This window comes from Thalassoglobus sp. JC818 (genome assembly GCF_040717535.1).
Lineage (GTDB): Bacteria > Planctomycetota > Planctomycetia > Planctomycetales > Planctomycetaceae > Thalassoglobus.
Window position 1 is genome coordinate 589,042 of record NZ_JBFEFI010000003.1, and the last position, 115,343, is coordinate 704,384.

Here is a 115,343-nt window from a genome sequence, read left to right on the forward strand (position 1 = left end):
ACCACGAGAGTTGAGCACTCAGGGTCAATGAAATGACGCTGAAGAACTGAAATCCGGAACCATGTGGCGGGGCGAGGAGTTGAGCGAGGCCGAAAAGCTCCACCTCGGTCAGGCTCACTCCGACCAGGAACATCAGTCCGAAGAGGCCGACCAGCCCGAATGAAATCAACTTCCAGAGTGAGGCAGGGATGATGCTTTCATCAGCGACTACGTCCGACTTGGTAATCGGAAGGTCGGTCGACTGCCGCTTCAACCTCTCTGCGGGGGCTGGGGCTTGTGATTGCTGTGAAGGCGGAGGGGCAACCTCTGACGACGTTTGTGCCAGACGTCGACGCCGACGGTCATCCAATGAACCGGAACCTGCAAATTTTGCGGTCATCCTGCCGCTGACTCTCTCGTCGAATGATGAAGGGGAGCACGCGGGGTAAACGCAATCCTCGGTGGCATCCTGCCTTCGAATACCCCTTTCATCGTCTTGGAGAATTGGATTCCCCATCTCCACTCAACGTGCGGCGGCGGTTTTCTGGCGGAAGCTCAAGTCGAAACGCAAGAGTCGTACAACAGGTGATGCCTACCTAGCTTCTCTATTTATGTTTCATGCCAATGTGGCCTTTTTGGCTTAAGTCTAGGCGGTGCCGAAATGGCATGTTTGTTTTGGTTGAATAACGCCTCGAGTTCTTTCTGTGCGTTGTAAATGGTTTATTGGTAATGTTTTGTGGTGGTTGTTTCATGTTTGGGCACGGTCTTTGCTTTCACAGTGCATCAACCAGCTCAAAGCTGACAAATTAACAACTAGTGCCATTTCGACCATTTTTGTGATCGGAGGATAACAAATGTTGACTGCCAATCGGCTCCACGAATTCTTTCGCAACTCTTTTGATTGGAACGATCTGTTGCGGATGCATGCTTCCGCAGCCCCGCAAACGATGGGGCCACGGGTCGCGATTTCTGATGCGTCGGTCTTGATCGAATTCGATCTGCCCGGCGTTCAAAGTTCCCAACTGGATGTTGAAGTCGAAAAGAATCGCCTTTCGCTTCGTGTCAAAAATTCCCAGCCGAGCCTGAACGAGGGTGGGCAATGGAAAGTTCGTGAACAGGCCTCTCTGGATCAGCCCATGGAATTTCACTTCCCGTTTCGCATCGATGCCGAGCATTCTGAAGTGACGCTGGCCAACGGAGTTCTCAGAGCGACCGTCCACAAGAATCAGGCAGACTCACCCGTCAAATTGACGGTGAAATGACCCGGGTGATTTCCGGAAAACGACACTCAAATCTTACGAACAGATTCTGTTTCAGAATAAGGAGACTCATTCATGAGCACTTCAACCGAAGTTCAAAACACTGAACACAACACCGAAACCTCAACCCAAGACGCTTCCAACAACGAGCGGACCTACCCAGTTGTGAACGTGAAGCCAGCGACGGATATCTTGGAATACAATGATCACTACACGATGTCCGTGGGTGTCCCGGGCGTGACGCACGACGACCTCGACGTGACGATCGAGAAAAACGTGCTCACCATTGAAGCGACAGCTCGATTCCAGATTCCTGATGGTTATCAACCACTGGCTGGTCAACCGGTCGATCGTCGATACAGCCGCACTTTCCAGCTTTCGGACGAGATTGATCGAAGCGGAATTGAGGCGGAACTCAAAGATGGAATGGTCCACGTCAAACTGCCGAAATGTGGTCCCGCCCAGCGTACGAAGCTGAATGTGCGCTAATTCTCTCGTTTGACTGGCTCGCCAGCGGAGTCTTCAGCTATTCCTTTTCGGGAATTGAGTGGACGTGGCGATGCTGGGCAAACGTTTTCGTCCCACTCCGTGAGAACTCGAAAAATGACGTTCTTGCGGAGTGTTTTTCTTGACTGAGAGCAGATCGATGGCGTTAATGGGGGCGTCGAATGTCCGTGAGTATTCGTCATAACTGACGTAACGAGAGGCTCAAACAGCGTTCAGCGGACAAGTTGTTGGGGCCAAAGAAGGACCGAATTGTGTCTCGTCGTGAATATGCTGTCTCGCGTTACTCTTCGCGGCGGAGACGTCTGATCATCTCTCTGTTGGGGCAAACTGAAGAACATCAGCTTGATGAAGTCGCTTCTGATGATTCGACGGAAAGCGAGTTCGTTCCGGTTTCCTCTTCAACAGCTTTCGAAAAGTTGCAGCATCGCTTGAATCGAGATGCGGAACTGACTTGGCTGAGCCTGGGAGAAAGCTTTCCGCTTGTCTCTCGATCTGATTCTCTCGCTGGAATGGTCTCGTCCGAAGTTCGGTCAAGGCGACGGCGGTCTCGAGACATCTTCATTGATGCCACGACTCCCGGCGGAAATTTGAGAGAGTCGTTGACGCGTTTTCATACGCAGTTTTGGCGGCAATCAATCGACATCGTCCTGACAGTTCTGTCACCCGACGAAGTGTGCGACAGACGCCAAAGCGACATCTTCAATTCTTCTCTCTCGCAATTTTTGAACGATACAGCCATTGCAGGTGTCATCCCGATCTTTCTGCTGCCACCGCTTTTCGAGGTTCGGAGCAACCCTCGCGACATTGACATCAGCATTGCCAATCTGGAGGGGCAACTTCGCGAGCAAGAAGCTCTCTTCGTTCCAATGTGGCAGCGATCAGAAGGCTCAGGTGAGTCAGAAAACGCAGCTGTTCAGGCAATGGACTCGCAGCGGGAGTCTCGATTCGTCACAATATGGAAGTCTTTCTTGCATGAGGTTGAACACCATGATGAGCAAGCAGCCGCTTCCAATTCATTCGATTGATCAAGTTCATTTGCTTGGAACGCTCGGGAAGCAATCGCCGTTTCAACTCAGACGAATCTCCTTGGTGTGTGCTGCACTCTTTGTTTTTCTGGGTGTTCTCGAGAACGTTTGCGAAGCCCAGTTCCGAGATGGGCGACGGAGCCGGATGCCATTCTCGCAGCCGATGGAACAGGGCGGAACACGATTCTATATCGACCGCAACGGTGTGCCCGACTGGGAACGTGATGAAGAGTTTCCGGAAGATGTCTTCACATTCGTGCGGATCATGTACAACGCACGCGAAGGCGAGTACGGGCAGTGGCGAACAGATTATCCGGACAGCGACTTGAACATGTCGTTCCGGCTTCAGCAGTTGACGTCTCTGAAGGTCAATCCCGATCCCATCGTGCTTGAGCTGACCGATCCTGCTTTATTCAACTATCCGTTCGTCTACTTCTGCGAACCAGGAGGCCGTGGCCGCGGGGGGTGGGGCGGAGGTCTGAACTTCACCGAAGCAGAGATCGCGGCATTTCGTCGCTATCTCGAAAACGGCGGCTTCGCCATGTTCGACGACTTCTGGGGCGAGTTCGAGTGGTACAACTTCTACACCGAAATCAAACGAGTTTTTCCGGATCGAGAACCGGTCGACATTCCGCTCGAGCATCCTGTCTTCAACGCGGTCTACGAACTCAAGGAAAAGCCGCAGGTTCCTTCAATCAACGTTGCTCAGCGTGGCCGTGCTTATGGCATTACCTGGGAACGAGACGACGCTCGCGAGCCTCACTATCGCGGTATTTTCGACGATGAGGGACGCTTGATGGTCATGATTTGTCACAACACCGACTTGGGAGATGGCTGGGAACGCGAAGGAGAAGACGAGTGGTACTTCCACGAGTTCTCCGAGAAACGGGCTTACCCTCTGGGCATTAACATCATCTTCTATGCGATGACGCATTGAGTCGACGAACAGTCCTTGGCGATGAAATCGAGCAGTCCGCGCGCTTACTGTGCAGAACGTCGCGTTTCGCGCGTTTTTTTTGAGTTTTTTGCTGGAGAAGAGTTTCGCTGCATGCGGATACAGGCCCGGATGCCTATAATACGCGCAGCTCGCAACTCCTTCCATTCAGAAGCATTTCACTCATCCAGTATTGTCAGCAATGGATTCTGATCACGACGATTCTCCACCGTTCGATGGTTTCATCGGATCTTGTGAAAGAATGCGCGAGCTATTTCGACACATCCGCAAGATCGCTAACAGCTCCGCGACTGTCCTGCTCTTAGGTGAGACAGGGACCGGTAAAGAACTCGTTGCACGGGCTGTGCACGAGCAAAGTCCGCGTTCGACGGGCCCTTTTGTGCGCGTGAACTGCGGTGCTCTGAGCGAGAGCTTGTTAGAGAGCGAACTCTTCGGGCACATCAAAGGTGCCTTCACCAACGCGATTGAAAATCGCACCGGCCGTTTTGAAGCATCTCACGGCGGAACGATCTTTCTGGACGAAATCAACTCGGTGAGTCCGACGCTGCAGGTCAAGTTGTTGCGTGTGCTGCAAGAACAGGAGTTCGAACGAGTTGGTGATTCCAAGACGATTTCGGTCGATTGTCGGATCATCGCAGCGACCAACCGCGATCTGGCGGAGATGGTCGAAAAGGAATCATTTCGGGAAGACCTCTACTATCGATTGAACGTCCTTCCGATTTACGTTCCAGCCCTCCGCGATCGGCGAGAAGACATTCCCGATTTGGTTCGTTTCTTCGTGAACAGATACGCGATCGAGAATCAGCGAATCATTGCATCGGTGACCAGTGAGGCTCTTTCCTATTTGAAAGCCTATCTCTGGCCGGGAAACGTTCGCGAGCTGCAGAACTATATCGAACGGGCAATTGTTCTCGCGGATGCTGACGAAATTTCGGCGGAGTTGCTGCCCTCTCACGTCCGGGGCGAAGCACCGGTTCGCTTTGGTCGGGTGCGAACGGAGCTTCAGTCTCTGTGCGCAGAACTGGTCTCACGCGGTCTCTCAGAAGTTGCGGAAGATGGAGCCTCACACGAAGCTGTGATGGGACTCGTCGAGCGGGAATTGATTCTGCAAGTGCTCAGAAGCTGTCAGGGGACACAAACGAAGACCGCTTCAAAGCTTGGAATCAATCGCAATACGCTTCACAAAAAGATTGAGGATTACCGCCTCCACGACGAAGCACGTTAGATCGTATTCGTAGTTTTCACGTGTTTGCTTTGAGGTTCTGGACAACGTCCTCGACTTCGGCTGCGAAGAAGAAAGATCCTGTCGCACACAGCAGGTCGTCTTTGCCTGCAATTTCAGTTGCAAGTGTCACAGCAGCTGCTGGGTCAGTGGCAGTTTCAAACCGACAGCCTTCGGTGTTTTCAGCGATGCGAGTCAATTCGTCGATCGGAACGGCGCGAGGGTTCGACTGATATGCGGTGAGAATGAAGTGGTCAAAGTTTCGTGACAGGATCGCCAGCAGTTCTTTGACGTCTTTGTCTTTAGAAGCGGAGAACAGGCAGATTCGTCTTTGGTAGGTGCCTGAACTCAAGGTGTCGCAAAGCGCTTGAATCGATGCGGGATTGTGTGCGGAATCGAGGATGAAAGTTGGAGACGTTGACAGCGTCTGGACTCTCATTGGGAGCACAGCTGATTCCAGTCCTTTCCGAAGATGGTCAGTTGTGATTTTGAATCGGGCGGGGTCAAGCTGGCGGACCGCTGCCACGGCCAATGCGGCATTACGAACCTGATGTTCGCCAGGCATTTTGAGAGTCAGATCCTTGAGCGTGAGGTCTTCGATTTCAAGGTCGAAAGTCCACGGTGACGGAGATGGGCCGGTCGGCGTGGCGTTGCTGACGATCAATTCCTGCTCCAGTCGAAGTAGTTTGGACTGATGATCCTCGGCGATTGATTCAATCACCTCAGCGGGGCCAGGTGCGGTGACTCCGCTCACCACAGGCACGCGGTCTTTGATGATGCCTGCTTTTTCCTTCGCAATTTTCTCCAACGTGTCTCCGAGAAGTCGTGTGTGGTCTTTGCTGATGCTGGCAATGACAGCCACTTCAGGGTGGCAAACGTTTGTTGAGTCCAGCCGACCACCGAGACCAACTTCAACAACCGCGATCGAGGCTTGTTTCTCTTTGAAATGCAGCCAGCCTGCTGCAGTCGTCAGCTCGAAGAACGAAGGGCCTCGCTTCGACTCTCCGTCCATCTGTTGGCAAATTGGCTTCAGACGATCGACGATTTGCACAATCTCCTGACGAGAAGCCGGAACTCCGTTCACGGTGATCCGCTCTTCGTACTTGTGTGCGTGTGGAGAAGTGAAAAGTCCGACTCGGTAACCGGCTGCTTCAAGAATACGTGCCACCATAGTCGCGGTTGAGCCCTTCCCTTTCGAGCCAGCGATATGAATGACTGGCAGCGCGGTTTGAGGGCTTCCCAGAAGCGTGAGCAAGCGATCCATTCGGGCGAGAGGAAAGTCTGCCATCGACGTCGCCAGATCGGGTCGAGACTCATAATTGATGCGGCTCATCAAGAAATCAATCGCTTCCTGGTAGGCACGATTGGTCTCAACGAGTTCGGGCGAATCGAGTCCAAGTGAAGACATCACAGATACTTCTGGCAGTACGGCAATCTTTGAAACAAACAGAAATGGATGGAACATCGCGAGAGAATGGTTTCATCAGTGCTTCACAATAACGCTTTGCCAAGCTGAAACAAGTTGGCTGGAACCATTCTCAAGCGGCGAGGAGGCGCATCAAGCGATCCGTTTGCGAAGCTTGCTTTTGGAATTCCCGCTTTTGCGTGGTAAAATCATCCTCAAGCGTCGATGCATCTCTGACTTGTCTGCGAAGTGACCTAGCGGATCGGAGAGGATTCAGGCGGAGAGTCAGTTTGATTGTCCGGCGAAGCCATGTTGCGACGTGTGAGTGACCAGTCATCTGGTATTGAAAGCAAATCATGGAAACGATTGATCTCGCAGAGTTTGAGTGGAAGACGATTCTAAGAAGGCTGACGATTGACGACTTCGACGCTCTGGTCGAAATGCAGAAGCTCTGTTTCGGCGGAATGCAGCCGTGGGAAAAGAGTCAGATTGAAAGTCAGATTCACCTGTTTCCGCAAGGTCAGCTCTGTATCGAGATCGAAGGTAAACTCGCCGCGTCGTGTAGCAGCTTGATTCTGGACTACGATCCGGAACTCCCCTGGCACGACTGGAAGAAGGTTGCCGACAACGGCTACATCCGCAATCACAATCCCAAAGGAGATACGCTGTACGGGATTGAGATTATGGTTCACCCGGAGTTTCGCGGGATGAAACTCTCCCGAAGGCTTTACGATGCCCGCAAAGAGTTGTGCCGAGAAAAGAACCTCGAGAGGATCGTCATCGCTGGGCGGATTCCCGGTTTCAGCCAGCACGCTGATCAAATGACTGCTCGTGAGTACGTCGAGAAAGTCGTCGACAAGTCGCTTTACGATCCCGTGCTGACGGCTCAACTCTCCAACGGGTTTGCCTTGAACGGACTGATTCCGGACTACTTCCCATCCGATGTGGCGAGCCGAGGTTTTGCGACGTCGCTCGACTGGCGGAACCTCGATTATCAACGGGGAGCGCGTCGCCGCTACGGACACACCACTGAGCCAATTCGACTCGCGGTCGTTCAATATCAGATGCGAACGATCTCGGTGTTCTCGGAGTTCGAAACGCAGTGTGAATTCTTCATCGACACAGCCAGCGAATATAAGTCGGACTTTGTCGTCTTTCCTGAATTGTTCACGACTCAACTGCTGTCATGTGTGCATCAGGATCGACCCGGAAGCGCAGCCCGGAAACTGGCCGAGTTCACGCCTCAGTACCTCGACTTCTTCACTGAAATGGCGGTTAAGTACGACATCAACATCATCGGTGGATCACATTTCGTTGTCGAAGAAGATTCGTTGTTCAATGTGGCCTATCTGTTCCGACGAGACGGCTCGATCGGCAAGCAGGAGAAGATTCACATTACGCCCAGCGAACGCAAGTGGTGGGGAGTCAGTCCCGGACGTAGCGTGACGACGTTCGACACCGACTGTGGACGAATTGCGATCCTAGTTTGCTATGACATTGAATTCCCGGAGCTTGTCCGAATCGCTGCTCAGAAAGGGGCCAAGATCATCTTCGTTCCCTTCAACACGGACACACGGCAAGGCTATTTGAGAGTCCGAAACTGCGCGATGGCTCGCTGCATTGAGAACCATGTTTACGTCGCTGTGTCCGGTTGCACCGGCAACCTTCCGTTTGTCGAGAACTCCGACTTGCACTACGCACAGTCTGCAATCTTCACTCCTGCCGATGCAGAATTCGCTCGGGATGGAATCGTGGCCGAGTGCAACGCAAACATCGAAACGATGATCATTGAAGACGTCGATGTCGAACAGTTGAGACGCCACAAAGAGAGCGGCAGCGTGCAAAACTGGAACGACAGACGGCGCGATCTTTATAAGGTCGTCTATCGCGAAAACGGTGAAGAGTTCGAAGTGTAGAGCACGTCGCTAGAGTCAGGCGCAAACGAAAGGACCCCACCAGAGTTGCTGGCGGGGTCCTTTTTTTGAGACATGTCGTGCTTAAAGAGCTTTACTCTTTCGGATCGGCGGGAAGTCGTTCGTCTTCGATTTCAGGAAACGATCCGGTGAGTGCTTCCATGAAGGCGACCAGATCGAGCTTTTCCTGATCGGTCAGATTGAGCTTCACAATCTTGTCGCTCAGGTTCTTGTTAGGCGTTCCGCCTTTGTTGTAGTGCTCGACGACTTCCATCAATGTGTCCAGGCTTCCGTCGTGCATGTATGGGGCAGAGTGGACGACGTTTCGGACAGTTGGAGTTTTGAATGCTCCCCAGTCTTTCTCGTCGTTTGTGACTGCGTAACGTCCAACGTCAGGTTCTTCGACATCCATTCCGATGCCGAGGTTGTGATACTTTTCATCGGCGAGGTTCGCACCCACATGACAAGCTGCACAGTTGACCCGTTCGCTAAAGAACAGTTCCTGTCCACGGAGAGCGCTTTCCGACATTGGGTGAGCTTCGGCTCCCTGCTTGGCGAGTTCGTACTGCTCTGCAAACTCTTCGCTGGAGTCGATCAGATCCTCGAGGTCTTCAGGATCGAGTTGGGCGAATCGCTTCATCTCTTCGCTGAAGTCGTAAGGAGTCGGTCCGGTGACGAGTGTTCGTTCGAAGGAAGCAATAGCATCGGCGACGTTGTCGATGTTGACTGCGTTCTGCCCTTTACCACCGAAGATTGCACGAAACTGCAGAACGTATCCGGGAATTTTTTTGATGGAGCCAACAGCAGCTTCATGAGTGTTTCCCATTTCAATCGGGTTCGCGATTGGTCCGACCGCTTGTTCTTCGAGCGAGGCAGCTCGTCCGTCCCAGAATTGAAGGTCTGACAGAATTCGGTTGTAGCTGACCGGGGAGTTTCGATTTCCTTGTTGTCCGCCGATCCCAACTCCGAACTGTGTAAATCGTCCGTAGCCTTCGTCGGGATGATGGCAGGTCGCGCAGCTGATTGTGGTGTCCGCTGACAATCTCGGATCGAAGTAGAGTTGTCGACCGAGTTCAATTTTCGCCTGTGTCAGAGGGTTTCTGTCCAAGCCTTTAATTTGCGATGCTCCGGCGGCAAGCCCGAGTGGAAGGACCGGTTCAATGACCCGATGAACTTCCGGCTCTGACAGCCACTTCCGGATCTCGCGGAGCTTCAGTTCTCCTTCGCCGGGGATGCCTTGCAGGAGTTCCCCCTCTCCCAGTTTGACGGTTTTAGGCCCCAGCTCTTTCGCTTTGGCTTTTGCCTTCGCGACTGCGTTCAGCTTTCTCTCTTCCTGGGCCTGACCGCGGACTCCGATTGAGAGAACACAGGCTCCGGTGATCACAACGACAAGCAGCTTCTTCATCTCAAATCCTCAATCTCTCCGGTTGGGGTTTCTGAAGGCACATTCAAATGATGAGAGTTCAAAGGGCGAGGAGGAGTGAATGTAGTGAGGGACCAGGGAGTAGACATCAGGACCGCCAACTCCGACTCGCGTCTCTCCATTGTATGAACCCGGGCGATGGGGTCCACTCACCCGAAGTATTGGCTGCCCATTCAAGAAACTCCTCGCGAGAAATTCACTCTTCCCACAAAAAAAGCCGGAGCTGAAGTGCTCCGGCTTTCCTGATTTGGTCCACAGCTAGACGGATTTCCGTAGCTGTGTTCCTGTGCGATTCGGGAGAGTGTTACTCCGCTTGCATCTTCGCACAGATCGCGTCGGCCATTTCTTGAGTTCCGACAGCGGTTGGATCGTTACGATCTGCTTTCATGTCATAGGTGACGTCTTTTCCTTCTTCGATGACAGCTGCGACAGCGCGATCGAGTTTCGCGGCAGCTTCACGCTCTCCGAGGTGGTCGAGCATCATCTTGCCGGAAAGGATCAAAGCGACAGGATTGACGCGGTTTTGCCCTTTGTATTTTGGAGCACTTCCGTGAGTCGCTTCAAAGATTGATGCTTCGGTTCCAATGTTGGCACCAGGAGCAACTCCCAGTCCCCCGACGAGTCCAGCACACAGGTCGCTGAGGATGTCGCCGTACAGGTTTTGAGTCACGATAACATCGTACAGCTCGGGCTTCTGGACGAGCTGCATGCACATGTTATCGATGAGACGTTCCATGTAAGTGACCTTGCTGGCGTCGGAAACTTTTCCGACCAGTTCCGGATCAGGAGTGACGCCGTCAGCCAGTTCGTCCCATTCGAATTTCGCACCGTATGCGAGAGCAACAGCACGCGTTTCGTCGTACCAGAGTCCGTCGGTGAACTTCATGATGTTGGCTTTGCAGACCGACGTCAGAGACTTCCGCTCTTGTTTGACGGAGTAGTCGAACGCGAAGTCAGTGATGCGGCGCGTTCCTTCGTAGGAAATCGGCTTAATGCTGATTCCGGTCGTGTCTTCGCGGGTGTTGATCTTCTTGCCGGAAGCAAACTCGTTGATCTGTCCGATCAGTTTAGCGGTCTTGTCGTCCCCAGCTTGGAATTCGACACCTGCATAGAGGTCTTCTGAGTTTTCGCGAATCAGAACGAGGTCGACATTGGAGTCCTCGAAGTAAGTACGGACACCTTTATAAGTCTTGCAGGGGCGAACACATGCGAAGAGGTTCAGTTCCTGTCGCAGGAAAACGTTAACGCTTCGGAATCCTTTTCCGATCGGAGTGGTGATCGGCGCCTTCAATGCGATTCCGTTCTTGCGGACAGAATCCATCACGCGGTCCGGGACTTTTCCTTCACGCTCAATGACCTCAATTCCACACTCCTGAAAATCCCAGTCGATTTTCACGCCTGTGGCTTCAATACACTTGCGTGTTGCTTCGGTAATCTCTGGACCAACACCGTCACCTGGAATCAGCGTCACATTGTACATTTCGAATACTCTCTGCTGTTTCGATATCGAGGCCGAAAGCTGCCACGTTTGGGGTTCAGACGATTTCGCAAATGCGGTAGCGCTTCGTCTGTCGAGGAATTCTCAAGTTTCCAGATTTTTCGGAACTTTTCCGACGAACAGATTTGGGATCTGGTGGGTTACTCTGGATGAACAGGACCGTATCAAAAGGATATGTCCCATTCAAGGAGTGGAACGGCTTGTCAATCATTCATGACATTTTGTCGTCATTTCGTGGCGATGAGATCAAAATGAATACGAGAGGCGAAGAGTCGATTCGCTCGAACGCAGAAATGCCTTTGATGGTCATGTCCTGAGTTTCAATTGAAAAACATCGGGATCAGACTCGAAACTTTCCCTGAACGTGAGCATCGGTACAGGAGTTGCAAATCCTGTAACCGGTTCAGTTCAGGGGTCAGTCCGATTCCTGCTCTATCGAGCTTGGAGTGTTTGAAGCAATCCTTGAGCACTCCTTCCCTGGCGAGATAGAGGTTTGTCAGCCTCACGGCAGCAGCAACTGAGCCGGAAGCAAGATCGCATTGAAAAGTTGAGCAATCAGCTTTTTCGTGCGATGCCTGCTTGGGTCCCCTGACTTCGGGGGGAGCGGGGGACCCAATTTTCACGGATTCCTCTCCCGGAATCCGTCATCGGTTTACCAACACATATCACACCATTCAGTTGCCCCTGTCCATTCTTTCAAGCCACCTCATGACGGTTGGTTGTTGATCCCTGCAGCTGCATTCGTCTGCGCAGTATCGAAATGACAGTCAGTGCTGTCGATTTCGGTGATGGGACGATGCTGCTCACAGCAGATCGGAATATTGTCGCTATGGTTCTTGCCCCGAAGAAACCGAACAAATCCCGGCAGCCAGGTTCGTTCTCACTCCCCTTCACTTCATTAAGAGCGAACTCTCAATTCAAGGATTCATCTTTGAGAGCATTTTGTGAATTGGTCTTCGCAAACTCTCCCCATCGCAACAAAGACGAAAGCTGTCAGTCAGATCAAACGGTTGCACAGTCCGTCGCAGGTGATCCCAGCGACGAGTTCGGGCCATCGCTCACTTTGGGAAGTGAGAGGTGCGATGCGATTGAAGATGTCATCGCGAGCTATCTGCACGATGTTCCCCACAGTGCAAAAACGTGGGGACAACGAGATCTCGACCGTTTTCTGCAATGGGTTCGCGACGCAGTCACTTTCAGTGAAGATCGAGGTTCTCGGGCAGATGAGGTGAGCCTTCGGCGATCAACAGAGCAGTTGATCATTCAGAAACGACTCGCCTTCCGAAGGTTTCAGGCAATCGCTGCCGACGCCGCTGTGGAAATCAGAAGTCAAGGATGGAATGAGAAGACCGTGCTGCACCTCAATCCAACGTTTGTCTGGTCGGCACTCAAGCCGGATTGTCGATCTGCCCACGGGGACCGAACCGTTCTGTTTGTTTCAACGGATGAGAAAGTCGCTTCGATGTCGCTGTCGTCAAACTGGAGCGAACTCATTGAGTTGTTGGCCAGATCCGGACCGACGACCGTCAAAGCTGCGCAGCGAAAAACCAAATCCGCCAGCCGGGAAGAGTTCGACGAAGTGTTGACTCGATTGCTGAGCCACCAACTTCTCGCTATTTCCACATGAACTCATCCGGCTGAATTGAGACGACGTTTCTGCTTAAAAGAACGTCGTGCTATGCGGGATTCGGTTCAGGAGTTTCTGAACCTTTGGGCTGTGTGATCAGAGAAACTCCGACTAGCGTGAGGAATCCGAGTGGAATCGTCACAATTCCGGGCTGGCTGAAAGGGACGTATCCAAGGTGACCGGGGATTTTGTAAACCGCGTCGAAAGTGTCAGCGCTCAGCAGAATCCATCCGAGGGATGACACCATCCCGACAGTCACAGCCGCGATCACGCCTTCTTTGGTCGTTTTGTTCCAGAACAACAACATGACAAGCGACGGAAGGTTCGCGGAGGCGGCGATGCTGAACGCCCATCCAACGAGATACCCGACGTTGAGTCCCTCGAAGAGAATTCCGAGAACAATTGCAATCACACCGACAACGACGGACGTGATCTTCGCGACCCGCACTTGTTGAGAGTCGTTCAGGTCGACTTTGCAGACATTCATCAGCAGGTCTCTGGTGACCGCTCCTGCCGAAGCGAGAATCAATCCGGAGACAGTTCCGAGCACGGTTGTGAACGCGATCGCTGAGATCATCGCGAAGAGCCAGACGTTCATGCTTTTGGCCAGAAGCGGCGCAGCCATGTTCGAGTCGGTCACATCCATTGCTCCACTGACCATGGCTCCCAGGCCGAGGTAAAGTGTCAGGATGTAAAAGAACCCGATCGCTCCGATTCCGACAATCGTACTCTTCCGGGCACTCTCCCCATCTTTAACCGTGTAGTAGCGGATCAGAATGTGAGGAAGCGAAGCTGTTCCGCAAAAGAGGGCGAGCATGAGTGAAATGAAGTTCAGCTTCTCGTCGAACTTGTCTCCGCGGATTCCGGCAAACTTCGGATGGTTTCCGGGCATCAGAACTTCGCTGCCGGACGTCGGCTTCTGGTAATAGATGGTCGTCACGTCGCCGTTCTCTTCTGGGACGGTGGTTTTCCCCCACAGAATGACTTCGCTGTCGTGAAACTTCTGGAAGAACGAAACCGGACCCAATGCTCCGGTGGATGTTTCATCATCAGGAAGATGGCTGATGTAGCCGACCGGATGCAATTCGGGTTCACCTTTTTCGGAGCCTTTGGGAAGTCCGTTGACGAGCAACTGTCCGTCCGGAGTCGATGTGACAGTTTGACCTTCAACGAGGAGAATTTCTGAAGCGTCTTCAGAATCCTTCTCGATGCGGAAGATCTTTTGACCGCCATCCGGTTGTTCGACTCGAACATACGGTTTCTCAGCCCAGTCGCCAGTTGCGGGCAGAATCGTTCCGGATACTCCTGGCAACGTGCCCGACTCGGATTCTCGGGACTTCAGGTCTGCCTCTGTGATCGGGCCGATCGTTTGAAACTTGTAACCATCCATTCCTCCCTCTTCGACTTTCAAACCCTTCGCCAGAATCATGATGACGAGGATTAAGCTGAACAGCACAAGCAGAGAGCCTTTGAGGAACTGTACGTAAGTCGTCGACACCATTCCCGCTGAAACGACGATAGTGACAACCGCCGCACCAACGAGAACAACACCGACCCAGTGCGGAAGTCCCAGCAGCGGTTGGATCAAAACACCGGCGCCGACCATTTGTGGAATGAGGTAGAAAATACTGACGATCAGCGTACTGATCCCAACGACACACTGAATTCCACGGGAATGAAAGGTCGAGTCGAGAGCATCCGCGAAGGTGTATTTACCCATCCGCTTGAGTGGTTCTGCAACGACGAACAAAGCCACAATCCAACCGGCCAGAAAGCCAATTGAATACAGAAAGCCGTCGTAACCGTAAAAGGCAATCATCCCACAGATTCCGAGGAATGAAGCTGCGGAGAGGTAGTCGCCGGCAAACGCGACCCCGTTAATGAACCACGGGATCTGTCCGTGAGCAGCGAAGTACCCGGCGGACGATTTCGCTCGACCGGCGAGGTAGAAACTTAAGCCCATCGTTCCGCCAACGAAGGCGAGGAACGCGACGACCGCGATTGTTGATGGTTCGTAAATCATTCTTGCCCCTCCTCTTCTTTTTGAGGTTCGGAGCGACAGAGCAGCCCATAAAGAATCGCAAGCAGGAAGGCGGACAGGATCAAGGCAAATCCGTAAAGGACGGCCAGGTTAATTCCCTCAATCGGTGTGGCCCGCATCGCTTCAGGACGATACGCATTCAGCAGCACAAAGATCACATAGAAGATGAGATAGATCCAGAAGAGGATCAATCCAATTCGGGAATTCCGAGCCTGCATCAAGGTATCCTTCATTCTCGCGATGGACGCGAATCATATATCGATAGCAATTGATCGTTGCCGGAAGATACAGGCTGAGACTGGCCACGACAAGGACTTGTCACGATCGCTGCGAATCGCGTTCGGAATTCCGGAACTGCATGTGCGAACTTTCGTTTCGTCGCCATGCGGAAAAGATCTGTTCTTGAAAGACGAGTCGCTTCGCATACAAAGAGAGTCGACCTCTTCATACTTTTACCCAGGATCAGAAACGATGCCGCTTCCACAGGTTGGTAAGAAAGCTCCCGCGTTTACGCTTCCGGCGATCCCTTCAGGCAAGGTGCGTCTCAGCCAGTTTCGCGGAGACAAGAACGTCGTTCTCTATTTCTATCCTCGTGACAATACACCCGGCTGCACACAGGAAGCTTGCGACTTTCGTGATCAGATTGGGCGTGTTGAAGACAGTGAGACAGTCGTGCTTGGGATTAGCGGAGACAGTATCGCCTCTCATGAGAAGTTTGCCGCGAAGTTCGAATTGCCCTTTCAGCTACTCGCGGACGAAGATCATGCAATTGCCGAAAAGTACGGCGTCTGGGTCGAGAAGAAGAATTACGGCAAGACCTACTTTGGGATTCAGCGCGCAACGTTCCTGATTGACAAACAGGGAACCCTCGTCGAAGTCTGGCCGAAGGTGAAAGTCAAAGGCCACGTCGACGAAGTGATTGAGAAGTTGAACGAGCTGCGTGGTTGATAGCAGAAATCGCGCGCACGGATTCGTCGTTGAATCAGTGACGAAGATTGACATGTTGTAGCTGATTGCGAATTTCGCGAATCAATTGCAGCTGCATCACCTGCAGCCGCTCGAGCCCTTCGATGTCTTGATTGAGTTGTTCAAACAACTTGTCATCTGGGGTGGAAGATTTCTTCTCTGGTGGTTGTTTGGTTCGTGATCGTCGTCGCTTGTCCATGAGTCATAAAGCACCCGCGCGTTCTGAAAATCTGGAGGTGGATGGCTCTCGTCGCATGCTGTTGAGTGTTTCCGTTCAACACCGAGAGCAATCACGACCGTCGACATGATCTCTCAAGTGACCGCGTCGGAACTGGCTCGCGACGAACTGTAGAACGAAAACTCACAGCAAGAGATGATCAACCTGCCATTGTTGTTATTTACTGATCCACAACGGCCGACGATGACTCTCCAACCGATTCGAGGGTGAGTAGCGATTGGTCTGAACTGGTGAGAACTTCACCGATGATTTGCGTATCTGGGATTGTCACCAGCACGTAGGTGTTTCGTCCGTCTTGGATCTCCGCGATTGTACTCACAGAGAGGGGGCGTGACGCGACCTGATTTGGGAGGATTCGGGGAGCAAGAGTGATTTCCCTTGAACCTGCGGGTAATTCCGCACGGAGCACCTGAATCTGATCGGGCAGAAGCGTCCAGCTTCGTGTGTCGGCCTGTTCTGTTGCTTCCCAGGCGACTCCGGCAGCTGTGAGTGCGAAATCAGCCAGGCCAGAATTCTCGGCACCTAAGCTGTCTTTGGCAGCGTAGATGGCTGCTTTCTTGAGGCTTCGACGAACAACAGCCCGCGCGACGACATCGGAATGCTCGGCAGCGGTCTGCTCGACTGCGAACTCGCTGATATTGCTTAGAGTGGTCGTTGTTCCGAGAACTTCGTTGCCAACGGAGACTTGAATGTTTTCAATCAAGGAGCGTCCTGGGATCACCACTGGAACTTTGATTGGGGCGATCGTGGGGGTGATTTCCTGTTCTGTAAACTCGTTGAGAATTCGGTCTGCGATCAGCATGGCGGCAGTGCTGGGAACTTCGACTGCTTCCACTTTTTGTGGACCGCGTCCCACGAGACAGAAGACGTACAGCACTCCGTTGCCTCGCTCAGAGTGTTTGCCTTCCCGTGCGCGGGCCAGATCGATTTGAGCATCGCGGAAGTCAGTTTCCCAGCTTGCAACTTTCAGGCGCGAACGTTCGATGTCGTCGTAATCGAGGTGCCGTTCTTCGAGCAGGGCTGCGTGAACGTAGGGGCCGAGTGCCAGCCTTCGGAAGTGAAGTTCTTCAGCGACTTCTTCTTCGTCGAGCTTTCTTGAGTTTTCGATGCGAGCGATGACTTCGTTCTGCTTTTCGGTGACCTGAAGCGCGTAAGCAGTTGCGTCGTCTCCGCCGTGCATCAGGTTGGTGATCGCCAGCATCGCGCGAATCAGAATTCGTTCGTAGTCACTCCCAGCCCAGGCGATGTCGTTGTCGTCTCGCACCATTGATTTCGCGAGTTCTCTGATGTCGCGCTGTTCCAGGTGATCAAGTCGATCGCGAACGCCGCGCAGAAGCTGTTCGGCTTCATGAGTGTTGCCGGCGGTCAGTTGGATCATCGCTTTATCGAGAGTCAGCGCATCGACGTCTTTTCGCTTCTCGTCGATCAGCGTTTGCAGCCTCGCTTGCGATTGAGCCAGATCGCCGATGTAGAATTCCTCGCGAAAGCTCTGAACCTGACGCGCGCGATGAGAGCACCCGACCAGCAAGATGCAGACGGTCAGCAGCCGTACTGCGACTTTTCGAAAGTGGCGGGCGGACATTTCGCGGGGAAGCATTCGTGAGTTCTTCATGTTTGAAATGTCATCGAGTGCTCTGATTGATCAACGCAGCGACGACGCTGATGTTCTTCTCTTCGGAAGCGGTCCAAACTCTCTCGATTTAAATCGGAATCAGCCTGGAGCAAGTTGCTCATTTCGCTTGAGCGTCTCACTCATACAAATGCTGATTTCGCTCGTGCGAGCCAGTGCCAACCGAATTGGAAGATCCTCTAGAAGTGACTCTTTGAGTAGAGCTTTCGGAGGTTTGCGGATTCTTTGGTGAACTCTCCGGTATTGATGTCGACCATCTCCAGCGTGAGGAGGTAATCCCGCTGGTACTTCTTGTTGTCGCGTGTCGTTCCGGATGTCAGTTTTGCGAAGAGCAGGTAATCGAACGGCTGATTGAGTTTCTGCATGACACTCAAGTACAGCTGTTGATTGTCAGGAAGGAAGAGATCGTCGGGGCGAAGTCGTGTTTCTCGAAGCCCTGCCTCGACGTATCGTCTGCTGATCGATCCGTACAATTCCGACTGCGACAACATTGTGTCGATGTGTTCGAAGATCTGCTCTTTGAAGTCACCGATCTCCTCGGAGCTGCGGTTCTCAACTCCGACAAAGCAGATGCGTTTCTTGCCAGTAGGCATCCCGTTCATAGAGGCCTGTTGGATTTCTTGCACCTGGCGACCCATCAACCGACCGACAGCTTCGTCGATGAGTGGCTTCCAAGTTTCCGCACCAGCTTCGTGCGAACCGACAGCATCGGCGTCGAAATCTGTCAGGACGGTTGCCTTTTGCGATCCGCGACAGCCATATGTCCAGATGGAGAAGCTGCCAGCTGTGAAAAGAAAGAATTGTCGCCGATCCATGGCTACCTCTTGCTGTGATTGGTGAATCACTTTGTTCGATTTTGCGTTGCGAATTCTACGTGTTTGTCGAGGCTCACAATAGATCGGTTCATCGATCCGACAGGCGTCTCGAGGATCGCAGGCAAGACCTGCCGGAGAGCATGGACGGTGGAGCTTTGGGGGGAGATTCGCCGCGGTGTTGTCAATGTGACGACGTCTTTTCCGAGGTGGTTGTGAAAGCCTCGGCTTAAGCTCTCAGGCGTGACGTCAGATTTACTGAATCTGAGACCGTGAATCTTTTTGACAGTCTTTGTTGTCAAAAGTGTGGAATCCCGTATACTCGGGACGTGTTCTTTCGATTCTTTGATTGATTTCTCACCCATGTCGCGTGACCAGACAGATCATGAATTCTTAAGCGTGCTGCAGAGACAATCTCCTGCCACGATTCAGAGTTTGTGTGATTCGATAGGGATCACAGCCACAGCGGTTCGTCAGAAGCTGATGAGGTTTCAGGCAGCTGGTTTGGTCGATCGAAAACTGTCGCGGCAGGAGCGAGGTCGGCCCAGCTATACGTATCATCTTACTGCGGCAGGACTTAAGGAACTGGGAGACGATCACGCGGAGATCGCAGCCATTCTCTGGAAGCAGATTATGGTGATTTCGGACGAGAATGTCCGGAAGAGTGTTCTGAATGGTGTGAAAGAATCGTTGGTTGAGCGGTTTGGAGCTTGTCGCGATGGAAGCAGTTTAGCGAGCAGGTTACAGCTTCTCACGAGCCAACTGGCTGAACAGGGATTCGAACTTGAATACGCCAGCAATAGCGACACAGACGGCCTCCCCATCCTGAGGGAGTATAACTGTCCGTATCATGAACTGGCTGCAGAAGATCCGTCGATTTGCGATCTCGAACAATCAGTCTTTTCAGAGCTGTTGGGTGTGCCAGTCGAGTTGTCGTCCTGTCGGTTGGACGGCCATCGATGTTGTGAATTCCAAGTCGGAGAGTAACGACTCAAACGAGATCAGATGTCAGTTAGAGGATTCGACCCATTAAGACAGCTGGGTCAGCTTGTAACTGACAAAAAACCCGTCGACAATTCCGCCTGTTGAGGAGTTTTTGAGTCACCAGTTTTGAGAGATCGGCGGAGAGAGTTGTGTTCGTCAGAACGACAGATTAGTAATGACTTTGAGGGCGTTTTGTAATCGCGGTTTTTGACCTGCACACCTATTTCAATGCTTCCGATCATTAAGGATACCGTACAATGACATGGATCGAAGGTCGATTCGAAGAGAACGTCATCACGACGAGTCTGGAACAGGCGATGAACTGGGCAAAGCAGTCCAGTGTGTGGCCGATGACGTTCGGATTGGCGTGTTGTGCGATTGAAATGATGGCAACCGGAGCGAGCCGGTACGACATCGACCGCTTCGGAGCGGGGGCATTCCGAGCGACTCCACGTCAGGCGGACCTGATGATCGTGGCCGGAACAGTGACTCACAAAATGGCCAGCCGCGTGCGTCGTCTGTACGAGCAGATGCCTGATCCCAAATACGTGATCGCCATGGGGGCGTGTACTGTCGGTGGTGGTCCTTACTTCAAGTACGGTTACCACGTCGTGAAAGGTGTCGACCTAGTCGTGCCTGTCGACGTTTACGTTCCCGGGTGCCCTCCTCGTCCAGAGGCACTTCTGGAAGGCGTGATGCGAATCCAGGACAAGATTCGCATGAAGAAAATTACTCGAGGCGCGGAAGATTCACTTCCTGTTCCTCACCATTCCGGATACGTCAAAGAGCCGGAAATCGTCCTTGCCTGATTCGTCGACTTGTCGACTTTTGTTTATTTAGATTTGTGATTGCGAAACCATGTCCAGCTTGTTGAAGATCGAAGACCTGCATGTTTCTGTCGGGGAAACCGAAATCCTGAAAGGCGTCAATCTTGAGATTCGCCAGGGAGAGATTCATGCATTGATGGGACCAAACGGGTCCGGAAAAAGCACGCTGGCATACGCTCTCGTGGGACATCCAAAATACGAAATCACTGGCGGCTCGATCTCGATCGACGGGACTGACGTTCTCGACCTCGATCCAGCGGAGCGAGCCCGCCTCGGGATGTTTCTTGCGTTTCAGTATCCTGTCACAATTCCCGGCGTAAAAGTCGCAGACTTCCTCCGGCACGCGATCAGCAACGTTCGTAACCCCGATCGTAAAGAAGGTGAAGAGCTGATGCCGATGCGGGAGTTCCGAACCGAGCTCCGCAACACGATGCAAGAGTTGAACATCGACGCCGAATTCGCCCGACGATACCTCAATGATGGATTTTCCGGCGGTGAAAAGAAGCGAATGGAAATTCTTCAGCTGGCAATGCTCAAGCCGCGATTCGCGATTCTCGATGAAACAGATTCCGGCCTCGACAGTGATGCTGTCCGGGTTGTCAGTGAAGGATTGAGCAAACTGTCCGGACCGCACATGGGTGTGTTGATTATCACTCACCATGAACGGCTTCTCGAATACAACGTTCCTCAATTTACTCACGTGATGCTTGCGGGGCGAATCGTGGAAACGGGTGATGCTTCGCTTGCTCATGATCTGCACAAAAACGGATACGCAGGCGTTCGCGAGCGACATCCAGAAGCTGCAGCAGAAGAGGATGCAGCCCAGGAAGAAACGACTTCCGTCTAACGGAAGCGTCTCTTCTGCAACTCCTCAATTCCCGAGCGGATTATCGGGATTCGTCAGAGCGACTGGATTCGCACCGATCGTTCCGGGTAATTAGCCCGCCTCGTACTTCCTCATCAGCAATCCCGACTTTCAATCGGAGACGGCACCATGGCGACTACAGATACACTTGACTCTGATCTCGGCAACGACGGCAAAGCCGATGTCTCGATCGGAGATTATCAATACGGGTTCCACGATCCGACTGACAAATACTCGTTCACCTCGCAGAGAGGTCTCAACGCACAGATCGTTGCTCAGATTTCTGAGATGAAGAACGAGCCAGGCTGGATGACGGACTTCCGCTTGAAGTCCTATGAAATCTTCGAGTCGAAACCGATGCCCACTTGGGGCGGCGATATGTCGGGAATCGACTTCCAGAACATCTTCTACTACGTGCGTGCCAGTGATCGGCAGGAGAAGTCCTGGGACGATGTTCCGGAAGACATTCGAAAGACCTATGACCGACTGGGAATTCCAGAAGCGGAAAAGAAATATCTGGCCGGTGTGAAGGCTCAGTATGAGTCGGAAGTGGTCTACGGATCTCTGCAGGAAGACCTTGAAAAGCAAGGAGTCTTGTTCACTGACACAGACTCCGCGCTGCGTGATCACCCAGAAATCTTCAAGCAGTACTTTGGAACAATCATTCCGCCAAGCGACAACAAGTTCGCAGCTTTGAACAGTGCTGTGTGGTCCGGTGGATCGTTCATTTACGTTCCTCCTGGGGTCAACATTGACTTCCCGCTGCAGGCGTACTTCCGAATTAATACCCAGAACATGGGGCAGTTCGAGCGGACCCTGATCATCGTCGATGAAGGTGCGAACGTTCACTATGTCGAAGGGTGTACTGCTCCGACTTACAGTTCGGACTCGCTGCACTCTGCGGTTGTCGAAATTGTCGTCAAGCGCAAAGGACGGTGTCGGTACACGACGATTCAGAACTGGTCGAACAACGTCTATAACCTCGTCACCAAGCGAGCGATGGCATACGGCGATGCTCTGATGGAATGGATCGACGGAAACCTTGGGTCCAAGCTGACGATGAAGTATCCAGCCATCTACCTGATGGAACCGGGTGCTCGTGGCGAAACTCTTTCGATCGCTTTCGCGAGCGAAGGACAGCATCAAGATGCTGGTGCCAAGATGGTCCACTGTGCTCCGCACACCTCGAGTCGAATTATCTCGAAGTCGATCAGTAAAGACGGCGGACGAAGCAGCTACCGCGGGCTGGCGAAAGTTGAGAAAGGGGCGACAGACTGTAAAAGCAACGTCGTCTGTGACGCCTTGATCCTCGACTCACACAGCCGAAGCGACACGTATCCTTACATCGAAGTTGAGGAAGATGACGTCGCGATGGAGCACGAAGCTTCGGTCTCAAAGATTGCTGAAGAACAGCTTCTGTATCTGATGAGCCGTGGTCTGACTGAAGCGGAAGCTTCCGCGATGATCGTGACCGGCTTCATTGAGCCACTCGTCAAAGAGCTGCCGATGGAATATGCCGTCGAGATGAACCGTCTGATTGAACTGCAGATGGAAGGCAGCGTTGGTTAAACTCGCTTCCAGCCGATCTTAATGTGACAGGTTGCAGTTCTCTCTGAACTTCGATCGCAGAAAAAATCAAACACGGCAAGCACTTCAATGAGATGTGCTTGCCGTGTTTTTTATCGTTTGAATGGTCTTCCCAGCGAAGGTGAGAAATTCAAACGCTATAGCGCATTCTTGGATTTTCTGTGCACAATCTCGCACGAACAAGCACGGCCTTTTAACTTGTGAAACCGTGCAAGCGAGTGCACAGGAAAGAGCAACTTGCTCTACTGGCGTGAGGCGACTGTCTTGCCTGTGGCAGGTGCCACGACGACAGCGATTTCATCTGCGACTGTTTGCTCGGCTGTCAGAATCTGAATGACTCCGTCGACAGGTTCCGAGATCTGGAGCGAAGGCAACACGGCGGTTGTCTGCTCTGGTGTCCAGTTTTCGACATTGGCTTGCAGCTTCATTCCGCCGATGACCAGCAGGACGGTACCTGGCTGTTGTCCGATTTGTCCGTCGATGGAAATCGTCTGCCCTGGATTCACAACAACAGATTCAGGAGCAGTTGCCGGAGCGCTGGCAACGGGTGCCGTAGCTGTGTTGACGGAGTATCGAACGCCGAGTGTGTTGAGCACTTCACCGGTCGGGCCCATGACGACGATTTCTGCGGGAACTGGCTCGGTCACTGGGAGAGTTGGAAGTTGTGCAGTCGCAATCGCATCTTCCCATCGAGTGACTTGTGTTCCGAGAGACATTCCCCCGATTTTCAGGACGATTGACCCTGGTGTTGCTCCAAAGCCAGTTCCTTCGAGTGCGATCTCCTGACCTGAGTAAACGTCGGTCAATTCCACGATTGGCGAAGCTGGAACCGCTGGTTGGCCGATGCCTGGGTGGCACTGGCAGGGAGTCGCACAATGGCAGTCATGATCGCATCCGCAAGGCTTCTTTTCGACGCAGACCGTTTCAATGGGGCGAATCGTGCAAACAGGCCGGTGTGGCTCGCAAGGGCGAATAACGCAGACGGGGTTTGGCGGTGGGCAAGGGCGAATCACACACTTCGGAGGCCCGATGACTGGTGGAGGTGTAATGCAAACGGGAGGAGGGATGATTTGTGGGGGTGGAATGATGTGCGGCGGAGGCGTGATGCAGACCGGTGGAGGAATGATTCGTGGTGGTGGATCGATGCAAATTGGTGGGGGGATGATCCTCGGGGGTGGTCCAATTGTCACTGGGGGAGGAATGATCCTCGGCGGTGGTGTGATGCACACTGGTGGTTCAATGTGTGGAGGTTTGAACTTCGGCGGGTCGAATCTCGGTGGATTGTGTGGGGGGTGCTTCGGAGGGTGACCTGTCCATTTCGGAGGATTGTGTTGTGTGCCGAATTTGACCTTCGAGAAGAAGTTGTTGGAGCTTTTTGATTTGGAATTGGACAACTGGTTGAACAGTTGCTTGGCGTCGAAAGATTGAGCGTCGCATTCGCTGGCGGTGACGGCAGTGATCAATGTTGCGGTGAGGACGAGAGTTTTCATGGCCTGATTCCCTGCTGAGTGTTCTGTGTCTCGTTTTTGAGGTCGCTCAGAGGAAAGGCATGTGCTGTGCCATTCGGTTTTATCAGCAGTTTTTGCCATTTTGCGGGTTCGTGCGCCGTCATTTTGACATTGCATGTGTCGAACCGAACACAAACGGTTGCGCACTTCGATGACGGTTGGCACGAACGACGAATGGTCCGCAGAGAGTCTCTTAATAAGAAGTTAAGACAGTGAGGCTTAGTTGGTCGCTCTGTTTTCTGCCAGAATGAAGTCGACCCATTGCGGAAGCATATCTGCAAAGTCTGGTGGGAATTGATGTTCGGACATTCCAGGGTACTCGATGGCTTCGACACGAGCCCCGAGTCGCTTCAGGTCCTGGGCGTAGAAGCGAGTGATTGCGATGTTCCCAAGCATCTCTTCAGCTCCGCAGGTGACGACGTACCCTTGCTGGGTGTGGTTAGCCTTGGGGTGAAGAGAGAGAGTCGCTGGATCGTTGTTACCGCCGGGAGACATAATGAGTGCTCCCGAAAAGTCCTCCGGATGTCTGGCTGCGATTTCCGCCGCGACCATGGCTCCCTGAGAGAAGCCGAACAGCACAAGCTGGCCGGGGGCGGCTTTCAGCTTGGGGCTGACTTTCTCGAGTGCTTTGCGAATTCTGGCTTCATCTTGTTGTGGGTCTTCAGTCCAGACGAAACTGCTTGGGCCGAGGGGAATGGGGCCACTGATGCCGAGGATGGCGATTTGCATTTCGTCAGCGAGTCCCTGATAGCCGGTGTTGACGAAGTTCTTGGCCCGTCCTCCCATTCCATGCAGCCCGATCAGAATGGGAATCGGTTCAGTGGGTTGATAGTTCGACGGCAGAATCAGTGAGTATTCGGTGAGCCCGCTGGTCTTCCAGTACTCTCCGTACTGAGACAAGTATCGCTGAAGCTTGCTCCAACGTGGGTCACTTCGGACGAGCGTTAGATCAGGATCGTCGTTCGTCCAATCCGCGTCGACGCCTTCCTTCTCCGCTGCCTCCAGCAGCCAATAAACACTCGCTTCAACATTGCCAGCGAGTGAATAGTAACAGGCGAGATTGTAAGCCCCTTCAGACCCCTCGCTTTGGGCATGGGACCAGTACTGCAATTGAACAGCGTCGTCGTAATTCCCGTCGGCGGCGTTTTGTCGGGCGCCAGCTGCGAGCAGATCGCTTTCCAGCGTCGACAGGTCGAGTTCGCCAAACTGGCTCGACGGAGCAACTGGTTCTGCAACGACGAAGGGGCGAACTGGTCGTGTGGCGGGGACTCCCGGTTTCGCGACGACAGCTTGATCCTGCTGTGAAGAGACGATCGGGCTTCCGATCAGCTGATCATTCGGCGACTGCGTTCGTTCACAACCAAACCAACACAACATCAAGCTGAGCAATCCCCAAGTGAAAGCTTGAGTGATGGGGCGTGTCGCTTTTGTCGTGAGTGGTCGATGCATCATTTTTCGATCCTACACCATGCTGTGATTCATGGCCATGAACGCTCGTACTCTCCTGTACGGTTTGTCTCCGTCGTGTGTTGCAGTTGCGAAATCTTTTGACAACCCATTCGGGCTTCAATGAGTTCTTCAATTGCGAAGTGGCTAACCTTTGACGACAAAGTTGACCATTCGTTTGGGAACACAGATGACCTTCACGATCTGCTTTCCTTCGAGTTGCTTCTGGACGAGTTCATTCGTTTCGGCTGACTTCTGCATGACTGCCTGATCAGCTTCGGCAGGAATTCGGATTTTCGCTTTGACCTTTCCGTTCACCTGAACCGGGATTTCGATTTCCGCTTCCGCGATTTTCGATTCATCGAACGAAGGCCACGGAGCGTAGGTGAGCGAATCGGAGTGTCCGAGAAGTTGCCAGAGCTCTTCTGAAATGTGTGGAGCGAACGGTGCCAACAGGAGAACGAGCGATTGGATCGCCTCTTTCGGTCGCACATCCTGGCCTGTGTAGAAGTTGGTGAACTCCATCATTTTGCTGATCGCGGTGTTGAAGCTGAGCTTCTCGATGTCTTCGGTGACACCTTTGATCGTCTTGTGCAGGACTCTCTCCTGCTCTTCGTTCATGGCGACGTCTTGAACGGCCGGGCTGAGTTTGACCTCTTCGGAATGCTCGTCAGTGACCAGTCGCCAGACGCGTCCGAGGAATCGATAGACTCCTTCGACGCCTTTCATGCTCCACGGTTTCACTTGCTCCAGCGGCCCCATGAACATCTCGTACAATCTGAGCGAGTCCGCTCCATATTCGCGGACGACATCATCGGGATTGATGACATTGCCTTTCGACTTGGACATCTTCTCGTTGTTTTCGCCGAGGATCATTCCCTGGTTCACGAGCTTCTGGAAAGGTTCGACCGACGACACGTGGCCGCGATCGAACAGGACCTTATGCCAGAAGCGTGAATAAAGAAGATGCAGGACGGCGTGCTCTGCACCGCCGATGTAAAGATCGACGGGGAGCCAGTATTTTTCGAGTTCCGGATCGATGAAATTCGAGTTGTTTTTGTTGTCGGCGAAACGCAGATAGTACCAGCAGCTGCCGGCCCATTGAGGCATGCTGTTTGTTTCACGTTTGAGGCGAGTTCCATCTTCGGCGACCGAATAAAGCCACTCTTCGGGAGCCCAGCTGAGGGGCGGGTCCGGAGTGCCTTTCGGTTTGAAGTCGTCCATGTCCGGCAAGGTGACGGGCAGTTCGCTTTCTTCGACCGTGCGAATGTTTCCAGTCGGATTGCCTTCCGCGTCGAGTTCGTGCCAGATCGGAAACGGCTCGCCCCAATAACGCTGCCGGGAGAAGAGCCAGTCGCGCAATCGGTAGTTGGTCGCTTGTTTTCCGAGACCGGCAGCTTGCAGGTCTTGCGTGATTTTCTCTTTGAACTCCTGCGTCGGAGTTCCGTTGTACTCTCCGGAATTGATGGCTGTGCCCTGACCGGTGAAGCCAATGTTCTCGACGTCATCGCTGCCGGAATCGACAACTTCAATCACAGGCAGGTCGAACGTCTGAGCGAATTCGAGGTCGCGTTCGTCGTGGGCGGGGACCGCCATGATGGCCCCGGTTCCGTAGCTGATGAGAACGTAGTCGGCGATCCAGATCGGAGTTTTCTCACCGTTGACCGGATTGATCGCGTAGGCACCGGTGAAGACACCCGTCTTTTCCTTCGCGAGATCCGTGCGATCGAGGTCGCTCTTCAATGCGGAGCGTCGACGGTACTCTTCGACTTCGGAGCGTTTTTCGTCTGTGACGATCTTATCCACAAGTGGATGTTCGGGAGCGATCACCATGTAAGTCGCCCCGAAGAGTGTGTCCGGACGGGTCGTGTAAACCCGCAACACGTTGCCCTCGGGAGTTTGTGGAAGTCCTGAGCTTTTGCGTGCGGACTTCCATTCTTCGAATGTGGTCGAAGTTGTCGCTTCGGAATTCGAAGGGAGTTCAACGAAGAAGTCGACTTCCGCACCGACGCTTTTCCCGATCCAGTTCCGCTGGAGGATCTTGATCGATTCGGACCAGTCGAGGTCTTCCAAGTCGTTGATGAGTCGCTCAGCATACGCGGTGATCCGCAGCATCCATTGTCGAAGGGCCCGACGTTCGACCGGATGGCCACCGCGTTCGCTCAAGCCTTCGGCGGTAACTTCTTCATTCGCGAGGACGGTTCCGAGTGCGGGACACCAGTTGACTGGAGCGTTGCTTTGATAGGCGAGGCGATGCTGGTCCTGATAGTCACGGATCGTCTGCTTGTCTTGCTTGGAAACCTCTTCCGGGATCGGCAGCTCTGAGATCGGACGCCCTCGCCCGATGCGGTTGGTTCCGTTCTGATCCGTCCAGCTGATTTCTGGGTCGTACCAGGTGTCGTAGAGCTGAAGAAAGATCCACTGCGTCCAACGGTAGTAATCTTCGTCCGTGGTGGAGATTTCACGGCTCCAGTCGTAGCTGAAGCCGAGCATCTTCAACTGTCGGCGAAAGTTGTCGATGTTCTCGTACGTTGTGACGCGCGGGTGAGTCCCAGTGTTGATCGCGTGCTGTTCTGCAGGGAGGCCAAACGCATCCCATCCCATTGGATGCAGAACGTGTTTGCCTTGCATGCGATTGAAGCGGCAGACGATATCTGTGGCGGTGTAACCTTCCGGGTGACCGACGTGCAGGCCTGATCCGGATGGATAAGGGAACATGTCGAGCACATACATTTTCCCCTGACTGGCTTCTTTCGGTTCATTTGAGGTCACGAACGTTTCGTGCTCGTCCCAGTAGGTTTGCCATTTGGATTCAATGTGCCGAGGTTCGTAGCGAGACATATCTTCAGTCGAGTTTGTGCGGTGAGCGTGTGCAGAAAAGCGGTAGTGTAGAGCGCAAGAGTGATCCGGTCACCAGTCACAGACAACGATCTCACGAACTGACTTCCTAAGCAAATCGCGATTCAACTGAAATTCATGTGTTCTTCGGTTGCCAGCGGGGCAGTTTTTGGGGCGACGTAGAGCGAGTCGCGCGGAAGAGTTCCCACTGCGAGCAAAACTGAGCAATATATCTCAAGCGAATGCGTCGAGGTGTTTCAGCATTCAGTGAAAGCCGGTTTTCAGAGTGAAAAATATCTCAGGCAGCGAGTGAGCGGGGGAAGCGCTTGAGGGTCCAGTCGATGACGTGATTGAAGATCTCTCGCCAGCGGGGGTCGTTGTGTGGCTCGTGGATGAATTCATCGAGCGGGACAAATCTCGCGGCTGGAGCTGCTTGGCAGAACTCGTAAGTTGCTTCGCACGAGGTGATTACGTCTGACGTACCGTGGAAAGCGAGGACGGGAACCGGGAATTGTGCAGCGTTTTGCAGAGCCCACTCCCCTGCCTGATGGCACTCGATGGCGGTCTTCATTGTGATCCGATTGTGCCTCAATTCGTCGTTTCTGAGTTTCTCCAGAATCTCTTCGGACCGCGTGAGCTCCTGACTTCGAATGCTGGTTGGGACGCTGAATTCTGGCCAGACGAGTGAAACACCGTGAATCAGATTCGTTTTCAAAGCTGATGGTGGAGTCGCCAGGCGGAACCATGGTGCCGACAAAATCGCTCCGGTGATCTGATCTTCGAGTTGGTCCGGCATCCTGCGGAGACACCAATTCGCGACAACTCCGCCCCCCATGCTGTGACCGAAAAGTGTGATTAGCCGGTACGGGTCTTCGTGTAGAAGGTGGTCAACAACGAGAGAGACATCGTTCAGGTAGTCGTTGTAAGTCGATATGTGGCCGCGTGTTCCGGTTGAAACTCCGTGGCCGCGCTGGTCAAAGCGGACGACGCTGAGCCCGACGGAGTTCAGCAAATCGACAATGTGCCCGTAGCAGCCGCTGTGTTCTCCGAGGCCGTGGACGAGAAGAACGGTTCCCTGACCGTAAGGAACCTGATGGTCGACGACATGCAAAGCGTGGCCGTCTTCGGTCGTCAATTCGGTTTCAACGGTTCGGTTCAGAGACATCCTTCTCCTTTCAACAATCGAACACGACGAACTTCCGAATCGGAGATCCTCTCAGGACTCATCCCCAAAACAGACCATTTTCACGGTCTCGATGCAATCCACTGAACTTTTTCGTTCTGGTGCAAGCTGCGATTTCTTGAATGAATCAGTCCAAATCAATGGCGAGGATGCACTGCTGAGTTGGAGGATTCTCCGAGATTGTCATCGGTAACAATCATCGTTTCGAGCCATCCTATAAAGGATCGGCAGAATCAGTTGGAACTTCGTATCAAATGTCGTAAATTTGAGGTGCGAATTTTGATGTCCTCCCGAAGAATGCACGGAGTGGTCTCGCGTTGTGCATCTCGTGATCCCCCAATCAAATCATCCCCTGGGGCACCCCGCCGATGATCAGACTTTTTCTGCTTGGAATTGCCGCAATCTTGTTAATTGGCAGCTATGGTGTCGCCGATCCCGGCACAGCGAAGCCTGTCGACTTTCAACGTGATATTCAGCCGATTCTGCAAGCCCGCTGTGAGAGTTGTCATGGCTCGGAAGCGAGAGAGGGAGGTCTTCGTTTTCTTGGGCGGGATGACCTGTTTCTGCGGAATGATTCCGGCGAGCCTGCAATCGTGGCTGGGGAGCCATCCGAAAGTGAATTGATTCTGCGAATTACGGCAGGCGAATTCGAAAGAATGCCGCCTGAGGGTCCGCCGCTCAAAGATGATCAGATCAAGCTACTCAAGAGGTGGATTCAGGAAGGCGCTTCTTGGCCGCAGACGGTGAAAGCTCCAAAGCATTGGGCATACGAGTCTCCAGCCAGACCGGAAATTCCGCTCGTGGAGAGTGGTCGAATCGCTAATCCGATTGACGCGTTTGTGCTGTCGACTCTTGAAAAGTCAGAGACCGGGCTGCAACAGTCTCCGCCAGCATCGCCAGCGACACGATTGCGTCGAGTTTATCTTGATCTGATCGGGCTGCCTCCTGAGATGCACGTGTTGGAAGCCTTCGAAGCGAATCCGTCGGACGATCACTATCGTGAGATTGTCGATCAGCTATTGGCTTCTTCGCATTACGGAGAGAAGTGGGCTCGCCAGTGGCTCGACTTAGCTCGCTATGCGGACTCCAACGGGTTTCAAGCGGATCAGTTTCGAGAGATCTGGCCGTATCGCGATTGGGTCATCAATTCTTTCAACGATGACATGCCGTTCGATGAGTTTTCGATCGCGCAGCTTGCTGGTGATCTCCTGCCTGAGTCGAGTCTGGATGACAAAGTCGCAACAGGATTTCATCGATGTACCACTTGCAACGTCGAAGCCGGAGTCGATCCGGAAGAGAATCGAACGAATCAGATCATCGACCGGGTGAACACGACCGGGACGGTCTGGCTGGGAACGACTCTTGAATGTGCTCAATGCCACAATCACAAGTACGATCCGTTCTCGCAGGAGGAGTACTACGAACTTTTTGCGTTCTTCAACAACACCCCTTTGGAAGTTGTACAACCCGGCGGGAAGGGAGTTCAGTTTGAAGTGTCGGGGCCGAAGATGGACCTTCCACTTACTGAGCTTCAACAACAAGAACGGGATCAGTTTGAAGAAGAATTGAAGCAGCTTGAAGTTCGCATCGCACGTCGGGAGAAAGCACTCACCCAAGAGCAAGAAACCTGGGAAGACAAGCTGCGATCGAGCCTGGCTTCGGTCCCGCAGTGGCATGTATTGGAGCCAGTTAAGTTCGAATCGAAGAACGGTTCGGACTATCGCATTCTCCCCGACTCCTCGATTCTTCTGACCGGGGAAGCTCCCAACAAGGATACATACACTGCTTCATTCTCGACTGACCTGAAAGAGATCACTGGATTCAAAATCGAAGCGTTGACGGACGATTCACTCCCCGGAAAAGGACCCGGACGCGGAGACGCAAAACGGCCGAACTTCGTCGCCCATGAGTTGACGGCTTCTGTCACTTCGGAAGGGGACGACGATCGAGTTTTGAAGCTGCATACGCCTCAAGCCAGCTTCTCTCAGAAGAACTATGATGTCGCCGGGCTGATTGATGGAGATCCTGAGACCGCTTGGGCGATCAATCCGAAATTCGGAGAGCCACACTGGGCAAGTTTTCTGATCGAAGAAGCGATCAACAAAACCGATCAAGGAACAGAGTCGAAGCCGGTCACGATTCGGTTTGAACTTTCTCAGCAGTTCGGGGGATCGCGAACCATCGGTCGCTTGCGAGTTCAAGCTCTGACTGGCAATCCAGAGGCAGCGACGATTCCGGAGGACATTCGTGAAGCATTGCTGGCTGAGAAAGAACGGACTGAGGAACAGTCAGTTGCTCTGGCAGATTATCACGCGTCGCAAGATCGCGGGATGAGACGGCTTGTTAAACAGCGTAAGGAGATCCAGTCGAAAATTGATGCCATCACTCCGCTGACAACGTTGGTGATGGTCGAGATGGACGATGTTCGGGAAACTAACATCTTCCAACGGGGCAGCTTCCTGTCTCCGGGGGTGACAGTCGAAGCATCTGTGCCTGGCGTTCTTCATTCTCTTTCTACGGCAGTCGATGAAACGGAAGAACGTGATCGTCTGGCTTTCGCGAAATGGCTTGTCTCTGAAGAAAACCCTCTGGTTGCTCGCGTGGCTGTCAATCGCTGGTGGTCGGAATTCTTCGGTCACGGAATTGTGGAGACTCTGGAAGACTTTGGAACTCAAGGTGAGCGGCCGACTCATCCGGAACTGCTTGACTGGCTGGCGGTCGAATTTATGGAACACAACTGGTCGATGAAGCATATACATCGCACAATTGTGCTCTCGGAGACCTATCAGCAGGATTCGCGAATTGAGAGTGCCGATCGGGAATTGGACTCCTTGAACCGGCTTTATGCTCGTGGACCAAGATTCCGTTTGAGTGCGGAAACGATTCGCGATCAGGCTTTGGCCATTAGCGGACTGCTATGTCGCGATGTCGGAGGTCCGCCGGTTTATCCTCCGCAGCCTGAGAACATCTGGCGACATGTGGGGCGTAACGCTCCAAAGTGGGAGACCGACACCGATGGCGATCGTTTTCGCCGAGGGCTGTATGTCGTCTGGCGAAGAAGTGCCCCGTATCCGAGCTTCGTCAACTTTGATGCGCCCGATCGAGCTTCGTGCGTGGTGAAGCGTTCCCGGACCAATACTCCGCTGCAAGCGTTGACCCTGCTTAATGATCCTGCATACGTCGAGATGGCTCACGGGCTGGCTAACCGAATGCTGGTCGAGTGTACGGAGCAAGATTCGGACGAATTGGTCGAGTTGGGATTCCGGTTGGTGACGTCACGGTTGCCCAACAGCCACGAAGCAGCGTTTCTTGTCTCGTTTCTGGAGTCTGAAGAACAGCGATTTGCTGGCGATCCCGCAGCGGCGAAGCAAGTCGTCCCTGAAGACTTTCGGCAAGCCAACGTTGCGATTGAAAAACAGGCAGCTTGCTTTGAGCTGGCGAGCGTTCTTCTGAATCTCGATGAATCGATCACGAAGAACTGATGCGTCTTTGGGCTGGTTTCGGAATCGATTGACGCGGCCTGATCTCCCGTTATGTTGCAGTCGGTCGAATTGAGATCGGTCGAGGCAAAATCACTCGACATCCTGATCTCTGGACGGCAGCGATTTGCACGAGCAAACGCATTTTCAGCAGGTGAATCGAGTTCACGTGAGTGCAGAGAAACCATGGAAATGGTTGAGGGACATGAGATGAGAATCCCATTTTCGGTTGGTGCTATCGTTCTATCTCTATTCGTGCTTTCAGTGAGTGGAGAGGACTGGAACGAGTTTCGTGGGCCGACTGGACAGGGAGAAGTCAGCGGCGTCAGTCTGCCAGTTCAATGGGACGATACCGACGGAGATCCAGAGAACATTCTTTGGAAACAGCAGCTCGATGGGCTTGCCTGGTCTTCGCCGATCGTCGTCGGCGGGAAGATCTACATGACGTTTGCTTCCGAAGAGGATGAAGACTCCTTATCGCTCCAACTGATTGCCCTCGATGCTGAGACCGGAATCGAGTTGTGGCGACGGGAGTTGTGGACTCATTCAGATGATGTGGCGATGCACAAAAAGAACTCACACGCCAGTCCGACTCCGATTTGTGACGGGGAATATCTCTATGCTCATTTTGGTCCGCATGGGACAGCCTGCGTGACACTCGATGGCGAGATCGTCTGGAAACAAAAGCTGGAATACAAACCGGTTCACGGAAACGGCGGTTCTCCGGCACTCGCTGATGGTGTGCTGGTGATTTGCTGTGATGGAGGAGACCAACAGTTCGTGGTTGGACTCGATCGAGACAATGGCGACATTCGCTGGCGGACCGATCGAGAGACTGATCCCAAGAAAGGCTTTTCGTTTTCGACTCCGCTGGTGATTGAAGTCAATGGTCAGCAGCAAGCTGTCTGTCCGGGGAGTGATGCTGTCTTCGCTTACAACCCAATCTCGGGAGAAGAGATCTGGCGAGTTGACTATCCGGGCGGATATTCGGTGACGCCGAGGCCAGTCTTCGGGGGAGGATTAGTCTTCGTCTGCACCGGGTTCAATAAACCGAAGCTGTTGGCGATCGATCCGACGGGCAATGGGAATGTGACAGAGACTCATTTGCGATGGAGTGCCGATCGAGCCATTCCTCATTCGCCTTCACCGGTCTATTTCGAAGACTCTCTCTATGTCGTTTCAGACAAGGGAATCGCGACATGCTTTGATGCTGAGTCCGGAGAAGTTGTCTGGCAGGAACGTCTCGGCGGGAACTTCTCAGCTTCGCCAATTGTGTCGAACGGAAAGCTCTACTTTCAGGATGAAACCGGGACGGGGATTGTTCTGAAAGCGAGTCGGGAATTCGAAGAGTTGGCGCGGAACAGTGTCGGGAGCAGTGAGCGGACGTTCGCTTCCTATGCTGTCGACGGAGATTCCATCCTGCTTCGCAGCGAGTCGCATCTGTATCGAATCGGACAGAATTAGATCGGGATCGCGACGACGCTCGGATTGTTTTTGCTGAGCATCCATCCCATTCTTCGGATTTTTCTGGATGCGATTCGTTCTTTCAAACGATCGATTGAAAGAGTAAGTTTACGAAACGTTTGAATAGGTGGTTGAGTCGCAGCTGGAAAACAGCACAATTCCCACCTGAATCAGCAACACTTCAACTTCACGTCCACTTTTCACTTCAGCGAAACAGTTTCCACTTATGTCGACATCTGTGAAATCCAGCTCCGATTACATGGCGGACGATATTGAAGTCCTGGAAGGGCTTGAACACGTCCGAAAGCGACCCTCGATGTATATCGGAGGTGTGGATGCTCGCGGGCTGCATCACCTTGTTTGGGAAATCGTGGACAACTGCGTCGACGAATATCTGGCGGGAGAATGTGATCAGGTCAAAGTAACGCTCCACAAAGATGGATGTTCGATCAGCGTTGAGGATAACGGGCGAGGCATCCCGGTCGACAAGCACAAGAAGACAGGGAAATCTGCGTTGGAGGTCATCCTCACGACGCTTTACGCGGGCGGAAAATTCTCCGACAAGAATTACGTTCGCAGCGGGGGACTTCACGGAATTGGTTCGTCGGCGGTGAATGCACTCTCGGAAGAGATGGTGGCAACGGTTCATCGTGAGGGGCATGAGTGGCGGCAATCTTATCAACGAGGCCGACCCGACGGGCCGGTGAAAAAGATCAAGCCTTTCCGCGGGCATGGGACGATCATCTTCTTTCGGCCGGACGATCAGATCTTCCGGCGTGTGCAGTTCCATGCAGATACGATTCGGCAACACCTTGAAGACATTTCGTACATCCATGGAGGTCTGAAAATCACCTTCGTCGACGAGATGAAAGGCGAACGGTTCGAGCTGCACCATCCCGAAGGAATTGCAGCTTACCTGCAGAAGCTGATCAAAGACGAAAAGCGAAAAGCGGTTCACGAAGCACCCTTCAAAGCTGATAAAGATGAGGGAGCAATTCGAGTTGAGATGGTTCTGCAGTGGACTGAATCAACCGATGAGCAGATTCGCAGCTATGTGAACGGAATTCGGACTCGCGGTGGCGGAACACACGAATCCGGGTTTCGAACCGGTCTCGCGAAAGCTGTCAAAAACTACATGGACGTCCATGGAATCAAGCCAAAGGGGTTGAACATCAACCCCGATGATATCCGTGAAGGTGTGATCGGAATTGTGTCCGTGTTTCACAATGATCCGATGTTCCAGGGGCAGACCAAAGACCGGTTGAATAACCCGGAAATGACTTCGCTCGTGGATGGGATCGTGCGTCCGTCGGTCGAGACGTGGCTCAACAACAATCCTTCGATTGCCGATGCTGTGATCGGTCGGATCATCCTCGCTGCCCGTGCGAGACAGGCGAGTCGCGATGCGATTAAGGAAATCAAACGGAAAGGGCCCGGGTCAAAGAGGAGCAACCTGCCGGGCAAGCTTTTGGATTGTCGATCGACTGATCCCGAGGAGTGCGAACTGTTCATTGTGGAAGGCCAGTCCGCCGGTGGGACAGCTGCCAGCGGTCGCAATTCAGCGACTCAAGCTGTGTTGCCGCTGCGTGGAAAAGTGCTGAACACGGAATCTCTGGAACTGAACAAGATTATCAAGAATCAGGAAATCAGTGATCTTGTCGAAACGCTCGGAACCGGGATTGGACCACACTTTGATCCTCATAAGCTTCGATACAATCGCATCATTCTCTTGATGGATGCCGATAGCGATGGCTATCACATCAGCACGCTGTTGCTGACGTTTTTCTTCAGGCATATGCGTGACCTGATTCAACTCGGTCGCCTGTATTTGGCGCAACCTCCGCTCTACAAGATCGAGTTCGGAAAAGAGCGGATGTATGCTCGCGACGACAGCGACAAAGAAGAGATTCTCGCTTCAATTCCGGCCAATCGCACGATTGACGTGCAACGGTTCAAAGGGCTGGGTGAGATGAATGCAAGTCAGCTGAAAGAGACAACTCTCGATCCGGATTCTCGAACGCTGTTGCGGGTCGACATCGACAGTGCCGTCGAAGCTGATCTGACGTTCGCTCAACTTCTTGGCAAAGATGCCAGTGAGCGTTACCGGATCATCATGGATGAAGCAGCCGAAGTCGACGACATTGACGTCTAAGAGTGACTCTGTCCAACACTTGCCAGCAGGTTGATACGCGTGTCGGAGTTGCTGGATTTCAGGTGAAGAATTGATTCCTGAAATCCAGCGATCGTTCCGAAAGGCCAACGAGTACTCTTAGAGTGAGCGGTCAGTCCATTCACCATCGACGAAGCGTGACAGCCCGTCGATTGTGTTTTCGTCGCGGAGTGCTGGAGGAAGCCGGTGTGAGCGGACGTTGTCGTAGCACTCCAGGATGGCGAATCGCCGCAATGACGCGGGAATTCCGACAGCTGTGAACCCGGGATGACCAGTCGCTGGATATGGACCACCGTGATTCATGGCTGGGCTGACAGCCACACCAGTTGGCATTTTGTCGTTGAGCAGTCGACCGACGTGTCGGCGAAGTTCCCCTGCCAGACGATCATAGAGAGCATCGTCAGCGCCATTCGTTTCGGAATAGATGCAGCCGGTCAGATTGCCTTCCAGTTGTTCCGCGACAGCGATCACTTCCTCATCGGAATCGCAGACGACCAGCAAAGAGCTGTTTCCGAAAGCTTCTTCTTGGTGGCCAGCTGGGTCTTCAAGGAACTGTTTTCCTGTTGAACGAAGGAGGGTGTTGGCGAAGCAGCAACGTGACTCGTCGACTGGTTTGTTTCCGGTGACGATATGTGCTCCTGTGCGTTGAATCGCGACGATGCCAGCTCGCAGGCTTTGCTCGACACCTTCTCCGAGCAGAGTGCCGGCCGGTGCTTCCTCGAATTTTTTCGCCACAGCAGAGATGAACTGCTCAGCCTGATCGCCGGCGCGAAGCACGACGAGTCCCGGATTTGTGCAGAACTGTCCGGTCCCCATCAGGCAGCTTCCGACGAACTGTTCGACAAGGTCGTCGAGTCGTTCACTGAGTGCATTGGGCAGAATGAAGACGGGATTGATGCTCGACAGTTCGAGGTAGATGGGGTTTCCGCCTTTGTCTGCGGCTTCTTTCAGGAAGAGCCCCGCGTGTCGCGCGCCTGTGTATCCGGTGGCACCCAAGCGTTTGTCAGCGACAAGTCGGGCCCCGTCCTCGTGAGAGGTGCGGTAGACGAGTTGGACAAATCCTTTGGGCATGTTCGTCGTTTCGGCGGCGTGGGCAGCGGACTCGGCGAGAAGCTGAGTTGTGCGAGGATGAGCGGAATGACCTTTGGCGATCACAGGGTTTCCGGCCGCGACAGCAGCTGCGAAGTCCCCTCCCGCGATGCTGTTGAACGCGAGCGGAAAGTTGTTGGGACCAAAGACAGCGACTGGTCCGATTGGGCCGAGCATGGAGCGAATGTTGGTCTTGGTATCGATTGTGGGCAGCGTCCAGGCTCGATTTCGGGCGGCCTTCGCTGCCTGGCGGAGTTGGTCGATTGTGCGAACCATTTCCCCATCTTTCAGGCGAGGGGAAACCGGCAGTGCCGTCTCTTCGTTCGCAGCGGTGACAATGTCGTCGATGCGGGTTTCGATTTCGGCGGCGTAGGCTTCTAGAAAGTCTGCAAAGCGTTCCGGTTCGAAGTCGCGAACTTCTTTGAAAGCGGCGTGAGCAGCTTCAAGGGCTTCTTCAATTTCTTCCCAAGGACTGACTGGGAACTCTCCCGAAAGGACTTCTCGATTGGCCGGGTTGATTCGTGTAAAGGTCTTTGACCCTGTCGATGGACGCCATTCTCCGTTGATAAGAACTGGTTGAACGCTCATGAAGTTCGCTTTCGTGTTGGTTGTCGATGCCTTGAATCTTAAGACTAATCATCGTGGGGTCGAGTTTCGAGTCAGTGCCGACGGCGTATTCATCTAGGTAAACGGAACGAAAGTGAGGGATTCGCCCGGATGGACACTTCTTTGGTTTATGAATCAACGTCTGTGAATGTGAGCTGTTGGATGCCGGGTTTTCGGGATTCTCGCAGGAATGCAGAACGATTCTGGGGAATTCTCGCGAAACAATGGTCGACCGAACTCCTTTGGCTTTGATACGCTTCCGAATTCCACAGATTGTTGTCCCCACACTCAGAGATTCCGAGGCGTTTCCGTGTCGATCATTGTTCAGAAGTTCGGAGGAACCAGCGTTGCCAATGCGGAAAAGATCCGTGCTGCCGCAGAACGAGCCGTTGCGGCTCACCGTAATGGACATCAAGTGGTAATGGTGGTTTCCGCTCGCGGAAAGAAGACGGATGAACTGGTCCAACTGGCAGGAGAGTTGAGCGAATCTCCCGCTGCGAGAGAGATGGACATGCTGCTGTCGACCGGGGAGCAGGAATCGGTCGCGCTGATGTCGATGGCGATTCATTCCATGGGAGAAAAGGCTGTCAGTCTCACCGGCGGTCAGATCGGAATTGTCACCGACTCGACATTTTCGAAGGCGCGGATTCAGTCGATTTCGACGGATCGGATTCGTCGTCATCTCGATGCTGGGGAAATTGTTGTCGCGTGCGGGTTTCAGGGGATTGACGCTCTTTCAAACATCACGACGCTCGGACGCGGCGGAAGCGATACAACAGCGACTGCACTGGCTGCTGCACTTCAGGCAGATGAGTGTCAGATTTATACGGATGTGGAAGGAGTCTTCACGACTGATCCGCGTGCGGTGGATGAGGCGCGGAAGATTGAACAGCTTTCGTATGACGAAATGCTTGAACTGGCGAGCCTCGGTGCGGGCGTGATGCACTCTCGATCGATTGAGTTTGCTAAGAAGTTTCGTGTTCCGCTGCGGGTCAGGCCGTCGTTTAATGACGGGATGGGAACACTCATCGCAACTGCTGGTGAAGACCGAACGGTGACGGGTTTGGCTCTGGCCAAGAATGAAGCGCGAGTCACACTCGATGATTTGCCGGATGAACCGGGAGTGATGAGCACAATCTTCTCGTGTCTTTCGGACAGGAAGATTCCGATCGACATGGTCGTTCAGAACGTCGCTTCGAACGGCAAAGCCGAGGTCACATTCACCGTTCCTGAAGGAGATCTCGCGGAGACGCTGACCGCTGCCAATACGGCGATTGAACGGATCGGAGCAGGAACGATTCGCAGTGGAACTAACGTTGCAAAGGTCTCTGTCGTCGGAAGTGGAATGCAGTTCCACTCGGGCGTTGCAGCGCAGCTGTTTCAGATTCTTGCAGCACAGAACATCAACCTTGAGATGATTACGACGAGCGAGATCAAGGTTTCTGTGCTTGTGGCACGTGATCAGTGCCAGGAAGCTTTGCAGGCTGTGCATCGCGGTTTCCGGATGAATGCTGGTGATACCCACGTGCCAGCTGTGGGCTCCAAGGTGGCTCGTTCGGTCGAGCAATCGACAGCGAGCGAAGACGAGTTGCTCTCGCGAATCGTGGGGCGGTTGTCCAGCATGGAAGACATTGTCGTCAGCGAGATCACGCTCGACGAATCTCAATCGCGAATCACTCTGCATCACCTTCCGGACGTGCCGGGAACTTGCGCGAAATTGTTCCACGCGGTCGCTGACGGGAATGTGATGGTCGATATGATCGTGCAGAACATCAGCAACAGTGGTCACGCGGAAGTTTCGTTCACCGTGCCTCGAAGCGAAGTGGAACGCTGCATCGAACTTGTTGATCAGGTGCGAGCTGACTGGGAGGAATCAACAGTCACTCATGAAGCAGAGATCGCGAAGCTGAGCGTGTCAGGGATTGGCCTGCGGACTCACACAGGTGTCGGCGACAAGATGTTCCGAGCCCTTTCGGAGGCTGGAATCAATATCCAGATGATCAATACCAGTGAAATCCGCATGAGTGTCGTGGTCGACGCGAATCAGGGACAATCGGGGCTGCAGGCGCTTCAGGCAGTGTTTGGGCTGAAGGACGAACGCTGATTGCGGCGATTCGGGATTTCGACTCGAAGTCGACCGTGGCTCATCATATACTTGAGCAGCCACATTGAATGAACGCATTCGCACTCAATTCGCTCATTGCGAAGATGTTGAGTCAGCGAGTTTCCGCAATTGCAACGCGATTCATCAAACCGCGATCGTACGGGATACAGCATGAGCAGCGAGACGACGACTGAAGTTGGTAGTTACTTTGTCTCGAACTATCCACCTTTTTCCCAATGGAAGAAGGACAATCGGCACCAGTTTCTGGATGCTCTCGAGAAAGAGCCTGATCGCTCAATTCCGATGGGGATGTATCTGCATATTCCCTTTTGCCGGAAGCGGTGCAAGTTCTGTTACTTTCGGGTCTATACACAACAGAACGCCGAGACGATCAAGAACTACGTCGACACTCTCGACAAGGAAGTTCGACTTCTTCGAGACAAGCCCGCAATCGCGGATCGCGTTCTGAAGTTCGTCTACTTTGGAGGCGGAACTCCGTCTTACCTGAGTGCGAAGCAACTGTTGATGTTACGGGAGCGACTCAGTGAGTCTGTCTCCTGGGACAACGCAGAAGAAGTCACTTTCGAGTGTGAGCCGGGAACGCTGAGTCTCGAAAAGGTGCAAACGCTCAAAGAGATCGGAGTGACACGCGTTTCGTTGGGGGTGGAGAACTTCAACGATGCCATTCTCGAAGAGAACGGACGGGCGCACCTTTCACCGGAAATTCTGCGAGCCTACGACTGGATTCAGCAAGTTGGTTTCCCACAGGTGAACATCGACTTGATCGCGGGGATGGTCGGAGAGACCGACGAAAACTGGCACAAGTGCGTTGAAAAGGCTCTTGAGATGGAGCCGGACAATCTGACGATCTATCAGATGGAATTGCCATTCAATACTGTCTATTCGAAAGAGATTCTCGAAGAGGGTGCTGCGTCTCCCGTCGCTGACTGGCCGACCAAGCGTCGCTGGGCGAGTGAAGCGATTGATCGATTCCTGTCCGCTGGGTACCAGCTTTCCAGCGGAAACGAGTTGGTTAAGAACATTGATACGGACCGTTTCGTGTACCGCGACAATCTCTTCCGCGGAAGTGACATCGTGGCGGTCGGTGTTTCGAGCTTCGGTCATTTGCAGGGTGTGCACTACCAGAACAAAGATGAGCTCAACGACTACATCTCCACAGTTCAAGCTGGTGAATTGCCTGTGAATCGGGCGATGACTCCGACTTCTCATCAGAAGCTGATTCGCGAGTGGATCTTGCAGATGAAAGAGGGTCGCGTTGCTGTTGAGCCATTCAAAGCCAAGTTTGGAGTCGACCCGCTCGTCGAGTTTGCAGAACCGCTGTCGAACCAGCAGGTCGCAGGGTATCTGACGGTCGAGGAAGAAGAGGTTCGTCTTACTCGAAAAGGTCTGCTTCAGGTCGACAGCCTGCTGACGGAATACTTCGAAGAACAGCATCGCGAAGTTCGCTACACATGACCGAAAATCGTGATCAGGACCGGCCAGCTCGGGAGGTCCGAATTGTTTCGAGTGACAGCCTGGAACAAACTCAGGAGTTTGGTCGACTCTTCGCGACTGTGCTGCGAGAAGGCATGGTCGTCGCGCTGATTGGTGATCTGGGGGCTGGGAAAACTCATCTCGTTCAGTCGATTGCCGAAGCTTGTGGGGCAAATCGTGAGGATGTGAGTAGTCCGACGTTTGTTCTGATCCAGGAATACGACACGGCGATCCCGATCTGTCACATTGATGCGTACCGTCTCGGGGATGTCGATGAGTTTCTTGAACTCGGCGCAGATGAGCTTCTGGGAGGCGATTATCTCTGTCTGATTGAATGGGCTGATCGTGTGGAAGAGGCTTTGCCGCGAGATCAGATTCGAGTTGAAATCGTTCCCACTTCGGAAACCGGACGCCAGATACGCATCACTGCTGCGTCGTCTCTTTTGGACCAGTTGGAACAGAAGCTTGACGGTTCATCGATTTCTCTCGTCAGGAACGGTTGAAGTCCGTTCGATCGTTGGCGACACTGACAGCGACTCGATTCTTGGTGGAAAGTAGCATTTCATGACGACTGCTCTTACGAAGACGCTCTTTGACGAACTCGAACAGCTTGTTCTGATCGACCCGCACACACACATCAATCCGTTGTCAGCTCCTTCAGAGACGCTGGCGGATATCCTCGGGTATCACTATTACACCGAGCTTGCTCACTCGGCCGGGCTTGCGAAATCACAAATCGAAGAGGAAGGACTCGACCCCAAAACGAAGGTCGGTCGACTCATCGAGAAGCTGAGTGATCTCGACAACACTATTCAGGTGTCGTGGCTATTGGAAATCTGTCGGGAGTTCTTTGACTTCAAGGACGACCGAATCACGACCGACAACTGGGAAGCACTCTACGACACTGCTCAGCAGAAGTTTGCTCAGGAAGGTTGGGAACAACACGTTCTACAGCACAGCAAGCTGGAGAAAGTGTTCCTGACGAATGACTTCGACGATCCGCTCGAAGGGTTTGATACGAACGTCTATATTCCTTGTTTGCGAACTGACGATCTCGTCTTTCACTTCTTGAAGAAGTCGGTTCGGAATCGACTCAACGAGGCTTCGGGAATTGAAGTTGGTGATGCGACAACTTTCCGCGAAGCGATCGGCAAACTGTTCACTAAGTTTGTCGAGAAGAATGCCAAAGCGTGTGCGATCTCGATTCCGCCGAGTTTCTCTCCGGCCAAAGTCGATGCTGGTGCAGCTGCTGCGGTGATTAAACGAACGATTCGAGGCCAGCGGTTGACGAGTGCCGAACAGGAAATGCTTTCCTCATTCGTCTTCTGGACCATCGCGGAGCACTGCCAGGAACATAAGCTCCCGTTCGATTTAATGATTGGAGTTAATCGTCGAGTCTACGAAAACGGCGTCTATCAGGGACAGGATCTGTTCGACAAGCGGGTTTCTCTCATTCAGTATCAACAGCTGTTCAACGCGTTTCCCGATGTGACATTTCCAATCTCTGTGCTGGGCAGCACGAGCAATCAGGAACTGGTCAGTTACGCGTGGATTTTCCCGAATGTCGTGACGAACGGGCACTGGTGGTACTCGAATATCCCGACGTATATTGAACTCGATACGCGAAGTCGTCTGGAAGCTGTGCCCCGAAATAAGCAAGTCGGATACTACAGCGATATGTACAAGCTGGAGTTCGCGTTGCCGAAATTCCGGATGTATCGTCAAACGTTGGCACACGTGCTGGCGAATGATTTTGTCGAGAAGCGAGGTTGGTCAGAAGAGCAGGCGCTCGGTCTGGGCAAGCAAGTGTTGCGAGGAAACGTTGAGTCGATCTTCAACGTCTAAGAGGTGCTTAGGATGAGCAGCAATGGAATTACCGTTGGCTCATTTCCTTCGTGATCAATTGCAGCCTCCGTCTCGAGCATTTTCGGGCTGGTTTGCACGAACTCGCGCGAGCAAACCGAGTCAACGCTGAGTGAAACCGTTCAGGCGAGTCCACAGCAAAGACATATTGCTCACGGAAAGTCGAGTCTCATGGACAAATTGGTCTTACTGCAAGATGGTCAGGCGACACCCTTTGAAATCTCCAAAGACGAGATGGTCATCGGCCGTCTTCCTGAGTGTGAGATTCAGCTGCCCTCGAACATGGTGTCTCGAACTCATGCGAAAGTGATTCGCAAGGGTGACGAAGTTCTCATCGAAGATCTCGGAAGCGGCAACGGAACGTTTCTGAATGGGAAGAGAATTGAAGCCGCCACTCCGCTCAAGGGCAACGACCGATTGAAATTCGGCCCGATCCTGATGCGGTTCGATACCGATCGTGTCTCCGACGATGATTCCAGTTCCGTCCTTCGACATGCTGAAGGATTCAATCAGGTTGAGATTCACGAACAGGACGACGGGTCTTCTACCATCGTCAACTCCCTCGACAGCAAACTCGTCGGAGGGATTTTTGATTCTCGCCCGCAGGACAAGTTAAAGGCTGTCCTTGAGATCAGTCGCAGCCTGGCTGGAACGCTCGATGTTGAGTCGCTGCTGCCCAAAATTCTTGACAGCCTCTTCTCAATTTTCCCGGCTGCCGATCGCGGGTGCATTTTGCTGCGTGATGCACAATCGGGGAGAATGACACCGCGTGCGATGAAGCATCGACGCGAAGGCGAAGATGCGACGGTCAAATTGAGTCGAACGATCTTGAACTCCGTGCTCGAAGAGAAGAAAGCAATTCTCTCAGCGGATGCGGCCAGCGACTCTCGGTTTGATGCGAGTGAGTCGATCTCAGCCCTGACAATTCGATCGATGATGTGCGTGCCGATGCTCGACATGCAGGGTGATCCGGTTGGAGTGATCAACATCGACACTCAGAATCCGGTCATGCAGTTCAAGAATGAAGACCTTGAGATCATGATGGCTGTCGCCAGCCAGGCAGCTAATAACTTTGAAACGGCTCGTCTGCTGGATGCGTTCGTCGAAAAGCAAAAGCAAGACAGCGAGATGGATATCGCCCGGAATGTGCAGCATGCACTGCTTCCGGAAGCATTTCCCGAAATCAGCGAATACCAGTTCTTCGCCTCGTATGAGTCTGCGCAGGCCGTTGGCGGAGACTATTACGATGTGATCCCGACGAAAGACGGGAAAATCTGGTTGGCCTTCGGTGATGTCGCTGGGAAAGGTGTTCCAGCATCGCTGGTGATGTCGCGAATGTCGAGCGTTGTCCGCAGCACGAGCGAATTCGTCACCGATGCTGGGGAAGCTGTCGCAGCGATCAACGAGCACATGTGCGCGAAAGCGGTTGAAGGGCGATTCGTCACATTTGTTCTGACAATTCTTGACACCGTCAATCATTCAATGTCTGTCGTGAACGCCGGGCACATGTCCCCGATGATTCGCAAGGTTGATGGCACGATTGAAGAGTTTGATGACGATTCGATTGGGGTTCCGATTGGAGTTCTGGAGAGTTTTCCCTTCGAGAAGCGGGAGAGGAAACTCGAACCCGGGGAGACAGTCGTTCTGTTCACGGACGGTGTCAGTGAGGCGATGAATCCGAACTCGGATCTGTACGGATCGGAACGCCTTCGGGAAGTCATTTCAGAACATACCGACGATGCGGAAGAGCTCGGACGAGCGATCCGTGAAGATGTGAAGAAGCACGCGGATGGCCGTCCACAGAACGATGACATCACGCTCATGGTGTTCGGTCGAAATCGATGATGACTCGTTCAGTCCGCGTTTTCCGTCTGATGTTCGGGTGAGCCGTGGAAAGCTGTGGCGGGAATGCAACATCGAGCAAAGTCGAACAGAGAGTTGGGATTGTGCCGGAAAGGCTGCGGAGAATGGAGGCTTTGGGGGACTTCTCCGGATTGATAGGCAATCGCTTGAATGATGTCATGTGTCACGTCAGAATGATGTCAGATTGAAACAATTGAAATCTGTGTTGCCGATGGAGTGTCGAACTCGGAAGAAGTTCTTTCTTGCGAGTGCTCGATCGTTCGTTTCTTTCGACCTCCTCTTCACTTTGATCCAGTCAACAACTTCGAAGACAAACTACGAGCAAAGGCAGACTTATGGAAATCCTTCCAGGGAATACAGTTGGAATCGATTTGGGAACAACGTACTCAGCGATTTCGCAAATGGATGCTGAAGGACATCCAGTCTCGATCTCGAATGCAGATGGAAAGACCATTACTCCATCCGTGGTCATTCTTGGCGAAGGGGGAAAAGTGATCGTCGGTCCCAGCTACGAGCGGATGTCGATCGAAGACCCTCGCAATATTGTCGAAGCCATCAAACGTCAGATGGGCAACAAAGACTTCTTCATCGTCTACAACGACAAGAAGCTGACGCCCGAGTTTGTTTCTGCGTTGATTCTGAAGAAGCTGAAGCAGGACGCCGAACAATCAATCGGTCCGATCGCGAACGCTGTTGTCACTGTTCCCTATTACTTCAACGATGTTCGACGCAAAGCAACGCAGGATTCCGGAAAGATCGCCGGGATCAATGTCATCGACATCATTAACGAACCAACGGCAGCGACTCTTGCCTATGCCTGGCAGAAGGGACACCTCGGACGCCCTGACGCCTTTGACGGCGAACGAACCATCATGGTTTACGACCTTGGTGGAGGAACGTTCGACGTGACCGTTGTGCGATACACTGCGACTACATTCAACGTGCTCGCGACCGATGGAGACGTGATGCTCGGCGGACTCGACTGGAGCCGACGAATTGTTGACCACATCGCCGAAGAGTTCCATCGTCGCCACGGGGAAGATCCTCGTGAAGACTCCGAAACGTTGATGCAATTGACTCAGGAATGTGAGCAAGCCAAGCGTGACCTCAGTGAACGTGCTCAAATTCCAATCACCGCGAACTACAAAGGCAAGAGCTACACTCACGCTTTGACTCGCGGTGAGTTCGAAAGACTCACCGGCGATCTCATGCAGCGAACTCGTGACACAACCGAGTTGGTGATGCAACAGGCCGGTGTGGGTGTTGGGGAACTCGACGAGGTGGTCCTCGTCGGCGGTTCGACCTATATGCCAGTCGTTGAAACGATGCTTCGTGAAGTGACCGGGAAAGAGCCTTCTCGTGAAGTGACTCCGGAAGAAGCGGTTTCGCAGGGAGCTGCGATTCATGCTGCCATTCTCGAAGCAACCGCAACTGGTGGCGGAAGTCGACTGGGCAAAGCGGTCATCACGCGATTGCGTTCGGTCTCGGCGACAGACGTCAACTCTCACTCACTCGGCGTGAAGATCAGCGATCCGAAGGACAAGTCACGGAAGCTGAATCACATCATGATTCCGAAGAACTCTTCGCTTCCGATGGAAGTCTCTCAACGATTCAAGACGAACAAAGAAAACCAGCAGCGAGTGCATGTCTGCGTGCTCGAAGGCGATGCTTCCGATCCCGATGCCTGCACGACGATCGGTGATTTCCGTATCGTGAACCTGCCTCCAAATCTCCCTGCGGGATCGCCAGTTGAGATCACTTACAGCTACGACAAGAACGGTCGATTCTCGGCACGAGCTGTCGAACTGGTGAGCAATACTGAAGCGAAAACGGAGATTGTGCGAGACTCCGGATTGAACGAAGACAATGTGAACGCGTTTGAAGTGTTGGCGAATGAGTATCAAGTCGAGTAGAAACTGACGAACTCATCGTTCGAAAATCATCGACGAATCTCATCAGCCGCGAGTGAAAAATGGATGTTTATAAAGAATGGCTCGGCATTCCGGAGGGAGCCCGTCCTCCGGATCATTACGAGTTGCTGCGAGTTGCACAGTTTGAAGATGACACCGACAAAATTCGTGCACACTACAAGAAGCTGAATGCACACGTTCGGAAGTATGCCACAGGGCAGTATTCCGTTCAGTCTCAAGAGCTTTTGAATGAGCTTGCGAAGGCGATGTTGTGCCTGACCGATCCCGGTCGTAAACGCGACTACGATGAAGGCCTCGGCCGAGAATTCGAAGCTGCCGTCGACGAGTTTGGTCGTCAACCAGTGCTGGACGTTTTGGTCCAGCAGGGAGACATCACACGCGATCAGCAGCGTGAAATCGAAGAGTTCGCAGATCGACGAGGTCTCTCTCATCGTGATGCCGCCGTGCAGATGAAACTCGTGAAGCCGGAAAAGGCTGCCCAGGCGTTGGCTTGTCAGCTTGGATACTCCTTCGTCGATCTGGAAGACATGCTTCCGGAAGATGACGTACTCGATCTGGTTCCGCGGGCGATGGTGAAACGGAATTCGTTCATTCCATTGTTTGTGGATGACGGGCGATTGCTGATTGCCTGTGTCGATCAGCCGGAGCACGAAGTCGAAGAAGAGCTTCAGATTCGCTCCGGTGTGCCTGTTCGACCGGTCATCGTCACGCCACGTTCGATCAATCAGGCGATTGCCCAGTACTACGCACCGGGAATGCGCGACGAAGCCAAACTCTCTAGCGAGTCTTCAGAGTCGTCGTCGAAATCAAGTTCAAAGAAGTCCGGCAAGAAAGATTCAAAATCGAGTGCGTCGAAAGATTTCGCTCAACTGACTCCGTCCGAGAAGAAAGAGCGTCGCCAATACGGAATTCTTTTCATGTGTTGGAGTGTTCTGATTCCGATGCTGCCGGTGATTTTCAAGTTTGTCTCGCCCACACTCGCGCTGAAGCTGGCCTGGTATCCGGATCTGGTGTCTTACATTCTCACCGGACTGGTTGCCCCGGCGACGGTATATTGGATCACCCAGAAATACTGGAAGTGATGAGCTGAGTGTGTCTTGAAAGAGGCGAGTGAACGTCTCGATGCGAAGGAGGTAAGGCCGTGTTCGAAGCGACTCTTCTGGTCATTCAAGGACCTGACCAGGGAAGCCGCATTGACCTGGGCAAGCCTCCAGTTCGCATTGGACGTGGTGTGCAGAACGACGTCCGAATTCTCGACAAAGAAATGTCGAGACAACATGCCGTCTTTCAATGGGATGGCGAGACGTGGGTCATCAACGACCGCAACAGCTCGAACGGAACGTTCGTCAATGGCATGCTGGTCGATGGAGCCCGACTCCGCCGCGGCGATCAGATTCAAATGGGGAGAACAATTTTCCTGTTCTCAGCAGAGATCCCGGAGATTGCTTCTTCAGCGAGTAGCCAGATCCATCTGATCGGACAGCGAGGCGGTCAGGACAACTCTCGAATCGTCAGTCAGGCGACTCCCGATGCATCGCACTTATCTGTCGGTCGTGAGCAGGCCGGGGCCAATCTGCAGATCCTATATCAAATCACTGAAGAAGCTGTCCGACCGACGTCCACGTGTGAAGAGCTTCTTGAGCGAATTCTGCAACTGACATTGGATGCTGTGGGTGCGGATCGCGGTTGTATTCTCGTCACGGATTCAAGAACGGATCGGATTGAGCCCCGAGTCGTCAGCTACCGGCACGGAGTCGACAGCACTGAGCGAATGCCGATCTCGACGACTATCGTTGAGTATGTCATTCAGCACGGTCAGGGGGTCAGGACGACCGACGCTCAGAGAGACTCCCGTTTTGACGGTGGGCAAAGCATCATGCAAGCTGGAATTCGGGAAGCGATGTGCGTTCCGATGCGAGGTCGGTATGAATTGATGGGGGTCATTTATGTGGACACGAACAGTGTCAACAGCCTCGGGATGGAGATGACTCAACTCAGTCTGAATCGATTCAACGATCACTTGTTGCGGTTGCTGTTAGCGATTGGCCGTCAGTCCGCTTTGGCTCTAGAGAATCTTCGCTATCAGGAATCGATGATTTCGGCGGAGCGTCTGGCTGCTGTCGGCCAGACGGTGGCGATCATGAGCCATCACATCAAGAACATTCTTCAGGGAGTCCGCGGCGGAAGCTATCTTGTTGATATGGGACTCAAGGATGAGAACCTCGAATTGGTCCAAAAGGGCTGGGGCATCGTCGAGCGGAATCAGGATCGAATTTACAATCTCGTGATGGACATGCTGACGTTCAGTAAGGAACGCGATCCGAAGCTGGAATTTGTTTCGATCAAAGACGTTATCAACGATGTCTGTGAACTCATGGAAAAACGACTTGAGGATCGCGGAATTCAACTTGTCGTCGATGTGCCTGAGGACCTCCCGAAATCGATGGTTGACCCGGAAGGTTTCCATCGGGCGATTCTGAATTTCGTCGTCAATGCGATCGATGCTCTTGAGGACCAAGAGGAACCGCTGTTGACGATGCGGTGTCGCTATCAGGAGTCGGATGAAACTTTCCAACTCGATATCGAAGACAACGGGACCGGCATCGATCCCGTGGACATGCCGAAACTGTTCAGTCTGTTCGAATCGAGTAAGGGGTCTGCGGGGACCGGTCTGGGATTATCGGTCAGTCGCAAAGTTCTCAGGGAGCACGGAGGAGAGATTACGCTGGACAGCGAAATCGGGAAGGGAACCTGTTTTCATCTCGTGTGGCCGTTTATCAAAGATGATCAGGTGAGCAAGGAAGACTCGCAGCCCGAACCTCCCCCGAGTGGATCAACCATGTTACCGTGACTTTTCCGGAACTTGGAAGAATATCGATTCGAGAATTCCTTCCGGGTGAAGTCGAGAAAATGAAAAAAACAGACGAGAATCAAAGACTTCCGGTGCATTCACTCACCGCCAGGAAATAGGCTGTATGCATCGAATCTGAAGTCGCTTAAGGAGCACTCATGAACTACGCGTGGTCGTTACTGGTTGTGATGTGTGGGATCTTGCTGTCAAGTTCCGCACTGTTGGCTGCGGATGACAAAGATGGCCCAGTTTACACCAATCCGTCTGAAGTCGACCTCGACTATCACTTTCAGGGTGAGTATCGGGGATGGCAGCGTGCGCAACCAACATCACGAAGTTCCGAACCGGTTGCTTTGCAGGTTGTTGCCCTTGGTGACGGAAAATTTTCGGGTGTGAAGTTTTACGGTGGCTTGCCTGGTGAAGGCTGGTTTGGTGGTGATCGTTTCGAGATTGACGGACAGCTCGAAGGAGATGTCGTTGTTCTGCATGGCGAGCAGTACGACATCGAGGTCGATGGAGACCGCGCTTTAGTGTTCACGAAAGATGGTCGCGAGGCTGGCGAACTGATCAAGACCTATCGCGTGAGTCCAACGATGGGGGCATCGCCTCCTCCCGGGGCCATTGTCCTCTTCGACGGAGAGCCAACTGAACACTTCAAGAGTCCTGTGTTGACCGACGATGGACTTTTGAATGCTGGAACAGAAACAACCGAAGGGTTCCGTGACTTCCGATTGCATGGGGAGTTTCGAATTCCTTACAAGCCTATGGCGCGTGGCCAAGCTCGTGGCAATAGCGGTTTCTATCTTCAGAGCCGATACGAAGTTCAGGTTCTTGATTCATTCGGTCTGGAAGGAATTGAGAACGAGTGCGGGGCGCTGTACCGAACTCGCCGTCCGGACGTCAACATGTGCCTGCCTCCACTAACCTGGCAGACGTACGATATCGATTTGACCTCTCCGCGATTCGATGAAGATGGCAACAAGGTTTCGAATATGCGCATCAGTGTTTGGCACAACGGAGTGCTCATCCACAACAACGCAGAGATCGAAAACAAAACCGGAGCGGGGAAAGCTGAAGGCGAGTTGAGGCTTCCAACGAAACTTCAGGATCACCAAAACCCAGTCGTCTACCGAAATATCTGGCTGGTCGAAAAAGATCAGGAGAGCCCATCGCGAAAGTCTTGGGTGAAGACAAACGTAAAGGTTCCTCCCGTTCCGATTTCCTTCTTTCGATCGCCTCTAAACAGTCCCAACATGACATATGGAAACTGATCTCAGCACGTCGTTTCTCTGGTCGGTATTTCTGGGGCGGACTTTCATCATTTGTTGAAAGTGTTGGCAATGGACTCGACGCGGCCGCGAGTTTCTTTTGTGATTCCTGCACGGAATGAAGAACTGCTGATCGCGTCAACCATTTTTGCAATCGCCCAATCTGTTGTTCCCTGCTCAGTTTCGTCGGAAGTGATTGTCGTTAACGACGGGTCGATCGACGAAACAGCGGGCATTGCAAGAGACTGTGGTGCGCGGGTGATTGATGTGCAGCTGCACAATATTGCGGCTGTTCGGAATGCGGGTGCCGAAGTCGCTTCCGGTGAGATTCTGATTTTTGTCGATGCAGATACGTTGATGAATTCGGAGTGTCTGCAAGGCATACTCGAGGCTGTCGAGAACGGAGCTGTCGCTGGCGGATCAGCAGTTGAGTTCGATCAGCGGACAAGTCGGCTTCAGCGAATGATGGCGAAGAGCTTTCTGTTCATCTGGCAGCGTGTGTTTGGTTACGCCTGCGGATGTTGCCTGTTCGCGAGGAGTGATGTCTTTGCAGAGATTGGCGGCTTCGATCCCAGCTATCTGGCGTCTGAAGAGAGGCCATTTTCACGGTCGATGAAAAAGAAGGGCTCGTTCGTTCTCACTCGACAGCCTGTGCTGACGTCGTCAAGAAAGTTTCGACTCTATTCATCATGGCATCTGACGAAAGTCTTGTTCCGGTCGCTGTTTCTCGGGAAGTACCGCGACCGTGAGGAATTGGGCGTCTTCTACGATGCTCCCCGCGAGTCGGAGACCTAGGACATTCTCGAATTTCGTTTGCACTGACTCGCACGAGCAAATTCTGCTTTTCAACAAGTGAGAACGCGCAAGCGAGTGCACTGGACAGAGCAACTTGCTCTAGCTCAGGGAGGCTGGAATAAAAGGCTTGAGCGTCGGAGTCTCTGCTTGATGGTTGAAAAGCGTATTGGGGAGGCTTCACGAGTTCGGCGTGTCGTCCTACTATTGGGGATTGACCTGGAAGGAACGTCATGGCCAGCAAGAAATCGAAGAAGAAAAAGACACCTGCGGTAGATCCAAACTCTCGCACGATCTGTCGGAATCGTCGTGCGCGTCATGACTACGAAATCGTCGAAGAACTCGAGTGCGGCATTGTCCTGACAGGGAGTGAAGTGAAGAGCATTCGGGACAATAAAGTCACGATCGATGAAGGCTTTGCCCGCATTCAGAATGGGGAACTGTGGCTCATCAACTGCGACATTGCTGAGTATCCCCAAGCGACGTATTTAAATCATGAGCGCAGACGAGAGCGGAAGCTGCTCCTCAGACGGAGAGAGTTTCGAAAGTTCGCAGAATCGGCCGGGCATGATGGAATGACGTTGATTCCACTTTCGATGTACTTCACACGCGGGCTTGTGAAGGTCACGATCGGGGCTGCGCGCGGACGTAAGAAGTACGATCAGCGAGACAAGCTGAAAAGCAACCAAGCTCGGAGAACGATGCAGGAAGCGATGCGAAAGAAGTACTGAGTTCGCAAAGATGCTTTCGTGTGTTGTTCCGAGTTCTTCGGGTTTCGCTGTGATTGTCGAGTGAATACTGAGCGATCAGCAAGCGAATTTACTCGGGAAGAAAGCCGCGTTCGCGAAGTTCCTGAATGTTTCCCGGTGCACTGTCCATGATGCGAGAGACGGTGTATTTGAAGACTGCTGCCCCGCCGAGTCCATGAGGAGCGGTGAGAATCGCTACACGGTCTTCTTCTTCGGTGTCGAGTCGCTTGTTCAATCTCGACACAACTTCTTCGATACTATCGCTAAGAAGTTCAGGCTGTTGCTGCGTGTTTTCGAGTTTCAAATTTGAGAATGCCGCCGAGCGGGCCATGAGAAAGTCAATCATGCCGCCGAATTGATCGCTCTCAAAAAAGTTGCGAAACTCCGGAGGTGCATTGTGTGGAGAGATGATGAGAGGACGATTGACTTTCACACAACCTCGGCGGACTTCCACAAGTCCGTCAGATTCCTCACTGTCTGTGACGAGGTAGTATTCGAGGTCGCTGGCACCGAACGTGAACAGAGAATAGGGCACGGACCGGACGATCTCGACCTGTTTCCAGAGGTGATGGAAGTTCTGTTCTCGATGAAAATCGTAGTCATTCATGGCTGTAGTTGAGTGAATTGAGTTTCGGCTCACAAGTCCGCAACGTCTTGACAACAGTCGCATCGCCCATACAACACGTCTCAAGACAATGATGTCAGCATCAATCGGGTGCTTTGTCACCTGAGTTTGATTCAGGATTGAAACAGGAGAAAACGAAAATGAGTGGCCCAATCGTACGTACTGGAGCAACACCGGAATACTGGGAAAACTGGGACCAGGTTTTCGGAAAAGGGAAAACCAAGAAGAAGTCCGCTCCCAAAAAGAAGACAGCCAAGAAAGCGGCAAGCACAGCCACCAAGTCTGCTCCGAAGAAGAAAACAGCTACCAAGAAGGCTGCGACAAAAAGTGCAGCCAAGAAAGCTCCTAAGAAGAGCGCGAAGAAAAAGTCAAAGTAGTGATGTTGAGCGGAAATTGACCGTTCGATACGCCTCTCTGTCGTCGCGCGTGATGAGGTCTTCTCACATCTGTCGGACGGGCTTGGTTCCGATTCCCAGCGAAGTCTGCATGCCCTGAAGTTTCGATGAGGTTTGTGATGCCGAGTGTCGAAACCACTGCTCAAGGTCAATCAGAGCAACGTGCGCAGGCATGGCAGTATTGGCTGACCGGGGCGGTCATCTATGGTGTTTTGCTGTGTGTCTCGTTTCTTCGAGTTCCGATCCCGGGAGTCAATGAGCCGCACTATCTGAGTAAGGCGAAGCACTTTTGGCAGCCAGATTGGTGTGCCGGAGACTTTTTTCTGGATTCCTCGAATCCTCATCTGGTCTTCTATTGGGTGTTCGGCTGGCTGTCTCAACTGCTCACTTTAGAGCAGACAGCGATCGTCGTGCGGGCGGTGGGATATCTCCCGTTGGCGATCGGTTGGACACTCCTCGGAAAGCAACTCACTCGGTCCGGGACAGCGACTTTGTTCTCGCTCGGCACCTTCCTCGTTTTCCATAGTCTTGGAAACTGGTCCGGGGAGTGGCTCGTGGGCGGCATGGAATCGAAGGTTATCGCCTACGGATTTCTGTTTGGAGCGATGGCCAGCGCGATGTCGCTGCGAATCGTGGCGAGTGCGCTGCAAGCGGGGCTCGCGACTTCGTTTCATCCGGTCGTCGGGGTGTGGGGAACACTGGCGGCGGTGGCTGCCACGCTGTGCTGGGTGATGTTGTTCGGGCGCAGTTTGATTCGCCAGTCTCCGATACCGGTCTTACGCTGGATTTTAGCTGCGATCGTTTTTGTGGGAGTCGCGCTGCCGGGGTTGTGGTCGGCAGCTTCGATCGTTCTGCAAACTGATCCGAATGATTCTCTGATGGCGACACATCTTCAAGTTGCCCATCGGCTCGCTCATCATCTCGATCCGATGACGTTCTCGAAGTCCGCTCATCGCTACTTCACAATGCTGGTTCTCACGTGGGCAGTGTTGATCATCTTGCAGCCCGCACGTGATGAAGCAGTTCGCTGGTGGCGATTGATTGGTTTCTGGGCGCTGGCGTTTGCCCTCATCGGGGTTGCGATTTCATGGGGACCGAGGCCAGTCAAATCGATGCCGGGATATGAGTGGCGAATTGCCCTGTTGAAGTTCTATCCGTTTCGATTGGCTGACATTCTCATTCCCGTAGCAGTCGGTTTTTCATTGGCTGAATTATTGAGAAGAAAGACCTGTGAGCGGTTTCATTCCGACTTCGAAGCGAATGCAATCAGCGTTTGCACTGCGTGTGTTCTGGCCTGCGTGGCGATCTGGATTCCGGGTTCTGATCGGAATCCAAGCGGAATGTCCGCTCAGGCGCGAGCCGACTGGATTGATGTGTCACGCTGGATTGATGAGGAAACGCCTGAAGACTCGCTGGTGTACAGTCTGGAGAATCAGTGGGCTGTCAAATGGTTCGCGAACCGGCCGGAATATGTGAACTACAAAGACTGTCCTCAGGATGCGGAATCGCTTCTCGAATGGAACCGGCGTCTGTGGGTGATCGCAAACTGGAAGAAGGCTGCGACGAAAGACATGCTGATTACGCCCGATGAACTTCGGGCTCTGCATGATGAAACCGGGATCGATGAGATCATCTTCGGCAAGTACTGGAAGGTGGATGTCGACGCGAACTACCGGAACAAGAGTTTTCGCGTCTACCGGATTCCCTCTGCTGGGCAGGCATCTGAAGCGACACAATCGCCGAATCCCGAGGAATGAAACTCGGTTGATTCAAATTTGAGTTGGCCAAATCGGCTTCGAAGTGCTTATCTTGCCGTACCAATCGGAAGTGGTGGATGGTATTTTTCGGTACTCATTTCAGAGCAAATTCTGATTTTGTCTACACGATCTCGCACGAGCAAGCACAGCCTTTGAACCTATGAAGCAGTGCAAGCGAGTGCACAGGAAAGAGCAACTTGCTCTAAATCCTGAGTCGCTCTGGTTTTCGTTTTCGATTATGGATGAATCGGAATTTCGAAGACTAAATCAAGCGTTTCAGTGCCTCAACAATCCTCCTGGACAAGAAGCAACCGATATCAATGAATGAATCGTTAGAGTCCCCTTCCCCGGATCGAACCAGGCGAAATTGGATCTCGGTTGCGATTGCGATTCTTCTGTTTGTCGGAGTCATCTGCCTGCCGACGCCAAAAGGAATGACTGCCGAAGCTCATCGTCTGGCTGCGATCACCGTCCTTATGGCGACGATGTGGTTGACGCAGCCGATTCACATCGCAGCGACAAGTCTGATTCCCATTGCTGCTTATCCGTTTCTGGGGATTCTCACCGCGAAAGAAGTGAGCCTGCAGTATGCGGATCACAACGTCTTTCTGTACCTCGGAGGTTTCGCGATTGCAGTGGCGATCGAGCGGTGTGGCCTGCATAGGCGAATAGCACTGCACATTATCAGTCGAGTTGGCAGCAGCCCGAGACAGTTGGTCTTCGGGTTTATGTTGACCTCCGCGATTCTCTCGATGTGGATTTCGAATACCGCCACAACAATGATGATGTTGCCCATCGCTCTGGCGATGCTGACCACTCTCAAAGATGCACTTCGCACAAGTGATCCGGAGCAGGCGAAGCTCGTCGGCGATAAATTGACCGTGCCGATTCTGCTCGGCATCGCTTACGCCTCGAGCATCGGCGGACTTTCAACGTTTGTGGGAACGCCGACGAATGTCACATTTCTCGGTTTTTGGGACCAGTCGTTTGTTCCGCAGGGTTACGAGAGTTTGTCGATGGCGGAGTGGATGGCATCCTTTGTTCCGCTCAGCGTGCTCATGCTGCTTGCAACGGGAGGCGTTCTGACGATCGGCCTTCCATCGGTGAAGAACACCGAGAAATACGGCCGCGAATTCTTCCGTCAGCAACTGACTGATTTAGGCCGGGCGAGTCGAACCGAGCGGCGAGTCTTCAGCGTCTTCGTTATGACAGCCCTGCTCTGGGTGCTGCGCAAACCGATCATGTTCGATTCGTATCAGCTTCTTCCCGATTGGCCGGGAATCTGTGTTCAGCTAGCTGCCAGTCTGGGTGTCGACATCAGCTACTTGCCTGAGTACGTTCAGGATTCTTCGATTGCCATTGCGATGGCGATGTTATTGTTCCTGATTCCGGGTGACGTCGATTCCAATGGCGAGAGTCAACCGTTGCTGACATGGACAGCAGCGGAAGCTGGCCTTCCGTGGGGGATGATCTTGCTGATCGGCAGCGGGTTCGCGATGGCTCAGGGATTCGAAGTGACTCAACTTGGTGACTGGTTGGGACAACGCTTCGCGGAACAGCTTCAAGGAAAATCGCCGACAGTCATCGTCGCTGGCATTTGTCTGATGGTCACATTCCTGACAGAGTTCACCACCAACGTCGCGACGGTGAATACGCTTCAGCCAACGCTCGCAGCGATGGCGGAACAGTTGACGATTGACCCGCGACTGCTGCTGATCCCCGCTGCTATCTCAGCGAGCTGCGCGTTCATGCTTCCGATCGCTACTCCTCCGAATGCGATTGTGTTCGGCTCCGGCAGAGTTCCCATCACGTCGATGGTCCGCTACGGGATTCTCTTGAATCTTGTCGGCGTGGTCTTAGTGACATTGGTGACCACTCAACTCGCTTCTCGAATGATGGGATTTTAGGCCGTTTGCTCAGTCCGCTCGGCGAATTCATGAGTGACAAGGTGATTCCGCTTCGCCTTGTTGTGATTCGAAATTTGACCCGGCGGCGTAGGCCCACTATCCTTAAAAGAACATTTATCCGAGATGTTCTTCTCGAATTCGCATCTGGCAGCTGGATCAAAGCAAGGTCCAATTGGTCAGGCGAATGCCCACATGAGAAGGACAGGATGATTGTTATCCCGCCCCTTCGTCCATCTGGATGTCATGAAGTTGTCCCCGCAGAACCTCTTGATTGTCGCCCTCGTTGTGAGTGGCTGGAACTTTTCCGACCTCGAAGCGGATGAAGTCTCTTTTGGACGAGACGTTCGTCCGATTTTGGCCGGGAAGTGTTACAAGTGTCACGGGCCGGATGAGAACACTCGAGAAGCGGATCTGCGTCTCGATCTTCGATCCGCTGCAACGGAGGATCGCGGAGGCTACCAGGCGATCGTTCCGAAGAATCTCGATCAGAGCGAACTGTATACTCGAATTTCGAGCGATGATGAGTTCCTCGTCATGCCGCCGGCAGATTCGAATCTTCAGTTGACCGATGAGGAAATCGATGTCCTGAAACGATGGATTGAAGCTGGTGCTCCTTACGAAGAACATTGGGCATTTCAGGCTCCCAATTTGCCTGCGATTCCTGTCAACGAGCACTCCGACTGGCCGGCGAATCCGATCGATCATTTCGTCCTCAATCGCATGCACGAACATGGTCTCAAGCCAGCTCCGCCAGCTGATCGCTATTCACTGCTGCGACGAGTGTACATCGATCTGATTGGGCTGCCTCCTACGATTGAAGAAGTCGATGAGTTTCTGAATTCGACCGACGAGGACGCATACGAGAAACTTGTCGACAAGTTGTTGAACTCCCCTCAGTACGGCGAACACTGGGCGAGTCATTGGCTCGATCTGGCGAGGTACTCAGACACAAACGGGTACGAGAAGGATCGTCCGCGTTCGATTTGGCCGTATCGAGACTGGGTGATCAATGCCATCAATTCAGATCTACCTTTCGATCAGTTCACCATCGAACAGCTGGCTGGTGACATGCTGGACAATCCCACTGCCGATCAGTTGGTTGCGACCGGATTTCATCGAAACACGATGTTGAATGAAGAAGGCGGAATCGATCCCTTGGAGTACCGATATTACGCGATGGTCGATCGTGTGGCGACGACCGGAACAGTTTGGCTCGGAATGACAATCGGTTGCGCTCAATGTCACACGCACAAATATGATCCGATTACGCATACTGATTACTTCGGGATGATGGGGCTTTTGAACAATGCTGATGAGATCGACTTAATTGTTCCTGATGCAGAAGTGGCAGCTCAAAATGAAGACATTCTCGCTCAGATTGCCCAGCTGGAATCGCAACTCGCGGCAAAGTTTCCGCCACGTGATGGAGATGAACCGGAGGAACAGCGACGACAGGAACACCTCAAACAGCAATTCGATCAGTGGTTGAAAGAGCAGGCAGATGTCGTTCGAAACTGGGAAGTTCTTCGTCCCGTGGCGATGAAGACGAATCTTCCGCGACTTGAGGAACTGCCCGATGGATCAATTCTCTCGACTGGTGACATCACGAAACGAGATGAATTCGAGCTGACATTCGACTTGGCGGCGTTGAGCCAATCCGGACCAATTACAGCACTGAAGCTTGAAGCACTGCCGGACGATCGCCTCCCCGCTCGGGGACCCGGGCGAGCATTTTACGAAGGTCGAAAGGGTGATTTCTTCCTGAGTGAACTGACAGCTTCACGAGACGAAACTCTCCTCCCCTTGCGTAAAGCATCGCACAGCTTCGGGAAGATCAGCGTCGGAAGCGGATCAGCTGATGCCGTCAACATCCTCGACGGAAATGGATCGACAGGCTGGTCGACGTCGACCGCCGAAGGTCAACGGCATGAACTGGTGATCAACTTTGAAACCCCGCTCGAAACGCAGGGGCAATTGACGATCACGATGTTGTTCGAGCGGCATTTTGCGGCCAGTCTCGGACGATTTCGATTCAGTGTCACCACCGATTCAAGAACGTCTGTCGCAACAGGCCTTCCGGTCCATCTTGCGGAACAACTCGTCGCTGGCGAAGAGAGTTTGTCGGACGAAGTTCGTCAGGAGTTGATGCGGCATTTTCTGAGCACAACACCGTTGCTCGCGGAAGAGCGAAAAACGATCGAAAAGCTTCAGGCTCGTCTGAAGGATCCAACGACAACGATGATCTTTTCCGAGCGGCCCGATGACAATCCGCGACCGACGTTCCGTCATCATCGCGGAGAATACCTTCAGGCTCGAGAAGAAGTGGCTCCTCATCTTCCGTCTTTATTCTTAAGTGAGACAGAAGACGCGCCCGAGAACCGGTTGGAATTTGCTCAATGGCTTGTGAGCAGCGAGAATCCGCTCGTTGGGCGTGTGACCGTCAACCGGCATTGGCAAGCGTTCTTTGGTCAGGGGCTGGTGACCACGAGTGAAGACTTCGGAACCCAGTCGAGTCAGCCCACGCATCCAGACCTTCTCGATTGGTTGGCGAATCGATTTGTCAGCCAACCGGATTCTGGAGAATACGCACTCGGCTGGTCTCGCAAAGAACTGCACCGACTCATCGTGACCAGTGCGACCTATCGTCAAAGCTCGGTCGTTGATGAAAGCGTTCGCGAGAGCGATCCGAAGAACAGCTGGCTTGCCAGAGGTCCACGCAAACGAATGCGTGCGGAAGTAATTCGAGATTCAATGCTTCGAGCGGCGGGCGTTCTCGTTGAAAAAGTCGGCGGCCCAAGTGTTTATCCGCCACAACCGGAGTCAGTCGTCAAAGTTGCGTACGGGAATCCGAACTGGCCCGTCGAAACAGGGGAGGACCGGTATCGTCGATCGCTTTACACTTTCTCGAAACGAACGGCTCCCTTTGCCGCGTTCACTGTTTTCGATGCTCCCACGGGCGAGAACTGCATTGTTCGTCGTGACCGCAGCAATACTCCATTGCAGGCGTTGACCATGCTCAATGATGCGATGTTTCTCGAAGTTGCTCAGAAGGCTGCTCAATCCTTGAGTGTCGGCGATCAAGATCCTGCCGAGCTTGTGGCGATTCTGTTCAGGAAGTTTCTCACACGTCCACCGACTGAATCAGAAGTCGGCGCGATTCTTGAGTTTCGTGATCGCCAGCTGGCGAGGTTTGATTCTGAAGAATTAAGTGTCGAGGAAATCACTGGAGGCAGCGAGAGTTCCGCTGATGAGGCATCGTGGGTGATGGTGGCGCGAGTGTTGATGAATTTGGATGAGGCAGTGACGAAACCATGACATTTTCACACCTTCAAAATCAGACGCGTCGACAGTTCTTCGCAGATTGCGGAATTGGCCTCGGGAAGATATCGCTCGGCTCCCTGCTTGCCAGTCAGGCGTATGCCAATACCAGTGCGACTGTCGGGCTGACTCCTCGTGTGAAGCGAGTGATCTATCTCTTTATGGCTGGAGCGCCGAGTCAGTTAGAGCTCTTCGACTACAAACCGAAGCTTAAGGAGCTAGAAGGAAAACCAATTCCTCCTTCGGTAATCAAAGGGCAGCGGTATGCTTTCATTCAACCTGACGCAGCTGTTTTAGGGCCGCGTTTTTCGTTCCAGAAGCACGGCGAGAGTGGGACTGAGCTTTCCGAAATGCTCCCGCATCTGGGGAAAGTTGCAGATGAGATTGCCGTCGTTCGGTCGGTTCACACCGATCAGTTCAATCATTCCCCTGCTCAAATCTTCCTGAACACCGGGAGTCCCATCCCCGGTCGACCGTCGATTGGTTCGTGGCTCAGCTACGGCATCGGAAGCGAGGCAGAAGACCTTCCCGGGTTCGTGGTTCTCAAGAGCGGCGGCAGCCTGAGCGGTGGTGCGTCGATGTGGAGTTCCGGGTTTCTTCCGAGCAATCATCAGGGAGTTCCGTTCCGGGGTCAGGGAGATCCCATTCTGCACGTTTCCAATCCGAGTGGGTTCGACAATCTTGCCCAGAGAGAGACGCTCGATCTCATTCGAGATCTCAATACGAAACAGCTCAACGTCGTGGGTGATCCGGAAATCCGAACGCGGATCGAAGCGTACGAACTTGCTTGGAAAATGCAGTCCGCAGCCCCTGAGCTGATGGACTTCTCACAAGAGACGGAATCAACGCTTGAACTCTATGGAATGGACGAGAAACGTCCGAATGAGTTTGCACGAAACTGTCTGCTGGCTCGCCGGCTGGCTGAGCGGGGAGTCCGCTTCATTCAGGTTTATCACGCGGGCTGGGATCATCATTCGAATGTCGAAGGAGGAGTGAAGAACCAAGCACAGACGACCGATCAAGCTGCCGCTGCTTTGATCGTTGATCTCAAGCAGCGTGGGTTGCTCGATGAGACGCTGGTCATCTGGGGTGGAGAGTTTGGACGAACTCCGATGGTCGAATCGAGTGCAGCTCTCGGTCGAGAGAACGGCCGTGATCATCATCCACAAGCATTCACGATGTGGTTTTCAGGAGGCGGAATCCGGTCTGGAACGACAATCGGCCAGACCGATGAACTCGGGTTTTCAATTGTCGAAGATCCTGTTCATGTTCACGACGTCCAGGCGACGCTGTTGCATCTGTTGGGGATCGATCACGAAAAGCTGACGTTCACTTACCAGGGACGCCCATTCCGTCTGACCGATGTTCACGGACATGTGATCGATAAGCTATTGAGCTGACGAACAGCGAGTCGTTGGCCGATTTGCTTGCCCGGTTCTCAGATCCGTCGGGAACGCTGGACAAGCGAACCGACCGCTTTTAGCCTGAGCAAAGTCTCAGCAGTCCGCTGCTCACTTCACGCCATCATCTCCGTATTCGGAAAGCAAGTGAATGCTCAAGCACACTCTCATTCATCCTCAAATCAATGAAGTTCTCGGTCGGGCGGGACATCATTCAAAAATTCTCATCGCCGATGGAAACTACCCCGCTTACAACACTCTCGGACCGAATGCAGATCTCGTTTGCCTGAACCTTTCTCCGGGAATTGTAAGTTGCACCGACGTTCTCAAAGCTCTGTTGACGGCGATTCCGATCGAAGCTGCGAACACGATGGGCATTCCTGACGACGACCCGTACAAACTCGCTGGTGATCCTCCGATCTGGGGTGAGTACCGCACGATTCTTAAGGATGCTGGCTCAGACGTTGAGTTGGAACCGATCCAGAAGTGGGACTTTTACGATGCTGTGGCGAGTCGAGACCATGTCTTGACCATTCAAACCGCAGATCAGGAATTGTGGGCGAATCTGCTGCTGACGATGGGAGTTCGCAAGCCCGGTGAGTAGTTAGGCAACCACAAATGGGGGAGAGTTTGAGTATCTCCCCCATTGAAGTGGTCTTCTGTAAGAGAGCGTTCAGCCTGCCGGGATTGCTCGCGCACACGTGCTGCACTCTGATCTGCAAAGCGATCGGCTGGAGTTCCTCTTGTCTGAGGCGTTTCTGACAATCATAATCGGAGAAGACCTTCGATGATTTGCATCGTCTCGTGCTTTCCCCGGAGTTGATTGGCTCTGTTGTGTGGTGTGCGAGGTACGCATTTGTGAGAAACGATGCCATGAATGATTTCAGCAGTCAGCGCAGAAATGATCTGAACATCGTCCATGCAAAGAGGAGTGAGACGAGTGGCGGAATTGCGTGTTCAATGTCCTGAATGCAATGCGAAAATGAAGCTGACGATGAAGGTCGAGACAGTTCGCTGCCCGAAATGCGGCGAATTGTTCAAGGCATCGCAGAATCAACTCTCCTCCGCCCCGTCTGCGTCGTCGACTCCATCCGCCTCGATGTGGGATCTCGATGACGATGAAGGTGAGGCCGATTTGTTCGGATCGGCACCGGCCAAAAAGTCCTCGTCGAAATCCAAACGAACGAAGCCCAAGCGATCACGAAAGGCTTCCAAATCGTCCATTCCCACGGAACAGCTTCGGAAGTTCGCCTTCACGATGATGATGCTGGGGGTTGGGGCGTTCATCTTGCCTCTGATCGGATTGCAGATCAAAGGGCTGCATGCTCTTGGTCCAGAAGCTCAGACCCTGGGTGGGGTCATGTTTTTGATCATCGGGGGAATTCTCCTATTAGTCTCGTTTAAAGACCACTTCGGTGTCTCCGGGGAATGGGGATTCAAAGCGGTGAAATGGACGGCGATCGGGCTGGCTGCCTTGATCGTCCTGCCCATCGGTTTTGGAATCATCATGTCGTTGGGCAAGTTGATGTTTAAGGGAGATCCTGCTCCTGCCGGGCCTCAATTTGCTCATCAGATTCCCGATCACGCAGCCCCGAATTTTCCTCGACCGGGGAATCATCCCGCGAATCCATTTCCCGGACGAAACCGAGGAAGCAATCCGTCGAGTGTCACTGAATCAAATCCGACATCAACAAACGACAATAATTCTTCTCCGTTTCTTGATTCGTCAAGCAGTACGACATCAGGGAGTCAAAACACGTCCTCTGAAGAAAAGCCCGCAGCTGCGAATCCGGCGGGCACAGCTCAATCCACTGCAGCGAATCCGTTCGAGCCCCCAGTTGGCGAGGATTTCCGCAATCGACTCTCGATGGACAATGAAGAGGTGACGCTGGTGATGAAGGGGCTTCAGCGCCGTGAAGTTGGCCGGTTGCTGCACGAGGTCCGAGAAGCGGCGGGCACTTTCCGAGTGCGTCCGCGATTTGAAGAGGATCGCGTGATATTTCAGGTGAGCAAAGTGGATGACATCGATGCATTCGCTGGTCGCATCAATTTCGGCGAAGTGTCGAACATTGATCACGAGACGAATACGATCACCGTCGAAGCGAAATAGCAGCCGACATTGCGCAGCAACGAACTGCGGTGCAGCGGACGAATGCATCGCCATCTACCGCTGGCTCGACGCACCTGCAACTCAAGAGAGCTCAAAAGAACGGTCTGTGCGGAAAGGCAGACCTTAAGCTCTCAAGCCGGCGATGTCGCTAGCAAGCCAGTACAAGTCACTCGGCAACGGCCTTAGCTTTTGCCTTTTGGGCGTCGCTGCAGGTATTGCTGAATCGCGTTGGCTGCTGCTGACGGAGCTTCCTCTTTCGCTTTGGCGTCGGCCGTCTTTTCTTGCTTCTCGTCGTCAGGCTTTGGCGGTTCAGGCGGTTTGACACCGGTTTCAGATGGGTCGGGCAGACGGACAGCAGGTTCCTCGACAGAAGAGGATTGTTCCTGAGCTGGCTCGGCTGGCTGTTCCTGTGGCGGGCCTTGAGGATACGGCTGCGGATATCCTGGTGGGTACGCAACTGGTTGTTGCGGGTAGCCCATCTGAGGGAATCCGGGGTAGCCGTAAGGCATCATTTGCTGAGGATAACCCATCTGTTGTGGGTATCCCATGGGAGGCATCTGAGGCATTCCGCCTGGAACGAAGTACTGAGTGTCTCCAGTCTGGGGAGGCATCTGGCCTTCGAAACCTGCGGGAGGCTGGGTCGGAATGTTAATCATCGTGTCTGATGATGGGGCAGCGGCGTCGGAGACGATTGTGTTTGAGGCTGCGTCTTCTGGGCTGGCTTCTGCAAGAAGCTCATTGAGCAAGTCGCTGTCATCGTCCGCAGAGCTTCCGACTGGCTGATCAGCGGGTTGCGGATTGATGATCTCTGTGTTCATCTCGCTGGCGAGATTCGTTTGTGTGTCGTCCGGCAAAGCGTCGCCGATGACAACCTGAAACTCAAGCTTGCCGATCGAAACCTGATCGCCCGAGTTGAGAACGACTGATCCCCGAATCTTTTCACCGTTGACGAATGATCCGTTTGTGCTTCCGAGATCACGAAGGCGAAGCCCGTAGTCGTCAAGAGTGAATACGCAATGGTGACGGCTCACCAGATCGCTATTGGGACGGAGATGACAGTCTTCTTCACGCCCGACAAGAAATTTCCCAGATGGGAGAGGGATCGAACTTCCAGAGTGCTTCCCGGAAATTACTCGTAATTCCGCATGCGCCATATTCAGTGAACCTCACGTGGAAGTGAATTATTCGTGATCGGCCCATTGAAATCATATTCAATAGCACAGTGGAGTGCCAAGAATACGACTGCCATTTTGGATCGAATTAAACCGTCAAAACAAACAAAACGGAGTTTCGGTTGTTCTTAACGAATTGAGATAGGTCGAAGGGATTTGCTTGAGAATATTCAAGAATTGCAAAAACTAGCATTCTCCCGGAGATGAGTCAAACATCAATTCACATTGATTTGTTGAATTCTTCATCATTCAATGGACTCAAGAGCTGAATTTCGCACTGTCCACATTGAGCCCCGCGCAAGAAAAACACTGGGCTGAAGAGCTCAGCCCAGTGTTGGAAATGTGTTACTCAAGCTTTCGAAGTCGAAATCGATCGACTCGCAGAAACTATCTGTCGTCACGGACACGAACTTGAAGGGCGCTCAAGAGTCGTGTGATGCGTTTCTCTTTTGAGCTAATGAAGAAGACGTTGTCCAGCACGACGGGGCGACGTTCCTGGCTCGGGTGCAGGATCAATCGACCAGAACCGAGCAGGATGTATTCGAAGATGTCGTTGATCTCTTTTTCGATTCGCAGATGCGGAGCTGAGAATCGTTCGAGATCGCTCAACACGCCGTGATGATGAAGGAGTTCGTTAGGGCGGACTTCCCAGTAATCAAATCGCGACAGGATAGCGACAGCGATATAAATCGCTGTCAGCACTGAAGCAAATATGAAGTAAAACGGGGCATTGGCGACCGGCTTGATCGAATGGATCATGTTCGTGACAGCCGGAATCAGATTCGGCATCTTTGACACCAAAAGCATGGCTCCCAGAACCAGAGCTGTGACCACCGCGAAAACGAGGAAGGATGTCGTTCGGGGAAAGTCGAATGACAACACAATCAGGTTCAGCGACAGGACGATCAGGAAAGCCCATCCGATATTGATGGCACCGGTTCCAGTCAAATCCTTGGCGAAAACCATGTAGATGCCACAGATGATCGACAGCACCCATGACGGCCACATGAATACGATCTTCGGATAGGAAATCAAAATGACTCCACTATCCTGCGGATCGACAGGTTGTTTGGGTTCTTTGGGTGCGTTGGCTTCAGGTGCAGAAGTTTCAGTCATAGCTCTTCCCATTGACATGCATGTGCGGGCTGTCAAACACGTCCACGACAGGCCGCCTCGAAGGTGAACGGAATTCAACTGGTTTGGATCAGCAAATCTTTTCGACTTCTTCGAACTCTCAAAATTCGACGTGACACTTCATCCATTGGCCACTCTATGCGCCGAATTTTTCAAGTCGGCCAGCGTGAGCGAGTGCCATAAGCATCAGGTATTTCGCTTCGAACTGTCCGAGCCCGCCCTGCAGGCAGTCTTTTTCACTGAATCCCGGGCGACCATCAAATCGGCAGTTTTCGGCGGTGATCAACGTTGGAACCGGGTGCCAGCTGTGGGACTTCATCTTGCTCGGTGTGCTGTGATCTCCGGTGACGATCAGCACTGTCGGGTTTTGTTCCATGATGCGCGGAATGGCAGCATCGAGTTCTTCTGTGCGCTGAACTTTGGCTTCGAAGTTTCCGTCTTCGCCAGTGGAGTCGGTGTATTTGAAGTGCATGAAGAAGAAGTCGTAGTCGTCCCAGGCAGCTTTGAGGCGGTCACATTGATCGCTCAATGTTTGGCCAGCATCGAGGACGTCCATTCCGACGAGACGAGCGAGTCCGCGGTACATGGGATAAACTGCGATGGCTCCGGCTCGCGTCCCGTAAACCTCTTCAAAGGTTGGAATGGGTGGACGCTTGGCGATTCCACGAAGAGTCAGAAAGTTCGCGGGGCTGTCGTTTTTGAGAAGATCACGTGCCTGTTGCAGGAACTGATGAGCGACTTCGATCGTTTTCTCTGATCCGGGTGCTTTGGCTTCCGGGACGAGTGGAGGAACTCCGGTTTTTTGAGGATCGGTGTCGTGAACATCACCACCGAGACCGGGACCGCGGAAGACGACGACGAGTCGGTATTCCTTGACGTGTTGAACGAAGACTTCCACGCCTGGAATTTTGATTTGATTCAGCTTCTCACAAAGCGGAGCTGCGATGTCGTTTCCGATTCGGCCAGCACGTCGGTCAGTGATGTTGCCGTGCTCGTCGAGTGTGCAGAAATTTCCACGAATCGCGACATCGTCTGGACCGAGTTCGAAGTCAATTCCGAGTGCTTCGAGGACTCCGCGGCCAATCTGGTATTGAAGCGGATCGTACCCGAACAGGCCAAGGTGACCGGGACCACTGCCGGGTGTGATACCTGGCAGAACGGGCGTGCTGAGTCCACTCGTTCCTCGTTGTGCGAGCGCGTCCAGATTCGGTGTCTTGGCAGTTTCGAGTTCCGTCAGATCACCTGGATTCTTGGGAAGCCCACCAAGTCCGTCAGCGACGAGGAGAACAATTTTTGAATCGTTCTTCTTTTGGAGTGCACGGGTGAGATCGTGAACGTCAGACATATCAACAATTCCAAACGAGTAACTATGGGTTCGGACGAGTTATCCGAGGTGAATCTTTGAAAACGGGAATTTAGCAACTCATCATCACAGGGGACAGTATCCGCGCCCGCAGGCAGAAAATCCATTTGCTGGATGACTCTGTTCCTCACGATGTGGTCACTGGCCAAATCAACGCCTATTTGACTAACTTGGAGATCGAAAGACAAAAGATTCGCAGTTTGCGATTTGAGACAATTGACCGGGAACGACTGAGATGACACAACTTGAATGGTCGCGTCGAGACTTTCTCACCTCTGCTGCCCTGGGAGGTCTTGCACTAAATTTCGGGCTTTCATTGCAAGCGGCGAAACCGGTTGTGCGAACCGGGGAACCCTACATGAAATTGTCGCTGGCAGCCTACTCGTTCAATCGAGAATTGCCTCGCAACTGGCCAACCGTTCGCGAATCCAACTCGTCGATGACGTTGCTTGACTTCATCGACTTCTGTGCGAGTCAAAATCTCGATGGGACAGAGCTGACGAGCTATTACTTCCCCGCCGAAGTGACGGACGCGTATCTGGCAGAGATCAAGGAGCGAACGTTCCGTTTGGGACTCGACATTTCCGGAACAGCCATCGGGAATGACTTCTGTCTTGGGCCCGGTCAGGAACGTGATGCTCAGATTTCGATGACCAAACAGTGGATCGATTACGCGGCGTTCATGGGAGCGCCGGTCATTCGCATCTTCGCTGGAAAGGTTCCCTCAGGAGGCGATGAACCATCGGCGCTGAAGAGATGCGTCGACGGCATCAATGAGTGTGTCCAATATGCCGCTTCTAAAGGTGTGGTGCTCGCACTTGAAAATCACGGCGGAATCACAGCCACTCCCGAGCAACTGCTGGCCATCGTGAAGGAAGTCCAACCGTCGCCTTGTTTCGGAGTGAACTTTGACAGCGGGAACTTCCGCACGGAAGACCCCTACGGCGATCTCGCGAAGATTGCTCCATACGCGGTCAACGCTCAAATTAAAGTTGCCATTTCCCCGAATGGGGCAGGAAAAGAGCCGACCGATTTGGGCCGGGTCGTCGGCATTCTGAAAGATCATGGCTATCGTGGGTACGTCGTCCTGGAGTACGAAGAGCAAAATCCCCGTGAAGAGATTCCAAAGTATCTGGACGAACTGAGAAAACTGATTTCTTAGCGAGCAGCCATTGCCTCTTTTTGAATCGGAGTTCAACAGGCATCATTCGGCTCGATCACTCATCCTACGCACGGTAGAGGTTTCAGGGAGCGGTTGTCTCACGTGCTCGACTGAGAGCAGAACTGCTATGGGTTTTAAACAGTTTGGTTTGCTGGTGTTTGGATTTGCTGTTTGTCTTCTCTTTGGTCAACAAGGTTTCGCTCAGCCGGATGACTATTCCGGAGTTGTTGCGGAAGAGGAATGGACCGTCCTCCATCTGAAGTCGCCCCGCATGAAGGGGAGTCGACCGCTTCCGAAAGCGTCCAAGCTGACAACGCTTGAAGAATTCGATCTCACCGGCCCGCAGCCCGGTCATCCGTTTGTTCTTGGAAACTTTTCGACTGATGGAAAGTTCGGACTCGTCGATGGTTATGTTCAACGACTCGACGGGCATGATGCTGCAATGAGAATCTGCTGGGCAGATGAATTTGAACTCGAAGGCATCATGGAGCACGCCGGCTACGGGGGCTGGTTCTTCCTTGTGGGATGGGATCAGGGGCATGGATATGCTGTGAGCAATGTGAACATGAAGGTCAGCGGCAGCCCGTATTTCGTCAGTGAGTTTCGAGGTGCCAAAGCGATCGAGGGCAAGACGACGGAACTGGACGATTTCGACTGGAAACGTGAGCAACCGTTTCGACTGACGGTCAAAGAGAATCACGTCGTGCTGGAGATTGGTCGGTTTCAGGTCGTCGACTTCCCGCTGGAGAACTACAAGCCGGGCGAAGTCATTTTCGGGGTCTATGAGACCCAATATGGGACAAAACCGATACGCGTTAAGTCTTTGCGTGTTCGCGCGATTTCCAGCGAATAATTGGAACTTTTTCGAGAGATCAAGTTGCAGCTTCCGGTTGAGACAGATGTCCCGGTTGCCCCTCCCGAATCAATCGGATGTGTTCGTCTTTTTAGGCACAGAGATCAGATTTCGTCGTAGATTTTGAGACTGGGCTCATTTCCCTACTCATTTCTGGTTTCCTATGAACATTCTCCAAGCACTACTGAATCGTTGGGAGTACGCGACGCCGACAGACTTTGCAGCGCTGGCGATCTCAGTCGTCGTTGCAGTCTGGTACTTCACGAAGTACAGCGATTGAAGGATCAGGCGACTCGTCTTGTGCGAGCAAGCTCAACGGACCGAGTTTGCCGCTTTCCTTGTTTGCACAGAGTCGAACTTACTTGTCGCGAGATGATCTTTTTCTCGCTGGTTCGTTGTTCGGCATTAATGTGACTGATCGCTGCGTTGTCACCAACTGGGTCACGACGTCTTCTGCTGTTGGTGATGAGTTTGGGTTCCTTCATCGAGACGAATCATCATCAGTTCAACCAGTTTGGAATGCAGGCCAATCGGCGGACAGACATAGCATTCAATCTTCGGGAACTGTTCCTGAAACTGATCGCGGAAATTGATGAGATCTTCAGCAACGTGGGCGCCTTGCGACAAAAAGTATGGCAAAATTGCTATGGATGTTGCGCCGCGCTCAGCGCATTTCGACAGCCCGTCAGGGATCGTCGGTTCGGTCAGTTCGAGGAATCCAATCTCGACGAGAGAGTCGGGGCGTTGCGTTTTGAAAAGTTCCGCCAGTTGATAGAGGTCGGCATTTGCTTCGGGGCGTCGACTCCCGTGAGCGACGAGAAGAATTGCTGAAGTCATCTTTTCACCATAAAATCATTAAACAGCAGGGAATACAGCGTCTCTTGGAAGTTCGCTCTTCAATAGTCGCGACTACTTCACTGTTGTTTGTAGAGGTTTTGATCGAGCCGAGTACCTGGAAAAGTGGAACTTGACGGAGATCTTGCTTCAAAATTGTCTTTGAATCGAGATCTGTTTTGGAAGACAATTCGTTGGGCAGAGATTGGGATGGTTTCGAGTTTCCGCCGGTACATTGTTGGATTTAGTTGATAGTTCAAGGAGTTCCCGAGAACAGTGGACACAACCGCATCAGGAATTTCCGGATCAGGTTCGAATTCGAACGATGCTCTGAGCCAATCGGCTCTGCCAACAGTCGTCGGGCCCTACTTCATCGAGAAGAAGCTCGGAGCTGGCGGAATGGGCACCGTCTATCTGGGTCGTCACAAAACGACACAGGAACTCGCGGCAGTCAAAGTCCTTCCCGCTTCGATGGCTCATGAAGCCGGTTTTGTCGCACGATTTGATCGCGAAATTGTCGCGATGCGAAAGCTCAACAGTTCCTGTATCGTTGAACTGTACGAAAGCGGAGAGGCGGACGGAACGTACTACTATGCGATGGAGTTCGTTGACGGCGAGACGGTCACAGAACTCCTCGAACGTCACGGTCGAATTCCCTGGCGTCAAGTCGTTGAGATTGGCGTTCAGATTTGCACCGCCTTAAAGGCTGCTCACAACGCAGGCATCATTCACCGAGATCTCAAGCCGTCGAACTTGCTGATCGATGACGACGGTCAGGTGAAGCTGACAGACTTCGGGGTCGCCCAGGTCTTTGCAAGCGGACGACTGACAGTCACCGGAGGCGTGTTGGGAACCGCGGAGTACATGTCTCCCGAACAGGCGCAAGGGAAACGAGCCACCAAGGCGAGCGACATCTACTCATTGGGGGCTGTGCTGTACGTCATGCTGACGGGGCGTCCTCCGTTTCAGGGAAAGACTGTCCTCGACATTCTTCAGAAGCATCGCTATTCCCAGTTTGACAGCGTACGCAGAGTTGTCCCGGAAGTGCCGGTCTGGTTGGACGAGATCGTTTGCAAATGTCTCGCGAAGAAACCCGAAGACCGCTATCCCGATGCCTACGTCCTCAGTTTGAGGCTTCAAGAGGTTCCCCGGAAAGTCGACTTTCGAGAAGAACAACTGTCGCAGTTTCAGAATTCGGTGACAGAAGAAACCATCGCTGATCCTTCGCAGGTGAGTCGCCCTCAACCGGAAGCGATCGGCGGCACGCTCGTCCGTGATTTGTTCCGCGCACATTTCGAGTCGGAACAACAAGGCTCGATCGTCAAGAGGTTTCTCGACAACCCGTGGGTCCTGCTCTCTTTGCTCGCAATCATGTTGATCGGCGGATATGCGTGGACTCAAAGCCAGCAAATGAGCGAAGAGGACAAATTCACTCGCGGTGTCGAACTGATGTCACGACCTGAAGGCCCCGTCTGGGAAGCTGCCGGACGAGACTTTTTCGAGCCGCTCGTAGAAGCCGATCCCGAGCGATGGCAACCGGAAGTAGACGTCTATCTGAGACAAATCGAAGTCTATCGATTCAAAAAGAAACTGCTTGGACGCGATCTCGGGAAAGTCGATGTTCCCACATCTGAACCTGAAGCAATCATTCGGCAAGCTCTGGAGATGCGAAGTCGAGGCCAACTCGGACATTCGCGGGAAATGCTGGTCGCACTACGTTCTATCGTCGTAGGAGATCCGGAACATGCTGAACTGGCTGAAGTTCTGGATCAGATGGTGAGCGAAATTGAGTCGGAAGCCCACGAGCAACAGTTTGAGTTTGTCGAGAAAGCCCTGACGCGGGCAAACACTCTTTTTGAGAAAGGTGAAGTCGATCAGGCTTTGGAGATTTGGCTGAGCGTCAAGAGTCTGTACGATCAGCATCCTGACGTGCAGCCGCTTGTCCAGCGTGCGGAAGCGTCTTATCTGCTGGCCACAGGTGTGGACTTGAACGACGCAGTGAGACGCCCGGCGGATGCGAAATCTTCCGAAATCGACTCAAAAAGAGACGCAGATGGACCTCAGAAAGAAGATCCGAAATATCCCTGACTTCCCGAAGCCTGGGATTATGTTTCGAGATATCACTCCGCTCCTCGCATGCCCTGACAGCTTCCGAGAAGCGATCAAGCAAATTGCAGATCAGTATCGCGGGATGCAGATCGACGCCATCGCAGCTGCCGAAGCACGCGGCTTCATCTTTGCCGCCCCACTTGCTCTTGAGTTGAATGCCTCGTTCGTTCCCGTTCGCAAACCGGGCAAGCTTCCCTTCGATACTCAGGCCTTCCACTACGAACTCGAATACGGTGTTGATACGCTCGAGATTCACACCGACGCCTTCCGCGAAGGCGAACAGGTTCTTCTCGTCGATGATTTGCTCGCCACTGGCGGAACAATGAATGCTTGTGTCAAACTCATTGAACAAGCTGGAGCAGAAGTCGTAGGTTGTGCTTTCGCGATCGAATTGTCATTCCTCAACGGACGAGAGAAACTCGCTCCGCACGAGTGTTTTTCACTGCTGACTTACGACGGAGAAGATTAGAGCGGGTGGCTCTATCCTGTGTACTCGCATGTACTGTTTCGCAAAGTTAGAGGCTGTGTTTCCTCGTGCGAGAGAGTGCAGACGTAATCTGAAGATGCTCTCGACCCGTTCATGGTTTCTTGCACCATGCGTGATGGTCTGGCGAAGGTCGTATGCCTGAATTGGAAGTGATCTGTGAAGATGGACCGCTGCTCGGCGTGAACAAGCCGAGCGGTCTGATCGCTCAGGGTGCGCCTGCAGGAGTGACCAGTCTTCCAGATCTGGTCCGGGAGTACTTGAAGAAGAAGTACAATAAACCCGGAAATGTTTATCTCGGAATTCCCCATCGGCTCGATCGACCTGTCTCTGGAGTCACGGTTTTCTCGCGAAACTCCAAATGTGCAGCCCGCTTGTCAGAGCAGTTTGCGAAGCGGACTGTCGAAAAGACTTATCTTGCCGTTCTCGAGTCGATCCCGGAACGAAAGTCAGGACGACTCGAAAACTGGATTTACCGCATTCCGAACGAGTCGCGTGTTGTGATTCGCGACGAAGAATCCCCGGGTGCGAAGATCGCGAGGCTGCGATATCGGGTTGTCGAAACGTCGAAGAACCGCGCACTCGTCGAAGTCGATTTGGAGACCGGACGAATGCATCAGATCCGCGTTCAGTTTGCGAACATTGGATGCCCGGTTTACGCAGATGCGAAATACGGGGCGACGTCGTCGATGGCCGATCCAGATGCGATTGCACTGCACGCGTTTCGTATGAAACTTCAGCACCCCGTCCGCTACGACGATGTGACGATCGAAGCTCCAATGCCTCGCACGTGGAAAGCACTCGGATTCTGAGGACGTTTCAGTTCCAGGCTGAGTAGCGTTCCCGGTTCTCCGGAGCATGGAGTCGCTTCATCCGGGATGCGATTGTGTGCATCCGTTCAAGGACCTCTTTCTCTCTTGATTCTGCCACCTCAGCGCGACACCACCGCTCCACCCAGGTGAGTCCGCTCAACAGAACCGAGCTGCGATCGAGTGCGATCAGCACTTTGAGATCGTTCGAAGTCAGCGAACGATGTTGCCGATACTGGTCGAGTGCGAGTTCCCAGCGTTCAAAGTCATCACCCCACAGGCTTCCAAGAAATCGTGACAAATCCGTGGCAGGATGATCGGTGCGTGTAGCACTGGCGTCGATGATTCCGGTGACGCGACGATTCGTAAGCAAAATGTGTTCACGGTGCATGTCACGCCAGCATGGGAAGACTGCAAGCTTCAGACTTGAAAGCGATTTCAGCTCGTGCAGAATCTCCGTCGATGATTCATGGAACCGTGACAAAATTTCGACGCAAATTTCTCGCGCAACTTTGGACAGTCCCTGGTATTGAAGTGTTGTCTGACCAGTTGAAGCACTCTGCCAGGATTGAATGAGTTGAGCCCGTTCGATGACCGCAGGCACGACGTCGACACCACTTGAAAACCACCTCTGGCCGGATGTCTGAGACAGAAAGCGTTCGCTCGCCAGATGAAGACTGGCGAGTGTCTGCATGATGGATTGAACGTTCTCTGGCGAGCAGTCACCAAAAGTCGCAGGGATGCCGGGCAGCCAGGGTTCGCATTGCCAGAATTGTCCGATATGCAGAACCAACGTCTCTCCGGAATTCACTCGGACTGGAACGGCGACCGGAAGGCCAAGATTGTTGAGATGATTGAGGTACGCGTGGAGCTCTCGAATTCTCTCTGCAGGGAGCGAATCCTGCGGCCATCCTCGCAGCGCGTAGTCCGCGAGGTTGGTCGTCACTCTGGCGATTGTTGCACCGCTGAATCCGCTTGAGACCAGCTTGATCTCTTCGACTCTCTCACCGGGAGCGAGGAACGTGTTCACGACTGAGTTGAGAAAGCGATCAGACTGCTGAGGGACAAATTCAGACATGAGTCAGAGGTCGGTGCGCTCTCCGATTTTCGGTTTCTCAATTGGGCAGTTTTGATTATCGGAACAGATCTTCGAGAACTCTTCCCTACGGCTTTTCATAGGGAAGGACTTTGAGAAACTCAACAATCGCGTCGATGTCTTCATCTTTGAGGTGAGATGTTCGACCATGTTTGTCATCTGGATTGGCTGTAGTCAGGAGATCTTTCAGAGTCTCTGCCGTTCCGTCGTGAAGATAGGGCGCAGTTCGATAGACACCGAGCAACGTGGGAGTGTCATAGCGGGTTCCCATTTTCTCGGTGGGATCGTTTCGGCCCGTTCCGACATCGTGCATTTTGCGGTCGGTGTAAACTTTCCCAGAATGACATTCAGCGCATCCGACTTGTTCGGAGAAGAACAGTTTCCGACCCTTTTCGACTTCCGCACTGAGACCACTTTTCGAGTACGGGCTGAGCTCGAATGGATGAGAATTCGTGTACGCAGCGAGTGCGTCGAGTTCACCAGAAAGACCGGCATTCGGCTCACCGAGCATGTCGTTGACGCGACCGGTGATGAGGCCGCGTCCGCCCATGAGGGGAGAGCGAATTGTGTATTCGAAGTCATGGACCTCGTCCCGGTCTGCTGACCAGTGAATCGGGTGAGTGTCGATCAGCCCGCGAATCGATTGGGTGTTTCGTAGTCCTTCAGGCTGTTGCCAGGTTCGGCCATCGGAATCACCGTCTGGGTGACAGCTCGAGCAGGAGATCCAGCGTCTTCTGGTCATGGGAGGATGAGCGGAATAGAACAGCTTTTTCCCGATGAGAACTTGCGGATCACCAGACCACTTACTGACTTTGATGCTCGCTTTCCGCGTCAGTTGCCGGGCATCAAAAACGTCGACAGTGAAGTCGAGAGAATTGTAGACGTAGAATGACTGCGAGTCTTCGGACACCTTAACAGCACGCGGATTGGCCCCTGTCTTGATCAGGCCCGCGAACTCGATTTCGAAGTAATTGTCGTCGAGAATGTTGCAGGCGAACATGTCGTCCGTCCCGCTGAAGACAATGTAAAGTCTTCTGCCATCTGGAGAGATGGCCACTTCCCATGGATTCGCGACGACATACGTGCCCCGGAAAGAATCCATTTGGATTCTCTTGCGGTCCAGATCATCAGCTCCGGGAAGGTTCACGACTCCCAGGTAAGGAAAGATCGACCCGGAACCGTGAGCAACGTTCGTGACGGACCTTTGAAGCGGCAGGTAAGCTTTGGGCCAGTCGGGATGGATGGTGATCTGTCTGGCCAAATTGTCTTGAGGAGATCCTTCCCATTCCTCAGTCACACTCCAGGAGTTCAGATCGATCGCTTTCACGATCCCTGTGTAGTATTCGGTGACGAGCAGGCTTTTGTTTTCCACAAGTGCCAGCCCGCGCAGAAACGAACCTGCCTTGAGTGATCGCGTGATTGTTTTTGAATTTGGATCAACCTCGATGACTTCGCCGGGATATTCCAGGGTGACCCATAAGCGAGTTCCCTCTGCATCCGAGACCACTGAATATGGTTCGTCGAACACGTCGACAGAACCGGTGATCTCTCTGGACTTCGCGTCGACAAAGACGATCTGATCTTCGGCGTAGACTGCGACCGCGACGATGTCGCTCTTGCCGACGAAAGACACTCCTTCCGGATGACGTCCAACAGGGATTTCGTGAGCGACTGTTTGGTCATTCAGGTCAACGATCGTCACTGTTCCCGAATCGCGATTGCTGCAAACCAACAGTTGCCCGTTGGCGGAGATGTCCATCAAGCTGTTGGAAATCCCCGCCATCAAGGATGTTGAAGTTGTTATTGCCAGTCCGATCGCAAGACAGGTTGTTATCACTCGACAGAAGCTCAAGTTCTTTCCTCCGTGGTGTCACATTGGTTCGGTCGAGTGAACGGAAAGATCACGGAGTCTCGACCGTAATGGCCATGAAGATGGGGGCTGTTCCATCCTCTCCTTTGATCAACTCGATTCTCTCGACGGCAAGATCCGAACGTGCTGGTTGGATCTGGAAGTAGCGGACCTGTCGTCCGTCCAGATTGTAAGCAAATTCAGATTGTTCAACATCGACTCTCCGAACATAGTCGGCGAAGTGAACACCATTTTTCAACTCAATGTCTTCCGTCGTTCCGTCTGAATAGGTCAACTTCATCAGCACGGAAGTCGTTTTTTCCTGATGGGCTGGGAAGCTCCATCCGCCGATCCCGCCGAGAACATGAATTGATTTGACCGGGCTGTGAACCGGGAACTCAACTTGCCTTGGCATTTTCGGAGGGATGTCCCCGAGCGGTCCATTCAGCATCACGACGTTTGGAACTTCGGTTCCCTTGGGGTCGACGAGCAGGAACGGAACGGAGTTGAAAACTTTCGGTTTCCAGTCGGGGAAGACCAGACGTTCGACCGGCGAGACTCCGTAGAACATGGGAGTGGTGCTTGCGATGGTCGCGATTTTTCGTAGATCGATCGGGACGTATTTTCCCTTGTTTGTCAGGAACTCGAGCAGATTGCCGAGTTCTTCTGGCGTCATCTGTTTTTCGAATCCTTCGGGCATCAGAGATTTAGGCGACGCGAGGAGTTCTTCGATGTCTTCGCGTGGAAGCGTTCTTCGTTTGGCGTCTGTGTCGATGAGTTCAATCGAAGTCCGCGATTCTGCAGCCATCATTCCTGAGAAGATCCGTCCTTCGATCGTCACGACAGTGTACAAGCGGAAGTTGCCTTCGACGCTGCGGCTTGGATCGAGGATGTGAACGAGCAGTTCTTCCTTCGGATGGACGACCATGCCTGTCAGGTTCGGGCCGATCTCTTCACCGAGATCGCCATGTTTGTGGCACTTCGCACAATGCTTTGTAAAGACCGCTTTGCCGAGCTCTACATCGCCTTTCATATGGGTGACCGAAAGTAAATCTTCAATGACTTTCTGTCGATCAGCGTTCGGCAGTCCTCCGCCTGCTTCCATGATTTCTCGGGATCGACGACGGATGGGGCGCGATGGGTGATCCGTCAACGCTCGCTTCTGATCGAGAGAAAGATCAGAGAACGGAATCTGTCCCGCTTCTACTCCGTCGAGGAAGGCAATCGTCGTTTCCGGACGGGCCAATAGAACGCGAATGGCTGCTTCGCGAATCGAAGGTGTGAATGCGCTTAATCTTCCAGCAAGTTGTTGACCGATCGTCTCAGCGGTGCTGTTCATGAGGGCGTTCATGATTCCCGTGGAAAACTCGGGAGGTGATTGTGGAGTGATCAAATCGAGAAGCTGTGAGACAGCTTGATCACTCTTGTTCTGGAAGGCGATCAACTCGTTGATCGCAGACAAGCGATTCTCAATCGACTGTCGATCGTCGCGAATCGTGGACAAGAGAGCTTGAACGATCTCATCTGCATACTTGGAGAGTGCATCGCTACCGAGGAGATTAGCGAGACGAATGACACGTCCTTTGACATCATTCGGAATCGACTGGACCAACGCGATCATTGACTGCTCAAGCTGTTCCGTCGGTTCAAGCTGATAATCGGAAGGCCATCCTTCTGTGAGCCCTGTGAGGACTGCTGACGAGAGTTCGGAGTTGAGTTGGGCGGTTGCCGGCAGAACCGTTTCGAGTTCTTCTGCGCTGGGGCGTCCACGTGTGAAGTGTTCGGAGACAATCCTTAGAACTTCTTGTCGTTTCGCCAGCGACTCGGGTGAGTCATTCGAAATCTGAGTTCCGACTTCGGCCGCACGTTCCAGGAATGGGACAGCGTGAACAGCGGCAGCGCTCGTCATGGCGTCGGCAAGCCATTGATCGTTGACGTCTCCTCCGACGAACAGGCGTTCTGCAACGAGTTTGCCTGCCCGGTCTTGAGTATTCTGATCAGAGAGAGCGAGCAACGCAGCGAGGCGAACCTGGGCGTTTTCATCGGCAAGCACTCCGCTTGATTCGATCAATTGCACCGATTCATTTGCGACCGGCAGCGACTGTAGTGCGAGCCGGCGAACTCCTGCCGCAGGATGGTTCAAGGAACGTTCCAGCAACGCGAACGAATCGGAATTGTTCGCAGAGAAATAGTCGAGACCCTGCAGGACTCCAATGGCGTGCATCGCTGCCGGGTCGAGACCGATTTCATCGAGTTGAGGAGAGTCAACGATCTTTACGAGTTCAGGAATGAGATCGTCTCGGTTTTCTTCGATGAGCAACCTTTGGGCATGGAGTCGGACGAGATAAGACGTGTTGCGGAGTGCATCGATCAGCCCGGCGCCGTCGGTGCGATCAAGGACTGGAAACGCGGTTGAGGGCGAGTCTTGATGAACGACGCGGTAAATGCGTCCATGTTTCTTGTCTCGCAGATCACTCTCGTAGGCGCGGCCTTTTCCCGTCTCGAAACCTTGTGGAGTTGGATTGTGTTGGACGATGTAGTTGTACCAGTCGAGGAACCACACGTTTCCATCGGGTCCAACTTCAGCTGCGATCGGAGCGGACCACTCATCATCGCTGGCGACCAGATTCAGCGGGCTGGTCGATGTGTAGCCGGCTCCATCAGGTTTCAGGACGAATGTCCCGATCAGCTTCCCGGTCGGTCCGCAGACAAAAGCTGTTCGGTTCCACCATTGTTGAGGGTAATTCCGTCCGGTGTACAAAGCGTGTCCGGCAGCTGCAGTGTACCCACCATGCTGATCGACTTGACGAATACGATCGGTAATTGGATTGAAGAGATACGTGTCCGCGATCGTTCTGAGCTGTTGTGGGCCCCAACCGCGAACGCGTTCGTAATACCTGTTGGGAATTGGCATGAAGACACTCGGATTGCGATTCGCTGTCGAACCGAAAACAAGCCCTTCCTCGCTGATGCCGAGTCCCCAGGTGTTGTTGTCAGTGGAGCGAATGAATTCGAGGTCCGTGACTTTCGGCGGTTCAGAGTTATCGAGACGAAATCTCCAGAATCCCATACGGAAACCGGGTTGTTTCTCTCCTGTTGCTTCGATCACTGGTTCGGAATCGTTGTATCCCTGCATACCCCAGAACCAGTTGTCGATTCCGTATCGAAGCTGGCTGACTCCGCCGTGTGTGTCGACGAGTGCCCAGTTCGAAATAATGACGTCTCGCTGATCGGCGACGTCATCGCCGTCGGTGTCTTTCAACCAAAGCGTTTCTGTTCCGTTCTGAACAATCGCTCCGCCGTTGTGAAAGGTGATCGAAGTTGGAATGCTCAGGTTTTCGGCAAAGACGGTGAACTTGTCGGCCTGACCATCCTGGTCTGTGTCTTCACAGATTCGGATTCGGTCGCGACCTTTGTTTTCCGGCATCAACTCGTTGGGATAGTCGATTGTCTCGCAAACCCACAATCGGCCGCGCTCATCCCAGTTCATGGCGATCGGTTTGCCGACCAGCCCGGAGTAAGTTCGTTCGCTGTCGTTGTCATTCGTGAACTGTTCAGAGGCAAAGAGTTCGAGGTGAAAGCCTTCCGGAGCCACGTAGTGCTTCATCGACTCTTCTGCTGGTACTGGGGCCTGCATGGTGGTCAAAGCTTCCCCGAGCGTTCCCCATTTGTCCGAAGGAACGTAGTTCGGAATCTTGGCTCCAACGTCGATGTAGTCGAATGGGGCAAGGTCTTCAGTGAGTGAGGTCATCTCCGGAACATCAAATCGCTGCGTGTCCGTGAAAGCGCCAGCGAGTTGCGGATCGTCGCCGCAAGCCCATCGAATTCCACGCTCGACGAGGTTGTGAAACCCGGGATGACCCCAGGTTCGATCGTCGTGTCCCCAAGCAGTGTAAAAGACACGTCCGTCGCCGTGGGTTCGAGTCCACGTCCAAGGTTCCTCGGTATTTCCGTCGGCCTGCATTCCCTGACGTCGAACTTCGACAACGTTTCTGTTCTCGGTGTTGTGCAAGTGGTGAACGTAGGTCTCGTCCCAGCTTTCAAAGCCTGAGAACCCCTGCATGAGAGGAATGTCTGGTTCTACGATGACGGTTGAGAATTCTTCGCCGCCGTGCTTCAGGAACTGGCCGCCCATCAAGGCCACGATTCGGGGATCGTTCCGGAAGCAATAGGTCGCACAGTGAAGAGGAATGAAACCCTTTCCATTCGCGACATACTTCAGTAAGGCATCCGCCTGGTCCTTTTCGATTTGGTCAATGTTGGCGTAAACAATGAGACCGTCGAATTGATTGAGCGTCGACTCGTTCAAGTTTTTGACGTCGTCTGTGTATTTGAGTTCGATTCCGCGTTCGCTGAGCACAGGAGCAAGTTGCGCGAATCGGTCGGCAGGACGATGAGCCCCATTGTCGCCGAGGAAGAGGAGTTCGAGATCTTTGCCCGATGCTGATGATGCGGTCAGCAGGCAAAGCACCATCAAACTTAAGGTGAGAACGAATCGATCGCGCATGAGAGTGTCCGTTGTGAAAGTGAACGTAACAATTCGCCGATGCTGACGATGGACCTGCCAGCATCGGCGTTTGTGAAGTGGGTTTACTGGCCGAGAGTGAACTCAGGCAGAGGCACAATTTTTCCGCCTTGCGAAGCTGACTCGTGTGCACAGATTCCGACACACGTCCAGTTCGCGCTTGTGACCGCGTTCGGCCATGGATCTCGGTCTTCGATGAGAGCACTCGTGAATTCATGAACGAGATGCGGATGCGAACCCCCGTGACCGCCGCCTTGAACGAACGAGAGGTGTCCCGCATCGTGAATTTCTTCAGGCAGCGTAAAGCGTCGAATTTCTTCCGGAAGCAGTTCTGCAAAGTCAGGGACTTCGATTTTCTCTGGAATCTCAGGCTCTGGTTTTTTTGCTGTGTGCAGAACGTGTGGTTCGTTTTCGATGAGCGTCCACTCGAAACTCTTCTTGGTTCCGTAGACGTCAAAACTCTCACGATACTGTCGTGCGACATCGTACAGGAATCGCCAGATATGCGCGGTCAGATCTGTGTCTTTGATCTTGATGTGACAGGTTTCGACGGCGAATGAGTTTCCGGATTTTTGAGCGATGTCATCACGAACGGTTCCCGAACCGAAGCAGCTGACATACTCAGCCAACCCGTTGACCAGCCCCAGGCAAGGACTCACGACATGCGTTGCGTAATGCATGGGAATCATCTTTTCCCAATAGCTTGGCCAGCCATCCATGTCTTGTGGGTGTGAAGCGGCGAGGTGCTGAATCTTCCCGAGTTCTCCATCTTCGAACATCTTCTTGATGAAGAGGAACTCGCGACTGTAGACGACGGTTTCCGCCATCATGTATTTCAGGCCCGTCTCTTTGACCTTTTCCACGATCTGTCGACACTCGTCGATGGTGGTCGCCATCGGGACGGTACACATGACGTGCTTGCCAGCATCGAGAGCTTTCAGCGACATCCACGCGTGGTCAGGAATTGGGCTGTTGATGTGAACGAAGTCGATTTCCTGATCGGCCAGAACGTCGTCATAGTCCGTGTACCGCTTGGGGATTCCAAACTGCTCGCCCGACTTTTGAAGCTCAGCTTCATTTCGTCGGCAGATTGCCAGGACATTTGTGTTGGGATGGGCTTGATAGATCGGGATGAATTCGGCACCGAATCCCAATCCAATCATGGCAACATTGACGGTCTTACTCATGAAGTTTTCTTTCTATTCGTTCTCGATGACTGTCGGGCGCGTCATCAATTCCGTCCCGAGAGTCGGCGAAGGGAAATCGTTCACTCAATTCGGCGCGAACGTTCACTCCAATCTATTGTGGCAACCCATCCAAGTTCGTCCATGAGATTCCGCGCAGGATTGTTGAGATATTTTACGTTGTCTAGAATGGGCGAGTCGAACTTCGGTTCAGAACGAATTTGCTGCTCACAATCTGAGTCGCTGCAGAACATTTTTCTTGGTCGGTCACTACCAGTCGAAGATCGATTGATGTGATGATTTGCTTGAAGTTGCAATAAGTTGAATGTCGTGAGAGCTTCCCGGTTAAGTCCGCGATAATCTCCGAATTGTTTGAATCGATCGAACGTGTATTGGTCTTTCCAACATCTGGAAACTCACTTCTTTTCGTTCAGATGGGTTTGTTGTTGAGCTATTTCTCCGAGAAAAAATGAACGATCGCCGAGCGGTTGCACTGTTGATTGAAACGTCGAATGCCTACGCTCGCGGGCTGTTGGAAGGAATCGTCGAATGGATTCGCCAGCACAATGCATGGTCGATCTATCTACCGGAGCAAATGCGCGGGGCTGATCCTCCGACCTGGCTTTCTCGCTGGAAGGGGGATGGAATCATTGCCCGCATCGAAACACAGGCGATTGCCGCGGCGGTCAGAAAGAGTCGACTGCCGGTCGTGGACGTGAGTGCCGCGAGGCTCGTCCCGGAAATTCCATGGGTGGAGACGAATGATCAATCGATCGCCGAACTCGCAGCTCAGCATCTTCTGGATCGAGGGTTTCAACACTTCGGCTTCTGCGGAGATCCAGGTTTTCAGTGGTCAACGCTGCGTGAGACGCACTTTGTGGAAGCCATTCAGAGATCTAAACTAGGCTGTTCCGTTCATCGATCCATCGCTCAGTACGATCCGAGATACTCCTGGAATCGTGAGAAGCAACGCCTGATTCATTGGCTCAAGAAACTGCCTCGACCGGTCGGGATCATGTGTTGTTACGATGTGAAAGCGCAGCAGTTGCTCGATGTTTGCCGCGAACTGGACGTCGCAGTCCCTGAAGAAGTGGCCGTCGTCGGCGTCGACAATGATCATCTGCTGTGTGAACTTTCTGATCCTCCATTGTCGAGTGTGGCACCGGATGCTCGACAAACTGGTTTCGAAGCTGCGGAGCTATTAAATCGGATGATGTCAGGGGACTGCGTCGATTCAGATCCTCGGTTTATCGAACCGCTGGGGATTGAAGTTCGCCAGTCGAGCGATGTCCTGGCAATCGAAGATCATGAGATCGCCGCAGCTGTGCGGTTCATTCGAGAGAACGCAACCTCGGGAATTCAGGTGGCTGACGTTCTTCGGGAAGTTCCGCTTTCACGCCGCGCACTCGAAGGAAGGTTTGTAAAAATCCTCGGCCGGACTCCTCATCAGGAAATCATGAGACTCCGCATCGACCGCGTGAAACGACTGCTATTGGAAACTGATCGAACACTGAGCGACATCGCGCGTGCGGTCGGGTTCGAGCATGTTGAATATCTTTCTGTGGCATTCAAACGCGAAGTCGGGACAACGCCGAAGGAATTTCGAAAGGGACGCACCAGTAAGAAGTGATGAGTGGGAGTCAGCGATTCTTTGTGACGCACTCTTCGATCGATGACTCTGTCACACAATTTGAGATTTCCCGCAACGCTCAAGTTGCTCTACGATGTAGAAAGTGATTTCAAGTAAAGTGAAACTCCCTACTTCCGTCCGTTATTGAATCGGCTGAATCCCAGAACATGGCATCCCAACTGGATATTTGTGCGGACCTGATTGCTCAGGTGAGCAATGCGGTTTCACTGCTTGACAGGCAGATTGGTTCGTTTGAACTCACGTCTTTGGATCGTCGTGATTGGTATGAGCTGCTGCATCAGAAGCTTCTTCCACAACTCGGGCAGGAAGCATTTCTAATCGTCGCGGTCGTTGGAGGAACGAACATTGGTAAAAGTGTTGTGTTCAATCACGTCGCCGGTGACCGCTTGAGTGCAACGAGTCCATTGGCTTCAGGGACAAAGCATCCGACAGCCATTTTACCTCGAGGCTTTTCCTCGAATCATAACTTATCGAAGCTGTTCCCCGGGTTCCGAGTCTCGGAATGGGTCGATGCTGATGCTCCGTTGGCTGAGAATCCCGAACATCTCTTGTATTGGCGGGAGAGTGAAAGTCTCCCGGAGAATCTGGTCGTGCTCGACACTCCGGATGTCGATAGCGTCGCCGAGGTCAACTGGGAGCGGGCGGATCATATTCGTCTGAGTGCGGATGTTCTGCTTGCAGTGCTCACTCAGCAGAAATACAACGACTCCGCAGTGAAAGAATTCTTCCGCAAAGCATCCGACGAGGGAAAACTCGTCATTGTGATTTTCAATCAGGTTCTGTTGCCTGAAGATGGTGAATACTGGCCGCTCTGGTTGAAAACGTTTGAGGCAGAAACCGGATTGAATCCTCATTCTGTGTATATTGCTCCCAATGACCGCCGGGCTGCCGAATCGAATGCGCTACCGTTTTACGAACAGAAGTGGCCGCAGGAGGAAGGCGACTACAAAACTGATCTGACTGAGAGAAACTTGCTTCGCGATCTTTCGGAACTCCGTTTTTCTGAAATCAAGCTGCAAACGCTTGAGGGGGCGATTGAACACCTCTGCAGCCCCGAAGTTGGCATTCCGTCGTGGCTTGGTGAAGTTCGACGTCGCGGAGCGGAGTTTGGAGAAGCTCTCAATCTAATGTCAGCCCAGCGACTCGTTGAAGTCGACCGATGGCCGGGACTGCCCAACTCGGTGATGATTCGGAAGATTCGAGAGTGGTGGGCACGCCAGCGGGAAGGATGGTCACGCAGCGTCCACGGTTTCTATCATGCGGTCGGAACAGCTGTGGCGTATCCCGTCAAACTCTTGATGGAGACCAAGGGCAATTCTGTTTCCCCCATCGAAGAATACAGAGCCAGAGAATGGGAGGTCATTCTTCAGGCACTTGAGAATACACTCGAACGACTTTCGTGGCTGGAAGAACTCGACAATCCTCGGCTGAGCCCCAAGCTGAAAGAAATTCTGGGCGGGAAGTCTCGTGCAGAGTTGATCGAGAAGTTCCGACTCGATCACCAAGCTCTCGACTTCGAACGGATTCTCGACGAGATGATCAATCGTCAATTGAGTGGGTTTCGCGAAGAGAGTCCGGAGTCGTACAAGCTCTTTCGACGCATCGATACGCTGGCCGCTGCCGCTCGTCCGGCTGTCAGTGTCGGGCTGTTTATGACAGGAGTCGGACCCGTGGGCGACGTCTTATACCCCGCCGTGGCTGACACTGCGATGCAGGGGATGTTTCATCTGGCGACGGATGCGGTCGGTGGAACAGTGGTGACGGCGGTCGGTGACAAAGTCATCACTGAAGGAGCGTCCACGAGCGCTGGTTATCTGGAATCAAAGTTTCGTCGGCTTCACACGCAATTTGCACAACAACGTGCGGAATGGCTCGCGAGTGAGCTCGAACGTCATCTCTTCGGAAATCTCCCGGAAGAGCTCGCTCGGGCGGCGAAAATCGGAGAGACGCCGGAATTTAAACGGGTTGAAAAGTTGGTCAATGAGTTGCGGCATCTACTGGCCACAACATCAGTTCAGAATTCCTGAGGCATCGCTGTCTTAAGGCGATTCGATTGCGGATGCTTCTGCGCCGTAGGGGTGTTCGAGTTCCCAGTCTTTCCAGAACTCGTCGGGGCGTACGCTCTTCCAGTTTGCCAGTGCTGATCCGACGTGCGTGAAGAAGGTGTACCGAGCCGCGATTTGCTCGTCAGTCATGTCGAGCGTCGTCGCAATAATCCAGTCGACTGCTCGTTGCAGCTGATCATCGGGAAGCAGAAGTTCTTTGGGAGCGATTGATTGCCACTCCAGGTGATGCCCGGTTGAGATGATTTTCTGATAGATCGGTTCGTCGAGAGGATCGAGAACAGCCGCTGCACCATCGGGCCAGTTCGAAGGCCAGCTTCCGTCTTCGAATTGCGATCCGATGAGCATGTCTCGAGTTCGTGTGAGAAACTGCCAGACATCATTCCGCGTTTGTTCCGAAAGGATCTCGGTCTCTTCGTCAATGCGTAATAGCACTACCAGCGAATAGACGCGATGGGTTCCGCTGCACACGCCGTATTGTTTGTGGCCTCGCATCAGCCGCTTCGCGATGAGGTCGAATGAATACTCGCGACCGTCTCCCCCCTGCCAAGTTCGGACTGGCGGAATCCATAGCCCAAAGGCCATGGCTGTCCATTCAACTTCTCGCTCATCCAGTCGAAAGTCAGCCAGCGCTTCGTGAATGACATCGCGAATTGTGTCTCCGCGACGGGACGGACCATAGACCGGAGTATCAATCGAAACACCTGCTTCGGTGAGGCTGGCGAGAAGATGGTCATGGTGATACGAGGCACACTTGTCAGCTCCCCAGCGAATTCGAACACCCGACGTTTTCTCCTCGAGAAGTGGGCGAATCGATTTTCCCCACGATTCGAGGTAGGCATTGTGATCGGTCAGAAACAACAGCATCTCTTGTCCGGAAACTGCTTCCGGGTCTTGAAACTCTGCTTCGACTGACCACGTCCTCAGAGCATGTTCGATGAAGTTGGGCTTCATCTGTTCTCGACTAAATCGTGGAACAATTCTTTCGAGAACGCTCGCAAGTTCCTCGTCGCTGACCCAGTCTGGCCGATCGTAGAGCGGCGAGATTCGGTTTGGGTATTCTCGTTCGATGGGAACGACGATCGGGGCAGATTGTTTCAGAATCTGTTCATGGACAATCTGTCGGTTCGGGCTTCCGCTCATGATGTAAGCGGTCCCGAAAGCGATCAGTACGAAAGCTTGAACGGCAATCAAACGAGTGTCAGAGCGTTTTCTTTTCATGATTCAAGCTCCGGCAATTCAGGCGTGAACTCAGAGTGCTGCGAGACAGCTTGATCGTCCGGGAGTGGTTGATCAGTAATCGGTTTGAGTCGCTCGAAGATGACGGCTCGATCATCGATATAGACCTGCTTCCAAGTATCTGTAGCTACTTCGAGTCGTTGGATGAGCGGAGCTTGTTTGCTTCGATAAAGAACGAGGGTGTTGACTCCGTATCGATCGAGTTTCGTGCTCCAGCTGGACCCTGCACGTGAGATTTCGAGGTAGTCCCGCCAGATTTCTTCAGGGATGAGGTGGGCATGCGAAGCAACAAAGACTTGCAGGTCCTTCGGTCCCGCCCAGAGGAGGTAATCTCCCCATTCATAGATGTTGAAAATTTGGCCGACAGGCGGATGCTCGCGGAGGTATTCGGCAGCATCGATCGGAGTCGTTTTCGAGACTTGCTTTCGAAAAGCTGCTTCGACGCGACCTTCATCCTTGGGAGGCCCGTGAATAATGATTCCGCCGAAGGGAGTGTAAGCGAATCCAATCCAGATTAACCCGAGGCTCGCAACCGCGTATCCTCCGGATCGTTTGGCGGGTTGCGGTCTTCCGTTCATCCAGACTCGCCAGATAGCCGAAGCATGCAGTCCAAAGTAGTAGGCAGCAATGATTCCCCACCAGACAATGAATCGCGAAATCCAAAGCGTGGCTCCGCCCAGCCCAAACAAGAGGAGAATCTCCCCAACGGTGATCCGTCTCGGCGTCATGCGATATGCGAAGATCAGTAACGTCGCCAGGAACGCGGCAGCCTGTCCCTGCTTCATGCGAAGCGTGAGTGGCTCCCATTCAATGAGACTTTCGAGGTTGTGATTGCTCGAAATGGCGAGTACTTCTCCGTAGATTCCGATGCCGTATGGATTCACAAGGCAAGCGACCGCTGAGAACTCTAAGGCGTAGAGAAGTTGACGGACGCGTGACTCCGAAAGGGCAAGCTTGATCGATCGTGATGTCTTCCAGACATCGATGAATCTTCCCACGGTCAGTGCTCCCAGCATCGCGAGACCGACGAGAAAAGAGCCGTGAACGTTCGCCCATATCGCAAAAAGACTCGCGATGAGCGCGGGTGTCCATTTCTTCCAGTGAGACGTCGTCGCCAGGACGAAGACGAGAGCGAAGCAAAGCATCCCACCCAATTGAGGCCGAACGATGATGATCTGCTGGTATTCGATCCAGAGCAGCAGAAACACCGAGAACAAAGCGATCCAGACTTGTCCGGTCCGCCGATAGAGTGATCCCGCTACCAGGGCTGCGCATCCAGCGATGCAAAGTCCGTACAGAAATTGAATCCCCGACGGTCCCCATCGATCGTAAACATGGAAGCAAACAAGCTGTCCCAACCAGGCAGTGTCGATGATTCGGACCCCTTCGGCCAACGGCATCAAGGGTTCTGTTTCTGGCAGTTGTCCATGCTCTGCGATCCATCGGCCATAGCCAAGGTGTCCCCAGAGGTCTGTGTGCCACAGCGGAGTGTAGTTGAGAATCAGGAAGAGGACCGAAATTGCACCGGTCAGAAGGACGGCTCTTCCGGAAAGTTTCAGTGCTTCTGGAGTCCGATCGGTCAGCACGGCAACATTCGGTTTTCCGTCAGAAGTCTGATATTCCGTCTTTTTTGTGTCAGGAGTGACCACCGGAGAAGACTCGGATTCTGGGGATTGAGTAACCACGTGCGCCGACAAGATTCGTGTTATGGATCGGAAAAGTCTTCCTTCAGCTTAGGTTGATTCGCCAGTCGCCGCATCCAAGGATCGACCCCATCGTCCCCCAGCGAATGAATCCCGGTCTTTGCCTTGGAAAAAAAGGAATTTGCAGCCAAACTGCGTTCGGCGGGATGTTCCAAAAGAATCGATTGATAACAGTTTACCAGTTGCGCTTTGGGTAGACGAAGTCTGATGTGTGCAGTGATTAACTGCTGAGGAGTGATTGATGTACGGAAAGTTCCAGGAATACCTGTCTGAGCAGTTGGCGAAGGTCAAAGAGGAAGGTCTGCACAAGCACGAACGGGTGATTGAATCGCCTCAAAGCAACAGGATCACCGTTAGTGGTCGAGAAGTTCTCAACCTGTGCGCGAACAATTACCTCGGTCTGGCTGATCATCCCTTGATGGTCGAAGCGGCTCACGAGGGGCTTGAGAAGTGGGGGCTCGGAACAGCATCGGTCCGTTTCATCTGTGGAACGCAGGGAGTTCACACGGATCTCGAGAAGGCTCTATCGACGTTCCTCGGGACACAAGAAACGATTCTGTATTCCTCCTGTTTCGACGCCAACGGTGGTCTCTTCGAAACATTGCTGGGGCCAGAAGATGCCATTCTTTCGGACGCTCTGAATCACGCCAGCATCATCGATGGAATTCGTCTCTGCAAAGCGAAGCGGTTCCGATATCAAAACAATGACATGGAGGATCTGGAGAGTCAGCTGCAACAAGCTGAAGGATGCCGCTATCGAATGATCGCGACCGATGGCGTCTTTTCGATGGATGGTTCATTGGCGAAGCTGCCAGAGATTTGTCATCTAGCCGAGAAGTACAATGCGCTGGTTATGGTCGATGATTCGCACGCTGTCGGTTTGATCGGCAAGACTGGTCGCGGAACGCCGGAACACTTCGGTGTGACTGATCGCATCGACATCCTGACCGGAACGTTGGGAAAAGCACTCGGTGGAGCGAGTGGCGGATATACTTCTGGCCGCAAGGAGATTGTGGACTGGTTGCGTCAGCGATCACGTCCTTACCTCTTCTCAAATTCACTGGCACCGCCGATTGCTGCGACGGCAATTCAGGCTTTACAAATTCTCAAAGACGATCCGGGCCTCTTGCGGTCGATTCAGGAGAATACTCGTTTCTTTCGAGAGGGGATCACGAAAATCGGATTGAAAGTGCTCCCGGGAGAGCATCCAATCATTCCGATCATGATCGGCGATGCGACACTCGCTGCGAAGATGGCGGATGCGCTGCTTGAGAAAGGTTTGTATGTCATCGGATTCTCGTATCCTGTGGTTCCGCAAGGCCTCGCCAGAATCAGAACACAGATCTCCGCATCGCACACACGCGAAGATCTGGAGTTCGCACTGGAGCAGTTTGCAGCTGTGAAAGCGGAACTCAACATTCCCGATGATCAAGGATAAAGATGACTCAGGGGGAATCGGAGCGACCCAGTGTTGAATTGCAGTCGCGAGGGAAATCGATTCAACTGAAGTGAAACAACTTTGCCTGCCCAGGAGAATGAAAGTTCTCGAACGGGCAGGTTCTCTTGTCAGTCAGGACATTTGGGCCGATAACGAAATTCGCGAACGAACTCGCGTAGGAGATCACTGAACACGATTATGAGTACGCACTCGATGTCGATTTCGGAACTGCCGAAGGCAAGCACTTTGAAATACGGCGATCTTGTCTTGCCGTCGCGGTACCTGCTGTCTCCACTGGCTGGTTTTACGAACCTTCCGTTTCGTCGAATCTGTCGCGAGATTGGAGGGGTCGGACTGTGCACGACTGACCTTGTGAGTGCTCGTGGTTTACTTGAGAAAAGTGCGAAGTCGCTGCAACTGATTCAAACTTGCGAAGTCGATTCCCCCTACTCCGTTCAAATCTTCGGGCCGAACCCGGACGAGATGCACGATGCTGCGCAGTTTCTGGAAGAGTTCGGGGTCGATTCAATCGACATCAACATGGGCTGTCCGGTTGATCGCATCACAAAAGGTGGCGCTGGGTCAGCGATGATGTGTTCGACGGATCAGACAATCGGACTTGTCCAGCGAGTTGTCGAAGCTGTGAAGCTGCCGGTGACTGTGAAGATGCGACTCGGATGGGATTCGAAGCAACTCACCGCTCCTCGCTTTGCCCGTGAGTTTGAACAGGTGGGAGTCGTGGCTGTCGCGATCCATGGTCGAACTCGTGAGCAGGGATTTTCCGGAGTTGTCGATCTCGATGGAATTCGACAAGTGGTCGAAGCGGTGGAATCCATTCCAGTGATCGGCAACGGTGATATTCGGAATGTCGCGGATGCGGAGCGCATGTTTCAGGAAACGGGATGTCAGGGGATTTCAATTGGCCGCGGCGCTTTGGCGAATCCGTGGATCTTCCGCCAGCTTTGCGAATGGGAGACAACCGGGCAGTTTCAGCCTCCTGGAAATTTCGACGATCGTCTTGAATTGATGTTGCGGCAATTCGGTTATCTGGAGGAGATGGTTGGACCAGAGAGAGCGATCTTGATGTTCCGCAAAATGGGTCACTGGTACCTCAAAGGCATGCGAGTTCGCAAAGCGCTGCGACATCAGTTTCAAACTGCACGAAGCCAAGCAGAGATTCATCAAGCGGTCGAAGAGATTCGCCGCGACGGTCCGGTCTTCGGAACAAGAACCGGAGTGTTGCCGGAAATGAACATTCAAGTTCCTTCTGGTCCGGTCGAAAGATGGTGACCCGGAAACAATTGTCTTCGAATCCATGAAATTCAATGAACGAGAAGACAACCGGTTTGACGCTTTCGATCAAAAAAGACTAACCTTCCGCTGTGTGGGAATTCTGTCGAGAAAGTTGATTGATGGCCAAGCGTCGATCTTCAAAGCCGACTGCAGGACAACGCGTTCGTGTCAATGATGGCGTGTCGATGCCAGAGTATCCAGAGCTGGATATTTCAGGATGGACAGGAGTCGTTATGGAAACACAAGGACGTGGAGCGACTGCTAAGGTGATATTGAACTGGAGCGATGAAGCTCTGGAATCCATGTCGAACGAATATCGTGAGATGTGTGACAGTCAAAATATGCTCTATTCCATGGCCTGTCTGTTAATGAACGACGTCACGATTGATGAGTGACAGGGGCGAAGCAACATCATCCGCGATTGACAGCATAAATACTGCGTCAACGACGGGTTCTTCTGCAAACATCGCAGCTCGACTGACGGAAATGGCCAAGCTGTTTCCCGATCAACTCGCGATTGCTGAGCCAGTAAAAGTTCAGAAGAACGGCTGGATAATCGATCGTCGGGTGACCTTCGCGGAACTTGATGAGCGCTCCGATCGGATTGCTGCCGGGTTGATCGAACGTGGTTTTCGACCGGGAATGAAGCTCGTTCTGTTTGTTCCGTTTGGAATCGATTTCATCACGCTGACCTTTGCGTTGTTCAAAGCAGGCGCGGTAATCGTTCTCATCGATCCGGGCATGGGCCGAACGAATATCTTTCGTTGTCTCGAAGAGGTTCAGCCAGACGGATTCGTCGCGGTGCCGATCGTGCATCTTGTCCGCATGTTGAATTCACGTCGATTCCAGAGTGCCAAGTTTAATGTTCTCAGTCGCCTCTGGTTGCCGGGGATGAAAGGAACTCTTCAGTCGCTCTCCAAGGCGAGTCGAGAAGGCTTTACTCCCCATCACTCCGCAGCGACGGATTTGGCTGCGGTGATCTTCACAAGCGGAAGCACCGGGCCGCCCAAAGGAGTGGCTTACGAACATGGAATGTTCGATGCACAGGTGAAACTGATTCAGGAGTTCTATCAGATCCAACCCCAAGAAGTTGATCTGCCTGGGTTCCCACTTTTCGGATTATTCAACGCAGCAATGGGCGTGACAACCATCATTCCGGACATGGACCCGACGAAGCCAGCGACGGTCGACCCGCCAAAAATTGTGGCAGCGATTCGACAATACGGAGTGACTCAGGCCTTCGGATCGCCAGCGTTTTGGAATCGAGTGGCTCGCTTCTGTGTTGAACACAAAGAGACATTTCCGTCCCTGAATCGAGCCCTCTCGGCGGGAGGACCGGTCCCGCTGCATGTCCTGGAGCGAATGCGAAAAGTGCTCACGAAAGCAGACGCGGATCTACATACTCCTTACGGAGCCACAGAAAGCCTGCCGGTGGCGTCGATTGGTGCTCAAACCGTTCTGGAAACGACTGCGGAAGCGACCCGGAAAGGGGCTGGAACATGTGTCGGCACGACCTTCCCCAGCGTTGATGTTCGGGTCATTGAAATCCATGAGGGCCCACTTAAGTCGATCGACGACGCAACCATTCTCCCGGAGAATGAGATCGGGGAAATCATTGTTCGAAGTCCCAGCGTGACACGCGAGTACTTTAAGCGACCCGATGCAACGCGCTTGGCAAAGATCGTGGATGGCGATCGATTTTGGCATCGGATTGGAGACGTCGGTTACCTCGATTCTGAACAGCGATTGTGGTTTTGCGGACGCAAGGCACATATTGTCGTACATCAGGGGCAGCGAATGTTCTCTGTCTGCTGCGAGGCGATTTTCAATCAGCATCCAGATGTTTACCGGTCGGCTTTGATCGGACTGGGAGATGCTCCGAATCAGACGCCGGTGGTGGTCGTTGAACCTGAAGCGGGACAGTTTCCTGAGAGCGCAGCAGATCAAGAGAAAGTGCGACAGGAGCTATTGGAACTGGGGGCGGCCAACTCTTTGACGCACGAGATCAAAGACATTCTTTTTCACAGAAGTTTGCCGGTTGATACACGACATAACGTGAAGATTCAGCGAGAAGCACTCGCTCAGTGGGCAAAGACGCAGGTGCTTTCGACTCGCGATTGATCGCCAGAGATCACTATTTCTTGGCGGCCGATTGAGCGATTTCTGCGAGTTGTTTGCGGGCCTCGTCCGTCACTGGGTAGATCAGCGGGATGTCTTTGATCGGCGACGGCGTGACGATCACTTTGTCTCCGTCGAAGATCACTGGAATTAGATATTCTTGATCCGGTTGAATAGAGAGTTCGGAGAAATTGGAGAAGTGGAATGGTTGGATTTCCTCTTGAGGTTCCCCGTCTTTGACAGCAATAAATTCGTTTTCGAGCGTTGGAAAGCGACCATCCAGAACTGCCTGCGATCGAAGAATCTGAGCGCGATTCAGCATCACCGGATTTGCGTATTGAACGGTCATCCACAGCAGAAGGCTGAGCCAGATTGCACCGACGACAACTGCGATGAGCAGATGCATCGGCTTCCGTGCCTTCTGTGGAATTTCAGATTCACTCACGTGGTTGCTCCGTCAGTTCGCAGCTTCTTCAGGGCTGCTTAACCACTGGTGGGAACGTGAATCTGATAGTCGTGATCGAGAGCTTCATCGAAATCGAAGACATCGAAGAAGTCGCTGAGTTGATCGCGATCGGTTTTACGCATTTCACCGCGTTCGATGAGCTCGAAGACCACTCTTCCGAAGTCGGCGGTGCTTCGAATTCCCCATTGACGAAAGACTGTTTTTGCCAGAAGTCCGTAACGTTCAATTCCGAGTTCGCGGGCTCCATGGGCGAGTTCCTGTCCGGTAATGTGTGCTTCTTCGGACTCTTCGCCAGCGTGTGCTCGATCAAGTTTCTGTTGAGTGAAGTGCAGAGCCTCATACACGAACCGATACGCTTCAGGATCAAACTTCCTGATACGTTCAGAGGTAGGACTCACTGAGGACATTAATCCACTCCGCAGAGCTATACCGTCCAGCATGGATTCGGCAGTCAAATCCACGGAACGAATTGATGAATTGATGAAGGGAAACGCCTGCACTCAGTCCAAATATATAACGAAGTTGAGACCTATGGAAAGGTCTGCTCGGCGATTCATTTTTCTTCGTTCGAATTCTGGCGGGACTTTTTGGGGTTCTCGGTGGGCTTTTCAGAAGAGTTCGGTTTGCCACTGATCACGGTGACAATATCTTTCGCATCAATCATCAGGCGACGGCGATCTTCGAAGGCGACGAGGACCTTCTGTGCGAGAATTTCCTGCGCAATGACCTTCCCCTGACCCTGCTTGGTCAGCACGAATTTGCCAATTTTGGGAAGCTCCTTTCGATACGATTCGTAAGTGTCATATTCGTATCTCAGGCAGCACTTTAAGCGCCCACAGCGACCGGAAATCTTGGTCGGGTCGAGCGACGCTTTTTGGACTTTCGCCATCTTCATCGACACCGGGGGCATCTCCGAAAGATGTGTATTGCAGCAGACAGGTTTCCCGCAGTCTCCATAATCCGCGAGAAGCTTGGCTTCGTCGCGGATTCCGATTTGACGCATTTCTATACGAGTGTTGAACTTATGGGCGAGTGACTTGACCAGTTCCCGGAAGTCGACACGCGTTTCGGAGAGAAAGTAGAAGATGACTCTTTCTCCGCCGAAAAGTCGTTCGATGTCGACGAGCTGCATTGCCATTTTTCGTTCGGCAATGAGTTCTTTACCAGTTTCGAAGGCTTCCTGTTCTCGCTGCCAGCATTCGGTGCGAGTCTTTTCGTCTTCCTGGTTGGCGAGCCGGAGAATCCTCCCGCTGGCATCGTCTTTGCCGAGATATTCTCGAGTGCGGTCGGTCGCTTCACACAGCACAGATCCCCATTCCGTTCCGCGATGACTTCGGACGACGACCTCGTCTCCGCGGGAAAAAGACTGTGGACCTTTTGCTGAAAACTCTCCCAGAAATCTCATTGTCCCGTATCGGACAACATATTTTCGAGCCATTTGATACCTCTAGAAAAAAACTTCACGCGACTGCTCGAACACGTCACGTTCCCGCGAGATTGGGGAATGCAGAGACGAGATCGAGTTTGTCACCATTTTCTTTCTGGAGTTTCAGCAGCGAGTCGAAGAGTTTGCGAGAGATGCCCTGGGTTCCCTCTTCTTCAAAGAGGTCGTTCATTTCCCACGGGTCCGAAACAAGGTTGTAGAGTCTCGCTTTACCGATTTTTGGGTACAGAATGAGTTTGTACCCGTTCTGTGTGACCATTCGTTGGAGGTCGATGTACCCCCCGTAAATGGCTGGATAGTTCGTTTGAGGAACGTCGCTGTCGAGCAATGGAAGCAGGCTGTGAAACTCGACATGTTCTGGAGTTTTAACGCCAGCCAGTTCGAGTGTCGTGGGCATCACGTCTTGCAAATAGATCGGTGCTGAGATCGATCGTCCAGCTTCGACTCCGGGGCCGACGACCATGAAGGGAACGCGTACACTGTGATCGTACTGGCTTTGCTTTCCAATCAGACCGTGATGTCCGACGGAAAGGCCGTGATCAGCTGTGAAGAAAATCCATGTGTTGTCACGTTTTCCGGTCGCGTCGAGCGCATCGAGGATGCGTCCGATCTGAGCGTCCATATGAGTGATGATGGCGTAATATTCCTGCCGGTTCACTCGGACGGAGAATTCCGTTCTTGGAAACGGAGCCAACTTTTCATCGCGAAGGCTGGCGCTGCATCCCATGTCGTCTTTGTATGGATACTCAGGCAGGAAGTTGACAGGCACTTCAATGTCGGCCTCAGGGTACAAATCGACATACTCCTTCGGAGACTGCCGAGGGTCATGAGGTGCGTTGAATGCTGCGTAGATGAAAAATGGTTTGTCGATGCCGGCAGCTTCAGAGAGAAATCCGACAGCTTCGTTTCCGACAACCTCGCTCCAGTGCGTGCCGCCTTCCCAGAAACCTCCGAATTTCGTGTCGTAAGGACTCCAGACATCGGTCTGTCCTTCGATCGGGCGGTTGTAACCTTCGTCGGTCTGCGCGGGCATGCCTCCGCGAATGTGACCGGTGGCGTCAAACGTTTGATCAGCTGGAAAGCGGACATGCCACTTTCCGGTCATGTATGTTCGATACCCGGCAGACTTCATGTACTCCGACCAGAATCGTCCAGCTTTGACTTCTTCATCGAGAGAGTCGTCGAGTTCATGCGCGTGCCAGAGGTACCGGCCAGTGTTGAGCATTGTGCGTGAAGCAACACAAATCGCTCCGCTCCAGCCGCCCATGTTGTAGCAGTGCGAGAAAGTGGTTCCCTCTCGAACCAGTCGATCGAGATTGGGGGTGAGAACTTCATGATTCCCGAGTGAACTGATTGTCTGATAGCACTGATCGTCAGCGAAAATGAAGAGAATGTTCGGCTTGTCATTCGCCACACCGGCCGAAAGTGAGAACGCATTCGCGACAATGACCGCGAGCAGGGCGAACACAATTTTCATGGCAGTCCTTATTTCATCGACAGGAGTAAAACATGAAGCCGGGGACCATCACAGTTGGCCAATAATTTCATAACATTCAAAATTCGCGACATCAGAGGATGTTGATTCGCGCTTGGGAACTTGCAGGCTACTATTCTGACGCTCCAGTTTCCAGCAATGCTGAGTTTTGAGTCGTCGTGATTGACGTCAGGAAAACGATTCAGTGGACTTTGCGCTCAGCAATCATGATTTGCGTGACACCGATTCTTCGATCGTCGATGCATCAGCCAATGAAATTTCAGAGTCAGTCACACTGATTCACACATTCCCCGGTTCGGGTGAAGGGTATTCGAAAACATGTCGAACGTGCTCCTGTTTGATATTGATGGGACGTTGTTGAATTCCGGAGGTGCTGGACAGTACGCGATGGAGCAAGCGTTGCTGGAAGTCTTCGGTGTCGCAGGTCCGTATGAAAATATTCTCGCTGCGGGGAGAACCGATCGCGCGATCACGACCGATCTATTCTCGCACCATAAGATCGATCCGTCGGAAGCGAACTGGTCGACCTTTCAGGAAGCTTATTTCCGGCACCTGCCAGAAGCGTTAGGCAAGTTGGACGGAGTCGTTTTGCCGGGCATCGTTGATTTGCTCGATGGACTGGCAGCGAACCCGAACGTCACGCTGGGACTCTTGACCGGGAATTTTCAAACTGGGGCCGATCTCAAGCTTCGCCACTATCAGCTGGATCATCACTTCGCGTTCGGAGGATTTGGAGACAATCATTTTGATCGAGATGATGTTGCTCGACTGGCAATGGAAGCGGCCTGCACGCATCTGAGCCGAACGGTTCCAGGGGAATCGATTTGGGTCATCGGTGATACTCCGTCTGACATCAAATGCGGTCGAGCGATCGGAGCAAAAGTCGTTGCGGTCTCGACAGGGATTTACTCATACGAGGTTCTCGAAGAGGCTGGTCCCGACTTTCTGTTTACGGATTTCTCAGACGTCGTGGCTGTGACTGAGTGCTTGACGGCGCTTTCGAAATAAGAGGGAATCGAAATGGCCCCTTCTCAGGCATTTGTCATCACCGCCGGTCTGGCTTATCTCATCGGTTCGATTCCGTTCAGCTTGTTGATTGCCCGTTTCTTCGGAAAGATCGATCTGCGATTTCACGGAAGCGGAAACGTTGGGGCGACGAATGTCGCTCGAACGATGGGTGCGAAGTGGGGAGCGTTTGCACTATTGATGGATGCCGGCAAAGGAATGGCAGCTGTCGGTTTGATTCCCTTGCTGATGGTCATGTCGCCTGACGATTTGATTCATCAGAAAGTTCTCGCAGCAGTCATGGCTGTCGTCGGGCATATGTATTCCTGCTGGATTCGGTTCCGTGGCGGAAAAGGAGTGGCGACTGCTTTGGGAGCGGTGACGGTCTTGGCGCCACAGGGAATGTTGATCGCCCTTGTCGGTTTCATCGTGGCGTTTCTCGCGACCCGAATTGTTTCGTTGAGCTCGATTGTGGCTGCTGTAGTGTTTGCCGCCGGGCAACTCCTTATAGGTCAGAAATCGTTGTGGCAGGCGAACACATGGAGCCTGGGAGCGTTCAGCGTTGTGGTGCCAGCGTTGATTATCTTTCAGCATCGCTCCAATATCGTTCGTCTCTTGCGAGGAGAGGAGCAAAAGCTTCAGCTGCGAAAATCTGAGCATCAGCACTCTGACAGCACAACGAGTGAGCCGAACATCAACTCAGTGGAAACAAACGATGGCATCGAAACTTGAACATCCGGTTCTGGGTCAACTGATTCCCGATCAATACGGGGACCGACTGATGAAGTTTCGGAAATTCGAATTCATGCAGCCGCTCTGGCACCCGGACAGCAAAAAGCAACTCGAAGATCTCGAACAGAAAGATCGTGAACTGGTCAAAAAGTGGGAGACTCAGCCCGGGGCGCTGCCGCAAGTCTGTCGCAATTTTGACGTACACTCTGCTCTGCAGTCTCTCGGAGTTTACGAACTCGGAATTGGTCAAAGCGAGGACTCGGACGACTCAGAGCCGAGCGCAGAACAGGTGGCTGCTTACGAACACTTCGTCGAGAACGAACAGGCCATCTGTGAAGAAGTTTTCGAAACGCTGGTGCGGTATTACAACTTTCTGAGGGAATGGGCTCCCGATTGGTTTGTCGATGAAACGGATTGTCCCGAGACTGCCGACAGCATTGATGATCTTGCAACCTGTGTCCGGTTTGATGGAATGGATCTCAGTCATGAATCCGTCGGCGGAATGGCAACGATCTGTATGGGATGGGATGTCGATTGGGATATGGAGCATGGCCTTCAAATGATCTGTCAGAACGGGAAGATCATCGCTGTCGGGAACGATCTCTACGGTCCGGAAGTGATCGTCGGGCAGCAGGAGATGATGCAGCATTTTCTCGACGACGATCAGAAGAAGGCTCTTCAAAAGTTTTGCGAGCAGGTCGGAGAGATTCCCGATGAAGACTTGTCCGACAGTGAATGAGTGAGCGGGGAGATGTCGAGCCAATCCGCTTTTCGAACTTCCAGGTGCACGACGACAGGAAATCTGGTCTAATCGGTGGGTGTTGATGTGAGGCTTACCCGACCGGGTGGCCTGCGATGATGACCTGCCCTCCCAGATCTCCTCAGGATCGAGATGTTCGAAGAGCCCCTGCCCTTTTTTCCAAGTAAGTCTGCTTGGACCCTCCTTTCCCTGATCGCTTTCGCCGTCGGTCTGCCTTGTTCCGCCGAAGAAGTGAAAGAAGGGACACAGTTCGATTTTGCAGCGACGGTCCAGCCGATCCTGGAAGAACATTGTGTTCGTTGTCATTCTCCCGGAAACCGCAAGGGTGAGGTTTCGCTGGCGACCATCGACGACCTTCTGGAGAGTGGGTATCTCACTCCCGGAGATGCAGAAGCGAGTTACCTTCTGGACCTCGTCAAATCCGAAGCAGGCGAACGTCCCTCGATGCCAAAAGAGGGGACAGTTCTCACCGCCGACCAAGTTGCTGTGCTAGAAGAATGGATTGAGCACGGAGCTGAGTGGCCCAAAGAGATCGTCGTTCGCGAACGATCAAAAGCAGATGGCACATGGTGGGCATTCCAGCCGCTGCAAACCGACTTCGAACTCCCGGCGGTTCTGTCCCCGGAATCTTCTGCAAGTGACGTCATCGATGCATTCATAGAACAGCGACTCGAAGAGACTAGGCTTCATCGCAATCCAATCGCCGATCGTCGAGTCCTCATTCGTCGGGCGACATATGATCTCACGGGATTACCTCCGACACCGGAAGAAGTCGAAGCGTTCGTGAATGATTCATCTGAGAATGCGTTTGAGAAAGTTGTCGACCGGCTACTTGCATCACCTCGCTACGGAGAACATTGGGGACGCCACTGGTTGGACGTCGTGCGATTTGGGGAGAGTAATGGATTTGAGCGAAACGTTCTGATAAATAATCTCTGGCCGTTTCGCGATTATGTGATTGAGTCCATCAATGCTGATAAGCCGTTCGATCAACTGATTCGAGAACATCTTGCGGGTGATGTGCTCGAAGAAGACCGTCCCGATCAGGCAGTCGGAACGGCCTTCCTCGTCGCAGGCCCTTACGACGATGTGGGAAATCAAGATGCTGTCCAGGCTGCCCAGATTCGGGCGAATACAATCGACGAAATGATCCGGGCCACAAGCGAAGCTTTTCTCGGCCTGACGATTGGATGTGCTCGCTGCCACGATCACAAATTCGATCCCATTCTGCAGCGAGATTATTACTCTCTTTATGCGACGTTGTCCGGCATTAAGCATGGCAGTCAGGTTGTCGTTCACAGAGAGGCGAGGGAAGAACACGATGCAAAAGTCCAACCACTCGAAGCGAAGCGGCAGGAACTGACCAGTCAGCGAGATGCCATCAATCATCAGGTCCTGGAACGCGGACTCGCCCGGCTTGAAGAGTATGAACAGGAGTGGGATCGCGAGCCAATCGATCGTCGATTGACGACCGATGAGTTTCCTCCAGTCGAAACGAAGTTTTTGCGACTGCGGTCTCTCGGTCAGGACAACAATCCGGAGAATAGAAACTCGTTTGCCGTCGAAGAGTTCGAAGTCTGGAACACCGCAGACGTTCCTCGAAATGTCGCACTCTCTTCGAATGGAGCGGTCGCGAGCGGAGAGAGTCGACACATCGAAGATTTCCCCGGTGCGTATGGTCCGCACTTGGCGATTGATGGAGAGCTTGGGAAGAGGTTTCTGGCGACGGCCGGAACTCTGACAATTGAGTTTCAGAAACCGGAGCAAATTCAAAAAATCACTTTCTCAAGTGCTCGAAACGAATCGGAGCCGGGACAGCCCAAGTTTGTTTTCCTGTCGGACTACGTTATTGAGATCTCGACTGACGGAGAACAATGGGAAGAGCTCATCGACTCATCCGGGCGAAAGCCGGTCAACGAAGCGGCTCGCAACGCACGATTGCGACGACTGTCCATCACTCCTGAGGATCAACAACAGCTCGCCCAATTGAATCGCGAACTTGCTGAGGTGAATCGCAAGCTCAGAGAGATTCCATCGCTGCCATCGATTTTTATCGGTGAGCGAGACGCAAATTTGGCGGACGGACCGTTTCACTTGTTTCTTGGAGGAAGTCCTCAACGCCTCGGTGAAGTGGTCACACCAGCGAGTTTGAACGTTCTCGAACAGTTCGTCCCGAACTATGAACTCGAGACGGAAAGCCCCGAACATCAGCGACGTGTCGCACTGGCTGACTGGATCGTTCATCCCGAGAATGCACTTCCGCAGAGGGTTCTCGTGAATCGAATCTGGCACTATCACTTTGGAACAGGGATCGTCGAGACTCCCAGCGATTTTGGATACATGGGCGCTGAGCCATCTCATCCACAGCTTCTCGATTTTCTGGCGGGGCGATTGTTGGCATCCAACTGGCGAATTAAGCCACTGCACCGCATGATCATGTTGTCCAAGACATATCAACAAAGCAGTCAAAACCAGACGGAAGCTGCGCGAGTTGACGCAGATGCTCGACTGCTGTGGCGATTCCCTCCGAGGAGGCTTTCAGCTGAAGAAATTCGAGACACCATGCTTTCGGTTGCGGGAGTTCTCAATCTGCAAATGGGCGGGCCGGGATTTCGGTTGTATCACTTTATGCAGGACAACGTCTGCACCTACGAACCGCTCGATGTCCACGGTCCAGAAACTTATCGGCGAGCGGTTTATCATCAAAACGCACGAGCGTCGGTCGTCGATTTGATGACCGAATTCGATCAGCCCGATTGCGCATTCTCAACACCGCGGCGATCAGAAACCACGACGCCGCTTCAAGCACTGACGATGCTTAATCACAGCTTTACATTTGATATCGCGAACGAACTCGCTGAGCGTTTAAAGCGTGAAGCAGGCGAAGACTCTCAGGGTCAGATCAGACGTGTCTGGCAGCTTTGTTATGCACGAGATCCTTCACCCGACGAACTCGAAGAGTGCAAAATTTTCGCTCAACAGCATGGTTTGGAAGCCCTTTGTCGCGTCTTGCTCAATACGTCGGCATTGATTTATGTCGAATAGAAATTGCGATTGAAACGAGCATTGCAGAGTTGTTTGAAGAATCGATGAGAAGTGAGACAGGAAGAAAACGGCGATGGAATCACACAAGGAAAACGAAATTGAGATTGCCCGCCGATCGTTCCTCGGAAACGTCTCTGCGGGGCTGGCAGGCATCGGAGTGATGCAACTGCTGCGAGGATCGTCAACGTCTCGTGCTCAAGACTGGAAAGCAGGCCAGGGTCAGACTCACTTCGTACCGAAAGCGAAGCGGGTCGTTCAAATCTTCTGCCCCGGTGCTGCTTCACACGTGGATTTGTGGGAACACAAACCTGAATTGGCTCGGTATCACGGGAAACCTCTGCCCGGTGAGGAGAACTATGTTTCATTCCAGGGGAAGAATGGAAACCTGATGCAAAGCCCCTGGCCGTTTGTTCCAGGTGGCGAGTCCGGGAAAGAAATTACTTCGCTGCTTCCGCAGATGCGGCAACACGTCGACGACATTGCTTTCGTCCATTCGATGAAAAGCGAAAGCAACACACACGGCCCAGGTTGCATTTTTATGAACACAGGACATCCCACCGAAGGGTTTCCGGCAGCGGGTGCCTGGACGAGCTACGCACTCGGGAGTGAGAACGAAAACCTGCCAGCCTACGTCGCGATTCCCGACATTCGCGGCGAGCCTCCGAACGGCAAGGCGAACTGGGCGAACGGGTTTTTGCCAGCCCGTCATCAAGCCATCGTGATGAGCAATCAACAGCCCATTCGAAATCTTCAACGGCCCGATTTCGTCACCGAACAGACTGAAGCGGCATCGAGGAGTTTGCTTGATCGTCTCAATCAGAGCTATGCCGAATCACGTCCGGGTGAGTCCGTGCTGCAAGCTCGAATCGCTGCCTATGAACTCGCAGGTCGCATGCAGATGTCTGCCCCGGAAGTTTCGGATCTGTCGCAAGAATCAGAAACAACTCACGACTTCTACGGAACTCGTGACAGCAACTCACTGAAGGCAGCGTACGCCAGAAACTGTCTATTCACGCGACGATTGCTCGAACGAGGCGTGCGTTACGTCAGTCTGTACTGTGCATCGCGAGCTTCTGGAGTCGATGGTCTACTCAACTGGGATGCACATAAGACTCTCAAGTCCGATTATGAGCGGCACTGCCCGGTGTTTGATCAGCCGACGGCAGCTCTTTTGTCGGATCTCAAGACGAGAGGAATGCTGGACGACACGCTGATTCTATGGACGACTGAATTCGGCCGAATGCCGACACACCAACAGGGAACAGCTGGCCGAGATCATAATCCCGATGGCTTTACATGTTGGATGATGGGGGCAGGCGTGAAAGGTGGCGTCAGCTATGGAGCGACGGACCCATTCGGTCGCCGCGCGGAAGTGAATCCAACAACGGTCTGGGATTTCTACGCGACTGTTCTCCATCTGCTCGGATTCGATCACGAACAACTGACGTGGTACTACAACGGTCTCGACCGCCGCATCACCGACGTCCACGGTCACGTCATCTCTGACATTCTGGCTTAATCGCTCGCCCGATTAAAAGAGTCGATTGAGACCATTCAAAGCTGCGACGCGATAAGCTTCTGCCATGGTTGGATAATTGAATGTCGAGTTCACAAAGTACATCAGAGTGTTGTGCTCGCCGGGCTGTGACATAATCGCCTGACCGATGTGAATGATCTCCGAAGCATTCGATCCGAAGCAATGGATCCCGAGCAATTCCAGTGTTTCACGATGGAACAGAATCTTGAGCATCCCGACGGTTTGACCAGTGATTTGAGCACGGGCCAGACTCTTGAACATCGAATGCCCCACTTCGTACGGGACGCCCAACTCAGTCAGTTCGCGTTCGGTCTTCCCTAAAGAGCTGATCTCCGGGCTTGTATATATTCCCGTAGGAATTTCCTGAATCAGCGCCGTTTCGCAGGTTCCCAGAATCATGTGGTGAGCAGCGTATCGACCTTGAACATAAGCGGCGCTTGCCAGCGAAGGAGGACCGATCACGTCACCGACTGCGTAGATGCTGGGGACGTTTGTTTGAAAGTGTTCATTGATTCCAATCTGTCCACGACGGTTGACCTCAATTCCCAGCTGTTCGAGCCCCATGTTGTCTGAGTTGCCAGTCCGTCCGGCTGCCCAGAAGAGAATGTCGGTCTTGATTTGTTTGCCCGACTTCAAGTGGAGGATGACTCCGTCGTCGACTGCTTCGACGCGCTCGTAGTCTTCTCGATTGCGAATCAAAACTCCGCGGTCTCGCAAGTGGTAGCTGAGAGCATCGCAGATTTCATCATCCAGGAATTCGAGTAGTTGATCGCGCGTATTGACGAGATTCACTTTGCAGCCGATGTTGCGAAACATCGTTGCATACTCGCAGCCGATGACGCCTGCTCCGTAGATTGTGATCGACTTTGGAGAATGCGTCAGTCCGAGAATCGTGTCGCTGTCGAAGACTCGTCCGTGATTAAAATCGATGTCGTGCGGCCGATATGGACGAGAACCGGATGCGATCACGAAGTTGGCTGCCGAAACGGTTCTCTTTCCGCCCAACTCGTCTGTCACTGTTAACGTGTTTGCGTCTGAGAAGCTGGCATGTCCGCGGATGACTTCGACGTCGTTGCGTTCGTAGAACGACGTTCTCATATCCACCTGTTTCTCGATCACGGAAGAAGCGGTTCTGCGAAGATCGGGGAAATCCGGAATCGTTGAGATCCCAGCATCTCGAAACAGTTTATTGTTGAAGACTGTCGTCGCTTGGAAGATTGCGTTGCGAAGGGCTTTGCTGGGAATGGTCCCTTTGTGAGTGCAACCCCCGCCGATGGGTGGATCGCGTTCAACCACCGCGACGGACTTCCCCAACTTGGAAGCTTGCATCGCTGCTCCCTCACCTCCGGGGCCACTCCCGATGACGACGATATCAAAACGCTGGTGACTCATGGGCTTTCTCAGGACTCTCGGGAGTTGGGGGACGCAAAAGTTGAAGGAGTTCGGGCCATCTGCTCGATTCAAGCTCTTCTCTGACGTGGAGACTCTTCCATGTCGAGGCTCTCAACGTCAGGACGGGAAGTCAACTTTCCAGACGCCTTATTGTTTTGATCGGTCACGAGGTTGCAATCGACATCTCTCCGAGAAAACAGGGCATAGGTTAGGTTTGATGCGTTTCGGCAAGTCGGAATCACTCGAACTCAATCGCAATCGTATCCAGCCTCCACAATCGTGTTCTTAGGGGAACAGCCGAGGCACAGTAGAGAAACGCAAAGCGATCGTGGTATCCTCCAACGTTTCCTTTTCAATCGTCTGTTCAACCAACTTAAGGGAGAAGTATGGACTCTTGTCGTTTTCTCGTTTTGTTCCTGATCGTTCTTTGCGGAGGATTGAACACCTCTGTATCCGTTGCCGAAGAATCGAATCCGCCGAATATCATCTATATCCTGCTCGATGATGCCGGTTACGGTGATCTGAGCTGTTACGGGCAGGAACACTTCCAAACACCAAATATGGATTCGCTGGCCGAAACCGGGATGAAGTTTCTCCAGCACTACTCGGGAAGCACGGTTTGTGCTCCAACCCGGTGCAGCTTGATGACAGGGAAACACACCGGACATTGTGTCGTTCGTGGAAACCGTGAAGTGAAACCGGAAGGGCAGGCTCCAATGCCAGCTGATACGGTCACGATTCCTCGGCTGCTGAAAACGGCTGGCTATGCAACCGGGATGTTTGGAAAGTGGGGACTTGGGGCTCCCGGATCAACGTCCGATCCAACAGAACACTTTGACGTCTTCTACGGCTACAACTGCCAGCGTGAAGCGCACACTTACTATCCGGAACATCTCTGGTCGAACAACGAGATGGTGGAGCTGGATGGAAAGACTTACGCTCACGATTTGATCGTTGATCAGACCATGAAATTCATCCGCGATCATCGGGATGAGCCGTTCTTTCTCTATGTGCCCGTGACGATTCCGCACGCTGCGATGCATGTGCCTGCTGAATCGCACGACCCGTTTCGAAAGATTTTCCCGCAGTTTGAAGATGTCGAAGGCAAATATGCCGGGACGACCATCACAAATCCTGTCGCCGCTTTTGCAGGGATGATGACTCGGCTCGATGCTCAATTGGGAGACATGTTCGAGCTGGTCCGCGAGCTCGGGCTGGAAGAAAATACGTTGATCATGCTGAGTTCGGACAACGGACCGCACAAAGAAGGAGGACATCAGCCGGACTTCTTCAATTCCAACGGACCTCTCAAAGGCCACAAACGTGATCTCTATGAGGGTGGAATTCGTGCTCCGCTGTTAGCGTCATGGAAAGGCAAAATTCCTGCTGGAAAAGTCTCCAGTCTGATCTCTGCTCACTGGGACATGCTTCCAACATTCTGCGACCTTGCCGGAGTCGAAATCCCGTCGGACGTTGACGGAATCTCTCTCAAAGAAGAGTTGATGGGGAACTCGGACAAGCAGCAGCCGCATGACTATCTCTATTGGGAGTTCAGTGAACGTGGACGAAGCCAGGCTGCCAGAAAGGGTGACTGGAAGGCTGTTCGGAACAATCTGAAGGCCAATCCTGATGCTCCGATTGAACTCTACAATCTGAGCGAAGACCTCGGCGAAGAAATCGACCTTTCCTCACAAGAACCCGAAGTAGTCAAGGAAATGTCGGCCATCATGAAGGAAGCGCATGTTCCCTCAGCGACTTTTCCTCTGTTCGACAGCGAAGCTTCCGGGAAATAACTGAAAGCCCAACAGCATTTGTGTGTGAAGCTCTCGCACGCAAATGAACATTGAGTCGACACATAAAAACAGCCTGCCGAGACGACTCGGCAGGCTGTTTTTCGTTAGTTGAGGATGTCTCAGCGCGAACGATCTCAGGATGTGACCGCTTCCGAATTCTGTTCAGAGTGTGACAATTCGGAAGAGCCTCTGGCATCGGTGACAGGTTTTAGTGGGCTTTCGAGGTTCTTTTCGATCCATTCCAGAAGCTCTTCCTCACGAGAGTTCGGAACGATCGAGGAATCGAAATTGACTCGTCGCCCGACAATGTAAGGCGGACGGGCGCGAACCTGATCATAGATTCGAATGGCGTACTCTCCCAGGATTCCGATTCCCAGTGCATTCAGTGCTCCGAAGAGCGAAGCCACGATTGTCAGCGAAGCCCAACCGGGGATGGCAAGTCCGGTGAACAGCTTGTGATACAACGTGAATCCGGTCACTCCCAGGCAGGTCATTAATGACACTGTGGCAATGACGTAGAACATCGACAGTGGAACACTTGAGAACGAGAAGATCGCTGTCTTGGCGAGCCGAAACAGGCCCATCATCGATACGCGAGGTGTGTCGTCGTGCCGTCGACCACGTTCGACCGGAATTCCAATCTGACGAAAGCCGACCCAACTTCGCAGCCCCGGGAAGTAACGATCACGATCTCGAAGCTGGGTCATCTCCGAAGCGACAGCTCTGTCGAGCAAGCCGAAATTCCCAGCGTCCATCGGCATCTTGGTCGATGAAACTGCATTCAAGACGCGGTAAAACGCCGTGAACAGAAAGCGTTTCACTACGTTCTCTTTGCGGCTGTGTCGAATTGCATAAACGACGTCGTAGCCGCCTTCCCACTTCTTGACGAAGTCGACGATCGCGGCGGGATCGTCCTGCAGATCTGAATCCATCACGATCACAGCATCGCCACTCGCATGCGCGACGCCAGCTTCCACGGCTGCCTGGTGTCCGAAGTTTCGTGAAAAGTGAAGTGCCTTCACGGTCGGATGTTGATTGGCCATCCGGTCGAGGATTTGTTCGCTGTCGTCTGACGATCCGTCGTTGACGAATACAATTTCGTAACGTCCGCCGCATTGCTGCAATGCGGAGTCGACGCGCTCGTGAAGTTCGTCGAGGACTTCTGCTTCGTTGTAGGCAGGTAGAACGACCGAGATTTTACGCTGATTTGAATTGTTTCGCAGGGCAAGTTCGGTTCGAGTCATTTGGTCAGCACTCCCACAACGGACAGACCGACTGGAACTGGAACGCGATCCATCATCCAGCGTTCCGCAGCTGCCAGACGCAGAAGCATTCCGTTAGTCGTATTCGACACGCGAGGAAATTCCGCGCTCCGCTGGCGAGGGACGATTTTTTCATAGCTTCGAACAGCAACTGCTGCGGGAAGTGTGAAGGCGTTCCAGTGGGTCAATCGTTTGACCTGAAGTCCGGCCTCGGTCGCTTGTTTTCGAAGCATCTTCATCGTGTAGCGACGGTAGTGTCCGAGAGCTTCGTCCCAATCGCTAAACATCCACTGATAAGCAGGAACAGTGATGATCGCCCCGCCACCTGGTTCGAGAGCAGTGTGAACGTTTTTCAGGACTGCAACCGGGTCTTCGATGTGTTCGATGACATCGAGAAGAACGACTGCTCGGAGCGAGTTGTCTTCAACCGGCCAAGGTTGTGCCAAGTCATGAAGGCCAGCTTTCAGACCGCGTGATTCAGCAATCTCAACGGATTCCGGCATCACGTCGAAGCCTTGAACGTCATAACCCATCTCTCGAAAGGTCATCAGATTTCTGGCTGAACCGACTCCACCTTCAACGAGCTTTCCCGGTGCCGGAAAGTGTTTGTTGAGAAGCCTGACAGCCAGGTCACGTTTCGCGACGTGCCACCAATAGGACTCTTCGAGGTCCTTCAATTCATCCAAGTGTGCAACTTGCATTGTGTGTCCGATCTTGGTGCTTGCGGTTGTGACGATGGTTCGAATGGCCATCAGTGAACCGGAAGCGTTTCCAGAAGTTCCGTCAGGAGTCGATTCGATTTCAAATTCCGGGAATCACGCTCTGAGGCCGTGAATGGAATTTGGTTTCGTCACCAACATCTATCTCACGAACATGCTGCGAGGAGCGATTCGCGCGAGACGTTGGCTTTCTGCAACGCGATTCTCGCCGGATTGAAATGAAGATGTCGGTCGTAGTGATTGTGAGTGTTTCGTTTTCACAACCTTCGCAGTTTCGACGTGTGGATTCGCTCTTTTGAGACGCTCAAGTCGTGGCGGACTATGTTCTGGAATGTGATCCCAATGGAGGTTGTATCGCGATTGGACTGACTTTCGGAATTTCTCATGACAACTGAACCGACCTCTCTGGGCTCTGATCCCAACGAATCGCAATCGACGCGGAAAATGACCGTCGGCCTGTGGGGCGTGTTGGCGATCCTGCTTCTGCTCAATGTGCCTGTTGTCTTGTGCTTACACCTGACGTGTGATTCTGCTCTCTATGATCTGCAAGCGCAGTGTGCCTTCGATGGTGGAGTTCTCTATCGGGATATGATCGAACCCAATTTTCCGGGGATCGTTTGGATACACATGCTCATCCGCTCGATTTCTGGATGGTCGAGCGTGGCACTCCGGGCGGTTGATCTCTTCGTTGTCGCTGGGATTGTGGCTGTCCTCGGAAGTCTGATTCGCAAACCGAAGGAGTCGCTGTTCAGCTTACGAATGGGTTTCGTGGCTGTCTCAATCTTTGCTTTGCATCTCGGACTTTTGGAGTGGTGTCACTGTCAGCGTGATTTGTGGATGCTCCTTCCGTGTCTTCTCGCGACACAGGTCCGGCTTTATCGATGGAATAAACATCGGCAAGAGGCGAAGGTCTCAAGACTCCTGACGAGCAGTTTCTCGGAAGGATGTCTCTGGGCGATTGCATTCTGGATCAAACCTCACATCGCGGTGCCTGCTGTGCTGGTGATCGCGATGTCCTACTGCTTCGCAGGAACGTTGAAAACCAAGGTTCGCGATGCTGGAGGCGTCCTAGCTGGCGGTTTGCTCATCGGGCTTCTGGGAATTCTGTGGATGATTCAGACCGGAGCTTGGGAACCGTTTTGGGTGATGCAGCTGGAGTGGAATCCGGAGTACCTGAGGATCGGTCGAAGCAAAACGACCTGGAGCAAGCTCGAAGAAATTTGGTGGGCTTTTTCTCCCTGGAACTGGTTTCATCTGGTAGCGGTTTGCCTCACTGTGCAAACGATGGCACGCTTCTTTCGCAATCTCGAGCGTCACCAGCTTTCAGCGAGTGAAGTGACCCGATCGCAAATGGGGCAATTGCTGTTGATGGCTCTTTACACAGGGTGGGTCATCCAAACGCTGACTCTGCAGTTCCCGTTTATGTATGTGCATGTCCCCTGCATCATTCTGGCGATTGGAGTGTCGGGGACGATGAATGTGAGCCTGGAGTACCGACCGATGGTGACAGCCTTCGCGACGTTTCTGCTGGTGCTCATGGGAATTTCTTCCCCGATTCTGTCGCCAACTCGAATTGCGAACTGGAAAGCCTGCGTCACAGAAGGCCCAACGCCGGAGGTTCGGTCTCGCATTCAAATTGAACCCGATCCCGATTGGGAACATCTCGAGCCGGTGATTGAGTTCCTTGCTCAGAAGAACCTGCAAGATGGAGAAGTCACTGCATACAGCAACAATCTCGTGCTGCTGTACTCACAGCTTGGGCTTCGGCCTTCGACTCGCTATGTGTTCCTCGATGTGTTGATTCGCCTGTTTCATAGCAAACACGGCGAAATTCATGACACTCTGGAGACCTGTCAGCATCGGTATGTGGTGTCTTCTCTGCGGGATGCTGGGATGACGAAAGAAGCAATCGCGACCCCCGAAGATCCGCAAACACGTCTTCCTGAAGCCTTCCCGGAAAGCGCACTGAAGACCTTCCCGTTCACGCAGCCTGTCGTCTTCCGATCCGACCATTACCTCGTTCACGAAGTCACCGAGCCAGTCGGAGAATTGGCGACGAAGCATCTCAAAGACTTTCCAGATGCTTCAGACGAAGAACACGTTGAAGAGTCGGTGCAGCACGAAGATCTCGGTCAGGTCAGCTCAGATGTGGCAACTGCAATCAGTCTTCACGAGTGATCCACGATTGAATTCTCATCGAGACCGGCTGTCTTTGCTTTTCTGAATGGCAGCCAATCGAGACTCTGTAGACTCTAGATTTCGAGTTCCACCAGTTGCGGTGAAGAGTTTGGAGCTGGCAATTCCTCGGCCATTTCTTCCGGCGTCAATCGCGGCGATCCGAACAGCGTTGTCCAGGCGGATGATGCAAACCCGGAGAGTGTTCCAAACGTCGCATCCACCGCTGAGGGTTCATACCCACAGTGGACCATACAGTCCTGACAGCGTTCGTTGCCGCTGGCGCGTCCGTATTGATCCCAGTCGACGGTATTCATCAGCTCTTCGAATGTCTCAGCGTATCCATCCTGCAGCAGGTAGCACGGTTTCTGCCATCCGAACAGGTTGTAGGTCGGGTTGCCCCACGGTGTGCACTCGAGGTCCCATTTGCCTTTGAGGAATTCGATGAACAAAGGCGACTGGTTAAAGACCCAGCGACGCTTCGCGTTCCCGAGAATCTTTCGGAACAGGTTGATTGTTCCGGTGCGTGACAGAAAGTGTTCCTGATCGGGAGCTTTTTCGTACTGGTAACCCGGCGACAACATCATCCCTTCGACTCCGAGATCCATGAGGATGTCGAACATCTCTCGGAGGCGCTGCGGGTCGGCGTTGCTGAAGACGGTCGTGTTCGTCGTGACTCGAAACCCCTTCTTGACAGCTGTTTCAATCGCAGCAATCGCGACATCATAAACACCGTCACGACAGACTGCGTGGTCGTGGTCTTCGCGAGTTCCATCGAGGTGAACCGAAAACGACAAGTGCTTCGACGGCTTGAATCGGTGCAGATGCTTCTCGAGGAGAATCGCGTTTGTGCACAGGTAGATGTACTTTCCGCGAGCGACGAGTTCGTCGACGATCTTGTCGATGTCGGGATGCAGGAGCGGTTCGCCCCCCGGAATCGAGACGATCGGTGCTCCACATTCTTCAACAGCCCGCACACACTCTTCCACCGAAAGATGCCGTTTGAGCGTTTCGGCAGGGTATTGAATTTTACCGCAACCAGCGCAGGCCAGATTGCAGCGGAACAATGGTTCGAGCATCAAGACCAGTGGATACCGCTTGCGTCCACGGAGCTTTTGCTTCAGCACGTACGAAGCCACGGTCCACATTTGGGATACGGGGACTGCCATTGATCCAGGTCACTTTTCGAAGGGGACAAAACAATCGAGAGATTTGATCGCCAGTGATAGCAGGTCCAGCGCCTGTCGTCAGCGCGAATCGCACGTCGAATTCGCGGATTCGCCACTCTCACAGAACAGGCGGCAACATGGAGAATGAGGGTATTCAAGCGACTCCGAAAGACATATTCTCCAGCGTTGATTCAATTCTCATTGGCCAAGTCCCTCGGTTTGGAGTTTTCGCAATGGCAGCAAAGAAGTCGGAGAAGTCAAAAAACGGCAACCAAAAGGCGGGTTCGAAGTCGCGCAGCCCGGTCGAAAGAATCGTCGTCTGGGGCGGGATTCTGTTGTTGCTCGCCCTTGTGGCAACAGAGGGATACGCTCGGTACAGCTACACGACTTCTCTGGAAAAGCTGCGGATCGCTCTGCAAGAGGATGAAGTTGGCGATCAAGATCCTTTGACGGTGGATCAGGCCAAGAGCATGATCGTCGGTTTCCCCAAAGAGTCGACAGCGGGGAATCAGCTGACCTTTCAGTTCCGAGGCTTGATCAAAGACTTCGGATCGATCCATCTCACCTTCGATCCCAACCAGATGAACATCATCGGACTGGAAACCGAACAGGTGGAAGAAGAGCCGGTCGAAGAAGTGGCAGAGTGATCGATTCAGTTTTGAACACGATTTCCAGAGTGATGTGACGCAGTCAATTGAGTCCCGTGAAGAATTCGGATCCAGATGCTCGATGCGTTTTGTGCATGGATTGTATGTGAATGTTTCATTGGATGCATCGATGTGACGTGGCTATGCTGTTCTGACTGAGACGCTTTTTCTTCAAGCAAGCGAGGAGAGGAACACAATGGAAAACAAGCCGACTTTGACGACATCTGGCGGAGCCCCGATCGCAGACAATCAGAACTCGGAGACTGCCGGGCCACGTGGTCCGCTGCTGATGCAGGATTATCAGTTGATCGAGAAGCTTGCTCATCAGAATCGGGAGCGAATTGCTGAACGGGCTGTGCATGCGAAGGGCTGGGGAGCGTACGGGACCTTCACCGTCACGCATGACATCACTCGATTCACACGGGCGAAGATCTTTTCCGAAGTTGGAAAAGAGACCGAGATGATCGCTCGCTTCTCAACTGTCGCTGGCGAACGCGGAGCAGCGGATGCTGAACGCGACGTGCGCGGGTTTGCTCTCAAGTTTTACACTGAAGAGGGAAACTGGGATCTCGTTGGCAACAACACTCCGGTCTTCTTCGTCCGCGATCCGTACAAGTTCCCGGACTTCATTCACACCCAGAAACGCCATC

Annotated in this window: 86 protein-coding genes (2 of these 86 only partly in view); 54 read left to right on the top strand and 32 right to left on the bottom strand. The window is 53.0% G+C overall.

All coding sequences use genetic code 11. The annotated features are described in order from the left end of the window. On the bottom strand, positions 1-379 hold the beginning of the coding sequence (locus AB1L42_RS10175) for a hypothetical protein (protein ID WP_367054140.1). 1,184 nt of this gene lie to the left of the window's left edge; 379 of the gene's 1,563 nt are visible here — the first part of the coding sequence; its start codon is at positions 377-379; its stop codon lies off the left edge, out of view. Positions 380-833: 454 nt separating this feature from the next. Here AB1L42_RS10175 and AB1L42_RS10180 point away from each other — a divergent pair, with 454 nt between their 5' ends. The 5 genes from AB1L42_RS10180 (at position 834) to AB1L42_RS10200 (ending at position 4,950) form a co-directional block, all read left to right on the top strand. Continuing rightward, positions 834-1,241: an Hsp20/alpha crystallin family protein gene (locus AB1L42_RS10180; RefSeq protein ID WP_367054143.1), complete on the top strand. Its 408-nt coding sequence runs from the start codon at positions 834-836 to the stop codon at positions 1,239-1,241. Between the two features lie 72 nt (positions 1,242-1,313). Beyond that, the gene (locus AB1L42_RS10185) at positions 1,314-1,727 is read left to right on the top strand and encodes an Hsp20/alpha crystallin family protein (protein WP_367054147.1); all 414 of its coding nucleotides are present in this window, start codon (positions 1,314-1,316) and stop codon (positions 1,725-1,727) included. 269 nt (positions 1,728-1,996) lie between these two features. Then, the gene (locus tag AB1L42_RS10190) at positions 1,997-2,770 is read left to right on the top strand and encodes a hypothetical protein (protein WP_367054152.1); all 774 of its coding nucleotides are present in this window, start codon (positions 1,997-1,999) and stop codon (positions 2,768-2,770) included. 145 nt (positions 2,771-2,915) lie between these two features. Continuing rightward, positions 2,916-3,707, top strand: coding sequence for a DUF4159 domain-containing protein (locus AB1L42_RS10195; protein ID WP_367054826.1), 792 nt, complete (start codon positions 2,916-2,918; stop codon positions 3,705-3,707). 199 nt (positions 3,708-3,906) lie between these two features. Continuing rightward, a complete protein-coding gene (locus AB1L42_RS10200; RefSeq protein ID WP_367054155.1) occupies positions 3,907-4,950 on the top strand; it encodes a sigma-54 dependent transcriptional regulator in 1,044 nt (347 codons plus the stop codon). 16 nt (positions 4,951-4,966) lie between these two features. Here the strand turns inward: AB1L42_RS10200 and AB1L42_RS10205 are convergent, their stop codons facing one another. Next, positions 4,967-6,355, bottom strand: a complete 1,389-nt coding sequence (locus tag AB1L42_RS10205; RefSeq protein ID WP_367054158.1) for a folylpolyglutamate synthase/dihydrofolate synthase family protein — start codon at positions 6,353-6,355, stop codon at positions 4,967-4,969. A 353-nt stretch (positions 6,356-6,708) separates the two neighbouring features. Here AB1L42_RS10205 and AB1L42_RS10210 point away from each other — a divergent pair, with 353 nt between their 5' ends. Continuing rightward, positions 6,709-8,268, top strand: coding sequence for a GNAT family N-acetyltransferase (locus tag AB1L42_RS10210; protein ID WP_367054161.1), 1,560 nt, complete (start codon positions 6,709-6,711; stop codon positions 8,266-8,268). Positions 8,269-8,359: 91 nt separating this feature from the next. Here the strand turns inward: AB1L42_RS10210 and AB1L42_RS10215 are convergent, their stop codons facing one another. Both AB1L42_RS10215 and AB1L42_RS10220 read right to left on the bottom strand, forming a co-directional pair. Further along, the gene (locus AB1L42_RS10215; RefSeq protein ID WP_367054164.1) at positions 8,360-9,670 is read right to left on the bottom strand and encodes a cytochrome c peroxidase; all 1,311 of its coding nucleotides are present in this window, start codon (positions 9,668-9,670) and stop codon (positions 8,360-8,362) included. A 322-nt stretch (positions 9,671-9,992) separates the two neighbouring features. After that, complete coding sequence (locus tag AB1L42_RS10220; RefSeq protein ID WP_367054167.1) at positions 9,993-11,168, bottom strand: isocitrate/isopropylmalate family dehydrogenase; 1,176 nt, start codon at positions 11,166-11,168, stop codon at positions 9,993-9,995. Positions 11,169-12,117: 949 nt separating this feature from the next. Here AB1L42_RS10220 and AB1L42_RS10225 point away from each other — a divergent pair. Next, positions 12,118-12,813 (top strand): hypothetical protein, encoded by a 696-nt coding sequence (locus AB1L42_RS10225; protein ID WP_367054170.1) that lies wholly within the window; start codon positions 12,118-12,120, stop codon positions 12,811-12,813. Between the two features lie 49 nt (positions 12,814-12,862). Here AB1L42_RS10225 and AB1L42_RS10230 read toward each other — a convergent pair whose 3' ends face one another. Both AB1L42_RS10230 and AB1L42_RS10235 read right to left on the bottom strand, forming a co-directional pair. Further along, positions 12,863-14,836: a cation acetate symporter gene (locus tag AB1L42_RS10230; protein WP_367054173.1), complete on the bottom strand. Its 1,974-nt coding sequence runs from the start codon at positions 14,834-14,836 to the stop codon at positions 12,863-12,865. Beyond that, positions 14,833-15,072, bottom strand: a complete 240-nt coding sequence (locus AB1L42_RS10235; RefSeq protein ID WP_367054176.1) for a DUF485 domain-containing protein — start codon at positions 15,070-15,072, stop codon at positions 14,833-14,835. Before AB1L42_RS10235 ends, AB1L42_RS10230 begins: the two co-directional genes overlap by 4 nt. Positions 15,073-15,325: 253 nt before the next feature. Between AB1L42_RS10235 and bcp the strand changes: the two genes are divergently transcribed. Further along, entirely contained in the window at positions 15,326-15,802 is a 477-nt protein-coding gene (gene bcp / locus AB1L42_RS10240) for a thioredoxin-dependent thiol peroxidase (protein ID WP_367054179.1), read from the top strand. Between the two features lie 416 nt (positions 15,803-16,218). Here the strand turns inward: bcp and AB1L42_RS10245 are convergent, their stop codons facing one another. Together AB1L42_RS10245 and AB1L42_RS10250 are read right to left on the bottom strand one after the other, a co-directional pair. Then, positions 16,219-17,670, bottom strand: coding sequence for a hypothetical protein (locus AB1L42_RS10245; protein WP_367054182.1), 1,452 nt, complete (start codon positions 17,668-17,670; stop codon positions 16,219-16,221). 197 nt (positions 17,671-17,867) lie between these two features. Continuing rightward, positions 17,868-18,503 carry a penicillin-binding protein activator LpoB gene (locus AB1L42_RS10250; protein ID WP_367054185.1) on the bottom strand — a complete coding sequence of 212 codons (636 nt, stop codon included), beginning with the start codon at positions 18,501-18,503 and terminating at the stop codon, positions 17,868-17,870. Between the two features lie 360 nt (positions 18,504-18,863). On the opposite strand from AB1L42_RS10250, the gene AB1L42_RS10255 reads away from it, so the two are divergent. From AB1L42_RS10255 to sufB, 4 genes are all read left to right on the top strand, one after another. Further along, the gene (locus AB1L42_RS10255; RefSeq protein WP_367054188.1) at positions 18,864-19,487 is read left to right on the top strand and encodes a transcriptional regulator; all 624 of its coding nucleotides are present in this window, start codon (positions 18,864-18,866) and stop codon (positions 19,485-19,487) included. 254 nt (positions 19,488-19,741) lie between these two features. Beyond that, positions 19,742-20,293 carry an NADH-quinone oxidoreductase subunit B gene (locus AB1L42_RS10260; RefSeq protein ID WP_146507454.1) on the top strand — a complete coding sequence of 184 codons (552 nt, stop codon included), beginning with the start codon at positions 19,742-19,744 and terminating at the stop codon, positions 20,291-20,293. A 49-nt stretch (positions 20,294-20,342) separates the two neighbouring features. Beyond that, entirely contained in the window at positions 20,343-21,158 is an 816-nt protein-coding gene (gene sufC, locus AB1L42_RS10265; protein WP_367054192.1) for a Fe-S cluster assembly ATPase SufC, read from the top strand. Positions 21,159-21,305: 147 nt separating this feature from the next. Beyond that, positions 21,306-22,745 (top strand): Fe-S cluster assembly protein SufB, encoded by a 1,440-nt coding sequence (gene sufB / locus AB1L42_RS10270; RefSeq protein WP_367054195.1) that lies wholly within the window; start codon positions 21,306-21,308, stop codon positions 22,743-22,745. Between the two features lie 260 nt (positions 22,746-23,005). Here the strand turns inward: sufB and AB1L42_RS10275 are convergent, their stop codons facing one another. After that, positions 23,006-23,575 (bottom strand): hypothetical protein, encoded by a 570-nt coding sequence (locus AB1L42_RS10275; protein ID WP_367054198.1) that lies wholly within the window; start codon positions 23,573-23,575, stop codon positions 23,006-23,008. A 115-nt stretch (positions 23,576-23,690) separates the two neighbouring features. Between AB1L42_RS10275 and AB1L42_RS10280 the strand changes: the two genes are divergently transcribed. Beyond that, positions 23,691-24,071, top strand: a complete 381-nt coding sequence (locus AB1L42_RS10280; RefSeq protein WP_367054201.1) for a hypothetical protein — start codon at positions 23,691-23,693, stop codon at positions 24,069-24,071. Positions 24,072-24,490: 419 nt separating this feature from the next. Here AB1L42_RS10280 and AB1L42_RS10285 read toward each other — a convergent pair whose 3' ends face one another. From AB1L42_RS10285 to AB1L42_RS10295, 3 genes are all read right to left on the bottom strand, one after another. Next, positions 24,491-25,723: a hypothetical protein gene (locus AB1L42_RS10285; protein WP_367054204.1), complete on the bottom strand. Its 1,233-nt coding sequence runs from the start codon at positions 25,721-25,723 to the stop codon at positions 24,491-24,493. A gap of 141 nt (positions 25,724-25,864) precedes the next feature. Then, positions 25,865-28,558, bottom strand: a complete 2,694-nt coding sequence (gene leuS, locus AB1L42_RS10290; RefSeq protein ID WP_367054207.1) for a leucine--tRNA ligase — start codon at positions 28,556-28,558, stop codon at positions 25,865-25,867. 295 nt (positions 28,559-28,853) lie between these two features. Further along, positions 28,854-29,720 carry a lysophospholipase gene (locus AB1L42_RS10295; RefSeq protein ID WP_367054210.1) on the bottom strand — a complete coding sequence of 289 codons (867 nt, stop codon included), beginning with the start codon at positions 29,718-29,720 and terminating at the stop codon, positions 28,854-28,856. Between the two features lie 386 nt (positions 29,721-30,106). Here AB1L42_RS10295 and AB1L42_RS10300 point away from each other — a divergent pair, with 386 nt between their 5' ends. The 3 genes from AB1L42_RS10300 to AB1L42_RS10310 all read left to right on the top strand — a co-directional run bounded on the left by AB1L42_RS10300 (position 30,107) and on the right by AB1L42_RS10310 (position 36,833). Further along, the gene (locus AB1L42_RS10300) at positions 30,107-33,220 is read left to right on the top strand and encodes a PSD1 and planctomycete cytochrome C domain-containing protein (protein WP_367054213.1); all 3,114 of its coding nucleotides are present in this window, start codon (positions 30,107-30,109) and stop codon (positions 33,218-33,220) included. Between the two features lie 207 nt (positions 33,221-33,427). After that, a complete protein-coding gene (locus AB1L42_RS10305; RefSeq protein WP_367054216.1) occupies positions 33,428-34,681 on the top strand; it encodes a PQQ-binding-like beta-propeller repeat protein in 1,254 nt (417 codons plus the stop codon). Positions 34,682-34,907: 226 nt separating this feature from the next. Further along, entirely contained in the window at positions 34,908-36,833 is a 1,926-nt protein-coding gene (locus tag AB1L42_RS10310; RefSeq protein ID WP_367054219.1) for a DNA gyrase subunit B, read from the top strand. Positions 36,834-36,950: 117 nt separating this feature from the next. Here AB1L42_RS10310 and AB1L42_RS10315 read toward each other — a convergent pair whose 3' ends face one another. Next, positions 36,951-38,528 (bottom strand): aldehyde dehydrogenase (NADP(+)), encoded by a 1,578-nt coding sequence (locus tag AB1L42_RS10315; RefSeq protein WP_367054222.1) that lies wholly within the window; start codon positions 38,526-38,528, stop codon positions 36,951-36,953. Between the two features lie 328 nt (positions 38,529-38,856). On the opposite strand from AB1L42_RS10315, the gene AB1L42_RS10320 reads away from it, so the two are divergent. From AB1L42_RS10320 to smpB, 11 genes are all read left to right on the top strand, one after another. Beyond that, positions 38,857-40,650, top strand: a complete 1,794-nt coding sequence (locus AB1L42_RS10320) for an aspartate kinase (protein WP_367054225.1) — start codon at positions 38,857-38,859, stop codon at positions 40,648-40,650. A gap of 171 nt (positions 40,651-40,821) precedes the next feature. Further along, positions 40,822-42,126: a coproporphyrinogen-III oxidase family protein gene (locus tag AB1L42_RS10325; protein WP_367054228.1), complete on the top strand. Its 1,305-nt coding sequence runs from the start codon at positions 40,822-40,824 to the stop codon at positions 42,124-42,126. Further along, a complete protein-coding gene (gene tsaE / locus AB1L42_RS10330; protein WP_367054231.1) occupies positions 42,123-42,647 on the top strand; it encodes a tRNA (adenosine(37)-N6)-threonylcarbamoyltransferase complex ATPase subunit type 1 TsaE in 525 nt (174 codons plus the stop codon). The genes AB1L42_RS10325 and tsaE overlap by 4 nt, the downstream gene beginning before the upstream one ends. A 61-nt stretch (positions 42,648-42,708) precedes the next feature. Next, the gene (locus tag AB1L42_RS10335; RefSeq protein ID WP_367054234.1) at positions 42,709-43,989 is read left to right on the top strand and encodes a glucuronate isomerase; all 1,281 of its coding nucleotides are present in this window, start codon (positions 42,709-42,711) and stop codon (positions 43,987-43,989) included. A gap of 189 nt (positions 43,990-44,178) precedes the next feature. Next, on the top strand, positions 44,179-45,852 hold the full coding sequence (locus AB1L42_RS10340) for a SpoIIE family protein phosphatase (RefSeq protein ID WP_367054237.1): 1,674 nt from the start codon (positions 44,179-44,181) through the stop codon (positions 45,850-45,852). A 353-nt stretch (positions 45,853-46,205) separates the two neighbouring features. Then, complete coding sequence (locus AB1L42_RS10345) at positions 46,206-47,783, top strand: Hsp70 family protein (protein WP_367054240.1); 1,578 nt, start codon at positions 46,206-46,208, stop codon at positions 47,781-47,783. A 59-nt stretch (positions 47,784-47,842) separates the two neighbouring features. Further along, positions 47,843-48,883, top strand: coding sequence for a hypothetical protein (locus tag AB1L42_RS10350; protein WP_367054243.1), 1,041 nt, complete (start codon positions 47,843-47,845; stop codon positions 48,881-48,883). Between the two features lie 59 nt (positions 48,884-48,942). Beyond that, positions 48,943-50,652, top strand: a complete 1,710-nt coding sequence (locus AB1L42_RS10355; protein ID WP_367054246.1) for an ATP-binding protein — start codon at positions 48,943-48,945, stop codon at positions 50,650-50,652. A gap of 158 nt (positions 50,653-50,810) precedes the next feature. Then, entirely contained in the window at positions 50,811-51,923 is a 1,113-nt protein-coding gene (locus AB1L42_RS10360) for a DUF1080 domain-containing protein (protein WP_367054249.1), read from the top strand. A 69-nt stretch (positions 51,924-51,992) separates the two neighbouring features. Next, positions 51,993-52,715 (top strand): glycosyltransferase, encoded by a 723-nt coding sequence (locus AB1L42_RS10365; protein ID WP_367054253.1) that lies wholly within the window; start codon positions 51,993-51,995, stop codon positions 52,713-52,715. Between the two features lie 230 nt (positions 52,716-52,945). After that, entirely contained in the window at positions 52,946-53,443 is a 498-nt protein-coding gene (gene smpB, locus AB1L42_RS10370) for an SsrA-binding protein SmpB (protein ID WP_367054256.1), read from the top strand. Between the two features lie 88 nt (positions 53,444-53,531). Here smpB and AB1L42_RS10375 read toward each other — a convergent pair whose 3' ends face one another. Further along, the gene (locus tag AB1L42_RS10375) at positions 53,532-54,068 is read right to left on the bottom strand and encodes a hypothetical protein (RefSeq protein ID WP_367054259.1); all 537 of its coding nucleotides are present in this window, start codon (positions 54,066-54,068) and stop codon (positions 53,532-53,534) included. Between the two features lie 158 nt (positions 54,069-54,226). On the opposite strand from AB1L42_RS10375, the gene AB1L42_RS10380 reads away from it, so the two are divergent. The 7 genes from AB1L42_RS10380 (at position 54,227) to AB1L42_RS10410 (ending at position 64,973) form a co-directional block, all read left to right on the top strand. After that, positions 54,227-54,463 carry an RNA polymerase subunit sigma gene (locus AB1L42_RS10380; protein WP_367054262.1) on the top strand — a complete coding sequence of 79 codons (237 nt, stop codon included), beginning with the start codon at positions 54,227-54,229 and terminating at the stop codon, positions 54,461-54,463. A gap of 137 nt (positions 54,464-54,600) precedes the next feature. Then, complete coding sequence (locus AB1L42_RS10385) at positions 54,601-56,238, top strand: DUF6798 domain-containing protein (RefSeq protein ID WP_367054265.1); 1,638 nt, start codon at positions 54,601-54,603, stop codon at positions 56,236-56,238. Between the two features lie 320 nt (positions 56,239-56,558). Next, complete coding sequence (locus AB1L42_RS10390) at positions 56,559-58,145, top strand: SLC13 family permease (RefSeq protein ID WP_367054268.1); 1,587 nt, start codon at positions 56,559-56,561, stop codon at positions 58,143-58,145. A gap of 210 nt (positions 58,146-58,355) precedes the next feature. Further along, positions 58,356-61,460 carry a PSD1 and planctomycete cytochrome C domain-containing protein gene (locus tag AB1L42_RS10395; RefSeq protein WP_367054271.1) on the top strand — a complete coding sequence of 1,035 codons (3,105 nt, stop codon included), beginning with the start codon at positions 58,356-58,358 and terminating at the stop codon, positions 61,458-61,460. Next, a complete protein-coding gene (locus AB1L42_RS10400) occupies positions 61,457-62,863 on the top strand; it encodes a DUF1501 domain-containing protein (RefSeq protein ID WP_367054274.1) in 1,407 nt (468 codons plus the stop codon). Before AB1L42_RS10395 ends, AB1L42_RS10400 begins: the two co-directional genes overlap by 4 nt. Positions 62,864-63,014: 151 nt before the next feature. Next, positions 63,015-63,467, top strand: coding sequence for an RbsD/FucU family protein (locus AB1L42_RS10405; protein WP_367054278.1), 453 nt, complete (start codon positions 63,015-63,017; stop codon positions 63,465-63,467). Positions 63,468-63,803: 336 nt separating this feature from the next. Continuing rightward, positions 63,804-64,973, top strand: a complete 1,170-nt coding sequence (locus AB1L42_RS10410; protein ID WP_367054281.1) for a hypothetical protein — start codon at positions 63,804-63,806, stop codon at positions 64,971-64,973. 182 nt (positions 64,974-65,155) lie between these two features. On the opposite strand, the gene AB1L42_RS10415 is transcribed toward AB1L42_RS10410, so the two are convergent. The 3 genes from AB1L42_RS10415 to AB1L42_RS10425 form a co-directional block, all read right to left on the bottom strand. Further along, entirely contained in the window at positions 65,156-66,127 is a 972-nt protein-coding gene (locus AB1L42_RS10415; protein ID WP_367054284.1) for an FHA domain-containing protein, read from the bottom strand. A 405-nt stretch (positions 66,128-66,532) separates the two neighbouring features. Continuing rightward, a complete protein-coding gene (locus AB1L42_RS10420; RefSeq protein WP_367054287.1) occupies positions 66,533-67,261 on the bottom strand; it encodes a hypothetical protein in 729 nt (242 codons plus the stop codon). 154 nt (positions 67,262-67,415) lie between these two features. After that, on the bottom strand, positions 67,416-68,624 hold the full coding sequence (locus tag AB1L42_RS10425; protein ID WP_367054290.1) for a 2,3-bisphosphoglycerate-independent phosphoglycerate mutase: 1,209 nt from the start codon (positions 68,622-68,624) through the stop codon (positions 67,416-67,418). Positions 68,625-68,877: 253 nt separating this feature from the next. Here AB1L42_RS10425 and AB1L42_RS10430 point away from each other — a divergent pair, with 253 nt between their 5' ends. Further along, a complete protein-coding gene (locus tag AB1L42_RS10430) occupies positions 68,878-69,804 on the top strand; it encodes a sugar phosphate isomerase/epimerase family protein (protein WP_367054293.1) in 927 nt (308 codons plus the stop codon). 127 nt (positions 69,805-69,931) lie between these two features. After that, the gene (locus AB1L42_RS10435) at positions 69,932-70,657 is read left to right on the top strand and encodes a hypothetical protein (RefSeq protein ID WP_367054296.1); all 726 of its coding nucleotides are present in this window, start codon (positions 69,932-69,934) and stop codon (positions 70,655-70,657) included. Between the two features lie 441 nt (positions 70,658-71,098). On the opposite strand, the gene AB1L42_RS10440 is transcribed toward AB1L42_RS10435, so the two are convergent. Continuing rightward, a complete protein-coding gene (locus AB1L42_RS10440; protein ID WP_367054299.1) occupies positions 71,099-71,494 on the bottom strand; it encodes a CbiX/SirB N-terminal domain-containing protein in 396 nt (131 codons plus the stop codon). Positions 71,495-71,767: 273 nt separating this feature from the next. On the opposite strand from AB1L42_RS10440, the gene AB1L42_RS10445 reads away from it, so the two are divergent. The 3 genes from AB1L42_RS10445 (at position 71,768) to AB1L42_RS10455 (ending at position 74,896) form a co-directional block, all read left to right on the top strand. Continuing rightward, entirely contained in the window at positions 71,768-73,579 is a 1,812-nt protein-coding gene (locus AB1L42_RS10445) for a serine/threonine-protein kinase (protein ID WP_367054302.1), read from the top strand. Beyond that, positions 73,545-74,069, top strand: coding sequence for an adenine phosphoribosyltransferase (locus AB1L42_RS10450; protein WP_367054306.1), 525 nt, complete (start codon positions 73,545-73,547; stop codon positions 74,067-74,069). Before AB1L42_RS10445 ends, AB1L42_RS10450 begins: the two co-directional genes overlap by 35 nt. 152 nt (positions 74,070-74,221) lie before the next feature. Next, a complete protein-coding gene (locus AB1L42_RS10455; RefSeq protein WP_367054315.1) occupies positions 74,222-74,896 on the top strand; it encodes an RNA pseudouridine synthase in 675 nt (224 codons plus the stop codon). Between the two features lie 7 nt (positions 74,897-74,903). Here AB1L42_RS10455 and AB1L42_RS10460 read toward each other — a convergent pair whose 3' ends face one another. From AB1L42_RS10460 to AB1L42_RS10475, 4 genes are all read right to left on the bottom strand, one after another. Beyond that, on the bottom strand, positions 74,904-75,971 hold the full coding sequence (locus tag AB1L42_RS10460; RefSeq protein ID WP_367054318.1) for a phosphotransferase: 1,068 nt from the start codon (positions 75,969-75,971) through the stop codon (positions 74,904-74,906). An 85-nt stretch (positions 75,972-76,056) separates the two neighbouring features. Then, complete coding sequence (locus tag AB1L42_RS10465) at positions 76,057-77,841, bottom strand: c-type cytochrome (protein ID WP_367054321.1); 1,785 nt, start codon at positions 77,839-77,841, stop codon at positions 76,057-76,059. A gap of 49 nt (positions 77,842-77,890) precedes the next feature. Continuing rightward, on the bottom strand, positions 77,891-82,345 hold the full coding sequence (locus AB1L42_RS10470) for a PVC-type heme-binding CxxCH protein (RefSeq protein WP_367054324.1): 4,455 nt from the start codon (positions 82,343-82,345) through the stop codon (positions 77,891-77,893). Positions 82,346-82,428: 83 nt separating this feature from the next. Beyond that, positions 82,429-83,550: a Gfo/Idh/MocA family oxidoreductase gene (locus AB1L42_RS10475; RefSeq protein WP_367054327.1), complete on the bottom strand. Its 1,122-nt coding sequence runs from the start codon at positions 83,548-83,550 to the stop codon at positions 82,429-82,431. Between the two features lie 466 nt (positions 83,551-84,016). Between AB1L42_RS10475 and AB1L42_RS10480 the strand changes: the two genes are divergently transcribed. Further along, complete coding sequence (locus AB1L42_RS10480) at positions 84,017-85,177, top strand: DNA-binding transcriptional regulator (protein ID WP_367054330.1); 1,161 nt, start codon at positions 84,017-84,019, stop codon at positions 85,175-85,177. Between the two features lie 167 nt (positions 85,178-85,344). Continuing rightward, a complete protein-coding gene (locus AB1L42_RS10485; protein WP_367054333.1) occupies positions 85,345-87,225 on the top strand; it encodes a GTPase in 1,881 nt (626 codons plus the stop codon). 12 nt (positions 87,226-87,237) lie between these two features. Here AB1L42_RS10485 and AB1L42_RS10490 read toward each other — a convergent pair whose 3' ends face one another. Continuing rightward, the gene (locus AB1L42_RS10490) at positions 87,238-88,482 is read right to left on the bottom strand and encodes a hypothetical protein (protein WP_367054336.1); all 1,245 of its coding nucleotides are present in this window, start codon (positions 88,480-88,482) and stop codon (positions 87,238-87,240) included. After that, positions 88,479-90,185: a hypothetical protein gene (locus AB1L42_RS10495; RefSeq protein WP_367054339.1), complete on the bottom strand. Its 1,707-nt coding sequence runs from the start codon at positions 90,183-90,185 to the stop codon at positions 88,479-88,481. Before AB1L42_RS10495 ends, AB1L42_RS10490 begins: the two co-directional genes overlap by 4 nt. A 259-nt stretch (positions 90,186-90,444) precedes the next feature. On the opposite strand from AB1L42_RS10495, the gene AB1L42_RS10500 reads away from it, so the two are divergent. The 4 genes from AB1L42_RS10500 to AB1L42_RS10515 all read left to right on the top strand — a co-directional run bounded on the left by AB1L42_RS10500 (position 90,445) and on the right by AB1L42_RS10515 (position 95,055). Continuing rightward, on the top strand, positions 90,445-91,641 hold the full coding sequence (locus AB1L42_RS10500) for a glycine C-acetyltransferase (protein WP_367054342.1): 1,197 nt from the start codon (positions 90,445-90,447) through the stop codon (positions 91,639-91,641). A 213-nt stretch (positions 91,642-91,854) separates the two neighbouring features. Then, positions 91,855-92,931, top strand: coding sequence for a tRNA dihydrouridine synthase DusB (gene dusB / locus AB1L42_RS10505; protein ID WP_367054345.1), 1,077 nt, complete (start codon positions 91,855-91,857; stop codon positions 92,929-92,931). 122 nt (positions 92,932-93,053) lie between these two features. Continuing rightward, positions 93,054-93,329, top strand: coding sequence for a hypothetical protein (locus AB1L42_RS10510; protein WP_367054348.1), 276 nt, complete (start codon positions 93,054-93,056; stop codon positions 93,327-93,329). A 70-nt stretch (positions 93,330-93,399) separates the two neighbouring features. Continuing rightward, positions 93,400-95,055: a fatty acid CoA ligase family protein gene (locus tag AB1L42_RS10515; protein WP_367054829.1), complete on the top strand. Its 1,656-nt coding sequence runs from the start codon at positions 93,400-93,402 to the stop codon at positions 95,053-95,055. Between the two features lie 13 nt (positions 95,056-95,068). On the opposite strand, the gene AB1L42_RS10520 is transcribed toward AB1L42_RS10515, so the two are convergent. The 4 genes from AB1L42_RS10520 to AB1L42_RS10535 form a co-directional block, all read right to left on the bottom strand. Beyond that, on the bottom strand, positions 95,069-95,497 hold the full coding sequence (locus AB1L42_RS10520; protein WP_367054351.1) for a hypothetical protein: 429 nt from the start codon (positions 95,495-95,497) through the stop codon (positions 95,069-95,071). Positions 95,498-95,535: 38 nt separating this feature from the next. Beyond that, positions 95,536-95,925 (bottom strand): Minf_1886 family protein, encoded by a 390-nt coding sequence (locus AB1L42_RS10525; RefSeq protein ID WP_367054354.1) that lies wholly within the window; start codon positions 95,923-95,925, stop codon positions 95,536-95,538. Between the two features lie 146 nt (positions 95,926-96,071). Further along, positions 96,072-96,956: a regulatory iron-sulfur-containing complex subunit RicT gene (gene ricT, locus AB1L42_RS10530; RefSeq protein ID WP_367054357.1), complete on the bottom strand. Its 885-nt coding sequence runs from the start codon at positions 96,954-96,956 to the stop codon at positions 96,072-96,074. 43 nt (positions 96,957-96,999) lie between these two features. Further along, positions 97,000-98,439: a sulfatase-like hydrolase/transferase gene (locus AB1L42_RS10535; RefSeq protein ID WP_367054360.1), complete on the bottom strand. Its 1,440-nt coding sequence runs from the start codon at positions 98,437-98,439 to the stop codon at positions 97,000-97,002. 336 nt (positions 98,440-98,775) lie between these two features. On the opposite strand from AB1L42_RS10535, the gene AB1L42_RS10540 reads away from it, so the two are divergent. From AB1L42_RS10540 to AB1L42_RS10560, 5 genes are all read left to right on the top strand, one after another. Continuing rightward, positions 98,776-99,465, top strand: a complete 690-nt coding sequence (locus AB1L42_RS10540; protein WP_367054363.1) for an HAD hydrolase-like protein — start codon at positions 98,776-98,778, stop codon at positions 99,463-99,465. 12 nt (positions 99,466-99,477) lie between these two features. Then, positions 99,478-100,194 (top strand): glycerol-3-phosphate 1-O-acyltransferase PlsY, encoded by a 717-nt coding sequence (gene plsY / locus AB1L42_RS10545; RefSeq protein ID WP_367054366.1) that lies wholly within the window; start codon positions 99,478-99,480, stop codon positions 100,192-100,194. Beyond that, positions 100,178-100,933 (top strand): hypothetical protein, encoded by a 756-nt coding sequence (locus AB1L42_RS10550; protein WP_367054369.1) that lies wholly within the window; start codon positions 100,178-100,180, stop codon positions 100,931-100,933. The genes plsY and AB1L42_RS10550 overlap by 17 nt, the downstream gene beginning before the upstream one ends. Before the next feature lie 252 nt (positions 100,934-101,185). Next, on the top strand, positions 101,186-103,999 hold the full coding sequence (locus tag AB1L42_RS10555) for a DUF1553 domain-containing protein (RefSeq protein ID WP_367054372.1): 2,814 nt from the start codon (positions 101,186-101,188) through the stop codon (positions 103,997-103,999). Between the two features lie 73 nt (positions 104,000-104,072). Continuing rightward, positions 104,073-105,518: a DUF1501 domain-containing protein gene (locus AB1L42_RS10560; protein WP_367054375.1), complete on the top strand. Its 1,446-nt coding sequence runs from the start codon at positions 104,073-104,075 to the stop codon at positions 105,516-105,518. 12 nt (positions 105,519-105,530) lie between these two features. On the opposite strand, the gene sthA is transcribed toward AB1L42_RS10560, so the two are convergent. After that, the gene (gene sthA, locus AB1L42_RS10565) at positions 105,531-106,928 is read right to left on the bottom strand and encodes a Si-specific NAD(P)(+) transhydrogenase (RefSeq protein WP_367054378.1); all 1,398 of its coding nucleotides are present in this window, start codon (positions 106,926-106,928) and stop codon (positions 105,531-105,533) included. Between the two features lie 386 nt (positions 106,929-107,314). Between sthA and AB1L42_RS10570 the strand changes: the two genes are divergently transcribed. Next, positions 107,315-108,721 (top strand): arylsulfatase, encoded by a 1,407-nt coding sequence (locus AB1L42_RS10570; protein ID WP_367054381.1) that lies wholly within the window; start codon positions 107,315-107,317, stop codon positions 108,719-108,721. A gap of 134 nt (positions 108,722-108,855) precedes the next feature. Here AB1L42_RS10570 and AB1L42_RS10575 read toward each other — a convergent pair whose 3' ends face one another. Together AB1L42_RS10575 and AB1L42_RS10580 are read right to left on the bottom strand one after the other, a co-directional pair. Continuing rightward, positions 108,856-109,965 (bottom strand): glycosyltransferase family 2 protein, encoded by a 1,110-nt coding sequence (locus AB1L42_RS10575; RefSeq protein WP_367054384.1) that lies wholly within the window; start codon positions 109,963-109,965, stop codon positions 108,856-108,858. Further along, on the bottom strand, positions 109,962-110,684 hold the full coding sequence (locus AB1L42_RS10580) for a class I SAM-dependent methyltransferase (protein WP_367054387.1): 723 nt from the start codon (positions 110,682-110,684) through the stop codon (positions 109,962-109,964). The genes AB1L42_RS10575 and AB1L42_RS10580 overlap by 4 nt, the downstream gene beginning before the upstream one ends. Positions 110,685-111,086: 402 nt before the next feature. On the opposite strand from AB1L42_RS10580, the gene AB1L42_RS10585 reads away from it, so the two are divergent. After that, positions 111,087-112,880: a hypothetical protein gene (locus tag AB1L42_RS10585; RefSeq protein ID WP_367054390.1), complete on the top strand. Its 1,794-nt coding sequence runs from the start codon at positions 111,087-111,089 to the stop codon at positions 112,878-112,880. Between the two features lie 74 nt (positions 112,881-112,954). On the opposite strand, the gene hpnH is transcribed toward AB1L42_RS10585, so the two are convergent. Next, on the bottom strand, positions 112,955-114,046 hold the full coding sequence (gene hpnH / locus AB1L42_RS10590) for an adenosyl-hopene transferase HpnH (protein WP_367054393.1): 1,092 nt from the start codon (positions 114,044-114,046) through the stop codon (positions 112,955-112,957). Between the two features lie 137 nt (positions 114,047-114,183). Here hpnH and AB1L42_RS10595 point away from each other — a divergent pair, with 137 nt between their 5' ends. Together AB1L42_RS10595 and AB1L42_RS10600 are read left to right on the top strand one after the other, a co-directional pair. After that, entirely contained in the window at positions 114,184-114,693 is a 510-nt protein-coding gene (locus tag AB1L42_RS10595; protein WP_367054396.1) for a hypothetical protein, read from the top strand. 196 nt (positions 114,694-114,889) lie between these two features. After that, positions 114,890-115,343 carry the 5' portion of a catalase gene (locus tag AB1L42_RS10600; RefSeq protein ID WP_367054399.1) on the top strand. Its footprint extends 1,001 nt past the window's final position, so only the first 454 of its 1,455 coding nucleotides appear in the window; it begins with the start codon at positions 114,890-114,892; its stop codon lies off the right edge, out of view.

Excerpts from the sequence above, each read along its gene's own strand:
- AB1L42_RS10180 (WP_367054143.1), top strand. The coding sequence starts at position 834 with ATGTTGACTGCCAATCGGCTCCACGAATTCTTTCGCAACTCTTTTGAT.
- AB1L42_RS10185 (WP_367054147.1), top strand. The coding sequence starts at position 1,314 with ATGAGCACTTCAACCGAAGTTCAAAACACTGAACACAACACCGAAACC.
- AB1L42_RS10195 (WP_367054826.1), top strand. The coding sequence starts at position 2,916 with ATGCCATTCTCGCAGCCGATGGAACAGGGCGGAACACGATTCTATATC.
- AB1L42_RS10200 (WP_367054155.1), top strand. The coding sequence starts at position 3,907 with ATGGATTCTGATCACGACGATTCTCCACCGTTCGATGGTTTCATCGGA.
- AB1L42_RS10205 (WP_367054158.1), bottom strand. The coding sequence starts at position 6,355 with ATGTCTTCACTTGGACTCGATTCGCCCGAACTCGTTGAGACCAATCGT.
- AB1L42_RS10210 (WP_367054161.1), top strand. The coding sequence starts at position 6,709 with ATGGAAACGATTGATCTCGCAGAGTTTGAGTGGAAGACGATTCTAAGA.
- AB1L42_RS10215 (WP_367054164.1), bottom strand. The coding sequence starts at position 9,670 with ATGAAGAAGCTGCTTGTCGTTGTGATCACCGGAGCCTGTGTTCTCTCA.
- AB1L42_RS10220 (WP_367054167.1), bottom strand. The coding sequence starts at position 11,168 with ATGTACAATGTGACGCTGATTCCAGGTGACGGTGTTGGTCCAGAGATT.
- AB1L42_RS10230 (WP_367054173.1), bottom strand. The coding sequence starts at position 14,836 with ATGATTTACGAACCATCAACAATCGCGGTCGTCGCGTTCCTCGCCTTC.
- AB1L42_RS10235 (WP_367054176.1), bottom strand. The coding sequence starts at position 15,072 with ATGCAGGCTCGGAATTCCCGAATTGGATTGATCCTCTTCTGGATCTAT.
- bcp (WP_367054179.1), top strand. The coding sequence starts at position 15,326 with ATGCCGCTTCCACAGGTTGGTAAGAAAGCTCCCGCGTTTACGCTTCCG.
- AB1L42_RS10245 (WP_367054182.1), bottom strand. The coding sequence starts at position 17,670 with ATGAAGAACTCACGAATGCTTCCCCGCGAAATGTCCGCCCGCCACTTT.
- AB1L42_RS10250 (WP_367054185.1), bottom strand. The coding sequence starts at position 18,503 with ATGGATCGGCGACAATTCTTTCTTTTCACAGCTGGCAGCTTCTCCATC.
- AB1L42_RS10255 (WP_367054188.1), top strand. The coding sequence starts at position 18,864 with ATGTCGCGTGACCAGACAGATCATGAATTCTTAAGCGTGCTGCAGAGA.
- AB1L42_RS10260 (WP_146507454.1), top strand. The coding sequence starts at position 19,742 with ATGACATGGATCGAAGGTCGATTCGAAGAGAACGTCATCACGACGAGT.
- sufC (WP_367054192.1), top strand. The coding sequence starts at position 20,343 with ATGTCCAGCTTGTTGAAGATCGAAGACCTGCATGTTTCTGTCGGGGAA.
- sufB (WP_367054195.1), top strand. The coding sequence starts at position 21,306 with ATGGCGACTACAGATACACTTGACTCTGATCTCGGCAACGACGGCAAA.
- AB1L42_RS10280 (WP_367054201.1), top strand. The coding sequence starts at position 23,691 with ATGGGGCGAATCGTGCAAACAGGCCGGTGTGGCTCGCAAGGGCGAATA.
- AB1L42_RS10285 (WP_367054204.1), bottom strand. The coding sequence starts at position 25,723 with ATGATGCATCGACCACTCACGACAAAAGCGACACGCCCCATCACTCAA.
- leuS (WP_367054207.1), bottom strand. The coding sequence starts at position 28,558 with ATGTCTCGCTACGAACCTCGGCACATTGAATCCAAATGGCAAACCTAC.
- AB1L42_RS10295 (WP_367054210.1), bottom strand. The coding sequence starts at position 29,720 with ATGTCTCTGAACCGAACCGTTGAAACCGAATTGACGACCGAAGACGGC.
- AB1L42_RS10300 (WP_367054213.1), top strand. The coding sequence starts at position 30,107 with ATGATCAGACTTTTTCTGCTTGGAATTGCCGCAATCTTGTTAATTGGC.
- AB1L42_RS10305 (WP_367054216.1), top strand. The coding sequence starts at position 33,428 with ATGAGAATCCCATTTTCGGTTGGTGCTATCGTTCTATCTCTATTCGTG.
- AB1L42_RS10310 (WP_367054219.1), top strand. The coding sequence starts at position 34,908 with ATGTCGACATCTGTGAAATCCAGCTCCGATTACATGGCGGACGATATT.
- AB1L42_RS10315 (WP_367054222.1), bottom strand. The coding sequence starts at position 38,528 with ATGAGCGTTCAACCAGTTCTTATCAACGGAGAATGGCGTCCATCGACA.
- AB1L42_RS10325 (WP_367054228.1), top strand. The coding sequence starts at position 40,822 with ATGAGCAGCGAGACGACGACTGAAGTTGGTAGTTACTTTGTCTCGAAC.
- tsaE (WP_367054231.1), top strand. The coding sequence starts at position 42,123 with ATGACCGAAAATCGTGATCAGGACCGGCCAGCTCGGGAGGTCCGAATT.
- AB1L42_RS10335 (WP_367054234.1), top strand. The coding sequence starts at position 42,709 with ATGACGACTGCTCTTACGAAGACGCTCTTTGACGAACTCGAACAGCTT.
- AB1L42_RS10340 (WP_367054237.1), top strand. The coding sequence starts at position 44,179 with ATGGACAAATTGGTCTTACTGCAAGATGGTCAGGCGACACCCTTTGAA.
- AB1L42_RS10345 (WP_367054240.1), top strand. The coding sequence starts at position 46,206 with ATGGAAATCCTTCCAGGGAATACAGTTGGAATCGATTTGGGAACAACG.
- AB1L42_RS10350 (WP_367054243.1), top strand. The coding sequence starts at position 47,843 with ATGGATGTTTATAAAGAATGGCTCGGCATTCCGGAGGGAGCCCGTCCT.
- AB1L42_RS10360 (WP_367054249.1), top strand. The coding sequence starts at position 50,811 with ATGAACTACGCGTGGTCGTTACTGGTTGTGATGTGTGGGATCTTGCTG.
- AB1L42_RS10365 (WP_367054253.1), top strand. The coding sequence starts at position 51,993 with ATGGACTCGACGCGGCCGCGAGTTTCTTTTGTGATTCCTGCACGGAAT.
- smpB (WP_367054256.1), top strand. The coding sequence starts at position 52,946 with ATGGCCAGCAAGAAATCGAAGAAGAAAAAGACACCTGCGGTAGATCCA.
- AB1L42_RS10375 (WP_367054259.1), bottom strand. The coding sequence starts at position 54,068 with ATGAATGACTACGATTTTCATCGAGAACAGAACTTCCATCACCTCTGG.
- AB1L42_RS10380 (WP_367054262.1), top strand. The coding sequence starts at position 54,227 with ATGAGTGGCCCAATCGTACGTACTGGAGCAACACCGGAATACTGGGAA.
- AB1L42_RS10385 (WP_367054265.1), top strand. The coding sequence starts at position 54,601 with ATGCCGAGTGTCGAAACCACTGCTCAAGGTCAATCAGAGCAACGTGCG.
- AB1L42_RS10390 (WP_367054268.1), top strand. The coding sequence starts at position 56,559 with ATGAATGAATCGTTAGAGTCCCCTTCCCCGGATCGAACCAGGCGAAAT.
- AB1L42_RS10400 (WP_367054274.1), top strand. The coding sequence starts at position 61,457 with ATGACATTTTCACACCTTCAAAATCAGACGCGTCGACAGTTCTTCGCA.
- AB1L42_RS10405 (WP_367054278.1), top strand. The coding sequence starts at position 63,015 with ATGCTCAAGCACACTCTCATTCATCCTCAAATCAATGAAGTTCTCGGT.
- AB1L42_RS10415 (WP_367054284.1), bottom strand. The coding sequence starts at position 66,127 with ATGGCGCATGCGGAATTACGAGTAATTTCCGGGAAGCACTCTGGAAGT.
- AB1L42_RS10420 (WP_367054287.1), bottom strand. The coding sequence starts at position 67,261 with ATGACTGAAACTTCTGCACCTGAAGCCAACGCACCCAAAGAACCCAAA.
- AB1L42_RS10425 (WP_367054290.1), bottom strand. The coding sequence starts at position 68,624 with ATGTCTGACGTTCACGATCTCACCCGTGCACTCCAAAAGAAGAACGAT.
- AB1L42_RS10430 (WP_367054293.1), top strand. The coding sequence starts at position 68,878 with ATGACACAACTTGAATGGTCGCGTCGAGACTTTCTCACCTCTGCTGCC.
- AB1L42_RS10435 (WP_367054296.1), top strand. The coding sequence starts at position 69,932 with ATGGGTTTTAAACAGTTTGGTTTGCTGGTGTTTGGATTTGCTGTTTGT.
- AB1L42_RS10440 (WP_367054299.1), bottom strand. The coding sequence starts at position 71,494 with ATGACTTCAGCAATTCTTCTCGTCGCTCACGGGAGTCGACGCCCCGAA.
- AB1L42_RS10450 (WP_367054306.1), top strand. The coding sequence starts at position 73,545 with ATGGACCTCAGAAAGAAGATCCGAAATATCCCTGACTTCCCGAAGCCT.
- AB1L42_RS10455 (WP_367054315.1), top strand. The coding sequence starts at position 74,222 with ATGCCTGAATTGGAAGTGATCTGTGAAGATGGACCGCTGCTCGGCGTG.
- AB1L42_RS10460 (WP_367054318.1), bottom strand. The coding sequence starts at position 75,971 with ATGTCTGAATTTGTCCCTCAGCAGTCTGATCGCTTTCTCAACTCAGTC.
- AB1L42_RS10470 (WP_367054324.1), bottom strand. The coding sequence starts at position 82,345 with ATGCGCGATCGATTCGTTCTCACCTTAAGTTTGATGGTGCTTTGCCTG.
- AB1L42_RS10475 (WP_367054327.1), bottom strand. The coding sequence starts at position 83,550 with ATGAGTAAGACCGTCAATGTTGCCATGATTGGATTGGGATTCGGTGCC.
- AB1L42_RS10480 (WP_367054330.1), top strand. The coding sequence starts at position 84,017 with ATGAACGATCGCCGAGCGGTTGCACTGTTGATTGAAACGTCGAATGCC.
- AB1L42_RS10485 (WP_367054333.1), top strand. The coding sequence starts at position 85,345 with ATGGCATCCCAACTGGATATTTGTGCGGACCTGATTGCTCAGGTGAGC.
- AB1L42_RS10490 (WP_367054336.1), bottom strand. The coding sequence starts at position 88,482 with ATGAAAAGAAAACGCTCTGACACTCGTTTGATTGCCGTTCAAGCTTTC.
- AB1L42_RS10500 (WP_367054342.1), top strand. The coding sequence starts at position 90,445 with ATGTACGGAAAGTTCCAGGAATACCTGTCTGAGCAGTTGGCGAAGGTC.
- dusB (WP_367054345.1), top strand. The coding sequence starts at position 91,855 with ATGTCGATTTCGGAACTGCCGAAGGCAAGCACTTTGAAATACGGCGAT.
- AB1L42_RS10510 (WP_367054348.1), top strand. The coding sequence starts at position 93,054 with ATGGCCAAGCGTCGATCTTCAAAGCCGACTGCAGGACAACGCGTTCGT.
- AB1L42_RS10525 (WP_367054354.1), bottom strand. The coding sequence starts at position 95,925 with ATGTCCTCAGTGAGTCCTACCTCTGAACGTATCAGGAAGTTTGATCCT.
- ricT (WP_367054357.1), bottom strand. The coding sequence starts at position 96,956 with ATGGCTCGAAAATATGTTGTCCGATACGGGACAATGAGATTTCTGGGA.
- AB1L42_RS10535 (WP_367054360.1), bottom strand. The coding sequence starts at position 98,439 with ATGAAAATTGTGTTCGCCCTGCTCGCGGTCATTGTCGCGAATGCGTTC.
- AB1L42_RS10540 (WP_367054363.1), top strand. The coding sequence starts at position 98,776 with ATGTCGAACGTGCTCCTGTTTGATATTGATGGGACGTTGTTGAATTCC.
- plsY (WP_367054366.1), top strand. The coding sequence starts at position 99,478 with ATGGCCCCTTCTCAGGCATTTGTCATCACCGCCGGTCTGGCTTATCTC.
- AB1L42_RS10550 (WP_367054369.1), top strand. The coding sequence starts at position 100,178 with ATGGCATCGAAACTTGAACATCCGGTTCTGGGTCAACTGATTCCCGAT.
- AB1L42_RS10560 (WP_367054375.1), top strand. The coding sequence starts at position 104,073 with ATGGAATCACACAAGGAAAACGAAATTGAGATTGCCCGCCGATCGTTC.
- sthA (WP_367054378.1), bottom strand. The coding sequence starts at position 106,928 with ATGAGTCACCAGCGTTTTGATATCGTCGTCATCGGGAGTGGCCCCGGA.
- AB1L42_RS10570 (WP_367054381.1), top strand. The coding sequence starts at position 107,315 with ATGGACTCTTGTCGTTTTCTCGTTTTGTTCCTGATCGTTCTTTGCGGA.
- AB1L42_RS10575 (WP_367054384.1), bottom strand. The coding sequence starts at position 109,965 with ATGACTCGAACCGAACTTGCCCTGCGAAACAATTCAAATCAGCGTAAA.
- AB1L42_RS10580 (WP_367054387.1), bottom strand. The coding sequence starts at position 110,684 with ATGCAAGTTGCACACTTGGATGAATTGAAGGACCTCGAAGAGTCCTAT.
- AB1L42_RS10585 (WP_367054390.1), top strand. The coding sequence starts at position 111,087 with ATGACAACTGAACCGACCTCTCTGGGCTCTGATCCCAACGAATCGCAA.
- hpnH (WP_367054393.1), bottom strand. The coding sequence starts at position 114,046 with ATGGCAGTCCCCGTATCCCAAATGTGGACCGTGGCTTCGTACGTGCTG.
- AB1L42_RS10595 (WP_367054396.1), top strand. The coding sequence starts at position 114,184 with ATGGAGAATGAGGGTATTCAAGCGACTCCGAAAGACATATTCTCCAGC.